Annotated in this window: 87 protein-coding genes, 1 tRNA gene and 1 pseudogene (1 of these 89 running past the window's edge); 65 read left to right on the top strand and 24 right to left on the bottom strand. The window is 56.0% G+C overall.

Features of this window, described 5'->3' with window-relative positions; translation table 11 throughout:
• A protein-coding gene (locus G491_RS34145; protein WP_051327345.1) for a response regulator crosses the window boundary here: on the top strand, nucleotides 1-1,961 show its 3' portion. 1,348 nt of this gene lie to the left of the window's left edge; only the last 1,961 of its 3,309 coding nucleotides appear in the window; its start codon lies beyond the left edge, outside the window; its stop codon occupies nucleotides 1,959-1,961.
• 216 nt (nucleotides 1,962-2,177) lie between these two features.
• Nucleotides 2,178-2,348 (top strand): hypothetical protein, encoded by a 171-nt coding sequence (locus G491_RS36345; protein WP_248635430.1) that lies wholly within the window; start codon nucleotides 2,178-2,180, stop codon nucleotides 2,346-2,348.
• Nucleotides 2,349-3,023: 675 nt separating this feature from the next.
• Here the strand turns inward: G491_RS36345 and G491_RS36735 are convergent.
• From G491_RS36735 to G491_RS0117485, 7 genes and pseudogenes are all read right to left on the bottom strand, one after another.
• Nucleotides 3,024-3,167: pseudogene (locus G491_RS36735) on the bottom strand (hypothetical protein); the annotation flags it as partial.
• Between the two features lie 61 nt (nucleotides 3,168-3,228).
• The gene (locus G491_RS0117510; RefSeq protein WP_028315518.1) at nucleotides 3,229-3,495 is read right to left on the bottom strand and encodes an acyl carrier protein; all 267 of its coding nucleotides are present in this window, start codon (nucleotides 3,493-3,495) and stop codon (nucleotides 3,229-3,231) included.
• A gap of 16 nt (nucleotides 3,496-3,511) precedes the next feature.
• Nucleotides 3,512-4,789, bottom strand: coding sequence for a beta-ketoacyl-[acyl-carrier-protein] synthase family protein (locus tag G491_RS0117505; protein WP_028315517.1), 1,278 nt, complete (start codon nucleotides 4,787-4,789; stop codon nucleotides 3,512-3,514).
• The gene (locus G491_RS31315) at nucleotides 4,782-5,255 is read right to left on the bottom strand and encodes a 3-hydroxyacyl-ACP dehydratase FabZ family protein (RefSeq protein ID WP_035219283.1); all 474 of its coding nucleotides are present in this window, start codon (nucleotides 5,253-5,255) and stop codon (nucleotides 4,782-4,784) included. Before G491_RS31315 ends, G491_RS0117505 begins: the two co-directional genes overlap by 8 nt.
• A gap of 10 nt (nucleotides 5,256-5,265) precedes the next feature.
• The gene (locus G491_RS0117495; RefSeq protein WP_028315516.1) at nucleotides 5,266-6,261 is read right to left on the bottom strand and encodes a 3-oxoacyl-ACP synthase III family protein; all 996 of its coding nucleotides are present in this window, start codon (nucleotides 6,259-6,261) and stop codon (nucleotides 5,266-5,268) included.
• A gap of 1 nt (nucleotide 6,262) precedes the next feature.
• Nucleotides 6,263-7,198 carry an SDR family oxidoreductase gene (locus G491_RS0117490; protein ID WP_028315515.1) on the bottom strand — a complete coding sequence of 312 codons (936 nt, stop codon included), beginning with the start codon at nucleotides 7,196-7,198 and terminating at the stop codon, nucleotides 6,263-6,265.
• 3 nt (nucleotides 7,199-7,201) lie between these two features.
• Nucleotides 7,202-8,140, bottom strand: a complete 939-nt coding sequence (locus G491_RS0117485; protein WP_028315514.1) for an ACP S-malonyltransferase — start codon at nucleotides 8,138-8,140, stop codon at nucleotides 7,202-7,204.
• A gap of 251 nt (nucleotides 8,141-8,391) precedes the next feature.
• Here G491_RS0117485 and G491_RS0117480 point away from each other — a divergent pair, with 251 nt between their 5' ends.
• The 9 genes from G491_RS0117480 to aroA all read left to right on the top strand — a co-directional run bounded on the left by G491_RS0117480 (nucleotide 8,392) and on the right by aroA (nucleotide 18,390).
• Entirely contained in the window at nucleotides 8,392-9,882 is a 1,491-nt protein-coding gene (locus G491_RS0117480; protein WP_028315513.1) for a sigma-54-dependent transcriptional regulator, read from the top strand.
• Nucleotides 9,883-9,914: 32 nt separating this feature from the next.
• Entirely contained in the window at nucleotides 9,915-10,766 is an 852-nt protein-coding gene (locus G491_RS0117475) for a damage-control phosphatase ARMT1 family protein (protein WP_028315512.1), read from the top strand.
• A 201-nt stretch (nucleotides 10,767-10,967) separates the two neighbouring features.
• Nucleotides 10,968-12,305 (top strand): AAA family ATPase, encoded by a 1,338-nt coding sequence (locus G491_RS0117470; RefSeq protein ID WP_028315511.1) that lies wholly within the window; start codon nucleotides 10,968-10,970, stop codon nucleotides 12,303-12,305.
• Nucleotides 12,302-13,003, top strand: a complete 702-nt coding sequence (locus G491_RS0117465) for an HNH endonuclease (protein WP_345917599.1) — start codon at nucleotides 12,302-12,304, stop codon at nucleotides 13,001-13,003. Before G491_RS0117470 ends, G491_RS0117465 begins: the two co-directional genes overlap by 4 nt.
• A 409-nt stretch (nucleotides 13,004-13,412) precedes the next feature.
• Nucleotides 13,413-14,207 (top strand): 2-amino-3,7-dideoxy-D-threo-hept-6-ulosonate synthase, encoded by a 795-nt coding sequence (locus tag G491_RS0117460; RefSeq protein WP_028315509.1) that lies wholly within the window; start codon nucleotides 13,413-13,415, stop codon nucleotides 14,205-14,207.
• 14 nt (nucleotides 14,208-14,221) lie between these two features.
• A complete protein-coding gene (locus tag G491_RS0117455; RefSeq protein WP_028315508.1) occupies nucleotides 14,222-15,214 on the top strand; it encodes a 3-dehydroquinate synthase II in 993 nt (330 codons plus the stop codon).
• Entirely contained in the window at nucleotides 15,211-16,308 is a 1,098-nt protein-coding gene (gene pheA, locus G491_RS0117450; RefSeq protein WP_028315507.1) for a prephenate dehydratase, read from the top strand. The genes G491_RS0117455 and pheA overlap by 4 nt, the downstream gene beginning before the upstream one ends.
• Nucleotides 16,305-17,129, top strand: a complete 825-nt coding sequence (locus G491_RS0117445) for a shikimate dehydrogenase (protein WP_028315506.1) — start codon at nucleotides 16,305-16,307, stop codon at nucleotides 17,127-17,129. The genes pheA and G491_RS0117445 overlap by 4 nt, the downstream gene beginning before the upstream one ends.
• 1 nt (nucleotide 17,130) lies before the next feature.
• A complete protein-coding gene (gene aroA, locus G491_RS0117440; RefSeq protein ID WP_028315505.1) occupies nucleotides 17,131-18,390 on the top strand; it encodes a 3-phosphoshikimate 1-carboxyvinyltransferase in 1,260 nt (419 codons plus the stop codon).
• A 174-nt stretch (nucleotides 18,391-18,564) separates the two neighbouring features.
• Here the strand turns inward: aroA and G491_RS34140 are convergent, their stop codons facing one another.
• The 3 genes from G491_RS34140 to G491_RS0117420 form a co-directional block, all read right to left on the bottom strand.
• A complete protein-coding gene (locus tag G491_RS34140; RefSeq protein ID WP_051327344.1) occupies nucleotides 18,565-18,921 on the bottom strand; it encodes a hypothetical protein in 357 nt (118 codons plus the stop codon).
• A gap of 11 nt (nucleotides 18,922-18,932) precedes the next feature.
• A complete protein-coding gene (locus G491_RS0117430; protein WP_084511567.1) occupies nucleotides 18,933-19,421 on the bottom strand; it encodes a polymorphic toxin-type HINT domain-containing protein in 489 nt (162 codons plus the stop codon).
• Between the two features lie 331 nt (nucleotides 19,422-19,752).
• A complete protein-coding gene (locus G491_RS0117420) occupies nucleotides 19,753-21,459 on the bottom strand; it encodes an RHS repeat domain-containing protein (RefSeq protein ID WP_028315502.1) in 1,707 nt (568 codons plus the stop codon).
• 661 nt (nucleotides 21,460-22,120) lie between these two features.
• Between G491_RS0117420 and G491_RS0117415 the strand changes: the two genes are divergently transcribed.
• The 4 genes from G491_RS0117415 to G491_RS0117400 all read left to right on the top strand — a co-directional run bounded on the left by G491_RS0117415 (nucleotide 22,121) and on the right by G491_RS0117400 (nucleotide 26,829).
• Nucleotides 22,121-22,651 (top strand): shikimate kinase, encoded by a 531-nt coding sequence (locus tag G491_RS0117415; RefSeq protein WP_028315501.1) that lies wholly within the window; start codon nucleotides 22,121-22,123, stop codon nucleotides 22,649-22,651.
• Between the two features lie 10 nt (nucleotides 22,652-22,661).
• The gene (aroC, locus tag G491_RS0117410) at nucleotides 22,662-23,738 is read left to right on the top strand and encodes a chorismate synthase (protein WP_028315500.1); all 1,077 of its coding nucleotides are present in this window, start codon (nucleotides 22,662-22,664) and stop codon (nucleotides 23,736-23,738) included.
• Nucleotides 23,725-24,600, top strand: a complete 876-nt coding sequence (locus G491_RS31305; RefSeq protein WP_051327343.1) for a prephenate dehydrogenase/arogenate dehydrogenase family protein — start codon at nucleotides 23,725-23,727, stop codon at nucleotides 24,598-24,600. The genes aroC and G491_RS31305 overlap by 14 nt, the downstream gene beginning before the upstream one ends.
• 165 nt (nucleotides 24,601-24,765) lie before the next feature.
• Nucleotides 24,766-26,829, top strand: coding sequence for a tetratricopeptide repeat protein (locus G491_RS0117400; RefSeq protein WP_169829461.1), 2,064 nt, complete (start codon nucleotides 24,766-24,768; stop codon nucleotides 26,827-26,829).
• A 6-nt stretch (nucleotides 26,830-26,835) separates the two neighbouring features.
• Here the strand turns inward: G491_RS0117400 and holA are convergent, their stop codons facing one another.
• From holA to ileS, 4 genes are read right to left on the bottom strand one after another with little or no spacing between them, the layout of a single operon-like run.
• Nucleotides 26,836-28,296, bottom strand: coding sequence for a DNA polymerase III subunit delta (gene holA, locus G491_RS34135; protein ID WP_051327342.1), 1,461 nt, complete (start codon nucleotides 28,294-28,296; stop codon nucleotides 26,836-26,838).
• Nucleotides 28,296-29,063 (bottom strand): prolipoprotein diacylglyceryl transferase, encoded by a 768-nt coding sequence (lgt, locus tag G491_RS0117390; protein WP_028315498.1) that lies wholly within the window; start codon nucleotides 29,061-29,063, stop codon nucleotides 28,296-28,298. The genes holA and lgt overlap by 1 nt, the downstream gene beginning before the upstream one ends.
• A 25-nt stretch (nucleotides 29,064-29,088) precedes the next feature.
• Nucleotides 29,089-29,604, bottom strand: coding sequence for a signal peptidase II (gene lspA, locus G491_RS0117385; protein ID WP_028315497.1), 516 nt, complete (start codon nucleotides 29,602-29,604; stop codon nucleotides 29,089-29,091).
• Between the two features lie 20 nt (nucleotides 29,605-29,624).
• Nucleotides 29,625-32,423, bottom strand: a complete 2,799-nt coding sequence (gene ileS / locus G491_RS0117380) for an isoleucine--tRNA ligase (protein WP_028315496.1) — start codon at nucleotides 32,421-32,423, stop codon at nucleotides 29,625-29,627.
• 304 nt (nucleotides 32,424-32,727) lie between these two features.
• On the opposite strand from ileS, the gene G491_RS0117375 reads away from it, so the two are divergent.
• The 5 genes from G491_RS0117375 (at nucleotide 32,728) to G491_RS34130 (ending at nucleotide 35,633) form a co-directional block, all read left to right on the top strand.
• Nucleotides 32,728-32,919, top strand: coding sequence for a twin-arginine translocase TatA/TatE family subunit (locus tag G491_RS0117375; RefSeq protein ID WP_028315495.1), 192 nt, complete (start codon nucleotides 32,728-32,730; stop codon nucleotides 32,917-32,919).
• A gap of 415 nt (nucleotides 32,920-33,334) precedes the next feature.
• Nucleotides 33,335-34,111 carry a TetR/AcrR family transcriptional regulator gene (locus tag G491_RS0117370; RefSeq protein WP_028315494.1) on the top strand — a complete coding sequence of 259 codons (777 nt, stop codon included), beginning with the start codon at nucleotides 33,335-33,337 and terminating at the stop codon, nucleotides 34,109-34,111.
• 74 nt (nucleotides 34,112-34,185) lie between these two features.
• Nucleotides 34,186-34,344, top strand: a complete 159-nt coding sequence (locus G491_RS31295) for a hypothetical protein (RefSeq protein ID WP_211239157.1) — start codon at nucleotides 34,186-34,188, stop codon at nucleotides 34,342-34,344.
• Between the two features lie 333 nt (nucleotides 34,345-34,677).
• Nucleotides 34,678-35,256, top strand: coding sequence for a transglutaminase-like domain-containing protein (locus G491_RS0117355; protein WP_028315493.1), 579 nt, complete (start codon nucleotides 34,678-34,680; stop codon nucleotides 35,254-35,256).
• A 14-nt stretch (nucleotides 35,257-35,270) separates the two neighbouring features.
• Entirely contained in the window at nucleotides 35,271-35,633 is a 363-nt protein-coding gene (locus tag G491_RS34130; RefSeq protein WP_028315492.1) for a LysE family transporter, read from the top strand.
• A 458-nt stretch (nucleotides 35,634-36,091) separates the two neighbouring features.
• On the opposite strand, the gene G491_RS34125 is transcribed toward G491_RS34130, so the two are convergent.
• Nucleotides 36,092-37,003, bottom strand: coding sequence for a LuxR C-terminal-related transcriptional regulator (locus G491_RS34125; RefSeq protein ID WP_051327341.1), 912 nt, complete (start codon nucleotides 37,001-37,003; stop codon nucleotides 36,092-36,094).
• A 283-nt stretch (nucleotides 37,004-37,286) separates the two neighbouring features.
• Between G491_RS34125 and G491_RS0117335 the strand changes: the two genes are divergently transcribed.
• The 4 genes from G491_RS0117335 to G491_RS0117320 all read left to right on the top strand — a co-directional run bounded on the left by G491_RS0117335 (nucleotide 37,287) and on the right by G491_RS0117320 (nucleotide 40,413).
• Nucleotides 37,287-37,685 (top strand): molybdenum cofactor biosynthesis protein MoaE, encoded by a 399-nt coding sequence (locus tag G491_RS0117335; RefSeq protein ID WP_035219279.1) that lies wholly within the window; start codon nucleotides 37,287-37,289, stop codon nucleotides 37,683-37,685.
• Between the two features lie 66 nt (nucleotides 37,686-37,751).
• Entirely contained in the window at nucleotides 37,752-38,543 is a 792-nt protein-coding gene (panB, locus tag G491_RS0117330; RefSeq protein ID WP_028315489.1) for a 3-methyl-2-oxobutanoate hydroxymethyltransferase, read from the top strand.
• Nucleotides 38,544-38,566: 23 nt separating this feature from the next.
• Nucleotides 38,567-39,439, top strand: coding sequence for a Rossmann-like and DUF2520 domain-containing protein (locus G491_RS36560; protein ID WP_028315488.1), 873 nt, complete (start codon nucleotides 38,567-38,569; stop codon nucleotides 39,437-39,439).
• Nucleotides 39,440-39,537: 98 nt separating this feature from the next.
• On the top strand, nucleotides 39,538-40,413 hold the full coding sequence (locus G491_RS0117320; RefSeq protein WP_028315487.1) for a methylenetetrahydrofolate reductase: 876 nt from the start codon (nucleotides 39,538-39,540) through the stop codon (nucleotides 40,411-40,413).
• Between the two features lie 104 nt (nucleotides 40,414-40,517).
• Here the strand turns inward: G491_RS0117320 and G491_RS0117315 are convergent, their stop codons facing one another.
• Nucleotides 40,518-41,177: an OmpW/AlkL family protein gene (locus G491_RS0117315; protein WP_028315486.1), complete on the bottom strand. Its 660-nt coding sequence runs from the start codon at nucleotides 41,175-41,177 to the stop codon at nucleotides 40,518-40,520.
• A gap of 393 nt (nucleotides 41,178-41,570) precedes the next feature.
• On the opposite strand from G491_RS0117315, the gene G491_RS0117310 reads away from it, so the two are divergent.
• The 27 genes from G491_RS0117310 (at nucleotide 41,571) to G491_RS0117180 (ending at nucleotide 74,640) form a co-directional block, all read left to right on the top strand.
• Entirely contained in the window at nucleotides 41,571-42,503 is a 933-nt protein-coding gene (locus G491_RS0117310; protein ID WP_012610912.1) for a radical SAM protein, read from the top strand.
• 57 nt (nucleotides 42,504-42,560) lie between these two features.
• Complete coding sequence (locus G491_RS0117305; RefSeq protein WP_012610913.1) at nucleotides 42,561-43,772, top strand: type II secretion system F family protein; 1,212 nt, start codon at nucleotides 42,561-42,563, stop codon at nucleotides 43,770-43,772.
• 22 nt (nucleotides 43,773-43,794) lie between these two features.
• Nucleotides 43,795-45,135, top strand: coding sequence for a two-component system sensor histidine kinase NtrB (locus G491_RS0117300; protein ID WP_169829460.1), 1,341 nt, complete (start codon nucleotides 43,795-43,797; stop codon nucleotides 45,133-45,135).
• Between the two features lie 280 nt (nucleotides 45,136-45,415).
• Nucleotides 45,416-46,930: a lysine--tRNA ligase gene (lysS, locus tag G491_RS0117295; protein ID WP_028315484.1), complete on the top strand. Its 1,515-nt coding sequence runs from the start codon at nucleotides 45,416-45,418 to the stop codon at nucleotides 46,928-46,930.
• 12 nt (nucleotides 46,931-46,942) lie between these two features.
• On the top strand, nucleotides 46,943-48,190 hold the full coding sequence (locus G491_RS0117290; protein ID WP_028315483.1) for a lipoprotein-releasing ABC transporter permease subunit: 1,248 nt from the start codon (nucleotides 46,943-46,945) through the stop codon (nucleotides 48,188-48,190).
• Nucleotides 48,183-48,869, top strand: coding sequence for an ABC transporter ATP-binding protein (locus tag G491_RS0117285; RefSeq protein WP_028315482.1), 687 nt, complete (start codon nucleotides 48,183-48,185; stop codon nucleotides 48,867-48,869). The genes G491_RS0117290 and G491_RS0117285 overlap by 8 nt, the downstream gene beginning before the upstream one ends.
• Before the next feature lie 8 nt (nucleotides 48,870-48,877).
• Nucleotides 48,878-51,535, top strand: a complete 2,658-nt coding sequence (gene bamA, locus G491_RS0117280; RefSeq protein ID WP_028315481.1) for an outer membrane protein assembly factor BamA — start codon at nucleotides 48,878-48,880, stop codon at nucleotides 51,533-51,535.
• 46 nt (nucleotides 51,536-51,581) lie between these two features.
• On the top strand, nucleotides 51,582-52,100 hold the full coding sequence (locus G491_RS0117275; protein WP_012610919.1) for an OmpH/Skp family outer membrane protein: 519 nt from the start codon (nucleotides 51,582-51,584) through the stop codon (nucleotides 52,098-52,100).
• Between the two features lie 4 nt (nucleotides 52,101-52,104).
• The gene (gene lpxD, locus G491_RS0117270) at nucleotides 52,105-53,136 is read left to right on the top strand and encodes a UDP-3-O-(3-hydroxymyristoyl)glucosamine N-acyltransferase (RefSeq protein WP_028315480.1); all 1,032 of its coding nucleotides are present in this window, start codon (nucleotides 52,105-52,107) and stop codon (nucleotides 53,134-53,136) included.
• Entirely contained in the window at nucleotides 53,133-53,573 is a 441-nt protein-coding gene (gene fabZ / locus G491_RS0117265) for a 3-hydroxyacyl-ACP dehydratase FabZ (protein WP_012610921.1), read from the top strand. Before lpxD ends, fabZ begins: the two co-directional genes overlap by 4 nt.
• A gap of 3 nt (nucleotides 53,574-53,576) precedes the next feature.
• Nucleotides 53,577-54,365 carry an acyl-ACP--UDP-N-acetylglucosamine O-acyltransferase gene (gene lpxA / locus G491_RS0117260; protein WP_012610922.1) on the top strand — a complete coding sequence of 263 codons (789 nt, stop codon included), beginning with the start codon at nucleotides 53,577-53,579 and terminating at the stop codon, nucleotides 54,363-54,365.
• A 51-nt stretch (nucleotides 54,366-54,416) separates the two neighbouring features.
• Nucleotides 54,417-55,244, top strand: a complete 828-nt coding sequence (locus G491_RS0117255) for an LpxI family protein (protein ID WP_028315479.1) — start codon at nucleotides 54,417-54,419, stop codon at nucleotides 55,242-55,244.
• Between the two features lie 9 nt (nucleotides 55,245-55,253).
• The gene (locus tag G491_RS0117250; protein ID WP_012610924.1) at nucleotides 55,254-56,192 is read left to right on the top strand and encodes a Gfo/Idh/MocA family protein; all 939 of its coding nucleotides are present in this window, start codon (nucleotides 55,254-55,256) and stop codon (nucleotides 56,190-56,192) included.
• Between the two features lie 29 nt (nucleotides 56,193-56,221).
• Entirely contained in the window at nucleotides 56,222-57,370 is a 1,149-nt protein-coding gene (lpxB, locus tag G491_RS0117245; protein ID WP_157468362.1) for a lipid-A-disaccharide synthase, read from the top strand.
• Nucleotides 57,367-58,053, top strand: coding sequence for a lysophospholipid acyltransferase family protein (locus G491_RS31280; RefSeq protein WP_012610926.1), 687 nt, complete (start codon nucleotides 57,367-57,369; stop codon nucleotides 58,051-58,053). The genes lpxB and G491_RS31280 overlap by 4 nt, the downstream gene beginning before the upstream one ends.
• Nucleotides 58,050-59,810 carry a lipid A export permease/ATP-binding protein MsbA gene (msbA, locus tag G491_RS0117235; protein WP_028315477.1) on the top strand — a complete coding sequence of 587 codons (1,761 nt, stop codon included), beginning with the start codon at nucleotides 58,050-58,052 and terminating at the stop codon, nucleotides 59,808-59,810. Before G491_RS31280 ends, msbA begins: the two co-directional genes overlap by 4 nt.
• A gap of 15 nt (nucleotides 59,811-59,825) precedes the next feature.
• Nucleotides 59,826-60,554: a dolichyl-phosphate beta-glucosyltransferase gene (locus tag G491_RS0117230; RefSeq protein WP_051327340.1), complete on the top strand. Its 729-nt coding sequence runs from the start codon at nucleotides 59,826-59,828 to the stop codon at nucleotides 60,552-60,554.
• Nucleotides 60,555-60,788: 234 nt separating this feature from the next.
• A complete protein-coding gene (gene infC / locus G491_RS0117225) occupies nucleotides 60,789-61,313 on the top strand; it encodes a translation initiation factor IF-3 (RefSeq protein ID WP_012610929.1) in 525 nt (174 codons plus the stop codon).
• A gap of 123 nt (nucleotides 61,314-61,436) precedes the next feature.
• Nucleotides 61,437-61,634 carry a 50S ribosomal protein L35 gene (rpmI, locus tag G491_RS0117220; RefSeq protein WP_012610930.1) on the top strand — a complete coding sequence of 66 codons (198 nt, stop codon included), beginning with the start codon at nucleotides 61,437-61,439 and terminating at the stop codon, nucleotides 61,632-61,634.
• A gap of 65 nt (nucleotides 61,635-61,699) precedes the next feature.
• Nucleotides 61,700-62,050 (top strand): 50S ribosomal protein L20, encoded by a 351-nt coding sequence (rplT, locus tag G491_RS0117215; RefSeq protein ID WP_028315475.1) that lies wholly within the window; start codon nucleotides 61,700-61,702, stop codon nucleotides 62,048-62,050.
• Nucleotides 62,051-62,218: 168 nt separating this feature from the next.
• Nucleotides 62,219-63,223: a phenylalanine--tRNA ligase subunit alpha gene (pheS, locus tag G491_RS0117210; protein ID WP_012610932.1), complete on the top strand. Its 1,005-nt coding sequence runs from the start codon at nucleotides 62,219-62,221 to the stop codon at nucleotides 63,221-63,223.
• Between the two features lie 66 nt (nucleotides 63,224-63,289).
• On the top strand, nucleotides 63,290-65,695 hold the full coding sequence (gene pheT / locus G491_RS0117205; protein WP_028315474.1) for a phenylalanine--tRNA ligase subunit beta: 2,406 nt from the start codon (nucleotides 63,290-63,292) through the stop codon (nucleotides 65,693-65,695).
• 53 nt (nucleotides 65,696-65,748) lie between these two features.
• Nucleotides 65,749-66,108, top strand: a complete 360-nt coding sequence (locus G491_RS0117200; protein ID WP_028315473.1) for a MerR family transcriptional regulator — start codon at nucleotides 65,749-65,751, stop codon at nucleotides 66,106-66,108.
• Nucleotides 66,109-66,169: 61 nt separating this feature from the next.
• Nucleotides 66,170-68,776 carry a spermine/spermidine synthase domain-containing protein gene (locus tag G491_RS0117195; RefSeq protein ID WP_028315472.1) on the top strand — a complete coding sequence of 869 codons (2,607 nt, stop codon included), beginning with the start codon at nucleotides 66,170-66,172 and terminating at the stop codon, nucleotides 68,774-68,776.
• Entirely contained in the window at nucleotides 68,769-70,913 is a 2,145-nt protein-coding gene (locus G491_RS0117190; RefSeq protein ID WP_028315471.1) for a hypothetical protein, read from the top strand. Before G491_RS0117195 ends, G491_RS0117190 begins: the two co-directional genes overlap by 8 nt.
• The gene (locus G491_RS0117185) at nucleotides 70,906-73,038 is read left to right on the top strand and encodes a hypothetical protein (RefSeq protein ID WP_028315470.1); all 2,133 of its coding nucleotides are present in this window, start codon (nucleotides 70,906-70,908) and stop codon (nucleotides 73,036-73,038) included. The genes G491_RS0117190 and G491_RS0117185 overlap by 8 nt, the downstream gene beginning before the upstream one ends.
• A gap of 144 nt (nucleotides 73,039-73,182) precedes the next feature.
• Nucleotides 73,183-74,640: a glycosyltransferase family 2 protein gene (locus G491_RS0117180; protein WP_028315469.1), complete on the top strand. Its 1,458-nt coding sequence runs from the start codon at nucleotides 73,183-73,185 to the stop codon at nucleotides 74,638-74,640.
• 128 nt (nucleotides 74,641-74,768) lie between these two features.
• Here the strand turns inward: G491_RS0117180 and G491_RS0117175 are convergent, their stop codons facing one another.
• The 4 genes from G491_RS0117175 to G491_RS0117160 form a co-directional block, all read right to left on the bottom strand.
• Entirely contained in the window at nucleotides 74,769-86,378 is an 11,610-nt protein-coding gene (locus G491_RS0117175) for a right-handed parallel beta-helix repeat-containing protein (RefSeq protein WP_028315468.1), read from the bottom strand.
• Nucleotides 86,344-87,003, bottom strand: coding sequence for a hypothetical protein (locus tag G491_RS0117170; RefSeq protein ID WP_028315467.1), 660 nt, complete (start codon nucleotides 87,001-87,003; stop codon nucleotides 86,344-86,346). Before G491_RS0117170 ends, G491_RS0117175 begins: the two co-directional genes overlap by 35 nt.
• 139 nt (nucleotides 87,004-87,142) lie before the next feature.
• Nucleotides 87,143-88,018, bottom strand: a complete 876-nt coding sequence (locus tag G491_RS0117165; protein WP_028315466.1) for a FecR family protein — start codon at nucleotides 88,016-88,018, stop codon at nucleotides 87,143-87,145.
• An 88-nt stretch (nucleotides 88,019-88,106) separates the two neighbouring features.
• Complete coding sequence (locus G491_RS0117160; RefSeq protein WP_028315465.1) at nucleotides 88,107-89,642, bottom strand: tetratricopeptide repeat protein; 1,536 nt, start codon at nucleotides 89,640-89,642, stop codon at nucleotides 88,107-88,109.
• 471 nt (nucleotides 89,643-90,113) lie between these two features.
• On the opposite strand from G491_RS0117160, the gene G491_RS0117155 reads away from it, so the two are divergent.
• Nucleotides 90,114-92,963 (top strand): 6-pyruvoyl-tetrahydropterin synthase-related protein, encoded by a 2,850-nt coding sequence (locus tag G491_RS0117155; protein ID WP_028315464.1) that lies wholly within the window; start codon nucleotides 90,114-90,116, stop codon nucleotides 92,961-92,963.
• A complete protein-coding gene (locus G491_RS0117150) occupies nucleotides 92,960-93,667 on the top strand; it encodes a glycosyltransferase family 2 protein (protein ID WP_028315463.1) in 708 nt (235 codons plus the stop codon). The genes G491_RS0117155 and G491_RS0117150 overlap by 4 nt, the downstream gene beginning before the upstream one ends.
• Nucleotides 93,668-94,773: 1,106 nt before the next feature.
• Here G491_RS0117150 and G491_RS0117140 read toward each other — a convergent pair.
• Nucleotides 94,774-95,778, bottom strand: coding sequence for a lysophospholipid acyltransferase family protein (locus G491_RS0117140; protein ID WP_028315461.1), 1,005 nt, complete (start codon nucleotides 95,776-95,778; stop codon nucleotides 94,774-94,776).
• On the bottom strand, nucleotides 95,768-96,871 hold the full coding sequence (locus G491_RS0117135) for an NAD-dependent epimerase/dehydratase family protein (RefSeq protein WP_028315460.1): 1,104 nt from the start codon (nucleotides 96,869-96,871) through the stop codon (nucleotides 95,768-95,770). The genes G491_RS0117140 and G491_RS0117135 overlap by 11 nt, the downstream gene beginning before the upstream one ends.
• Before the next feature lie 442 nt (nucleotides 96,872-97,313).
• Between G491_RS0117135 and G491_RS0117130 the strand changes: the two genes are divergently transcribed.
• Nucleotides 97,314-97,406: transfer RNA gene (locus tag G491_RS0117130), tRNA-Ser, on the top strand.
• Nucleotides 97,407-97,767: 361 nt separating this feature from the next.
• Here G491_RS0117130 and G491_RS0117120 read toward each other — a convergent pair.
• Nucleotides 97,768-99,156 (bottom strand): sigma-54 interaction domain-containing protein, encoded by a 1,389-nt coding sequence (locus G491_RS0117120; protein WP_028315459.1) that lies wholly within the window; start codon nucleotides 99,154-99,156, stop codon nucleotides 97,768-97,770.
• Between the two features lie 270 nt (nucleotides 99,157-99,426).
• On the opposite strand from G491_RS0117120, the gene G491_RS0117110 reads away from it, so the two are divergent.
• From G491_RS0117110 to G491_RS0117085, 6 genes are all read left to right on the top strand, one after another.
• Entirely contained in the window at nucleotides 99,427-101,061 is a 1,635-nt protein-coding gene (locus G491_RS0117110) for an alginate export family protein (RefSeq protein WP_028315458.1), read from the top strand.
• Nucleotides 101,062-101,296: 235 nt separating this feature from the next.
• Entirely contained in the window at nucleotides 101,297-102,235 is a 939-nt protein-coding gene (locus G491_RS0117105; RefSeq protein ID WP_028315457.1) for a 4Fe-4S dicluster domain-containing protein, read from the top strand.
• Nucleotides 102,228-103,391, top strand: a complete 1,164-nt coding sequence (nrfD, locus tag G491_RS0117100; protein WP_028315456.1) for an NrfD/PsrC family molybdoenzyme membrane anchor subunit — start codon at nucleotides 102,228-102,230, stop codon at nucleotides 103,389-103,391. The genes G491_RS0117105 and nrfD overlap by 8 nt, the downstream gene beginning before the upstream one ends.
• A gap of 4 nt (nucleotides 103,392-103,395) precedes the next feature.
• Entirely contained in the window at nucleotides 103,396-105,534 is a 2,139-nt protein-coding gene (locus tag G491_RS0117095) for a tetrathionate reductase family octaheme c-type cytochrome (protein ID WP_248635426.1), read from the top strand.
• Nucleotides 105,531-106,007 carry a flavodoxin family protein gene (locus G491_RS31270; RefSeq protein ID WP_035219267.1) on the top strand — a complete coding sequence of 159 codons (477 nt, stop codon included), beginning with the start codon at nucleotides 105,531-105,533 and terminating at the stop codon, nucleotides 106,005-106,007. Before G491_RS0117095 ends, G491_RS31270 begins: the two co-directional genes overlap by 4 nt.
• A gap of 159 nt (nucleotides 106,008-106,166) precedes the next feature.
• Nucleotides 106,167-106,820, top strand: a complete 654-nt coding sequence (locus tag G491_RS0117085) for a DUF1638 domain-containing protein (protein WP_028315454.1) — start codon at nucleotides 106,167-106,169, stop codon at nucleotides 106,818-106,820.
• Between the two features lie 200 nt (nucleotides 106,821-107,020).
• Here G491_RS0117085 and G491_RS31265 read toward each other — a convergent pair whose 3' ends face one another.
• Entirely contained in the window at nucleotides 107,021-107,752 is a 732-nt protein-coding gene (locus tag G491_RS31265) for a TM2 domain-containing protein (protein ID WP_035219266.1), read from the bottom strand.
• Between the two features lie 387 nt (nucleotides 107,753-108,139).
• Between G491_RS31265 and G491_RS31260 the strand changes: the two genes are divergently transcribed.
• The 5 genes from G491_RS31260 to G491_RS0117050 all read left to right on the top strand — a co-directional run.
• Nucleotides 108,140-110,638, top strand: a complete 2,499-nt coding sequence (locus G491_RS31260) for an efflux RND transporter permease subunit (protein WP_051327339.1) — start codon at nucleotides 108,140-108,142, stop codon at nucleotides 110,636-110,638.
• Complete coding sequence (locus G491_RS31255; protein WP_051327338.1) at nucleotides 110,631-111,500, top strand: MBL fold metallo-hydrolase; 870 nt, start codon at nucleotides 110,631-110,633, stop codon at nucleotides 111,498-111,500. Before G491_RS31260 ends, G491_RS31255 begins: the two co-directional genes overlap by 8 nt.
• Before the next feature lie 589 nt (nucleotides 111,501-112,089).
• Nucleotides 112,090-113,733: a dihydroxy-acid dehydratase gene (gene ilvD / locus G491_RS0117060; RefSeq protein WP_051327337.1), complete on the top strand. Its 1,644-nt coding sequence runs from the start codon at nucleotides 112,090-112,092 to the stop codon at nucleotides 113,731-113,733.
• Between the two features lie 26 nt (nucleotides 113,734-113,759).
• Nucleotides 113,760-114,041 (top strand): hypothetical protein, encoded by a 282-nt coding sequence (locus G491_RS0117055; protein WP_157468360.1) that lies wholly within the window; start codon nucleotides 113,760-113,762, stop codon nucleotides 114,039-114,041.
• 480 nt (nucleotides 114,042-114,521) lie between these two features.
• On the top strand, nucleotides 114,522-115,343 hold an 822-nt coding region (locus tag G491_RS0117050), incomplete at its 3' end, for an IS110 family RNA-guided transposase (RefSeq protein WP_028315451.1).

The following is a 115,343-nucleotide window of genomic DNA, read 5'->3' as shown; positions in this document are numbered from 1 at the left end:
TGGGCGAATTACTCATGGAAACCCGGCTGAATTCCGAACAAACGGAATATGTTGAAAGGATCAATTCCAGCGCCCAGGCCCTGCTCCGGGTGATCAACGACATCCTGGACTACTCAAAGATCGATGCCGACAAGCTGGATTTGGAAGTCATCGAGTTCAATCTCCGCAACACGGTGGAAGGGGTTGCGGACGTTATTTCCGTGCCCGCGGAGGAAAAGGGCGTGGAAGCCGCTTGTCTGATTCACCATGACGTCCCTCTGTGGCTTAAGGGAGACCCGGGCAGGCTTCGCCAGATCCTGATGAATCTTTCCGGCAACGCGGTCAAATTCACGGAAAAGGGAGAGGTGGTCATCCGGGTGTCTTTGGATTCCGAGGATGAAGAAACCGCGGTCATCCGTTTTGAAGTCCGGGACTCGGGGATAGGCATTCCGCCGGACGTCCAAAAAACATTGTTCACCCCCTTCACCCAGGCGGACTCCTCCACAACCCGCAAGCACGGCGGCACGGGGCTCGGCCTGGCCATCTCAAAAAAGCTGTCCGAATTGATGGGCGGGGAGATAGGACTGACAAGCGAGGAAGGAAAAGGCTCCACGTTCTGGTTTACCGCTGTTCTGCCAAAATCCAGGAAGGCCCCGAGAGAAGAACTGTCTGTGAAAGATCTTCAGGGCAAACGGGTTTTGGTGGTGGACGATGTGGAAACCAACCGGATAATCCTGCGGGAAATGCTTCGGGGATGGAAAAGCCGTACGGAAGAAGCCCCCGACGGAGAGCAAGCCCTTGCATGGCTTGACAAAGCCTATACAGAAAACGACCCCTTTGATTTGGCCATCCTGGACATGCAAATGCCGGACATGGACGGAGCCGCATTGGGGAGCCGCATTTTAGATGATCCCAGATTCAAGAACATCACCCTGGTCATGCTTACCTCCATGGGTATGCGGGGCGACGCCCAGGCCATGGAAAAGCTGGGGTTTCACGCTTATCTGACCAAACCCATCAAGCAGGCGCAGTTATTTGACGCTTTGTCTTGCACCATGGGCGCCTGCTCCGGCGAAGAGGCGGGTGGCGCCAGAAGCATCGTCACGCCCTACACCTCCGAAGAAACCCAAAAAATCCATATTCTTTTGGCGGACGACAACGACATCAACCAAAAGGTCGCCTCAACCAATCTTATAAAAATGGGGCATAGCGTGGTTATGGCCAATAACGGCAAGGAAGCCCTGGACGCCATCGTCAAAGGGGAGCAATACGACCTGATTCTCATGGACGGCCAGATGCCGATCATGGACGGCATGGAAGCCACCCGAAAAATCAGACAATTTGAAGCCGCTCACAAGGTGAAAAGGACGCCCATTGTCGCCCTGACCGCCCACGCCATGACCGGGGACCGGGAAAAATTCATCGAAGCCGGGATGGACGACTACCTGACAAAGCCATTACAAAGAGACGCCCTGACCAAAGTCATCCAAAATGTGGCGACAAGCAAAAAAGGCAGCTATTCAACGCAAACAGCGAGCACGGAGCCGCAAAAAAACGCCGTCCAAAAAGTGGAAGCGCCTTTAATAAAGCAGGAAGCCTCCGCCCAGGAAGAGCCCGCCCCGTTCCTCCAGCCTGAAGAAGAAGCGCCTCCGCCCCTGGACATGGAGGCCGCTTTGGAAATCATGGGAGGGGACCAGGAACTCCTGGACGACTGCCTGAAAACCTTTATGGATGATATGGGCGACTCGATGGGCAATATTGCCGCCAGCCTAAAATCTCAGGACGCCGAAGCCTTGCAGGCCGCAGCCCATAAATACAAAGGAACCTTGAAATACATCTGCGCCGACATTGCTTCCGACCTGGCCTTTCAGTTGGAAACCATGGGGAAGAATGACGAACTCGCCGGCGCCGACGGCATCCTGGCGGCCCTGGAAACCGAAACCCAACGCATCAAGCAATTCATTGTCGGGCATTTTGGATAAATGCCCGGCCTTTTAATCCGGCTGCGCGGTATCGCAAGGCGGTTGATCATGATTGATAAGCAACGCCCAGGCCAGATAAGGGCCGTCGTGACTGAGGCTGAGGGATACGGGCAGTCTTTGATCTCCATATTGCACCAAAGGGGGGCCTAATTTGCCGTCCTGTTTTTTCCTCACGATCTGCAAAGCGGAATAATCCAGATTATACAAGCAAGAGAGATGCCGTACGGCCAGCCGCCTGACCAAGGCGGAGGCGTTTTTGCAGTCGCCCGATTCAAAAAAGCCGCCGGGCCTCTTGTTCCCATGCTTTGCGTGGGAATGCATACCGGTCCTGACGGCTTGGGCGGCGCATCCATTGCCCTCGGCATTTTCGGCGGCGTCATCATGTGAGGCGGGAGCAATTTCGCGCCTAAGCGGAACATCCGAACCAAAGCCGTCGGGCCTTCGTCCCTTCCCCCCTGGCGGGGGAAGGACAGGATGGGGGGGAGCGTCTTCGTTGAACGAGTTCCCATGACCCGAAGCAAAAAGGACGCTGGATCCCCGCGTGCGCGGGGATGACGGGGCGACGGGCGGCTTGAGGCCGTAACGGTTGATTTCTTCGTCACCCCCACCCCGGCCCTCCCCCGTCAAGGGGGAGGGGGCGTTAGCGCCGTCCAGCGCCCGAGGCTGATGGAAGCATTGATGCCGTATCCTGGGCAGGGGAACCCTGCCCTTACACTGAATCTCACTCCCTTGGCGCTTCCGAAAAAACCTGAAAGCCCCATCCTGCTCGTTCCCATGCTGTGCGTGGGAATGCATACAGGTCTTGCAATATTCCGGCTTGCATTCAGCAACGCCGAAGTTCACCCTATCCAAATCATCCTTCTCCGTCGCGGCGAGGGCGTGGACGAATCGTTCAAAAAAATCAACCCGGACGAAAACCTCTCCAACCGGCGTTTTCACCCCGCCCTCCCCTTTGTCTCCATCAATTTGCAACTCCACATCATATTTATTCGGCCAGGAGCTTATCCCGGGATGATCCTGTCCAAGAGCCTTATATGCAGCCTCCTTGCACGCCCAGATAGCCCAAAACAAGGGGCCGGGCTTGGGGGAATTTTGTATCGCGTCCAATTCCCGCACAGTAAAAGCCCGGCCCGCGTATCGCTGATCCAGATGTTTATTCCCGGCTTCCGGCGCCAGGAGGTCCACTATGTCGTTGCCTATACCCATGACGGCAAGGTTGAACGGGAAGAACGGCGAGGGAGGGGGTCGTTCTTCCCGTTTCGCCTTTTTAGCTGGGGTTGGCTACGGGATCCATCTTGCCCATGATGACGCGGACGGCGTCGCCGATGGTTTCAATGGAGTCTGCTTCGTCGTCGTCGATTTCCACCTCAAAAGCGTCTTCCGACTCGATGATGATATCCACCATGCGGGCGGAATTGACCTTGAGATCGTCGATCAGGTGGGTGTCCTTGTCGGCGTTTGCCAGGGCGGCCGGATCCTTCACGAAAGGTTTGAGAATTTCGACCATTTTATCAAATACTTGTTGCAGTTCCATGTGGCGTCTCCTTTTCTTAGGCATTCCATTTTGTGAACACAAGACAACTGTTCACATCCCCGAATCCGAAGCTGGCTTTCGCCAGGCATTGCAGTTCGGGATAGTCCGTGTATTTTCTAACTACCTTTTCCTCAAAGGGGGCTATTTCCGGGTGTATGTCCTCGCAGTTGATGGAGGGATGCAAAAACCCGTGGTGCAACTCCAGGGCAGCCGCAATGGATTCCACGGCGCCCGCCGCGCCCAGGCAATGCCCGGTCATGGACTTGACGGAGTTGATTAAGGGAAAGTCGCCCGGTGCGACTCCCAGGGCTTTCGCCCAGTTTTGCACTTCGATGGGGTCTGCGAATGTGGCGGTCAAATGCCCGGATATGGAATCGATATCCTTGGGCTGCACGCCCGCGTCCTGCAAAGCCCCGTGTATGCATCGACGCACGCCTTGATTGTTGGGGGCGGTCATGGCGCCGCCGTTTCTTTGTCCGCCGCAATTCACGTGAACGCCCGCCACTTTGGCGTAAATCCGGGCGCCGCGCTCCAGGGCGGTCTGTTCGTCTTCCAGGATAAGTATTCCCGCGCCCGCGCCGGGCACAAATCCGGCGGCCGTGGCGCTCATGGGGCGGGACGCCGTTTCGGGGCGGTCATTGAACTTCCTGGGCAGCACCTTCATGGCGTCAAACCCGCTCCAGGTATAGGGGGAAGGGCCTTCGGTCCCGCCTACGACCATGCGTTTGGCAAGGCCGGCCCGGATTTTCCAGACCGCCTCGGCCACGGCTTCGGTCCCGGTGCTGCACGCGGAAGAATTGGCCGTGGCCTGGGCGCCCAGGCCCAAAATCCCCGAAACCTTGGCGCTGGCGCCGGAGTTCATGACCTGCTCCACGATCCGGCTGCCCATGCGGCGCACTTTTTTATCGTTGACCATGGGCACGATCCGCTGGGCGATGGTTTCCATGTCTCCTATTCCGGTGCCGATGATGGCGCCGGTGTCCCAATCCACGGGGCTGTCCGGCTCAGGGATTTCCAGTCCGGCGTCCCGCCATGCGTCCAGTGCGGCGACGGCGGCGTAGGCGGTGGCCTCGGTCATGAGGGACGCCTGCCGTTCATTAAAATGCCTTTCCCGCGCCTTTTCAAAATTCTTGGGCGTTCCGGCGATGCAGCATGAAAACTTGAGCTCCGCCAGTTCCTGCAGGAAGCAAACTCCCGACCTACCCTGTTTCAAGGATTCCATAAACTCCCCGACATCGTTTCCGATAGGGCTGACAACGCCCAGGCCCGTTATGACGACTCCGCGACTATCCATTTAAACGCACTCCCGTTCCCGTAAGAATTCCCCGGCAAATGGGCTTTCCGTCCTCGGCAGCCATGGCCACGCTGGACCGCAGAGCGCCCCGGCGGTAGAACATTTTTTCGCCGGTGACGATCACCCGGGTTCCCGGAGGAACCATGATGAAAAACTCCACCTGATCGGCCAGGGAAAACACGGTCACCTGGCTTTTGATCTCGTCCAGGGACATGCCCTTTTGCATCATGAGATAAATGCCGTGGCCCACGGCGCCGGTCTGGGCCATGGTTTCGATCAGAATCACCCCGGGGGTGATGGAGGCGCCGGGAAAATGCCCGGGGTAGAAAAACTCGTCTTCCTTGAATCGGTACGTCCCCACAATCCGATCCCCGTCCACTTCCAGGATTTCGTCCACAAACCGGAACGGCGCCTGCTGGGGGATAAGCTCCAGTATTTGCTCTCTCAGCTCTTTATCAGGCTGCATAATATTCTCCTTAATCCTCCAAACCGTTCATCCGCAGCATGGCGCGGCCGTAAGTCAGGCCTCCGCCCACCACGACCATGGCCGTGTGGTCTCCGGGCTCCAGCTTGTCCCAGCTCATGCTCAACACGGAAGGGGCGCCGCTGCATCCGACGTTTCCGAACTCCTGAACGTTATGCCAATGATCCGCCTCCGCAATATTGCAGCGTTGGCGAACATGGGTGAGCATCATGTAATTGGCCTGATGCCCTATGAAGCGAAAGACCGGCGCTTCGGCCCCGTATTGCTCCTGCAGATGGCGCAGGCAATCCGTGGTTTTGCGGATGGCGTATCCCTGGACGGCCCGGCCTTCCTGAAAAAAATGCTTGCCCTGGGGAATGACGGCTTTGTCCCAGGATCCTGGTATGGAGAAAAACCCGGCGCCGAAAAACTCCACCGGGGCCTCCTCTTCCATGGAAACCACGGCCGCCGCCGCGCCGTCTCCGAACAAGGGGGCGGAGTTGCGGTCCGAATAATCCACGGAATGAGTTACGTGCTCCAGGTTGATGACCAGGACGAACCGGGGCAGGCTTTCCCTGCGCATGGCGGCCAGGTTGCATAATTGAACGATGAACGTGCTGCACGCGGAATTGACGTCAAAGCAAGGGGCTTCCACACCCAGTTCGGCGGCCACGGAGCACGCCTCCGCCGGGCACACGATGTATGGGCTGGACGATCCGGAAATCACCATGCCCACGTCTTCGGGCTTCAACCCCGCCCTTTCCAAAGCCATGCGGGCGGCCTGGGCGCCGCACCAAGCGCGGGTGCAAATGCTTGCTTCGGATGCGGCCCTGACGTCCCGGTTCAGGGTGAGGCGGATGTAGTCCAGATCCAGGCTGGTGCGCCGTTCCTTGATGCCCACCCGCTCCATGATCCATTTTTCGTCGCTGCCAATATCCAGGCTGCTTAAAAAACGGTTGGTGATCACGTTTTCGGGATGATAATGGCCCATGCCGTGAATAAAAAGCATATCAGGCAATCCTTTCTCCGCCGTCCACGGGAATAAGGCTGCCGTTGATCCAGGCTGCTTCGTCCAGGCAGAGCAGAAAAATCAGGTTGGCCACGTCCTGGGGTGTGGTCAGGCGCCCCATGGGATTGCGCAATAAGGCTTTGGCCTCGATTTGGGGATTCCCCGGTATGGCCCGGAACGCCGGGGTGTCGGTGACGCCCGGCTGAACCACGTTGCACCGGATTCCGTAGGGGGCGAACTCCACGGCGATGGCCCGGGACACGGACTCCAGAGCGGCCTTGGCCGCGGAAACCGCGGCGTATCCCCGCCATGCCACGGCGTTGCCTTCGGAGGTTAGGCTCAGCACCCGTGCGTCAGCAGCGAACATCTTTCGGTTGAACACGTCCTGCACCCATTCCACCAAGCTGGTTCCCATGGCGTGGATAGTGCGGGAGAAATCGTCCTCCTCCAGTAAAAACCGGTTGTTGAACTCGGCCTCGTCCGCCAGGGAATGGATGGGGGGGCATCCTTGAGCGAACAGGCCGGCCGCAGCTTCATCCACGGCCTGGGGCATGACGCCCAGCAGGTCAGCCATCTTGGCGCGGGCCCTGGCGGGCTCTCCCGATGCTTCGTAGGGCGCCAGGAGCTTGAGGTTGCCGAAGGCCAGGGAATGCATAAGCAGGCGCACGGAACCGGACTCGCCCAGGTTTTCCGCCAGCCCGTCCAAAGCCTTGGCGCGGCCTTCGGGGGACAAGGCGTCCAGGTTGAAGGTCAGCATTTGCACGCCGGTTGCGGCGATTTCGTCAAAAGAAGGCTGGATGTTCTTCACGGCGCCCCGCCGGTCCCGATGGACCAGGCACAGGTTCATGCCGTGTGAAGCCAGTTTCTTTGCCGTGGCCAGTCCGAACCCGCTGGATGCGCCGATTATGATCGCCCAATATCCTGAGTCGAATTTCATGAATTATCCTCCAAAAACTTTTTTCGCGGCGGTCATGCCGGTAATGGACTGGCAGGCGGCCCCCATGGCCTTGAAAAAGGCCCGCAACGGCCGGTTGGGGCCAAGCTCCACGATCTCGTCCGCAGCCTGGGCCAAAAGGTCCATGTTGTTAGTCCACCGGACCGGATTGCTCAACTGGCTCACCAGGGCGTCAACAATTGCCGGACTGTTCGGCGTATGGAACACGCCCGTATAGTTGCATGCCACGCCAACGGCGCCTTCTGGCTTGAAATTGCCCGTTTCCTGCTCCAGAACCTGCCTGAAAGATGGTTCGATGCTTTTCATAAAGCGGCTGTGAAAGGGAGCGCTTACGTTCAAGGGAACGAACCGTGGGGCGGCGCCGTTAAAGGCGGCCTCGATGCCTTGCCGGGCCTGTTCCATGGAGTCGGCCCGGCCGCTGATAACCACCTGGTCCGGAGAATTGATGTTGGCCAGATCCACGGGCAGGCTGTTGAGGGTTTCGGATAGAAGTTGGACGTCCAGTCCTTTTCCTATTACGGCGGCCATGGCGCCCATGCCCACGGGGCAGGCGTCCTGCATCAGCCTTCCCCTGGCTTGCACGATTTTAACGGCGGAGGCTAAAGGCAATACTCCGGCCGCAGTCAATGCGGTGTATTCGCCCAGGCTGTGGCCGCCCCAGAACTCAGCGGTCAAGCCGAACTCCGATTCCAAGGCCCGGAGCATGGCGATTTCCGTAGTCACAATGCAGGGTTGGGCGAACTCGGTCAGGTTAAGCCTGTCTTCTTCGCCAAAGCACATATCCGCCGTGCTCCAGCCAAGAGCGTCCGAGGCTTCCTCATAAACCCGGGCGCTTTCCTGGCATTGATCAAAGAAATCCTTGCCCATGCCCGGCCTTTGGGAGCCCTGCCCCGGAAAAACAATGGCTTTTGTCTGCATTTTCATATTTCCTCCGTAAAATTCCGGGCATTCCTGTTCCCGGCTTTGTGTCTGTTATTAAACAAGATGCGTGCCGGAATTTTTATTTTTCGTTAACCACCTAATTTAACTAAATAAAAAAATATTTTGCTTTTCACATCGCCCTGTGGCTATGCTTTGTGATACGCATGTTGTGCACAGGCCATGTACACGGAGTGTATGCGCTCCCTAACCTTAAAACCCGGTTGCATCGCCCCTGGCGTTTTAAAGGATTTTCCATGCCCCAAGAAAAAAGCCTGACCTCCCAGGAACGGGAATTTTTTACCCTGGTGCAAAAGGCGGCTATTGCCAATCCTTTTGGAGAACAGAGGCTTAGCCTCGACCTGCAAATAGCATCCGGGGAAGGCGAACACCATGGAAGCCATCAGATAGACAAAACCCTGCGTGTGCTGGAAGACCAGTTGCAGGCTTTGGGAGATTCGGGAAGGGACGACCTGAACGCTTTTTCCGGCGAAGATAAGAAGTTGCTGGAAGACGTGTATCTGTTCGACTTCTTCTACCGGTTCCGCAAAAAGTTCGATGATCACATTCGCGCCCAAATAAAGACGGAAGACAAGATTCTCAAATTGAATTTCGCGGGAGAGGCCATTGCGGTGCTTCAGTCCAGGGGGTTCAGCCCCTCTGAAATCAAGCACGCCATTGAAATGGGCTACCAACTACGCAGGGCGTTTTACTTCATCAATCAAAGCCTGATCGGCCGCAGCCAGGTTATGAAAAAGCTGCGGTTCGACCTGTGGAACAATATTTTTACCCATAACCTGAGCATGTATGACGCCTATCTTCGGGGCAGGATGGAGGATTTCTCCACCCTTCTTTTAGGGGAGACGGGCACGGGCAAGGGAACCGTGGCGGCCGCCATCGGGCGCTCCGGGCACATCCCCTTTAATATGAAACGGCGCGTGTTCACCGAGAGCTTCACCAGCAATTTCAAGTCTATCAATCTTTCGCAATATCCTGAAAACCTTATAGAATCTGAGCTTTTCGGCCATAAAAAGGGGTCATTCACCGGCGCGGTGGAAAATCATGTGGGCGTGTTGGAAAACTGCAGCCCCCACGGGTCCATTCTGCTGGACGAAATCGGAGAAATCAGCCAGCCCGTGCAGATCAAGCTGCTGCAAGTGTTGCAGGAGCGCTTTTTCTATCCCGTGGGCAGCCACGTCAAGGCGCCCTTCCACGGCAGGGTCATTGGCGCCACCAATCAAAAGTTGAACGAGTTGCGTTCCAGCGGCAAGTTCCGGGACGACTTCTTCTACCGCCTGTGTTCGGACGTCATCACCGTGCCGCCCTTGCGCCAGCGCATCCAGGAAGACCCCCTGGAACTGGACGATCTCCTGTCCCACATTGTGAGCAAAACCGTGGGCAAGCCCTCGCCGGAGCTTGTGGACATGGTGAAAAAAGTCATCGAAAAAAACCTGGGGCCGGAGTATCCCTGGTACGGCAACGTCCGCGAGTTGGAGCAATGCGTGCGCCGGGTGCTTTTGAAAAAGGATTACGGCGGAGACAAAAAATATGCGCCCACGGACCTCCAGTCCAAGCTAGCCGCGGCCCTGGAAACAGGAGACATGCCCGCCCAGATGCTCATGGCCGGTTATTGCAAGCTGTTGCACGCGCGCCACGGAACCTTTGAGGAAGTGGCCCGGAGGATCAGCCTGGACCGCCGTACCGTAACCAAATATATCAGCGAGTGGGATCAGCAGGATGAGGAATGATTTCTTAGCTTAAATGTTTATGGGAGTTTAAAGTGAAGTTTTACCTGGATTGCTACGCATGTTTCGTCCGCCAGACCATCAACGCCGCCCGTCACGCCGGGTGCGACGATCCGGTTCAGCATAAAATCATGATCAAGGTTTTGGAACTCCTGCAAAACCTCAGCCCCGAAACCACGCCGCCCCACGTGGCCAAGGCCGTTCACGGCATTATCCGCGAATACAGCAACAACCCGGATCCGTACAAAGAAGCCAAAGCCCGGTGCACCCTGGCGGCCATGGAGTTGTACGACGATTTAAAAGCCATGGTCGCGGCCAGCGACGATCCTCTGGGGACGGCCCTGCGCCTCGCCATTGCGGGAAACATCATCGACCTGGGCGTGTCCGACGAACACGAAGACCTCTGGCACACGGTGGACCGGGTGCTGGCTCAGGATTACGCCGTGGACGACGAAGCGCTTCTACGCCGGGAGATGGAAAAAACGGATCACATTTTGTACCTGGGCGATAACGCCGGAGAAACCGTGTTCGACCGGGTGCTTATCGAAACCCTGGAAAAGCCCGTGGTCTATGCGGTGCGGGGCAGGCCCATCCTCAACGACGCCATCATGGAGGACGCAATCGCCGCCGGTCTGGACAAGGTTGCAACCCTGATTGACAATGGCGCGGACGCCCCCGGCACCATCTTGTCTTTGTGCAAGCCGGAATTCGTGGAGGCGTTCAACGAGGCGCCGGTCATCATCGCCAAGGGCCAAGGCAATTACGAAACCCTGAACAACGCCGGCCCCAAGGTGTTTTGCCTGCTGCAAATCAAGTGTCCAGTCATCGAACGCGACATGGGCGCGCCCATGGGCGGGATTATCCTAAGGCAAAGCACAGCCTTGTAAACGCGAGGCTGTGCTTTGCCTTTTGCTCGGCGCATCTGATCACCTACCTGTCGGCCGGATTGCACAGGACTGTTTACCTGCTACACCCCAGGACAGCTTGTTTGCTCCCGCCCCATCGATGGATATCTATTGTATTTTAAAGCCATTGCGTTTATAATGGGTCAAAACCTATGGATAATCCTGTCGAAAGGGAGCGGCGGTATGAAAATTTTCGACCTCACCTGCAATAATTTCAGAAAGTACGAAAATGCGAAATTCCGTTTTCACCCGAGTTTCAACGTACTCATTGGCGATAACGGAGCAGGAAAAACCACTGTCCTGGACGCCGTTTCCATCATGTTAGGGACTTACCTTCAAGGATCCCGCATTAAAACAGGGAGAGGCGGCATTGTAAAAGACGACATCCGTTACAAAATCAATAGAACGGGCGGGCAGGTTTTTCGTGAGCCGCAGGGCGATGCGTCAATCGTTTGTTCGGGCAAGTTGAATGGAGACAAAATCCTTTGGCAAAGGGATTACGGAGACAGAGGGGGCAAGGCCAAGGATTTGGTGGAAATCGGCGCCCGGCATAGAAAGATGGTCGCCAATGGAGACTCGCCTGATCTTCCCTTGCTTCTTTATTATGGGCCAGGACGATTATGGGATATCCATAGAAACATCAAAATAGAGGGGCCGGACTCCCAACTGGATGCCTACCGTTTTTGCCTGGACCCAAAATCCGACCAAAAAGCCTTTGAAAAGTGGTTCAAAAAACTTTCAATCAGCGCTCTAAGAAAAAATGGCGACAGCCAAGCCCTTGCAAATGTGGAAATGGCGGTTAAAGCCTGCATCCCGGATTCCACGGACTTCTTTTTTGATATTGATGAAGATCAGATCATGCTGGAGTCGGAAAAAACGGGATTGATCCCGGTCAACTATTTAGGAGATGGGTTTCGAAACATCATCGCCATGACGGCTGACATAGCCCACAGGGCGTCTCGCCTCAATCCTCAATACGAAATAAAGGCGGCTCAAAAGACATCCGGCATCGTCCTGATTGATGAAATCGACATGCACCTGCATCCCAAGTGGCAACGGCGAGTGGTTGGGGATCTTAAACAGGCCTTTCCCAATATCCAATTCATCGCCACAACCCATTCTCCCTTTATCATTCAATCCTTAAACCCCGGCGAAGTAATTGACCTTAATCAGGAGGCCTCTCCTGAGAAAATTGAAAGCTATCCTCCGGATATTGCCGCCCCCGGCCCGGGCTGCTCCTTTGCCAACCGATCCATTGAAGACATTGTGGAAGAAATTATGGGAATAGAGAAGCCCCAAAGAAGCAAACGTTACCAGGACATGTATAACGCTGCATTGGAGTATTACAAAGTGCTGGAACAGGGAAAAGATGTTGATAAAAAAACAAAGGCGCGGCTGAAAGAAAAATTGGATATCCTGTCTGCTCCATTCAGTGAAAATGTCGCCTATCATGCCTTCCTGGAAATGAAAAGGACCGCCGCCGGCATGGCCGATGCATCGATTGAAGATGGAGGCCAATGATGAGGCCGGTGAAAAAAGGAGGGCGCCCAAAGGATAAAAACGGAAAAGAAGTCAGGTTCACCAAATATGCAAAAGCGAGAGGTCTGCTTATAGAATGTCTGGGCGAGTATTGCTCCTATTGCGAGATGCATCTGGACGCCTCTCTGGCGGTGGAACATGTACAGCCGAAATCAGTGAATCCCAGCAAAGAACTGGACTGGGATAACTTTCTCCTCGCCTGTACTAACTGCAATTCCACCAAAGGAAACAAGGAAATTATTGAAGGCCGCTATTTATGGCCTGACAAGGATAATACATTCGCAGCTTTCAAGTATACGGATGAAGGGCTTGTTTTCCCCGCAGATAGTTTACCTGAAGCCTTGGAACGGAAAGCACGTGACACCATTTCATTAACGGGTTTAAACAAGACGCCCTTGAATAGCAAGGCCTCGGACCGCAGATGGTTGAACCGAAGAGAAACATGGGGCATGGCCGAGGAATCGAAAAAGGATTTGTGCACAAACAATACAGAACAAATGAGGAAGCAAATAACCCGCACGGCAATGGCCAGCGGTTACTGGAGCATCTGGATGACGGTTTTTCAGGACGACCCGGACATGGTGCGCCGTTTTATTGATTCCCACCCCGGAACATGCCGAGAGTGCTTTGATGAGTCCGACAATTTCAAACCCGCGCCCAGACCGGGAGGAATATGCTAAAACCAATATAAATTCAGCAACTAATAAGCCGGCCTCCCCGCCCTCTTTTTGCAAGACGAATATTTTAAAATTACATTCCAAGAAAAAAAACCCTTGACACACTCTATTGGCATCCCGTATCACAGAGCCAACTTGAGGTTAATTTTCAGCTAATGGAGCCCTTTTACGTGATTACCAATTTCGGCAGACTTTTTAACAAGTGCTATTATTATTTTTATTACTTTTTTAGCACCGGTCTGCCCGGAGGTGCGCGAGGGTGAGCTGAAACCCATCAAACACAACAAAGCCGTGGCGGACCGAAAAGTCTCCACGGCTTTTTTGGTTTTCGGAAAGGGCTGTGGAGCGAAAAAAGGCTTCACGGCCCTTCCCTTTTTCCGGGGAAGGCAACAAAATCAAAGGAGCAGGAAAAATGACCTTCGTTGGAAAACAAATCAGGATGGAACGCATTCTCAACCGAAAAACCCGCCGCACCGTGTTGGTTCCCATGGATCACGGCATTTCGGTCGGCCCCATTGACGGGCTGCAAGACATGAAAACCGCCATTAATTCCGTGGCCGCGGGCGGCGCAAACGCGGTGGTGGTTCATAAAGGACTGGTCATGGAAGGCCACCGGGGCGACGGACCGGACATCGGGCTCATCATCCACCTTTCAGCATCCACCTCCCTTTCCCCTTTCCCCAACGCAAAAACCCTTATCTGCACCATGGAAGAAGCCATCAAACTGGGCGCGGACGCCGTTTCCATCCATGTGAATCTGGGCGATGGCCTGGAAAAGGACATGCTCAGGGATTTCGGCGAAATCAGCTACCAAGCGCGCACATGGGGCATGCCTCTGCTTGCCATGATCTACCCTCGCGGCGAAAAAATCGTGGATGAATACGATGTCAAATACGTCAAGCACGCCGCCCGCCTGGGCCACGAGATGGGCGCTGACATCGTCAAGGTGCCTTACACCGGTACGCCTGACTCCTTCTACGAGGTCACCTCCGGCTGCGCCGTTCCCGTGGTTATTGCAGGCGGCGCCAAAATGGATTCGGATCGCGACATCCTGGAAATGGTCAAAGGCTCCGTGGAAGCCGGCGGCGCAGGCGTTTCCATCGGCCGGAACGTGTTCCAGCATGCCGCTCCGGTAAAAATCGTTCGCGCCATTTCATCCATTGTGCATGATGATGCAACCGTCGAGCAAGCCCTGGAACTCCTCTAATCGAAAGGCGTCTCATGAAAACCATTTGGGTAAAAGTGGATCCCTGGAACAAAGACCTTGTCACCACCGCCCTGGAGGGCGGCGCGGACGCGCTCATGGTTCCCGAGGGGTACGCTGAAAAAGTCAAGGAACTGGGCCGGATAACCACCATCGCTCCGGATGGAGACATGATTCCCGGCAAGGACTTGAGCACCATCACCATTACCAGCATGGACGACGAAGACCAGATTATCCAGGCTCAGGCCATGGGGCCGGTCATTGTGGACACGCCGGACTGGAGCATCATCCCCCTGGAAAACCTCATCGCCAAAGGCGCCAGGGTGGTGCACCCGGCCAAAAGCCTGGACGAAGCCAAGACCGCCGCCGGCATCCTGGAGCACGGAGTCTGGGGCGTGTTGATCGACACGCCGGACACGGCCGAGCTTAAACGCACCCTGGCCTTTTTAAAAGGCGAAGGGACCACCGCCCCGGTGGTTCCGGTGGAAATCACGGAAGTCAAGGCCGTTGGCATGGGCGACCGGGTGTGCGTGGACACCTGCACGGACATGAAGCCCGGAGAAGGCATGCTGGTGGGCAATTCCTCGGCGGCTATGTTCCTGATTCACTCCGAAAGCATTGAGAATCCCTATGTGGCGGCTCGTCCTTTCAGAGTGAACGCAGGCGCGGTCCATGCCTACACCAAGGTTCCGGGCAATAAAACCCGGTATCTTTCCGAACTCAGCGCAGGGGATGAAGTGCTTATTACGGATTACAAGGGCAAGTGCTCCATCGGCGTTGTGGGCAGGCTGAAAATCGAAAAACGGCCTTTGCTGTTGATTACCGCCAAGGCAGGCGATAAAAAGATTACCACCATTTGCCAAAACGCCGAAACCATCCGCCTTGTGGCGACCGACGGCAAGCCCCTTTCCGTGGTGGCTCTCAAGCCGGGCGATAAAGTGCTGGCCAGCCTCGAAGAAGGCGGGCGTCACTTCGGCCATAAAATCAAGGAGACCATAACGGAAAAATGAAACCATCCAATAAAAACGGCCTCCCCGAATTGGAACCCTTAAGGCAGGCTATCAACGAAACGGATCAAAAGATCCTGGCTTTGGTCAACGAACGCCTGGACATCGCCCAGAAAATCGGCGCGATCAAACAGGGCAAGGGCCTGCCGGTGGTGGATTTCTCCCGGGAACGGGCGGTGCTGAACAAGCTGCAGGAGTTGAACGAAGGCCCCATGCCGGACGAAACCCTGCTGCTTTTGTATACGGAAATCATCGCCGCGTCCCGCAGGATCCAGCAGCCCCTGGAAGTGGGCTACCTGGGCCCCAAGGCGACCTTCACCCACATGGCGGCCATGAAGCATTTCGGCCGGTCCACCAATTTTACGCCCCTGGCAACCATCTCGGACGTGTTCGAGGAAGTGGACAAAAGGCGGAGGCCTTTCGGCGTGGTCCCGGTGGAAAACTCCATGGAAGGCGCCGTAAACCTGACCTTGGACCTGTTTCAGGAAAGCGACGTGAGGATTTGCGGAGAAATTTATCTGCCCATCCGCCACGACCTGCTGTCCGCGGAGGACTCCCTGGACCAGATCATGGTGGTTTTCTCCCATCCCCAGGCCATCGCCCAATGCCGCAAGTGGCTGGGCAAAAACCTGCCGGGAATCCTGCAGAATCAGTGCTCCAGCACGTCCGAGGCGGCGCGCATGGCGGTCAACACCCCGGGCGGCGCGGCCATCGCCAGCTCGGAGGCGGCCATCACGTACGAGCTGAACACCCTGGCGGACAACATCCAGGATTCCACGACCAACATCACCCGGTTTTTGGTCATCGGCAGGGACAAGGTCCAGCCCACAGGGCGGGATAAAACCTCCCTGCTCTTCGCCATTCCCCATATCCCGGGCGCTTTGCACAGCGTGTTGCAGCCCATTTCGGAAGAAGGGCTGAACATGGTCAAGCTGGAATCGCGGCCGTCCAAGAGCGCAAGCTGGCATTACCTCTTTTTCGTGGATCTGGAAGGGCATATGAAAGACGAGCCTGTCAAAAAAGTGGTGGATAAAATGCGTTCCCTGTGCTCCTTTGTAAAATGGATGGGCTCCTACCCGGTGGGAGACAGGCCATGACCGTGGAAATCAATTCCCTGACCCGGTTGTACGCCGTGTTCGGCGATCCCGTGGCCCACAGCCTGAGCCCGGCCATGCACAACCGGGCCTTTACGCACATCGGCGAAAATGCGGCGTACATGGCTTTTCGCGTCACAGACGTCCAAGGGGCGGTCCGGGCTATCCGCGCCTTTGACATAGGCGGCGCCAGCGTGACCATTCCTCACAAGGTTTCGGTCATGGAGCACCTGGACGAGGTGGACGAAACGGCCCGGGCCATGGGCGCGGTCAACACCATCATCAATGACCAGGGACGTTTGATCGGAAAGAACTCCGACTGCCTGGGCGCGGTCAAGGCGATCCAGGAAAAAACGCCGGTTAAGGATAAAGACGTGGTGGTCATCGGCGCAGGAGGCGCGGCGCGCGCCGTCATCTACGGCTTAAAGCAGGAAGGCGCCAGGGTGACCATTGTCAATCGCACCATGGAAAAAGGGGCCAGGCTGGCTGAAGAGCTTGGCGTTGATTTCCAGCCTATGGAGGATTTGGGCAAGCTGAATTGCCGCATTGCGGTCAACGCCACTTCGGTGGGAATGGTCCCCAATGTGCAAGACAGCCCGGCGCCCGCATCCTTTTTTAATAAAGACATGGTAGCCATGGATATTGTGTACCGGCCTTTGCTGACCCGTTTTTTGTCCGACGCAAGGAACGCCGGATGCACAATAGTGGACGGAATCGCCATGTTCGTGTATCAGGGGGCCTCGCAATTCGAATGGTGGACCGGCAAGGAAGCGCCCGTCGCTCAAATGCGTGAAACCGTGGAAACAATCTTAGGCCAGAGGTAATATGGAGTCTCAAATAACAATCCGGCCCATGGGCAAAACCGAACTGACAGCCATGGTTCCGGGGTCCAAAAGCTACACCCATCGCATGCTGATATGCGCGGCCCTTGCGGACGGCCTTTCCCAGGTGAAAAACGGCCTGGTAAGCGAAGACACACTCCTGACCATGAACGCCCTGAACAAAATGGGCGTGAGCGTACGCCGCGAGGGAGGCGGTTTTTGGGTGAACGGTTCCGGCGGCAGCCTGGACAGGTATGAAGATCCCATCCATCTTGGCAATTCCGGCACTACCCTGCGCCTCATGTGCGCCGTGGCGGCCATGGGCGTGGGAACCTACACCCTGACCGGGACGGAACGCATGCAGCAGCGGCCCATCCTGGACCTGGCCCAGGCTCTGGAGCAGCTTGGCGTTCCGGTGGAGACCACGAACGGCTGCCCTCCCATCAAAATCCAGGGCACAGCCGTCAAGGGGGGAAAGGTTTCCATCAATTGCGGCGTGTCCAGCCAATATCTTTCGGCCCTGCTGCTTATTGCGCCCTACACCCAAGACGGCATGGAAATCACCGTCACGGAAGGCCCGGTTTCCAAACCCTATATTGACATGACCGTATCGGTCATGAAAGCCATGGGCGTGGAAATTAAGCGAGACGGCCATACCTGGTTTTCCGTTCCCGGCCAATCCCAATATCAGGCGGGGGAATATATGGTGGAAGCCGACGCCTCGGGCGCCAGCTATTTCTGGGGAGCGGCGGCTATTACCGGCGCCACGATCAGAGTGGCCGGAACCCATTCGGCCTCGTGCCAGGGGGACAGCCGTTTCGCCTACATCCTGAAATCCATGGGATGCCGCCTGGACGAAACCAATGAGGGGCTGGCAGTCGCCGGCCGCGACCTCAAGGGAATCACCGTGGACATGGGCAATATGCCGGACGTGGCCCCTACCCTGGCCGTGGTCGCCGCCTTCGCCAAAGGGGAAACCCGGATTGAAAACGTGGGGCATCTAAAAGCCAAGGAAAGCGATAGGATCACCGCCGTAATCACGGAGCTTAAAAAAATGGGCGTCCAGGCCTCGTGCACGGACGACAGCATGACCATCATCGGCGGCAAGCCGCAGGGCGCGGTTATTGACACTTACGACGACCACCGCATTGCCATGAGCTTTGCCGTCGCCGGGCTATTAACTCCGGGCGTGATCATCAAAAATCCGTCCTGCGTGGATAAGTCATTCCCCAATTTTTGGGAGGAATGGGAAAAATTGTACTAAAGGGAAATGGGGTCAAACGTTGATTTGACCCCATACTGTCCCTTCTCCAGATCATGACGTGATGCAATAAGCCCGGGGCGTCCAGTCGGGATCGTCTTGGCATGCCTAAAACATGGCCTTGTTCAAGACTCAAGGTCAAGTTTCTAAGTTTCTTTAAAGCGTCCCCTAAAGCATTTATTTCTTTGAAGCGTCCCCTAAAATTTCTAATTGGGATAAAATACGTTTGGTTGCACGCCTAAACGCCTCTTGGGCATACTCCTTATCGTCAAAATAGTCCTCATAAAATCCGATAGCAGAACACTCCGGTGGATCAATGTGGTATTCACCATCCGGGTGGTCCATCCTAATCCAATCAGTCGGAATTGATGAATCAACAGTCTCAAAGTAGCCTTTAGGGTATAAAATAGGCTCACTATCGTCATCAATAACTCTGAAAAATGCATCATCAATCCCAATAACCACATACCGTTTTTCAGTGGTCAATTTTGGATTTTCCTCGCCAATCGGAGGATTCTTAAAAACGACTATCACTATAGGCCTCCTTAGAATGGATCCATTTGACCTTTAAATTTCATCCCAACTCTGCCGATTCCATGGTGTTCATAATAGTGTATCTCCCGCCCTAAATGATCCCATGTTTTCATCTTACGCCAACCATTGGCTTTCCCACCAAACTTTTCAACGAGCACTTGAATTTTTCTTATATTTCTTCCGGAAGCAATCCTTTTTGCTCCTGACTTCATGGCGCTGGTAAACTTAATGGCCTCACTCATATTATGCACCCAGGCACCGGACTGGCCCACAAAGTAGTTGTGGATTTGATCCACTTCAAAGTTATAGACCGTTTCCAGTTCAGGCGTTAGGGTAGCTGATATCAGTGTAAGCCATTGGTTATGGGAAGTAAAGATTTGATCCTCGGGAACGAGATCTGAGGCCCCAACCCATCCCTGTCCTTGCACCCAGAAGGGATGTTCCACCGTGGCGGTGATGATCTCTTCCCGTCCCTGCTCATCTTCGAATTTCAAGTCAATAACCGGTTGCTTCCACTTTTTTAGCCGCCGGGATCTATGGAGTTTTTTTCTTTACAAAGCAGGTGGCACGCAAGAGAAAATACGATTATTGGCAGACTCCCCCAATCCAACAGGAATGGTAGCCAACAGTATTTCCAACTCCCTTCAATTGGCAAGCACAATATACCGAGAGCTCCGGCTATTCCTCCAACAAGCGGGATTGCGGACGCCCACTCCCTTTTGAGCACATAGTTATTAACAAATAAAGCCCAGTGCATAATTGTTATGTATGATGAAAAAAGAATTAAAATACATGCCACTATCCAAAAAATAATGTTCATATTTAAGTTTCCTATGGTCTATAGCTGCGTTGCCCCATTGCACTTTTAATGTGCCCAAATAACCCCTTATCCCAAAATGTCGCAGTTGCCGCTTGGCTAGGAGGCTTGAGGCTGTTGGTAGGAACCATATACTCACTTCCTGAGCTATATGAGGCACGCGTATTTCCCATGCCCTTTTGCCATTTTCCAGATTTTATATAATTTAATGCATTTTTACCACCCTTCATTACAAAATCGCCATCTTCAAGCCCTTCTCTACCCCAACGAGAAACCTTGGTAAATTTTGCAGCTTTAGACCCCATCTTCCCTAAAGCACCCAAAACTTTCCCGCCAACCGCGCCTCCAAACAGAGTCATGGCGGTGTCTGCATAGGTTTCCGGAGTCCAGAGGGCTGCTACGGTTCCCCCGACAAGGTATATTGGATTGCCGGTTTCATTATATTTTTCAGCATACCATTGAGTAGCTGCTTCACCCTGCGAGGCGCCGACAAACCTGCCTGCGTCGTGCAACATATGATTGCATAAAAAACCAATGGCCGCGGTTTTGGCGCCCTGCATAAAGCCGTCAAAGAAATCCTGGCCGCAAATGGTGGACGCAACACCGCCGGTCACGGCGCCGACAACGCTTCTTCCGATTAGCTGGCTGCAGAAGTCATCGTGGATTAATCCAGAGCTCCCTACAAACTCCCCCACCCCGGCGGCAATGGCGCCGGTCAGCATGCCCAGGCCTATATCCCCGCCTGATATGGCGCTGCTTATCCCCCCGGATAGCGCCCCTCCCAAGGCGTGGGCCGTTATCTGCTCAAGCCCGGTTAGGCCCAACTCTCCGACCCCGAAGAATATAGCCCCTGATATGGCCCCGGTTACCATGCCCTGGAGGATGTCCCCTCCAAGTATTGCCTCCGTCGCGCCGCCAATCAAGGCGCCTATAACGGCGCCGACAATCATTTCCACAATAAAATGACCGCTTGGGTCGGTATAGGATAAAGGATTGTTCCGGCAATACGCGAACCGGTTATAGCTTTGAGGGTCCAATGGGTCGGGGACGAATATATCCGCGGAAGTAAACCTTCCTAATATGGGATCGTACAGCCTGGCATTATAGTTATACAGGCCCGTGGAAAAATCCTTTTCCTGGCCGGTATAGCGGTGCTTGTCATTGGTGACGCCCCAATGGTTCCGTTCTTCCCCAAAAGGCCGATAGTCGGATTTCTCGATTTCCTGGCCGGATTCATTGGTGACGACGGTGGAGCTTCCCAGGTGATCCGAGTGCTGATAGGAAGTTACCCCATCTTCGATTTTGGCAATGCTTAGCCCGCCGCCCGAAATATATTTAACGGAAACGCCGTTGGTGACCTCATACCCTCCGGATACGTAATAGGTAATGTCGCCGCCTGCGATTTCCTTGATTGCCCGGTCTCCGTTGGCGTCATAGGTGAAAAGGGTCGTATCCAATCCCCTGGTGATGGAAATGGGTTTGTCGTCGGCATTATACTGAATGCTGCGTTGAACAGGGTTGGCGGGATCGGAAAAATCCCAACCTTGCGTCATGTTGCCGTTGGCGTCATGGACGAAAGATTTGGCGGGATTGCTTCCGTAGGCAACTGAACTGAGCCGTTGGGTGCTGATGGACCCATTCATTTCATAGCTGTAAGTTAAAAGATCCGTGCCTACGGACTTGGTGAGAATATTGCCCATGGCGTCGTAAGTGAGAGCCATGTTGTCCGCACCGCCCGAGCCTGTTTCGGAAGTGAGGCGATGCAGATTGTCATAGGTATAAAGGCATGCTTGCTTTCACTCTTGCGCTTTCGGGACAAAGTATTTGACTCATTCTGCCGTGTGCATTAGATTCAGCGGGTCGTCCCGCAAGGGAAATGGGGTCAAGTCTACGTTTGACGTTTGAGAACGTTTGCAAGTCCCGTATGCATTCCCACGCGACAGCCGCGACGCAAAAAAGCTACTGCGCGACGCGGGCTGACAGCATGGGAACGAGACGGCGGTAATTGAAGGCATTCTTGTTTTTTTGGGCAGCCCAGGCGGAGCGGCGCCCTGCCTGGGTCGCGAAGCGACATGAGGCGCGGCCTGGAAGGAATGTGGAAACCGTGCAAGGCCAGCGAACGAATGGCATTGCTTAAACCCAGGTTAATGTCGGGTTTGAAGTCCATGTAAGCTATTGCCCGTGTGAAGCGCCAAGGCGGACTTCGCAACCAGGCCTACAACCTCATTTTACGCGGCGCAGGTTGGGTTGAGCTTGCGAAACCCGGCATCATGGTCAAAATACGTTTTTGACTCTAATCCCATGTATGCAATATATAATGAAAGGCATCGGCAAGGGGATTTGGAGCAACCGCTTTTTAACTTCCCACCTGCATCTTCGATTATGAAAAACATCTATCTTATAGGATACCGGGCCACGGGCAAAACAACCGTGGGCAAGGCGTTGGCCGCAGCCATGGGCCGCCCCTTTGTGGACGCGGACGAAATGCTGGAGCGGGAGCAGGGCCGAACCATTGCGGAAATCGTGGAGGCCGGAGGCTGGGAGGAGTTCCGCAGGCTGGAAAAGGAACTGCTGAAACGCCTGTCCGGCCTGGACCGGCATATCATTGCGCCCGGCGGCGGCGCCATCCTGGACCCCGGCAATGTGCAGGCCATGCAAGGCAGCGGTTTGGTGGTCTGGCTGACCGCAGATCCGAAAGTTATTTGCAATCGCCTTGCCGGTGATGATAAGACGGAGACTCAACGTCCCGCCCTAACGGATCAAGGCGTCCTGGACGAAATCAACACCGTGCTTGAACAACGCATACCATTGTATAAAAAGGCGGCCATGCTGACAGTCTCCACGGAAGGGATCGGCGTGGACGAAATTTGCCGCAGGATTGTGGATTTGGCCGCCGGTCGGGACTCAGACTAAGGATGTAATAATGTCAGGTAACACCTTTGGAAAAGCCTTTCGCGTCACCACTTGGGGAGAATCTCACGGACCCGCTATCGGAGCAGTTGTGGACGGCTGCCCTCCGGGAATTCCCCTGACCGAGGAAGCCGTCCAGATTATGATGGACCGGCGCAAGCCAGGCTCTTCCGCGGCCAGCACCACCCGGAAGGAAGAGGATCTTGTGCACATTCTTTCCGGCGTATTTGAAGGACTCACCACGGGCACGCCCATCAGCCTGATGATCAAAAACAAGGACGCCAAGTCGTCCTCGTACGATCAGTTCAAAAACCTGTTCCGGCCGGGGCACGGAGATCTTTCGTACCAAAGAAAATACGGAATCCGGGATTACAAAGGCGGAGGAAGGGCGTCGGCCCGGGAGACCGCAGGCAGGGTGGCGGCAGGCGCCGTGGCCGGTTTGCTTTTGGAACGGGTCGGAATCAAGACCTTTGCTTACACCCTGGAGCTTGGCAGCGTAAGGGCGAAAAACATTGACCCGGAAGCCGTCTCCCAAAACCATTTCGCCTGCCCGGACATGGAAGCGGCGGAAAAAATGGAGGCCCGGGTGAACGAAGTCCGCAAGGACGGAGACTCTTTGGGCGGAATTGTGCAGGTGCAGGCCGCAGGCGTTCCGGCCGGGCTTGGGGAGCCCGTGTTTGACAAGCTGGACGCGCAGATCGCCAAGGCCATGATGAGCATCGGCGCGGTCAAGGGCGTGGAGATCGGCGCGGGCTTTGAGGCGGCGCGGCTGACCGGGTCGGTCAATAACGATCCCATTTTGGAAGACGGATTTGAAACCAATAACGCGGGCGGAACCCTATCCGGCGTTTCCAGCGGTCAGGATATTGTGGTTCGGGTGGCAGTCAAGCCCATTCCGTCCATCAGCGTTCCCCAGCAGACCATTGATCTGGACGGCAAGGCGGAAACCATCCAGGTTGGAGGCCGGCACGACATCTCGGCCATCCCCAGGGTGAACGTGGTGTGCGAGGCCATGCTGAATCTGGTATTGGCCGACTTTGTATTGAGGCAGGCCCAGGTTAGGGCCTTGGAGTTGTTTGCAAAACAGTAAACTGATTCAAGAGGTGGATGTGGAAATACCGGGGTTTACGACCATAGGCATTATTGGAGGCGCCGGCCAGATGGGCCAGTGGTTCAAGGAATATTTTGAAAGTCTGGGCCATACGGTCCTGATTTCGGGAAGAAAAACCGAATTGACCTGGCAGGACCTGGCCGAACAATGCCAAGTCGTAATCATCAGCCTTCCCCTGGACGTCTCCATTGACATGGCCCATCAAGTCGGCCCCCTCATGAACAAAGACCAACTCCTCATGGACATGTGCTCCATGAAGCACGATATTTGCCAGGCCATGAAGGAATCCACCCAGGCCCAGGTCATCGGAACCCATCCTCTGTTCGGCCCAAGCACGGCGGGCATGGCCGGCCAGAACGTCATTGTATGCCCCATGGGTGAAGGCCCCTGGCTCCCTTGGCTGGAAAGCCAGTTGGAAGCCAAAGGCGCCGTGGTGACCATCACGGACGGCTACACCCATGACCGCAACATGGCGGTCGTCCAGGCCCTGACCCATTTCATGACCATCTCCTTTGGCGAAACCCTGTTGCAGCTTGGGGTGGATCCCAAGGAAATCCGGCCGTACGCTACGCCTATCTTCCGTTTGAAACTGGGGCTTTTAGGCCGCATGTTCGCTCAGGACACGGAGCTTTACCGGAACCTCATCTGCAAAAACCCCATGGCGTCCGAGGTCCTGGACCAGTTTCTTTCCTCCGCCAATGAGGTGAAGAATAATATCTGCCATGACCCGGAAATCATGACCGCCATCGACGCGTTTTTGGGAACCTTCCCGGAGCAAGGCATGATCGAAAGCGACGCCTGCCTGGAGACCTTGGCCAAATTCAAGGAACGGGCGATGTAAAGACGGATCAGACAATAAATATTAACTGAAGGCATCCGGACGGACGCGCGCCTGAAAAATCTCCCCCCGGCCTTGGGGGCGCAAGCGGCCGTCATCAACCTGATGAACAAATCATCCGCCAAATCTTTAGCAAATTTACTGGAGCGGCCGGGGCGCCGATCCTGGTTGGCGTTCCTGTTTTTCGCCGCCGTCGGCTTGCTGTGCTATTCCAGCGCCCTGCCCGGCCCCTTTGTGCAGGCCGACCTTCCCATGGTTGCGTCCAACCCAAATCTGAAAGCATTCACCCCTTCCCTGCATTCGGTCATTCAACTCATCGAAGCCAATTCCACCCATCCATTTTCCGAGCTTTCCCTGGCCCTAAGCTACTATGTCCACGGCCCCAATCCTTTTTGGTTCCGGCTTACCAATGTAGGCATCCATATTTTTACGGCGTATTTTCTTTTTTTACTGCTCAGGACGACGCTTCAATTGCCGGGCGCAGGGCTGGACGCGCGCAAAGCCGCGCTGATCGCTTTTTTTGCGGCCCTGATTTTTCTGGTCCAGCCCGTGCAAACCCAGGCGGTATCCTACATCGTCAAACGCAAATGCATCCTGCCCGCCCTGACTTGCGTATTGTGCATGCTTTTTTACGTAAAAGCGCGCCTGGCGGCCTCGGGGGGAAAAAAAGTTGCGTTATACGCAATCGCCGGGGTCTTGTTCGTGTTCACCGTCGGCTCCAGGGAAAACATGGCCGCCCTGCCCTTTTTAGCGGTGCTGTACGACTGCTTTTTCATACAAAACATGAGCCGTAAAAGCCTGATTGGGAGCCTGGCGCTTATAGCGGGCATGGCCCTGTTGGGAGTTTTTGCAGCGCTTGCGGTCATGGATTTTGCCCCCATGGATTGGCTGACGGAACGATTCGTGGTCCTGGATTTTACCCCGGCCCAAAGGCTGTTCACCCAGCCCAGGGCTGTGCTGACTTTGTTGTCCTTATTTATCTTTCCCCACCCTTCACGGTTGAATGCGGATCACGATATTCCCCTTTCCAACTCCCTGCTGGATCCTCCCTCGGCATTATTTTTCGAGGCCGTAATCGCTCTTTGCATTGCCTGGGCGGTTTTAAACGCAAAAAAGCATCGAGTCGCGGCCTTTTGCGTATTGTGGCTTTTCGGAAGCCTGGCTGTAGAGTCCTCCGTCCTGCCCCTGCACCTTATGACGGAGCACAGGCTGTACTTGCCGTCCCTGTTCGCCTGCCTGCTCGTCAGCTATCTGTTTTTCAGCCGGCTAAGGCCAAAACATGCCGCCGTCCTGCTTTGCTGCATTGCCGCGGTTTTCAGTTTCTGGACGTGGCAAAGAAACCACGTATGGGGAAACGCCATGGCCTTGAGGGAGGATTGCGCCGTCAAGTCGCCCAATCTTCTAAGGCCCGTGCGCCATTGGGCGGAGACCTTATTTTACTCGCAGCGATACGCCGAGGCCGTCCCCGCCCTGGATAAAATCCTGACGCTGTATGAGGATTTTCACGGCAAAAGGATTGCCAGGGCTGAGTCCAGCCGAACAAAAGGCAATCTTTACCACGCCATGCGGCATTACGAGATGGCCCGGTTCGCCGAAAAAATGTATGCGGAGGACGGCGCCAACCTGATCGCCGCCATGAAAAAAATGGGCATGGAGGAACAGGCCCGCCAAAAAACTGAAGAGATTGCTCGCGCCAGAGGGGAAATGGCCGCCAAATACAAAAATCTGGGCGGCTTGCTCATAGCCCGTGGCATGGCCTCCCAAGCCGGGGCGGTCTGTGAGGAAGTCCTGCAATACGATCCCAACGACATGGAATCCATGGCGACATTAGGCGAGGTCTGCGTTTTCCAAGGCGCTTTGGGCAGGGCGGAGAAATATTTCCTGCAGGTCCTACAATCCAAAGCCCATGCAGCCAGGGCCAACCTGGGTTTGGGGATGGTTTATTTGGAGCGGGGAGACAAAATGAAAAGCGCCAGGCGTCTAAGCGCGGCTTTAAAAGCGTTTCAGCAAGAAAATGCAAATGAGGCAGCGCCCGTTTGGCGGCTGTATTTTATAAAAAGCCGGGATTCGAAAAAATTGGGCTTATTGTTTTCGCAATCCAAAGATTCTCCTGATCCGCCGAGTGGTTACGAGACGGATGAGTATCTGGGATCGTATAAAGGAGACCGCAAGCAATTGGCTGCGTTTCTTAAACCTTATGAATATACATTTGGATTGGATGGGAACCGATAGATAAAATCAGCGGGCGCAGATGCCCAGGATGACCTTTTCCATGATCATTTTATCGTAATGCGGGGGGTGGCGTTTGATGTCCCGGTCCGCCTGGATCAGGAGATCCATGGCGTTGGTCAGTTCGTCCATGGTAAAGTTTTCCGACTCTTTGAAAGCCAGATAGATGGGATAGGCATTGCGGCCTTTAGGGGCCACAAACAGGTCCGTGGTGAGCTTTTTGGCGGCTTTTTTGGTTTTCTTGGGTTTCTTGCCCGGCTCTTCCTTTTCCTCCACCTTTAACTGATCCTCCCACGCGTCCAAAACCGCCTGGGTGCGGGCGTCGTGATCCTCGATGGCCGGCATAACCGTGCTTTTAAAGGCGTTGAAATTCATGCCCTTATTCCACCGGTTTCCAAAGGGTCCCGCCAAAAAATTCTTGATGGCCAAAAACCGGCGCAGGTGGTTGGCGCTGGCGGCCGCCACGGCCAGAGGATGAAAGTCCCCGGCAAGGAGGCGATCCAGTAGAGCCAGGGATTCCTGGGCGTTTTTGGAAGCCAGGGCGTTGGTGAACGCGAAGATGGGGTCTTCCTTGGTGCGGGAGACAACGGCCTCCACGTCACGCGCCGTAATGACGGGACGATCGCCTACGTAGGAAGCCAGTTTCTCCAGGGTATTGGTGAAGGTGCGCAGGTCCGCGCCAATGCGATCCTGGATCATGGAAAAAGCCCGGGGCTCCATGGATTTGCCGCGGGCGTCCAGCACCTTGTTCATCTGCACGGTCAGCGCCTGGGCCTGGGCCTGCTTATCCGCCTGGACGTTGCCCTTGGGCACGGAGCAATCCACCACCACGCCGTGCTCATTGATGTACTTGAAGAGCTTTTTGCGCTTGTCGGCCAGGTCGGCCGTGATGATCAGATGATTGTCCGCGCACCCCTTCTCAAGCACCTGGATGATCAACTCGCCTTCATCCAGGTATTCGGGGACCTTTTTGCCTTCGTCAATGCAATGGGCCAGAATTTCCTCCAGCCAGTCTCCGGTCAGGCCCTTGTGATCCTCGGGCAGGTTCAGGCTGGCTATGGGGTCGGCCTGGTTGAGGTCCGCCAAGCCGATCTTGCGGATGCTTAAATAGTCCAGGATGAATCGGGCGGCCCGCTCCACGCCTTTACTCTTAAAAACGTCCTCGGCTTTTTCCAGCAAGGCTGCGGTTTGCTTTTGGGAGTAAAACACCTTGGAGTCCAGCCAGGCCGTAACCTTGGTTCCCGGAAACATGGGATAGGTTTGCAGGCTGGCCGTGACGGACGAAGCCGGGGCGTCCCTGCCGTCCAAAGGATCGTAGTTAAGCCCCTGCTGCTCCTTGGGGACCATGGCGTCCAGGAGTTTTGCAAAGGCCTCCTTATACAGCATTTCGTCCCCGTAAATCAGGTAAACCGGGGCGAAGCCGTCCTTTGGCTGTAAAATGGAATCCAGGTTGGCGTGGTTAATCTCCATCAGGCGATCTTCCGTTTTCGGAGTTTCAGCAAAAAGACGACGGCCAGGGCGACCAGGACCACAGCCGCAGTCTGAGACGGCGAAAGCAGCCCCAGAAAATACGCCCCCCGGTCGTCTCCGCGCAGAAACTCAATGCAGAACCTGAAAATGGCATAAACCAGGATGTAAATCCAAAAGACCTGCCCGTGGAAGGTCTTGCGCGGCCTGACAATGAAAAACAAAAACCCGAAGATGCAGAACAAACCCAGGGACGAATACAGTTGTGTGGGATGCAAGGGCGTGTTCAAGGGCGCCAGGCATTGCTGGTTGGTGAAGGTCACGGCCCAGGGCAGGTCGGTGGGCCTGCCGTAGCAGCATCCGGCGCAAAAGCAGCCAATGCGGCCGAAGGCGTGTCCCAAGGCTACGGAAGGCGCCAGGATGTCGATGGTCTTCCAGGCCTCCATGGAGTACTTTTTGACAAAATAGGCGAACACGCCCAAGGCGCCGATGAACCCGCCGTAAAAGACCAGGCCGCCCTTCCAGATTTTCAGGATGTCCAGGGGATTGCCGGCGAACTCATGCCAATTGAATATAACGTAAGGAACCCGGGAAGCCAGGGCGCCGATGAGGACCAAATAAAAGCACAGGTCCATAATGCGCTCAGGGTCCTCATTTTGCAGCCGGGCTTCCCTGGAGGCCAGAAACATGCCCAGCAAAAACCCCACGGCTATCATGAATCCATAGGAATGAAGCGTAAGCGGTCCGATTTGAATCAGAACAGGATGCATGAACGGCTCCCAGGGCGGGCGGGAATCACAAGGGATCCTTGCCCGTGAGAAAATACAGCATAAGGACGGCCACTCCAATGGAAATGGCCATATCGGCTATGTTGAACGGCGGCCAGGGATTAAACAGGTTCATGGGGACCACGGGAATGTAAAACTCCAGAAAGTCCACCACCTTGCCGTCCCTGAAAAGCCGGTCTATGAGATTGCCCGTGGCCCCGGCGAAAATGCAGCACAAAGCCAGGGAAAACCATCGGCTTTCATAAGGCGTCTTTTTGTAGAGCACAAGCACGATGATTGCGGCGATGCTGGACACGCCCAGAAAAAGCAGGATGCGAACCCACGAGGCCGCGTCCGCTCCCAGGCCAAAGGCCCCGCCCGTGTTGTACAAGTGGGTCAGGTAGAAAAAGCCCGGGATCATCTCCACGCTGTCGGCGTATTGAATGCGGGCCAGGACCGCCAGCTTGACGGCCTGGTCCGCAATCACAATAGGCAAGACCACGGCGATGAACCGCAGCCATTTTTTCAAGGCCATGTTTTCCATTCGCGCTCGTTGGTCCCGGCTTATAATTCCATTTGAGCCAGGGCGTCACGGCATCTCAGACACACTGTGGGCTGTTCGGCGTCGTCTCCCACGGTGGTGTCGTAAACCCAGCAGCGCTGGCATTTTTCGCCGGGCGCGGCCTTGGCGCTTACGCCAAGGGCCAGGGTTTCGCTCTTGAACACTTCTTCGGGCGCGGCATCCTTGGTCAGAACAACCTCAGACACGATAAACAGGCGCCTGAGTTCGTGCTCGTAGGCGGACAGGGACTTGAACAGGTCCTCGTCCACGTACAGGGTTACGGAAGCGTCCAAAGGATGGCCCACGACCTTGGCGGCCCGGGCTTCTTCCAGGGCCTTGGTCACTTCGCCGCGAACCTTGCGAATAAGCTCCCACTGGGCGGCCAGCTTCTCGTTCTGCCAATCGGGATCCACATCCGGGAACAATTCCAGGTGCACGCTTTGCTTTTTGCCCTCCACCTGAGGCATGTACTCGTAAACCTCTTCCGCGGTGAAGGAAAGGACCGGCGCCATGAGCTTTACAATGGCGTCGATGAGCTTATACAGCACGGTCTGGGCGCTTCTCCGGGCGTGAGAGCCGGGAGGGGACACATACAGCCTGTCCTTGAGGATGTCCAGGTAAAAGGCCGAAAGGTCCACGGAGCAGAAATTGTGCAGCGCGTGATAGATTACGTGGAACTCGAACTCGTCGTACGCGGCCTTGCACCGGCGGATGAGCCCTTGCAGCTTGTGCATGGCGTAGCGGTCGATTTCCAGCATCATGTCCTGTTCCACGGCGTCCTTTTGGGGATCGAAATCGCCCAGGTTGCCCAGGATGAACCGGCATGTATTGCGGATGCGCCGGTACGCGTCGGATAATTGCTTGAGGATTTCGTCGGAAATCCGGATGTCGTCCCGATAGTCGGCGGCGGAAACCCACAGGCGCAGGATTTCGGCGCCATGGGATTTGATCACCTTGCCGGGGGCGATGACGTTGCCCACGGACTTGGACATTTTACGGCCCTTGGCGTCCACCACAAAACCGTGGGTGAGAACCGCCTTGTAAGGCGCCTTGCCCCGGGTGCCCACGGCGGACAACAGGGAACTGTGGAACCAGCCGCGATGCTGATCGCTGCCTTCCAGGTACATGTCCGCAGGCCAGCGCAGATAGTCGCGGGCTTCCAGGACCGCTGCGTGGCTGACGCCGGAGTCGAACCACACGTCCAGGATGTCGGTTTCCTTTTCAAAGGAGGAGCTTCCGCACTTGGCGCACTTGGTTCCTTCGGGCAGCAGATCCGCGGCGGATTCCGCAAACCATACGTCCGCGCCCTGCTCTTCCGTTTTCTTGGCCACGCCTTCCACGACATCCATATTGACCAGCAACTCGCCGCAGTCCGCGCAGTAAAAAGCCACGATGGGCACGCCCCAGGAGCGCTGGCGCGACACGCACCAGTCCGGGCGGTTTTCGATCATGCCGTAAATCCGGTCGCGGCCCCAGTGGGGAACCCACTTGACCTGGTCGATCTCCGTAAGCGCCGCTTTTCTCAGGCCGGTCTTATCCATGGAGATAAACCATTGGGGCGTGGCCCGGAAGATGACCGACTGCTTGCACCGCCAGCAATGGGGATAGGAATGCTCCAATCCTTTGGAAAGGATGAGCGCGTTGTTCTCCTCCAGCTTGGCGATAACGTTCTCGTTGGCCTTGAACACGAACTGGCCGGCGAAAAACTCCACGTCGTCTTCAAAACAGCCCTTGTCGTTGACCGGGGAGTACGGTTCCAGGCCGTAGGCCAGGCCGACTTCATAGTCCTCGCGGCCGTGGCCGGGGGCGGTGTGCACGCACCCGGTGCCCGCTTCCAGGGTCACATGATTTCCCAGGACCATGAGGGATTCGCGGTCGTAAAAGGGATGGCGGCATGTTTTCCTTTCCAGGACCGAAGAGGCGAAGGTCGCCAAAACCTTGTAATCCTCAATGCCGAAATCCTTCATATTGGATTCCACCAGGTCGCTTGCCAGGATCAGGACTTCGTCTCCGTTCACTTCCACGGCGGAGTATTCAAAATCCGGGTGCAGGCAGATGGCCAGGTTGCCGGGCAGGGTCCAGGGCGTGGTGGTCCAGATGACCACAAAAACCTTTTTGCCGGCCAGTTCGGGAATCGCCTGGGCGAAATCGTCGTCCGCCGCAAACTTCACGAAGATGGACGGGCTTTTTTCGTCCTCGTACTCCACCTCGGCCTCGGCCAGGGCGGTCTGGCAACGATTGCACCAGTACACGGGCTTTTTGCCGCGGAACAAGGCGCCGTTATCGGCGAACTTGCCGCATTCGCGCATGATGTCCGCTTCGTACTTGTAGTTCATGGTCAGGTAGGGGTTGTTCCACTCGCCCCAAACGCCCAGACGTTTGAACTCGCCGCGTTGGATGTCAATAAACCGCTCCGCGTATTTGCGGCATTCCTGGCGGATCTGGACCTGAGTCATGTCCGCTTTTTTCTTGCCAAGCTCCTTGTCCACGTTATGCTCGATGGGCAGGCCGTGGCAGTCCCAGCCGGGCACGTAAATGGCGTCGAATCCGGCCATATTCCGGGAACGGATGATAATGTCCTTCAAAATCTTGTTCAGGGCGGTCCCGATGTGAATATTGCCGTTGGCGTATGGAGGGCCGTCGTGCAATATAAAGCGCGTACGTCCCTCAGCTTCTTTGCGTAGGGAGTTGTACATGTCGGCCTTATCCCAGTTTTCCAGCATGACGGGCTCTTTCTGGGAAAGGTTGGCCTTCATGGGAAAAGAGGTCTTAGGCAAATTCAGGGTTTTTTTGTAGTCCATCACATCCTCCGGGACCTTTTAATGTATGCTTAAGATATCGCTCAAGATATCTTGGATGAAGGGTTTTGAACCGCCGCGCCTTCGCGGTTTAGCCAATACTCGTTCAAAGAACCATATTTTTTATGCCAGGGAGGCCCCGGTGTCAAGTCCCGTTAAGCAAAGAAACGCCCTAAATAATTGACACCCTATCAACCCGGTGGTATTAAGATGACTCTCAGGGGCGCCGCCAAGGGCGCCGCCCGGATTAATTTCGCCGCTTTTCAGGAACAGACAAAAACCGAATCGCTGTTCCAAGGAGGTCGTCATGATGGGTGGAATCGGCTCCACAGAACTTTTAATCGTACTGGGCATTGTGATTATTCTGTTCGGAGGAAAGAAAATCCCCGAAATCGGCGCCGGTCTGGGCAAAGGCATCCGCAATTTCAAGAACGCCACGTCCAAAAAAGAGATCGACGAAAAAAACGATAAGGAAGAAAAAGATAAAATCGAAGAATAATCCCTTGTCATCCCATTCAGCCCATGCCAAGGCGCCCTTTCAACGAGCGCCTGGCATTGCCTGCCGCGACTGCACGCCAAACCTTTCCTTTCTTAAGGAGCGACGCCGCCATAGCCTGGACGTCGTTTTTTCAAAACCGGCCATTGACAGGTTTATCAGGCGTTTTTTCGCAAAAATAATAGTTTTTTCATCAAACAGACCGTGGTTGGATTAAAAAAGTTTTGACGCACCCGCCGGGGACAAACTTGTGCGTCCTTTTGTGCCTCATCGGGCTTGGGCATTGCATTAGGCTCTGTAAGGCGGAAAAATGGATGGGCGATCCAAGGGGGTTAATTAACGCGGCGCGTCACTATCCCCTGAACAATCGGTAAAGGTTTCAATTGACATAACCGTCTAAACTTACTAGAAAACCCCTATGGATGAAAAAACTGAACATAACGCCGCAGCCCCCGGCATGAAAGGCTCCTTTAAAAAGAAAGGCGGCGGAGCGAAAGGGAAACCGCCTTCCGCAGCCAAAGGACTTTCGCCCAAAAAGCGCAAGGCCGCGGCAAAAGGCGAAGTTGCGAGGGAAAAAATTCTTAAGGCCGCCCGCACGGTTTTTTCCAAGCACCCCTATCATGCGGCAAGCATTCGCATGATCGCCAGGGAGGGCGGATTCGACCATCCCCTGATCCACTATTACTTTCCCACCAAGGCCGATTTATTCGGGGAGGTGGCCCGGGAAATGTTTGAGGAATTCAAGGAAACCCGGGACTGGCTTGCCGAAGGCCTGGAAAAAGTCGATCCCCTGGAAATCACCGGAGTGTTCATCGGACGGGCTCTCAGCCGGGCTTTCGCCAACCTGGAGCCTCTGGGAGTGCTCACCCAAAACCTTGCCCAAACCTCCAATATTGAAGAAATCCCAGGATACCACTACATCCCGGAAGTCTTCGGCATGGTTCGCAAATCCTTTGTGGAGAAATTTCCCGCCTGGATTTCGGAAAAGGAAGCGGACCAGCTAATATACAGCTTTACCAGCCTTTTGTTCATGTACGTGGGAACCTCCTGCCAGGCCCAGGTCATGCGCATGGACTTCCATTCCTTTGAATACCGCGAATGGGTGGAGGAAACCCTGGTTGGGATGTTCCGGCCCCACGTGGAAAAGGCCCTGGCCATGGGCAAGGGGAAAGGCGCCGGCGCGCCTATGGTTTAATTGCCGACAATCGTTTATACGTACACCCAGGGCGCCCGGTTGACCGGCGCCCTTTTTTATTGCATAGGTGAAATATGAGCAATGATGACGAAAAAACAGAGTCCATTTCCAAGGATGAACAGCGGGCTATAACGGAAACCGAATATCTCCTGAGCATCCCGGGCATGAGGGAGTCCCTTCTTGAGGGAATGGAAACGCCGATCGAGGATTGCGCGGAGGATCTTGAGTGGTGATGCCATGCCGCCTAATGGCGTTGCAAAAAAACGACGCTGGGTCCCCGCTTGCGGGCGATCCTGAAAAAGCGGATCGCCCTTGCGGGGATGACAGACTGACAAGGCGGAAAGAAATCCCGGAGGCGGTAAAAGTCTCTCCGTTTCCTAATAAGGAGCGTCCAAGACCGATTGCCTGCAATATCCTACCCCCTCCGTCATCCCCGTGCAGGGAGGCGGCGGGATGATTGCCTTTTTTGGCAATCATCATGACGCACTCCCGGAAACGGGAATCCAGTGTCTTTTTGAAATGCCATTTGGGCGGAATTTAATAATAAAAACAGGAACGCACTCAAAATGAGAAAATACCTGAGAGCGACAGACATCATAGACTGGGATCACCCGGCCGTGCTGGAACAGGCGCGGGTTCTTAAAGGCGATTTCGCCGATCCCGTGGAAATCGCCAAGGCCTGCTTTGAATGGGTGCGGGACAATATCAAGCACAGCGGGGACTGCAAGGCTGAGGTCACCACCGTCAAGGCTTCGGAGGTTTTGGAGCACGGGACAGGATGGTGCTTCGCCAAAAGCCATTTGCTGGCCGCCCTGCTTAGGGCTAACGACATTCCGGCCGGATTGTGCTATCAACGTTTGCGCCGGGACGACGGCAAAGGATTCACCCTGCACGGTCTGAACGCGGTGTTTTTGCCGGAAATCGGCTGGTACAGAATCGACTCCCGGGGGCAAAGGCCGGGATGCGACGCCCAATTTTGCCCGCCACGGGAAAAGCTGGCCTTTCCCATCGCGGAAGAGGGGGAAATGGACTTTATGGAGATCTGGCCGGACCCGTCGCCCGTGGTGGTGGAATGCCTGGAATCATATAAAGGATGGGAGGCCGTGGCCCTCAATTTGCCGGACATCGCCTTTATAGTGGAATAACGAAGAAACGAAAAATGGCCTTGAAAATGATCAAAGTATTCTGCCCGGCCAACGAATTAGAACTGGCCATGATTAAAAGCCTGTTCGAGGCTGAAGGCATTGAGTATTTTGTGCAAAATGATCACTACGGGGTACTGACGGGGACTCCCTCTGTCGGCTCCTATGCGGCGGCGGTTCCGGCCCAGGCTTCCCTGGAATTGGGAGGACTCTGCGCGCTGACCATCTGCACGGTGTCGGCCTTGTGGTATTCTTTGGTCGCCCTGGTCTTTTCCCTGGACCGGGCTCGGAAAGCCTTCCAGCGATTCAGGGCTCGCATAGAACGGGCGGCTGGAGCCGTGTTCGTTTTTTTGGGGGTGAGACTTGCTGTGACGGATTAGCTTCAACCTACATTTTTTCGCCATTTTCTCAGCCTGCAAATGACAGTTCTATAACAGACCATGTTTCAGACACGTTTTCGGGACGCTATGAGTTACAGGTCTTGAGCATCACTTTAGGCCGCGCCTATTGTGCTTCGCACCCAGGCAGGATACTGCTCTGCCTGGGCCACCCGATAGGCCTTGGGCCTCAACCGCCCCTTTGACTTGCGCATTTATCCCAGGTTTAAACAAATATACTGCGGCAATATAACCTACATCACAGCCTTGCATCTTGGGCCTGCCAGGGTGGCCCAGGAAACTTGCTTTCCTGGGCTCGCCAGCGCAAAAGGAGCGGCCCGGAGAAATAATTGCGCTCTGGAATGTCCGGCGGGCGGACAGCGACCTGTCGAGGCAAAAAAAAAAAGGCCGGCGCCTCTGGTGGAGGCGGCCGGCCGTTGTTTCTGGAGTGCAGTTTTTTGTTAGTTCAGTGAGGCAAGGTAAGCCCGGAGGTTTTTCTTGCTCTTTTTCAGTCCCAGTTTGGTCCGCAGGCTGTCGCGGTGGAATTCCACGGCCCGTTTGGAAATGTTGAGCAGCTTGGCGATTTCCTTGCTGGTGGTGCCCATGCGCACCAGGTTAGCCACTTCAATTTCCCTGGGAGTCAGTTCGTTATGCTTTTCGCCGATCATGCGCATGAAGGGCGAAATCAGGTCCGTCAAATTGGTTTCCACAACATTTAAATAAACCCTTTGGTTGATGTCCAAGGGGGTGTTCTTGAGGCGGGATACATAAGGCAGGATGAGGTCTTCCACATTGGCCAGAATGCGTTGCTCGAAGTTCCTGGCGTCATTTTTGGTTTGATCCAAAAGGGTCCGGAGCGCTTTGTTGACTTCTTCCAGTTCCCTGGTTTTCACTTCCAACTCAGGGTTGGTCATGGGAGCGGGGCCGGCCGGAGCGGACTGGGCCAGGGCTTCCTGGGCTTCCCTCAACTCGCTGACGTCCACAACCGTGGTGGCCATGCAGGATTCTCCGTTGACGATGATCTTTTCCGCAGAGTACAGGCCGTGTTTCAACTTGCCGCCAAAGCGGTCTTTTATCTCAAAGTTGCGGATACTGCCATCTCTCTCCACAATCTTCCTGATAACTTCCCGCTCCTTGGGGTCGTCCCACATCCCCAATTCCAGGGTTGTGCGTCCCAGTAATTCCTCACGCATCAATCCCGTCATCTGGCAAAATCGAGCGTTCGCTTCGATGATAAGCCCGTCGATGAGCCGGACGATGGCCATGGAATAAGGCGCGACCTTAAAAGCCATGGTGAATTTATCGCCGGCGACGCGCGCCTTTAGGTCATTCAGTTCTTGTTCTAATTCCTCATACTTAGGTTTGTCTGACATGTGTGAACCTCCTTATGAATCCACGCAGTAAATTTGAAAGGTACTCAAGTTGTGCCCGCCATTGTCGGTTTAATGTCCGGGCGGATGGCATTTTCTGCAAGCATGGTATCATCTGGTGATAATAGGTGTCAACATTAGGAAAGCAAAATTTTATCAAAAAAATCAATGGGCAAGTTTCGGGCTTGCCGGGATTGCACAAAAAGCCATTCCGATGTAAAATGTCCATAGACTCAAATCACCAAACCAACCACAAGGGCCGCAGCCCGGGAGGGGGTTACCAATAATGGGCGTTACAGCATTCACCACCGAAGAGCCGTTCGACCTTCAAGGATTCATGGACCGGTTCCGGGAAGCCGAAGACGATTCCACGGGAACCATTGTAATGCATCACGGCAAGGTCAAGCGGCCTGGGAAGGTGGTGCGGGATTTTTCCCGGGTGCTGTTGGAGCCTGTCCTCCCAAGCCCTGAGAAAGGCATGCAACAAATAGGCCAAAATATCCTAAAAAAATATGACCTCAACCAGGTTTTTATCGTGCATCGCATAGGCGAGGTCCATGCCAGGGATGACGTGTTATTCGTTGCTGTGTCGGCGGTCACACGGGATATCGCCTTTTCAGGGTGCTCTGATATTGTGAATGCAATTAAGGAAGAAAAAATACTCCGGTTAGTGGAAGTACCGTAAAACAGGAATTTGTCCTGTACGCCAACAAAAACATAGCAATCACACTTGAACAAGGGGGTTCGAGATATGGCCGAAAAAGTCACCGTTACCGTTCTGGCGAAAATGAAAGCGGAAGGAAATAAAATCACCATGCTGACGGCGTACGACTATCCTTTCGCACGCATGGTGGACGAATGCGGCGTGGACATGATCCTTGTGGGGGACTCCCTGGGCATGGTGGTCCAAGGGGAGACCAGCACTCTGCCTGTCACCATGGATCAGATGGTCTACCACACCACCCTGGTGGCCCGGGCCGCCAAAAGAGCCATGGTGGTGGGGGACATGCCCTTCATGAGCTACCAGACCTCGGTGAAGGACGCGGTGAAAAACGCCGGCCGCTTTCTTAAGGAAGCGGGCGCCGCAGCCGTTAAGCTGGAAGGCGGCGCCGCCGTGGCCGACCGCATCAAAGCCATCTCCCAGGCCGGCATTCCGGTCCAGGCCCACATCGGCCTTACCCCCCAGTCCGTCCACCAGATGGGCGGCTTCAAGGTCCAACGCCAGGAAGACAGGCTGTTGGAAGACGCCCGCATTGTGCAGGAGGCGGGCGCCTTTTCCGTGGTTCTGGAAGGCATTCCCTTTGAAATTGCAGAAAAAATAACCAAAACCCTGTCCATCTCCACCATCGGCATCGGCGCGGGCGTCCACTGTGACGGCCAGGTTCTGGTGATCCACGACGCCCTGGGCATCAACGAAGGCCATGTGCCCAAATTCGTCAAAAAATATAAGCAAATAGCGCAAATAGCCAGGGAAGGCATTACCGAATACGTGGACGAAGTCAAAAGCCAGGCTTTTCCCACCAAGGATCACAGTTTTAAATAATCTATCCAGGGAGGAGCAAAACCATGACAAAGCCCGCATTTTCCATCATCGGCTGCGGAACCGTGGGAACCTGCCTGGCGGACCTGCTGCATCGCCTGGGCTACCCGGCGGCCGGACTGGCCAGCAGAACCAGGGCCTCGGCGGAGAAAACCGCCGCCGTTGTGGGCGCAGGCCAGGTCTTTGACAAGGTGGAGGACGCCGCCCTTGCCGGAGACATGGTATTTATCACCACCACGGACGACGCCATCGGTCCTGTTTGCCAGGACATTTCCTCCAAAAAAGGCTTTAAAAAAGGCGCCGTAGTCCTCCATTGCAGCGGCGCCTTGTCCTCCGACCTCCTTGCTTCCGCCCGGGATTGCGGCGCCTACGCCGGCTCCATGCATCCCCTCCAGAGCTTTGCGGCCGCCAAACCGGGGGTGAATCTTTTTGAGGGAATCCTGGTATCGGTGGAAGGAGACGAGCCGGCCCGGGATATGGCCAGACAAGCGGCCGAGGACCTGGGGGCCATGTGCGCCCAGGTGGACACCAACTCGAAAATGCTGTATCACGCGGCTGCCGTGGCGGCTTCCAACTATCTGGTGGCCCTGCTGCATCTGGCCTTTGAGCTGAACCAGGGCGCGGGCATCGAGCCCAAGGAGTCTTTGGTCGGGCTTATGCCGCTCATCCAGGGAACCTTGAAAAATATTGAGGTCCAGGGCATTCCCAACGCCCTCACCGGCCCCATCGCCCGGGGGGACGTGGGCATCGTCCGCCAGCACGTGGAGGAAATCAGGGCGAAAACGCCCCAAATGCTGGCCCTGTACCAGACCCTGGGCGCCCAGACCGTGGATATCGCCCTGGCCAAAGGCTCCATTGACGAAAAACGGGCCGATGAATTAAAGGCCGTTTTAAAATAATGCCTTTTTTATAACCAAGGACCTGTTCCTTAATTATACAGCTATTTCATCCGCCGGGAGACGGAGTCCATATATATTAAGGAAGGAGAATAAAAACCGTGCGTGTTTCCAAGTTGTATCAAGATTCTCAAAAACCAGTCATATCCTTTGAATTTTTTCCGCCCCGGGACGAAAAGGCGGGCCAGGCCTTTGACAAGACCATCGACGCGTTGAAGCCCCTGAGCCCGGATTTCATGACCATGACCTTCGGCGCCGGAGGCTCCACCAAGGACGGCTCCTATCAGGCGGTGAAAAACCTCATGGGCCGGAAAATCCCCACGGTGGCTTATCTGGCGGGCTTCGGCCTAAGCCCGGACTACATCACTCAGGTTCTGGACCGCTACAGGGAATTGGGCGTGGAAACCATTTTCACCATCCGGGGGGACGAACCCAGGGAAAAGGACTTTCAGCCCCACCCGGACAGCTTCCCCTACGCCTGCGACCTCATCAAATTCATCGCCTCCAAGTATGATTTCGACCTGGGATGCGCGGGCTATCCCGAAGGCCACATAGACGCAGAATCCCTGGACAAGGACATCGAGCACCTGAAGCGCAAGGTGGACAACGGGGCCAAATACGTGGTCTGCCAATACTGCTATGACGAAGACTTCTTCTTCGCCTATGTGGACAAATGCCGGGCCGCCGGAATCCAGGTTCCCATTATTCCGGGAATCATGCCGGTGTACACGGTCAAGCTCACCCGCATGCTCGCCAAAATCTGCGGGACCACCATTGTGGACGACATGGCCGCCAACCTGGACAAACTGGAAGGCGCCGACGCCCAGGCCGTGCTGGACTACGGCGTGGAATTCGCCCTGGATCAATGCAGGGGCCTGTTGAAAAAAGGCGTTCCCGGCCTGCATATTTACACCATGAACCGGGCGCCGTCCACCACCCGGATTATCACCGCCCTGCGCGAAGAAAATCTTCTGTAACAAACCAAAAAAGCCCCCGGCGGCCGCATATCAGGCGCCGGGGGCTTTTGATTTTTTAGACTGCCGGCGGACCGCCTTTTCAGGCCGTCCCTGCAACCATGGAATTAGAAGTAGTACTTCACGCCCACGGTGGCGGTGAAGGCGTCCATGTCAATGTCGCCGGAGGTAATGGTGACGCCGTTCACGTTTTCATCCCAATCAGCATTGTTCCAGGTGTATTTGAGATCCAGATCAAAGGCCACGTTTTCATCCACAAAAACTTCAGCGCCGCCGTTGACGTGGAAGCCGAAGCTATTTTCCAGGTCAATTCCATAAGTCTGGGGAGCAGCATTGTTTACCATGGTGCTGGAAACGTCAAAGTCGTTGAAGTAGTAGCCCACGCCCGCGCCGATATAGGGGCTGACAATGGAGTCATTGGGGTAATGCAGGCGAGCGGTGAGGGTCCAGGGCACCTGGGTCACTTCACCCACGTCAATGGAAACTCCGAAACCCGAGGCGTCCATATCGGTCGCGGTGTAGCCCAGGAACATTTCCAGGCTGAAAAAATCCGTGAAAAAATAATCCGCATTGGCGCCAAAAATAAAAGCGCCGTCAAACTCCCCGTCAATTCCGGGAGCATCCGGAATGCTGGTGTCGGAAATCTGGTTGTAACCCAGTTCCAGGCCGATTCCGATTTTGCCTGCCGTGTCCGCGGCCATTGCAGAGCCAGCCATAAGCATCAGGCCGATCATGCCAACAACCATTACCACAGAGATCTTTTTCATAGTGTTCCTCCTTTTACCTGATGTGAAAATTGTTGCACTCTCCCGCAGCCTCTATCCGCAGGATGAAGAGCGCAAGCTGCATACCTGATTTTTCCCGTCAAACTCTGTTACAGTCCTTAGTACAAAACGCCATGGGAAATCCACCCTTTTTTTATGGCGCGTCTGGGAAAGCAGGCCTTTGAAGCGCAGATTTTATTCAAACTGTCTCGAAGTATGGGACTGAGGATACCGGTTTTTGGGTTGGAAGAAAAGAAAAAAACAACTGATTTAATCCTCCCCCAGGGTCATTTCCTTGTCATTATGAATCCCTTATGTTATGTTCATGAAACGGATCGGGACAACATTCTTTCTGCTGATTTATTTCAGCATGCCGGTTTTCTGGAGATCAGGCTGTTGCAATACAAACATATTTTCGGTCCCGTCCCTTCCAGGCGCCTGGGCATTTCCCTGGGGGTGGACCTGGTACCGCCAAAAACTTGTTCGCTCGACTGCGTCTATTGCGAATGCGGCTCCACCACCCACTTGACAGTCAAGCGAAAAGAATACGTTCCAACTCAGGAAGTGCTTGATGAAATCCACCATTGCCTGGAGCAAGCCCCCGCGTTGGACTACGTCACCTTTTCCGGCTCCGGAGAGCCCACGCTGCATAGCGGGCTGGGGCGGATAGCGGCTTACATCAAGCAAAACCACCCGGATTATAATTTGGCGCTGTTGACCAACGGCGCCCTGTTTTATTTGGAGGACGTGCGGAAAGACGCGGCCATGACCGACCTTGTCATCGCCTCCATCGATGCAGGAAGCCAGGAAAAATTTCAACAGGTCAACCGGCCCCATCCCAACCTGACCGTTCCGGCCATGGTGGATGGATTGACGGCCTTCCGCAACGAGTACTCGGGCCAGCTATGGGTGGAGGTTTTTCTGGCCCAAGGCATTAATGACGGCGACAGGGAACTGGAGTTAATCCGGGGCGCCATTGACAGGATAAAGCCCGACAAGGTGCAGATCAATACCTTGGATCGCCCCGGAACCGAGGATTGGGTGCATCCGTCCTCGCCCGAAACCTTGGAGCGCGCCCGCGCAATACTGGGCGGAGAAATCATAGCCAAAGCGGCGGCCGCCTCCAAAGAGACCAAAGCATTATATAATAAGGAAGAGCAAATTTTGGCGACCATCCGCCGCAGGCCTTGCACAGTCCAGGATCTGGCTCAGGCGTTGGGCATGCACGAGGCCCAGGTGAGAAAACACCTGGCCGGCCTCGAACAGGCGGGAAAGGTCGTCCTTCAACCCCAGACTCGCGGGATGTTCTACAGGGCTGTCCAGGGATAGAAGCAGTAACGGGCCGCCCCGATTGCTTCGTGTTCCATCAATGATGGGAGGAAAACCATGCCGATTTTTCTTTGGGAAGGTAAAAACAGGAAAAACATCGCTCAAAAGGGCGAAATCGAGGCGCCGGACGAAAATGCCGTACGGTTGCATCTTAGACGTCTTCAAATCACGCCTTCAAAAATCAAGAAAAAACCGAAGGACCTGTTTGAAGGGGTGGAGATATTCCAGCCCAAGGTGTCGCAGGACGACGTCATTATTTTCGCCCGGCAGTTCTCCACCATGATTGACGCCGGCCTTCCGCTGATTCAGTGCCTGGACATCCTCCACAGCCAGGAGGAAAACAAGACCTTCAAGAAAACCCTGAGGGACGTCAAAAGCTCGGTGGAGGGAGGGTCCACCCTGGCCGACGCCTTGCGTAAATATCCCAATCAGTTCGACGATCTATTCGTCAATATGGTTGCGGCCGGCGAGATCGGCGGTATTCTGGACACCATTTTGCAACGCCTTGCAGCCTACATGGAAAAGGCGGCCGCCCTAAAAGCCAGGGTCAAGGGCGCCCTGACCTATCCCATCATCGTTATCATCGTGGCCGCCATCGTGGTCGGCGTCATCCTGGTTTTCGTCATCCCGACATTTGAAAAAATGTTCGCGGACTTTGGCAAGGCCTTGCCGGCGCCAACCCAGTTGTGCATTAACTTGAGCCGCTTTACAACATCGAATATTGTATACATTATCGTCACCCTTGTTCTAAGCATCTTTTCTTTCAAACGTTTTCTGGGCACGGATAAGGGACGGGCCCTGTTTGACGACGTCATCCTCAAAGCCCCGGTTTTCGGACCATTGCTCAGAAAAGTGGCGGTGGCCAAGTTCACCCGCACCATGGGCACCATGATGTCCTCGGGCGTCTCCATTCTGGACTCCCTGGATATTGTGGCCAAGACCTCGGGCAACAAAACCGTTGAAAAAGCTATCTTTTCGGTCCGGGCGGGAATCACCGAAGGCCGCACCATGGCGGACCCCTTGGCGGAAACGGGAGTTTTTCCGTCCATGGTCGTCCAGATGATTTCGGTCGGCGAGCAAACGGGCGCCCTGGACACCATGTTGGAGAAAATCGCCGACTTTTACGACAACGAAGTGGATCAGGCGGTGGACAACCTGACCTCCATGATCGAACCTTTTATGATGGCCTTTTTGGGCGTGGTCGTCGGCGGCCTGGTTATCTCCATGTATCTCCCCGTGTTCCAGATGGCCGGCGCCGTGGCTAGTTAGACGCCTCCGGAGAGACGGACAATTGTCAACCGCACGGGTAACATTTCAGGAAAGAAGAGGGCCGGGGCCTGCCTCCGAACACGAGTTAAGGCCTCGGCTCCAATGGCTCATGCTCCTAAGGGTGGTTTTCACCACCCTTCTTTTGGGAGCGACCATCGTGGCCCAGTGGCAGGACCCGCCCCTGGACGCCACCCCGCCCCTGCTGGTTTTGTATGGCATCATAGCAGGCACCTATCTTCTGACCTTTTTTTACGCCCTGCTGTTTTCCACCATCCCCCTCCAGGTCTTCTCCTACGTGCAATTGGCGCTGGACACCGTGCTGGTAACCCTCGTTATTTACGTAACCGGCGGCTATTCCAGCGTTTTCTCCTTTTTGTATCTGGTAATTATCATATACTCCAGCCTCTTTCTCCAGCGAAACGGAACCGTTATCATTGCGGCCCTGTGCAGCATCCAATACGGCCTGTTGATCGATTTGGAGTATTTCGGGCTTTTGGAAGCCTTTGACAAAGGCGCAGGCATCTCCACGGGCGAGGTCCCCTGGAATCAGATCGTCTTCAAAATCATGATGACCACCGTAGCCTGCTTTTTGGTGGCCGGCCTCAGCAGCCTGCTCTCCGAACAGGAATACAAAACCCGGCAGGAACTGCGCTCCGTCCGCCAGCATATGCAGCGGGTGGAAAAAATGGCCGCTGTCGGCGAAATGGCGGCCCGCCTGACCCACGAAATCAAAAACCCCCTTGCCGCCCTTGTGGGGTCGGTGCGATTGCTCCACGACGACCTGGTCCTGGAGCCGGCCAACGACAAGCTCATGCGCATCATCTTGAGAGAGGCCGACCGCCTGGGGGACTTGGTCAACGAGTTCCTGCAATTCGCCAGGCCCGTGGCTAAAAACCCAACCCCCATCTGCCTGGCCAATCATTTGAACGAAATTGTGGAGCTTTTTCGCCGGGACCGCATGGCCGCGGACAGGCTGACCATCCACGTCCAACTGGACCCATCCCACTGGATCGCCATGGACGCCTCCCATTTAAGGCAGGTGATCTGGAACTTCCTTTTAAATTCGGCCCAGGCCATTGAAAGCGAAGGCCATGTGACCATTATCACCGAGGCCGTCGATAATGAGACCATAGCAATTCGGGTTAAAGACGACGGCTCGGGCATTGATGAAAATACCATAAAATCGCTTTTCGAGCCCTTTTTCACCACCAAATCCCAGGGCAGCGGTTTGGGCTTGTGCGTTGTATACCGGATTCTGGAGGCCTATGGTTTTCTATTGGACGTGGATAGCGTGCCAGAAAAAGGCAGCACCTTTTCCGTCATGGCCCGCCGGGCCGCCCCCCCTGTCTCGGCCCCGGATTGATCCCCAAACCCTTCAAAACCCATGGGCATGGCGAAATCTTTTTTCAAGATAGGATTCTTTGTTGCAAATCTTTGTTTTTTAAGCAATTATGCAATTCATGCAGCGCACGCCTCAATAATCCGGGTTGACACTGGCAAAGCCTATGTTTTAACAGTATCGGTTTAAAGAAGCCAGCGTGCTTATGGACGATAGACTATGCTGCAATCCAAGATGATTAATAAGGATGCAGCCCGGATGAAAAGGCGGGACGCGCCGCCGGAATGACAAGGAACAAAAACAAGTGAAAAAAACGGAACTGGACATACGCCGGGAGAAAATGGAAGCCCTTCGCGAAGAAGGCATAGAGCCGTATCCCAGCGGATATGTCGTGGAAAACACCATATCGGAAATATTGGCCGTAACCGAAGAAGCCCCCGACAGCCTGACGGACGAAGGCCCTGTGTTCGGCGTTGCAGGCAGGCTCATGGCCATCAATAAGTTTGGAAAGTCGGCCTTTGTGCGGTTCAAGGACAGGACCGGCCAGATGCAGGCTTACATCCGCAAGGACCAGGTTGACGAGCAGGCTTTTAAAGTTTTCAAAGCCCTGCATGTGGGCGACTTTGTGGGCCTAAAGGGAACCATCTTCAAGACCAAGACCGGCGAATGGACCCTGGCGGCTCGGGAGCTGACGCTCCTTTGCAAGTCCCTCAGGCCTTTGCCGGAAAAATACAACAAGCTGAAAGATCCGGAAAAGCGCTATCGTCAGCGCTACCTGGACCTGATCATGAACGAGGAAACCCGGGAGACGTTCATACGCCGCAGCAAAATCGTCCGGGCCATGCGCAGATTCTTTGATCAACGGGATTTCCTGGAAGTGGAAACCCCCATGATGCAGCCCATTCCCGGCGGCGCCGAGGCGTGCCCCTTTGTGACCCACCACAACGCCCTGGACATGGCCCTGTATCTGCGAATCGCCCCGGAGCTTTACCTGAAGCGCCTGGTGGTCGGCGGCCTGGAACGGGTGTATGAAATCAACCGCAACTTTCGTAACGAAGGGGTGTCCACGCGGCACAACCCCGAGTTCACCATGCTGGAGTTTTACTGGGCTTACGCCACATACCACGACCTTATGGAGCTGACCGAAGAGATGTTCCAGCACGTGGCCAAAGAGGTTCTCGGCTCCACGACCTTTATGTACCAGGGCCAGGAAATCAGCTTTGAAGGCCCCTGGAAGCGCATCTCCATGTTCAACGCCCTGCAAACCATCGGCGGAGCGGACAAGGAAGTCCTGGAAGACCGGGACAAGCTCATCGCCTTTGCGGAATCCAAAAACGTGCCCATTGATAAAAAAGCGCGCACGGGAAAAATCATGACCAAGCTCTTTGACGCCTTGGTGGAGCCGGAGTTGGTCCAGCCCACCTTCATCCACAGCTATCCTGTGGAAGTGTCGCCGCTTTCACGCAGAAGCCAGAAAGAGCCGGATCTTACCGAGCGCTTTGAACTGTTCATAGCAGGCAAGGAAATCGCCAACGGCTTTTCCGAATTGAACGATCCCAACGACCAGAGGGGCCGCTTTTTGCAGCAGGTGGCGGATAAGGAAGCCGGGGATGAAGAAGCCCATTGGATGGACGAAGACTATGTGGAGGCTCTGGAATACGGCATGCCTCCCACCGCGGGCCAGGGCGTGGGCATTGACCGCCTTGCCATGCTGCTGACTGACGCCGCGTCCATCAGGGAGGTGATTCTCTTCCCGCACATGCGCCATGCCGCTTCCCTGAAGACCGGGGACGAGGCGCCGAATAAAAAGGAAGGATGATTCCTTTAGATTATGGCCTTTGAGCTATTTATCGGCGGCCGCTACCTGAGGGCCAAACGCAGGGAAGCCTTTGCGTCCTTAATCACGGTCCTGTCTTTGTGCGGGGTGGGCCTGGGGGTGACGGCCCTTATCGTCGTCATCGCCGTCATGACCGGCGCCGAAGCCCATATCAAGGAGCGCATTCTGGGCTCCACGCCCCATGTCATCGTCATGCCGGGCGGCATGGCCCAGGGCATGGGCGAATATATGGAAGCCAGGAAGGAAATTTTGCAGGTTCCCGGTGTCTTGGGAGCGGCGCCGTTCATCCAGAGCCAGGCCATGATCCGCAGCCGGCGCGGCGCGTCCGGCGCTTTGCTGCGGGGCGTCAACCCCGCATTGAGCAACGAGATATTTGACCTTAAAGATAAAGTGGAGCCGCCGGGGGCCTGGGACCGTCTGGTCCCGGATGAGGCCTCCAACCCGGAGGGACGCCCGGGGATTATTCTGGGCAAGGAAATGGCCAACAACCTGAACGTCATCCCCGGGGACGTAATTAGCATCATTTCCCCGTCCGGGACCTTGTCTCCCGTGGGCATGATGCCCACCATGCAGAGGCTGGAAGTGGTGGGCGTGTTTTCAGGCGGCATGTACGAGTACGACTCGACCCTGGCCTGGATGGACATGAAGCAGGCCCAGAAGTTTTTACGCATGGGCGATACCGTCTCCGGCATGGAAGTCCGGGTGAAGGACATATACAAGGCCGACAGGATTGCTTCGGAAATCACCGGCGCCCTGGGGCCCATGTTCTGGGCCACGGACTGGATGCGCATGAATAAAAACCTGTTCGAAGCCCTTAAGATGGAAAAAAGGGCCATGTTCGTGATTCTGATTTTGATCGTGCTGGTGGCGGCCTTCAATATTTCCACCACCCTGATCATGATGGTGACGGAAAAGCGCAAGGACATAGCCATCCTGAAAGCCATGGGCGCTACGAAACGCAGCATTTTAAAGATTTTTGTGCTAAACGGAATGTTCATTGGAATCGTTGGCACGGCCCTTGGCATAAGCATTGGGACGCTGCTATGCACAATCCTGGAAAAGTACCAGTTCATTAAATTGGACGGGTCTGTGTATTTGTTCGACCGCTTGCCGGTCAAAATGGAAATGTTCGACGTGCTGGTGATCTCCGGGGCGGCCTTGCTGATTTGCCTCTTGGCCACCCTTTATCCTGCATGGCGGGCTTCCCGCCTTGATCCTGTGGAGATCATCCGGTATGGTTGAGGTTCCGTGCATAGAAGCCAAGGGTCTGGTCCGGCGTTTCGCCGCGGACGATCATACGCTGACCATCCTGTCCGGCCTGGATTTTACGGCGCCGGCGGGCCAAAGCGTGGCTGTGGTGGGGGCTTCCGGCATTGGCAAGTCCACCCTGCTCCACATCCTGGGCGCCCTGGACAAGCCGGATTCGGGCGAACTCCATATTAACGGCCAGGACGTCTTTGCCATGCAGGACGCGCAGCTTTCCCGGTTTCGCAACAGGAATGTGGGCTTTGTCTTTCAGTTCCATCATTTGCTGCCCGGATTCACCGCTTTGGAAAACGCAGCCATGCCGGCGAGAATCAGCGGATTGAACGCCAAACAGGCGAAAGAGAAAGCCGAAGCCATGCTGGAGCGGGTCGGAATGAGCCATCGTCTGAACCACCGCATCGGAGAGCTTTCCGGCGGCGAGCAGCAAAGGGTGGCCGTGGCCAGAGCCCTGATCATGGATCCGCCTCTGTTGCTGGCGGACGAACCCACGGGAAACCTGGACGTCAAGACCGGCGCCCTGATCCACGAATTGCTGTGCGAATTGAACCAAGAGAAAAAGATGACCATGGTAGTGGTCACCCATAATATGCAACTGGCTGAAATGATGCAACGCCAAGTGACCGTTAGCGAAGGCAAGCTGATACTAGAGCAGTAGAGGTGATTATGAAAAAACCCCTGTTAGCCGCCCTGTTTCTCTGCATTCTGGCAACCCCTATGGTGTGGGCGGACTCCGCACCAAAAGTGGAAATCCTCCCCTTTTCCATCCATACCATGGAGAACCTGGGGTATCTGAGCACTCAGATTCCCAAGGAACTGGAAAAGAATCTGGACCGGGAAGGCGCTATAGCCTCGGTGGGCTCCGTAGCAGTCCCGGAAAAAACCGACCCCGCCCGCATGGATATTCAAGCCTTGAGGGAACTGGGTAGGAAGGCCTCGGCCGATTACCTGGTTTGGGGCAGCTTTTCCAAGGTGGGCAATCGTTACAGCCTGGACGCCAAAGTGCTGTCCACCTATGTGGAGTCGCCCATCAAAGCAGCCTATGTGGAAGGCTACGGCATGGAGACCCTCATGGGTAAGGTGGGCGAGCTGAGTAAAGACGTCGCCTCCAAGGTCCTGGGCCGCAAAACCGTTATGGACATCAAGGTTGTGGGCAACAGCCGTATTGAAAGCGACGCCATCATTGAGAAAATCAAGACCAAAAAGGGAGACATGTACTCCCCCGGCGCCATGGCCGACGACATCCGGGCTATTTTCGCCATGGGCTATTTTGAGGACATCCGCGTGGAATCCCAGGAAACCGCCGGCGGGGTGATCATCACCTTTACGGTCCTTGAAAAACCCACCCTCCACATGATCAAGCTGGCCGGCAACAAAAAAATCGAGGATGACGACATCCTGGCCGCCATGGACATCTCCCGCGGTTCGATCCTCAATATCCGCAGGATTGAGGATAACATCAATAAAATCAGGGAGCTGTACAAGGAGGAAAACTATCATAACGCGAAGGTCACTTACGAGATAACCCCTTATAAAGAGCATCTTTCCGACCTGGAAATCAAAATCGAGGAAGGAAAGAAAGTCATGATCAAGGAAATCGCTTTTGAAGGCAACGAGGCTTTTTCCGACAGAAAGCTCAAAAAGGTCATGAAAACCTCGGAAAAGGGATTCTTCTCCTGGATCACGGACTCCGGCGTACTGAACGCCGAAGACCTGAGGCAGGACAGCGCAAGGCTGAACCAGTTTTATCATAACCACGGCTATGTGGAAGCCAGCATCTCGGAGCCGGAAGTTCAGGTGGACGGGGAATCGATCCATATCCTGGTGAAAATCAAGGAAGGCGCCCAATACAAGGTGGGCCGCATCTCCTTGTCCACTCCGGAGGGCGAATCCCTGATTCTGCCCCAGGACGATATTTTGGAGCCCCTGCTCACCGGCAAGGAAACCGGCGAGGTTTTCAGCCGCGAAACCGTGCAGAAGGACATCCTGACCCTTTCGGACCTGTACATGGACCAGGGCTACGCCTACGCTGAAATCTACCCCGCCATTCGCCCGGACAGGGAAAGGCTTGAGGTGGACATCACCTTTAATATTACCAAAGGTCCGGAAGTATACTACGAAAAGATCATCATTACGGGCAACACGAAAACCCGTGAAAAAGTCATCCGCAGGGAACTGCCCATCCAGGAGCAGGCCTTATACAACGGCAGCCTGATGAAGCGCGGCGTGCGCAACCTGGTTCGCCTGGACTTTTTTGAAGACGTCAAGGTGGACACGGTCAAGGGCAGCGACGAAAACAAGATGATCCTTAAAATCAACGTGAAGGAAAAGCCCACAGGCGCCTTCATGTTCGGCGGCGGCTACAGCAACACGGACGACGCCTTCGGCATGGTCTCCATCGGCCAGAAAAACCTTTTCGGCCGCGGCCAGTCCCTGGACCTCAAGGCCCAGATGGGCGGCAGCTCCAGCAAGTTCTCCATGAGCTTCACCGAGCCCTGGCTTTTCGATTCCCGCTTGACAGCAGGCGCGGACCTCTATAATTGGACCAGGGACTATGACACCTACACCCGCGACCGGGTGGGCGGCACCCTCAGCCTGGGCTACCCCATCTGGGATTACACCCGGGCGTACGTGTCGTATGCTTACGACATATCCGACATTAACGACATCAGCATTTACGCCTCGGATCTTGTATGGGAGGTGGAAGGCGAAAACGTGGAGTCCAGCGTCAAGGGAACCATTGCCTACGACTCGAGAAACAAATCCTTTAACGCCACCAAGGGCTCTTATCATAAGGCCAGCGTCCAGTACGCAGGCGGCCCCATGGGAGGCGACCTTGCTTTCACCAAGTATGTAGCTGAATCCGGCTGGTTATTTCCCTTGTTTTGGGATACGGTATTTTTCGCCCACGGCAAAGCGGGCTTTGTGGAGGAAAATAAAAGCCACGGCTACCTGCCCACCTACGAACGCTTTTACCTGGGCGGAATCAACTCCATGCGCGGGTACACCTGGGAGGACCTGAGCCCCGAGGACGACGACGGCGCTTTAATCGGCGGCAACAAGTTCGTCCAGTTCAACCTGGAATATCACTTCCCCCTGGTCAAGGAAGCCGGCCTTATCGGCCTTGTGTTCTATGATACAGGCGATGTGTACAATAACGGAGAACTCGTGAACCTGCAAAAGCTGCGCGAAAGCTGGGGCTTTGGAATTCGCTGGTACTCTCCGGTCGGCCCCATTCGCCTGGAAAGGGGTTACATCATCGATCCTCAGGGAGACGAAGACTCTGACGGCCGCTGGGAGTTCACCATGGGCGGCGCTTTTTAGTTAGAAAAAAACGATGCAACGCAATTATAATTAAGGAGGCTGTTTGATGCGTACAAAATTAGCAATCTTGTCTTTACTTCTTGTCTTTGCAATGGGAATTCCCTGCGCTTTGGCCAACAAAATTGGAATCGTGGACGTCCAAAAAATTATGGAAACCTCCCAAATGGGTATGGACTATTCCAGTCAACTAAAGACTGAAACCGAGAAGAAAACGGCCGATCTGGAAGCGCGCCAAACCTCTCTCAACAACCTGAAGCAGCAATTGGAAAGCCAGGCCAAGTTCCTTAAAGACGAAGTCAAAGAAGAGAAAATGCGCCAGTTGCGCATTGAGTCGGGCGACTTCCAGGTTCTGCAGAAGAAATACCTGGATGAACTCAAGCAATTGGAATACACCCTGACCACCGGCCTCCACAAAGCCATCCTGGACGTGGTGGACGAAATCGCAAAAAAAGAGCAATATACGCTGATCATAGAACGTCAGGAAGGCGGGGTCATGTTCAACCTGGACGGCATGAACATCACGGACCAGGTTATCAAGGAAATCAACGCCAGGCACAAAAAATAAAGCCATGACTACTTACACCCTGGATTACCTGGCCGAGTATTTGGGAGGCGCCGTTCAGGGAGACCCGGCCCTGGAAATTTCGGGCGTCATGCCCTTTGAAGAGGCGGGGCCGGAGCATATCACCTGCGCGGTCAACGCCAAATATTTCAAGCGGCTGGCCGAAACCCGGGCGGGCGCCGTGATTGTTGCGGCCAACGCTCCGGATGCGGATCGAAACCTCCTTAGAGTGCAAAATCCCTACGCGTGTTTCGCCAGGGCCATCGCCCTGTACAATCCGCCGCCCAAGCCGGCCCCGGGCGTTCATCCCGGCGCTCATGTAGGCGAAAATTTTTCCAGCGGCGACAACTTTTCCGCCGCCCCCGGGGTTGTCATCGGCTCCGGCGTCGCCGTGGGCTCCAATGTGATCCTCATGCCCAATGTCGTGTTAGGCGATGGGGTGAAAATCGGCGACGACGTGACCCTATACCCCAACGTGACCATCCTGAATAACTGCCAAGTGGGCGACAGGACGATCATCCACGCGGGGACGGTAATCGGCGCGGACGGGTACGGGTTTGCGCCTGACGGGGGAAGATATGAAAAAATCCCCCAGATCGGAAACGTGCGTATAGGTGATGACGTGGAAATCGGCGCCAACAACACCATAGACAGGGCGACCTTTGGAACCACCTATATAGGCAATGGCGTCAAAACCGACAACCTGGTGCACGTGGGCCACAACGTCCAGGTGGGAGACAACGCCCTGCTGGTGGCCCAGGCCGGCATTTCAGGCAGCTCCAAGTTGGGCCGTCACGTGGTCATTGCCGGGCAGGCGGGAATCAGCGACCACATCACCATAGGCGACGATACCGTTATAGGCCCTCAGGCCGGCATCGCCAAGGACCTGGAAGGCGGACAGTTTATTTCAGGAAGTCCCGGCATCCCCCACAGGCTATGGCTGCGGGTGCAGCGGATCATCCCCCAATTGCCGGAATTGGCCAAGGAAATCAGAAATCTTGCCAAACGCATCAAAAACTTAGAGGATAAAATCTCATGACCTCGCTCTTTGACGTCCGGCAAATCATGGAAATCATCCCGCACAGGTATCCCTTTCTGCTTGTGGATAAAATCCTGGAGCTGGTTCCGGGGGAATATGTAAAAGGGTTGAAAAACGTTACCATTAACGAGCCGTTTTTCCAGGGGCATTTCCCCGGCGAACCCATCATGCCCGGCGTCTTGGTGTTGGAGGCCATGGCCCAAACAGCCGCAGTGCTGGCTTTTGAAACCCATCCGGAACGGGAGCGCGGGGAGCCGATTTACTTCCTGGGCATTGACAAAGTGCGTTTTCGCAAGCCGGTCCTCCCTGGGGACCAGATTATTTTTGAGCTTACGGACTACAAACAAAAAAGAAACATCATGAAGATGAAGGGAACAGCCACCATAGACGGCGAATTGGCCGTAGAGGCCGAACTCATGGCGGGCTGGGGAAAATAACTGATGATCCACGAGCAGGCTGTTGTTCATAAAAACGCTGAAATAGGCGCAAACGTCTCCATCGGACCGTTTACCGTAATCGGCAATAACGTAAAAATTGGAGACAACACCGTTATTGGCTCCATGGTGACCATTGACGAATTCACCACCATCGGGGCTGACTGCCGGATTTTTCATCACGCAGCCATTGGGGCCACGCCCCAATCCGTCAAATTCGCCGGAGAGGAGTCCCATGTAGTGATCGGCGACCGCTGCCTGGTGCGCGAGTTCGTGACCATCCATCGCGGGACCGGCTTCGGCGGCGGGCTCACCAAACTGGGGGACGACAACTTTTTGATGGCGTACACCCACATTGCCCACGACTGCATAACCGGCAAAGGCGTGCTTTTCTCCAACGCCGCCACCCTGGCCGGGCACGTTGAAATCGGCGATTACGCCTCCATCGGCGGTCTGGTGGCCATCCACCAGTTCACCCGCGTGGGCGACTACGCCTTTGTAGGCGGAAAATCCGCGGTGCCCAAGGATATTCCTCCGTACGTCCTGGCGGCGGGCGACCGGGCCAGGCTTCACGGCCTGAACAAGGTCGGTCTCAAGCGCCACGGCTTTACTCCCGAGGTGTTGGACGCCCTGAAAAAGGCTTACCGCATCATCTTTCGCATCGGCCTGACCATGAACGAGGCCATTGAACGCGTTAAGGCGGAAGTTCCTGATCTGCCGGAAGTTCAAACTTTCCTCCAATTCCTGGAATCCTCCAAGCGCGGGGTCACCCGGGGCAAGCCGGGCCGGGATTAACCGCCCCGGTCTTCCGGCGCGTGTGCCCCCCAAGCTGGGAGTCGCTTGATCATGTCAGAAAAATCATCCAATATAGGCATTGTAGCGGGGAACGGACAGTTCCCCTTGCTTTTCGCCCGGGCGGCCCGCAAGGCGGGCATGCAGGTGTACGCCGCAGCCCACACGAATGAAACCGAAGAGGATCTGGCCCAGGAAACGGACGGGATCCTGTGGGTGAAAATCGGCGAGCTGCAAAAAATCATGGATTTTTTCCTCCAAAACAACGTGACCAAAGCCGTTATGTTGGGAGGAATCACCAAAGCCAGGCTCATGACCGACTTCGCCCCCGACGCCCTGGCCCTGGAGGCCTTGGCCTCCATTGACGCCACCGGAGACGACATGGTGCTTCGGGCCGTGGCCCAGGCCGTGGAAAAGCACGGCATCCAGGTGATTGCAGCCACCAGCATTTTGCCTCATCTGCTGGCGCCCGAAGGCGTGTGGACTCAAAGGCAGCCCACGGAGCAGGAAGCGGCAGACATCAAACTGGGCCATGAACTGCTGCAGAAAATCGGCCCCCTGGATATCGGCCAGTGCCTGATACTCACGCGGGGAAGCGTTATTTGCGTGGAAGCCATTGAAGGCACGGACGCGGCCATTAAAAGAGCCGGAGAGCTTGAAGCCAGTAACGCCGTGGTGGTCAAAATGCCCAAGCCCAACCAGGACCACCGGTTCGACCTGCCGGCGGCAGGCGCCAAAACCATTGAAAACATGATACCCAACGGGTGCACGGCCCTGGCCCTGGCGGCCGGAGCCGCCGTTGTGTTCGACCGCGAGGCCATGGTTGACTTGGCGGATAGTCACAACATAGCCATCGTGGCGATAAATAATAATCAGGAGTAGACCTTTTTCATGGCCAAACTTAAAACAGCCGTCATCGGCGTGGGATATCTCGGCAAGTTTCACGCGCAAAAATACGCCGCGCACCCGGATGCTGAACTGGTGGGCGTGGTGGACTCGGACCGGGAAGCCGCCGACAGGGTCGCCAAAGACTGCGGGACGCAGGCTTTCTACGATTACCGGGACTTGCTGGGCAAGGTGAACGCCGTGAGCGTGGCCGTGCCCACGGGGCGTCATTTCCAAATCAGCAAGGATTTTCTGGAGCATGAAGCCGACGTTCTTATTGAAAAGCCCATGACCAACACCCTGGAAGAAGCGGACGCTTTGATCGACCTGTCCGAACACAAGGGCCTGATCATCCAGGTGGGGCATCTGGAGCGGTTCAACCCGGCCGTACTGGCTTTGGACGGCGTTGTCAAAAACCCCTTGTTCATTGAAGCGCAACGCATGTCGTCCTTCAAGCCCAGGGCTTTGAACGTCAGCGTGGTCCTGGACCTCATGATCCACGACATCGACATCATCCAAAGCCTGGCCGGCGCCCGTTTGCAAAACATCCGGTCCACCGGCGTTTCCGTGGTTTCCGAACATCTGGACGTGGCTAACGCCCGGTTGGAGTTTGAAAACGGATGCGTCGCCAGCGTGACGGCCAGCCGCATGTCCCAGAACGACATGCGCAAGCTCAGGATCTTTCAAAAGGACGCCTGCATTTCCGTGGATTTCGCCAATCGCCGGGTGGCTATAACCAAACCTGAGGACAAAGGCGAGGAAGGGCTGGGCCTTGGCGCGGAGGAGTCCACCTTTGAAACGGCCGACGCCCTGGCCGCGGAAATCGGAGCGTTTATTAACAGCTCCATCAAAAGAGAGGCGCCCCAGGTAACCGGCCAGGTCGGCCGGGACGCTCTGGCAACCGCCCTTACCATCATGGCCCAGGTCAAGCAGGATCAAAAATAACTGATTTTGTTCAAAGCGGGAAAATCGCCGTGCAGGAAACTGATACACAATGCGTAATGATTATCGCCGGAGAGGCGTCCGGAGACGTGCACGGCGCGCGTCTGGTTAAGGCCATGAAAGCCCGCAATCCCAATCTGTACTTTTGCGGCATCGGCGGCCAGGCCATGGAAAAAGAAGGCCTGCGCATTGTCGTGGACGCCAAAGAGCTTTCGGTGGTCGGAATTACGGAAATCCTGGAAAGGGCCGGAACCCTGCTCCACGGGGTCATGTTCGCCCGGGAAGTTGTGCGTCAGATAAAGCCCGACCTCCTGATCCTCATCGATTTTCCCGACTTCAACATGATGGTCGCCAAGACCGCCCGCAGCCTGGGAGTCAAAGTTCTCTATTACATCAGCCCGCAAATCTGGGCATGGCGGCAAAACCGGGTTAAAAAAATCAAAAAGCTGGTGGACCACATTGCCGTAATCCTGCCTTTTGAAAAGGAGTTTTACGACGCTCATAATGTGCCCGTCACTTATGTGGGCCATCCCCTGTTGGACCACGAAGGGGCGGACCGGGAGCCCACGGTAAAGCGCAATCCCAACCTCATAGGGCTGCTGCCGGGCTCTCGAAACCGGGAGGTCTCCAGCCTTTTGCCTGTCATGCTCCAGGCCGCCGCCATCATGCGGGAGCAGCGCCCCGGCCTGCAGTTTGTCCTGCCCATGGCGCCAACGGTGGACCCAAGCCTGGTGGAAAGCATCCTGGCCAGAATCATGGGAGAAGACGCTTCGTGGGTGGAAATCCGCCAAGGCCGGGCCAGGGAGGTTATGGAGCAAAGCCAACTGGTGATCGCCGCATCCGGCACCGTCACCCTGGAAGCGGCTCTTGCTCTGGCCCCTACGGTTATTGTTTACAGAATCTCCTCCATAAGCTATTTGGTCGCCAAGGCCGTGATCAAGGTGAAATACGTGGGCCTGGCCAATCTTATCGGCAAAAAGGAAATCATGCCGGAACTGATTCAGGATAAGGCTAATCCCGAGAACATCGCGGCACGGTCCCTGGAAATTATACTGGATCCCCGCAGGTTATCGGAGATCTACCGGGACCTGAAGGAAGTCCGCAAGCTCCTGGGCGGGCCCGGGGCTTCGGATAAAACCGCCTCCATCGCCCTGGAGCTTTTGGGAGAAAAATCCTCATGACCAAGGAATTCACGCCGGCAAGATCCAAAAAGCTCAAATGGAAAGCAGTGGGCGTCCTGGGCAAGACCATTATCGACGCTTTGTTCCTTTCCTGCCGCATCCGCGTCAAAGGGTACGAGCCCGTGCGCGCCATTGTGGAGAGCAAAAGGGATTTCATCCTGATTTTCTGGCATTCCAGAATTTTGATGGTCAGCTATTTGTTTAAAGGCTGGAACGCCGCTATCATGGTCAGCGCCTCCGAGGACGGCGAGTACATCGCCCAGGTCCTGGGGCGCCAGGGCCATGACTGCGTGCGGGGCTCCAGCACGCGGCACGGGGTGAAGGCTCTGCAGGGCATTGTCAAAAAAATGCAAAACGGCCAGCCCGCCGGCATTGTGCCGGACGGCCCCCAGGGGCCCAGGCAGGTTTTGCAGCCGGGCGCCATTTCCCTTGCCAGGAAAACCGGCGCGCCCATTATCCCCGTCACCTACTCGGCGACAAGCAGAAAGGTCTTCGCCAGTTGGGACCGTTTTATTTTGCCCAAGCCTTTCTCGGAAAACGTCGTCGTGTACGGCAAACCCATCATGGTTCCCCCTAAAATGTCGGACCAGGAGTTCGAGGCCAAACGGAGGGAAGCGCAAGACGAACTGAACCGCATCACCGCCCTGGCGGAAAAATTGTGCGGACACGAGGTGGATGAGTGAAGTCCCATGTAAAACGATTCCAGGTGCGCAACCGGCACAGGAGACTATACACCTTAATCAAGGAAAACTGGGGCCGTCTGGCCCTGGCCATGTTCGGCATGCTGCTCATGGCGGGCGCCAAAGGCGCCATCCCCTTGATGGTAAGGCCTGTGCTGGATGACATCTTTGTCAACAAAGACGAAAAAATGCTCTTGGTGATACCGGTCGCCGTGGTTGTGCTGTTTCTGATCCAGGGAATCGGCCGGTTCATGCAGGAGTACTTCATGACCTACGTGGGCCAGAAAATCATCAAGGATCTGCGCGACAGCCTGTATCATCACATCATGGAATTGCCCATTTCTTTTTTTCATGCGGAAAAAACAGGCGCGCTCATGAGCCGCATCACCTTTGACGTGAACATCATCAAGACCATGGTGTCCTCGGCGGTGACGGCGGCCCTGCGGGATTTTTTCACGGTCATCGCGCTTATAGGGGTCATATTCTATTTAGACTGGCAACTGGCCACAGGCGCCATTCTGATTCTGCCCATCGCCTACTATCCGGTGGTCTGGTTCGGCAAAAAGGTGCGCAAAGCCAGCACAGGCATTCAGGAAACCATGGGCGATCTTTCCGCGTTTTTACACGAAACCTTTGCCGGCAACAAAATCGTCAAGGCATTCGGCATGGAAAAGGCGGAAAAACAGAGGTTCTACCAAAAGACCGAAAGGGTGTTGCAATTGGAGATTCGCCAGGCCCTGGCCCGGAGCATGTCCTCGCCGGTCATGGAGTTTTTGGCGGGAGTGGGCATCGCCTTTATTATTTGGTACGGAGGCCACAAGGTCATACATAATCCGGCCTATACCCCGGGTATGTTCTTCGGCTTCATGACCGCCGTGCTGCTGCTTTACGACCCCGTGAAAAAGGTGGCCAACCTGAACAACGCCCTCCAGGAGGGCATGGCGGCCGTGGACCGGATATTTGACATCATCGAGAGAGAGCCGGACATCGTGGAGGCGAAAAACCCCGCGCCCCTGGCAAGGACCCCGCACACCCTGCGCTTTGAAAACGTGGGCTTTAAATACGAGTCCTCCATGGTGCTCCGGGGAATCAACCTGGAGATCAAGCCGGGCGAGGTCATCGCCCTGGTGGGCATGAGCGGCGGCGGCAAGACGACCCTGGTCAACCTGATTCCCCGGTTTTACGACGTGGTGGAAGGCGCCATCAAGATCGACGGCGTGGACATCCGAAAGGTAGCGCTATCCCGCCTGCGCCGGGAGATCGCCGTCGTCACCCAAGAGCCCATCCTGTTTAACAATACGGTGCGGAGCAACATCGCCTACGGCCAGCCCGAAGCCACCGACGACCAGATCCGCAAGGCCGCGGAAGCCGCCTATGCCTGGGATTTTATCCAGGGCTTTGACAAGGGCCTGGATACGACCATCGGCGAACTGGGAGCGAGATTGTCCGGCGGCGAAAAGCAGCGTATGTGCATCGCCCGGGCCATATTAAAGGACGCGCCTATCCTGATCCTGGACGAGGCTACCTCCGCCCTGGACACCGAGGCGGAAAGGGTGGTCCAGAAGGCCCTGGAAAACCTCATGGAAGGCAGGACCTGTTTTGTGATCGCCCATCGGCTTTCCACCATCATGCACGCGGACCGCATTTTGGTCATCGTGGACGGCCAGGTGGTGGAGGAAGGCGCCCACGCCGAACTTTTGGAGAAAAAAGGCGCCTATCACAAGCTCTACTCCATGCAGTTTCGCGAAGACAAAGTTTGATAGGAGGGAAGGCGGATGGTGAAATTATCGATCGTCATTCCTGCATATAATGAAGAAGACCGCATTGTGCGGACCCTGGAAAAAACCGTGGACTACCTTTCCGCCCAGGATTATTCCAGCGAAGTGGTGGTGGTGAGCGACGGCAGCAAGGACAACACCGTGGCCGTGGCCAGGGGCTATTCCAAGGAAGGCGGGCCGGAAATCCGGGTTTTGGAGTATTTTCCCAACCGGGGCAAGGGCTGCGCCGTGCAGTACGGCATGCTGCGCGCCCAGGGAGAGCGGGTTTTGTTCATGGACGCGGACTACGCCGTGCCCATTGAGGAAATCGTCAAGCCCATGGAGGTTCTGGACAAGGGCTTCGACGTCGCCATCGCCTCCCGGGCCATGACCGGCGCCGTGGTCAAGGAGACCCAAAACCTGCCCAGGGCCGTTTCCGCCAAGGTGTATAAAATCATCCAAAGGCTGGTTTTGGGGATCCGCCATCCGGACACCCAGTGCGGGTTCAAGATGTTCACCCAAAAGGCGGCCCGGGATCTTTTTTCGCGCCAGAAGCTTCACAGCGTGATATTCGACCCCGAGATTTTGTGGCTGGCCCGTCAAAGGGGCTATAAAGTGGGCGAATTCCCGGTGGTTTGGTCTCATGTGGAGGATTCCCGGATCGTTTACGACAGTCTGGCCAAGTCGCTGTTTGTGTTCCAGGAGCTGTTCCGGATTCGCAAGGTGCACGGTTCGGAAAAAAATTAGCGGAAGAATAATCATTTGCTTGCCAAAAGGGCATTTTTCTGACATCCTTAGGGTTTAATGCGGGAAGTCACGAGAAAAGGCCCCCGCATCTTGGGAAAACGCACTCCATAGCCCGCCCGGACAGGCGGCTCAGGGCTATATTTTCCTCTTGCATTATGGCATGGTGTATTGTATCTACCACACCATCTTGCACTATGGAGTACGTTTTTTGAGCAAACTTTAATCAGGTGGGAGGTGACAGGTATAAACAAGCGGGTAAACATCAATAAAAAGATTAGAGCCAAGGAAGTTCGCCTGATCGACCAAAACGGCAATCAGGTGGGGGTGATCCCGATCCATCAAGCCCTTTCCGTAGCGGAAGCCTCGGGATTGGATCTGGTGGAAGTTTCGCCGAACGCCTCCCCGCCGGTCTGTAAGATTATGGACTATGGCAAGTTCAAGTATCAGCAGACCAAGAAACTCCAGGAAGCCAAGAAAAAGGCCTCTTCCTTTTCCGTGAAGGAAATCAAGGTCAGGCCTAAAACGGGGGATCACGACCTGGACACGAAAATCGGCCACATCAAGCGCTTTTTAGCCAACAATGATAAAGTGAAAGTGACCGTGATGTTCCGGGGCCGTGAGATCGCCTTTGCAGACAGGGGACGCGCAATGCTCAAGCGCGTACAGGACGCCACCGCCGAGTTTGCGGTGGTGGAGCAATTCCCCAAGTTTGAAGGCAGGACCATGATAATGGTCCTGGCGCCCAAGGCAGAGAAGTAAACATACAGAGCAGCCTTATTCCTGACGCCCCGTACTCATACGGCGGGGCGTTTATTAGTGTTTAGGCGCTGCAGAGAAATATCCCGGCTCCCCCATGACAGGAGCCCCAAAGGAGAAGGAAAGATGCCAAAAATCAAGACCAACCGGGCGGCAGCCAAACGGTTTAAGAAGACGGGCTCGGGAAAAGTAAAATATTCCAAGTCCTTCGGAAGCCATATTTTGGCCAAAAAATCCCGGAAGCGTAAAAGGGACTTGCGCCAGAGCCACATTCTGGACGAAGCCAACATGAAGAACATCAAAAGGCTCCTTCCTTACTGGTAGAGAGTTCTTTTTAACAGACTGACCCGCCGGAAAGCCGCTTGCTTTCCGCGCAAGGGAGAAGAATCATGCGTGTAAAAAGAGGTTTTAAGGCGCGCAGACGCCGTAAAAAAGTACTCAAGCTGGCCAAAGGCTTCCGCGGAGGACACAGCAAGCTCTACCGCACCGCAGCGGACACCGTGGACCGGGCTCTTATGTACGCTTACAGGGACCGCCGTCAAAAGAAACGCGACTTCCGCGCACTCTGGATCGCCAGAATCAACGCGGGCGCCCGTATGAACGGCCTGTCCTACAGCAAATTCATCTACGGACTGAAACAAGCCGACGTGGACCTGGACCGCAAAGTTCTGGCCGAACTGGCGATTTCCGATCCGGCATGTTTTGCTGAAATCACCAGCCTGGCAGCAAAACAGGCATAAGCAAAGCCCAAGGTCTCACCCGCCGCAGTTCTCATGACGGGTCCTCCCCTTGGGCTTTGGTTTTGTTTGTAGACGCCTTTCGGGGCGTTTGGCTCCATTTTGCCGCCATTCCTGTAATCATGCGCCCCGCGGCGCCCCGCGGGGAGGTTTATTTGCAAAAAGGCTACAGTGAAAACACAAATCCAAGAATTACGGACCCAGGCTCTGGCCGACATTGAGTCGGCCGGCGACGCCAAAGCCATTGATGAACTGAACATCCGGTATTTGGGCCGCAAGGGCCTGGTCAATGATCTCATGAAGGGGATGGCCAAGGTTCCGGCCGACGAAAAACCCCTGATCGGGCGCCTTGCTAACGAATTGAAAAATGATCTCCAGGACGCCTTTGCCAAGGCCGTGGAGAAATTCGGTTCCGGCAAAGAGGCCGGGGACGTCGTGGACGTCACCCTGCCCGGCAGGCCCAGGAAGGTGGGCGGACTCCATCCCCTCACCACTATCAACCTGGAAATCTGCGACATCTTCACCCGCCTGGGCTTTGACATCGCCCAGGGGCCGGAAGTGGAATTGGATTATTACAATTTCGAGGCCCTGAACTTTCCCAAAGACCACCCCGCCAGGGACATGCAGGACACCTTTTTCGTGTCGGACAACGTGGTGCTGAGAACCCATACCTCGCCCATGCAGGTCCGCACCATGGAAAAGCAGAAGCCGCCCGTGCGCGTTATCGCCCCGGGCAAGGTTTACCGGTGCGACTCCGACATCACCCACACCCCCATGTTCGCCCAGGTGGAAGGCCTGGTGGTGGACAAAGGCATTTCGTTCGCCGACCTCAAGGGGGTGCTGACCACCCTGGTGCACCAGATTTTCGACGATAAAACACCGCTTCGATTCCGGCCCAGCTTTTTTCCGTTTACCGAGCCCAGCGCCGAAGTGGATATCGGATGCGTCATGTGCAAAGGCTCCGGCTGCCGCGTGTGCTCTCACACCGGCTGGCTGGAAATCCTGGGTTCGGGCATGGTCCATCCCCGCGTTTTCGAGTTCGTGGGATATGACACCTCCGAAATCTCCGGCTTTGCATTCGGCATGGGAGTGGAGCGCATCGCCATGCTCAAATACGGCATCGACGACATCCGCAAATATTACGAAAACGACCTACGCTTTTTGAACCAGTTTTAATTCCAAGCCGAAATCGTCTTCGTCAGATTAATTTTTTGAAATTTCCCAAACGGATTAGGAAAGATTATGTTAGTCAGTCTGAAATGGCTCCAACAATACGTCAACGTGGATGCGGATCCCCAGGAAATCGCCCATGCCCTGACCATGGCCGGGCTGGAGGTGGAAGGGGTGCATGACAGGTTCGCCCACCTGCAAAAAGTGGTGGTAGGCGAAATTCTGTCCGCGGAACCCGTGAAAAAGTCCGACCACTTGCAGGTTTGCCAAGTGAACGCCGGCGGCCAGACCTTGCAGGTCGTGTGCGGCGCGCCCAACGCCCGGGCCGGGCTGAAAGCCCCCCTGGCCCTCCAGGGCGCCGAGTTTCCCGACGGCATGGTCATTTCCAAGGGCAAGCTCATGGGACAGGTTTCCGAAGGCATGCTCTGCTCTGAAAAAGAGCTGGAAGTCGGAGCAAACGCCGGCGGCATTATGGAACTGGACGACTCCCTGACTCCCGGCCAAAACCTGGCCGAGGCCCTGAATCTTTCCGATACGGTTTTTGAACTGGGGATCACCCCCAACCGGTCCGACTGCCTTTCCATGATCGGCGTGGCCCGGGAGCTGGCCGCCATCTACGGCGTGGAAATGACGCTGCCCGACGCCAGCCTGCCTGAAGAAGGCGACGCCGTCGAGGACGTCACCTCCGTGGACATCCTGGACCCGGATCATTGCCCCCGATACGCAGCCCGTGTGATCAAAGGCATCAAGATCGGCCCCAGCCCCAACTGGCTGGCCCAGGCCCTGCTGGCCGTTGGCATTCGCCCCATCAGCAACATCGTGGACGTAACCAACTACGTGATGATGGAAACCGGGCAGCCTTTGCACGCCTTTGACTACGACCTGCTGGAGGAAAACAGGATTGTGGTTCGTCTGGCCGCTAAAGGCGAGAAGTTCACCACCCTGGACAGCAAGGAAAATGAGCTGGAAGACGACATGCTCATGATCTGCGACGGCAAAAAGGCCGTGGCTTTGGCAGGGGTCATGGGCGGACTCAACTCCGAAATCAACGACAACACAACCAACGTGTTGATCGAAAGCGCCCATTTCAGCCCCATGAGCGTCAGAAAGACCGCCAAACGACTTGGGTATCACACCGAGGCTTCCCATCGATTCGAACGCGGCACGGATCACGAAGGCGTTTTGTTCGCCGCCCAAAGGGCCGCCCAGCTTATGCTGCAGACAGCCGGAGGCGTTTGCGCCAAAGGGGCGGTGGACGCTCACCCGGTCACTGTGGAAAAGACGGAGATCACCCTTTCCGCTTCCCGGACCAACGAAATTCTGGGCACGGACATTCCTTTCGACCAGATCGTGAAATACCTGGAATCCGTGAACATGGAAGTCACGCCCATTGACCAGGACTCCATGAAGGTGCTGGCTCCGGTCTACCGCGTGGACGTGTCCCGTCCCGAGGATTTGATGGAGGAAGTGGCCAGGCTGTTCGGATACGACAACATTCCCACGACCTGGCCGGCCGCGACCATGGAAATCCATCCGTCCGACCCCATCCGGGATTTCGGGCTGAAGTTGAGGACTTCCCTGAGCGGCCGGGGCTTCCGCGAGGCCATCAATTACAGCTTTGTGGGCGCTGATACGCCCCAACGCCTGATGCTGGCGGAATCGGACAAAAGAACCCAGACCCTGCCCATCCTCAATCCTTTGACCGAGGATCAGGCGGTCATGCGTACGTCTTTGCTGCCCGGGCTTTTCGCCTCCGTGGCGGTAAACATCAATTACCAGAACAAAGACCTGGCCCTGTTTGAAATCGGCAAGACCTTCATCGCGGAAAAAGGCCAGGAACTGCCCACGGAAATCGAGTCCCTGTGCCTGGTTCTTTCCGGCGCGGCTGCGGCCCCGTCCTGGCAAAGCAAGGCGGTTCGCACGGACTTTTTCGAGATGAAAGGCTGCTGCGAGGCTTTAATGGCGGACTTTCATATCGAAAACGCCGAATATTCCCGAATTGAAGACGACTCCGCGCCTTATCTGGTCAAAGGCCAATGCGCGCAAATCGTCTGCCAGGGCCAGCGCGTGGGCGTGCTCGGCAAGGTCAAGCCCGAGGTTCTGAAAGGATTTGAAGTCAAGCAGGACGTGTTTGTCGCCGAGTTTAACGCGGCCGCCCTTTTGGCCGCCGTCCCGGATGCACTGACCTATCAGGCGCCGCCCAGGTTTCCCGCCACAGACAGGGACATCACCATTGTCCTGGACAAGAAGGTGGAAGCCGAAGCCGTCCTGGCTCACGTCCGCAAAATGGATCAGGAATGGATCAGGGCGCTGGAGGTTGTGGCCGTCTATGAAGGCGAGCCCGTGCCGGAAGGCAAAAAGAGCCTGTCGTTCCGCATTACGTACAGGTCCGACTCCACGACCCTGCAAGACAAGGAAGTGAACGAGGTGCATGAAGGGATTGGCAAGGAATTGACGGAAGCCTTTGGGGCTGCCTGAGTTCCGGCCAAGGCCTGAGAGCCAGTCCTGCTTTTTCCCATGGAGGGGTGTCCATGAGTGAAGAATTCGTGCTGGACCCTGATAAGCGGTATTTCAGGATTGGAGAAGTCAGCTCCATAGCAGGACTTAAACCCTCTGTATTGCGTTTTTGGGAAAGTGAATTCAAGCAAATCCGCCCCGGCAGATCCTTGTCAGGGCACCGGGTGTACAAACGGACCGACCTGGACCTGATCCTGCGCATCAAGGATTTATTGTACACCCAAAAATTCACTATCCCGGGGGCCAAAGCCGCCCTGGCCCAAGAGGGCAAACAAGCCAAGGAAGTCAAAGAATCTTCGGCAGGCAAAAAGTCCGCCCCGGGTCTGGAGGAAATCAGGGACGAACTGCTCGCCATCCGTCGAATGCTGGACTGACGGGCGTTGCGCGCTTCGCTCTCGCCCGCCGCTCCTTTTTTTCCCGCATGGTTACTAGGCCTTGAAACCATTATCGGACTCCCATTCTGAACAGACTCCCGGGATAGCCCGTCCCGTCCTGGCCGGCGTATTTTTTATTTCGGCCTCGGCCCTGGCCTATCAGATCGCCCTCACCCGCCTTTTTTCCATTATCATGTGGCACCATCATGCTTATCTGGTCGTGTCCGTGGCCTTGCTGGGCTTTGGGGCCTCGGGCGCCGTCGCCGCCGTAAGATTCAACCAGAGCCAAAGCGCCTCCGTGTTGACCAGGGGCCTGTTTCAAAGCGCCCTGGCATTCGCCGTCGCCCTGCCCGCTTCGTATTTCTTAAGCTCCCGCCTGCACATCGAAGCCATGCAGCTATTGGGCGATTGGAAAAACTTCTGCACATTTTTGGCCCTGCTAGGATTGCTGGCCGTCCCTTTTTTCTTTGCAGGATACGTCATCGCCGTTTGCTTTCAGGCGTATTCCAGGCAGGCGGGCAAGCTCTACGGGTTTGATATGCTGGGCGCCGCCCTGGGCGCCGCGGCGGCCCCGCTTTTATTGAACGCGGCGGGCGTGAACGGCGCGGCCATGGCTTCGGCCGTGCTCGCCGGGCTGGCGGCCGTGTGCCTGTCCGCAGAAAAAAGAATGGGAAAATGGGCGGCCGCCGGCCTCACCATGCTCTGTTTGCTGGCCTTTCTGGGCTTTCACTCAGGGCGTTTGTTCTGGGAGATTCCCATGGATCTTTCCAAGCAAAGGCTCACCATCGCGTATCAGGAAGACCCCCGACTCAACAAAGTATACTCCCTGGAAATTCCTTTTTCCGGAGGCAGGCATCTGGTTTACAAACGCTCGGTCCCGGACATGGGGCGGCGCGACATTTTGCACAGCGCCATCGCCCAGTTGGACATATGGCCCGAGCATTACATGCATATGCTTGGCGGGGGGGAGTTCGGCGTGGTGGACTATCAGGAGGTCCCCATGCGCATGGTCACCCAGGACGGCATCGGGCCGACCTTTTTATACAAGGACGCCGGCGACCTGAAAAAATTCCCCTCCCTGGACGATTCGCAAATTTCCTCGGCGTACCTGGCTTTGAAAACCCAGGGAAAAACCAGGCCGAAGGTGCTGGTCATCGGCGTGGGCGGCGGCATCGATGTTATGACCGCCCTCTTCCATGACGCCGCCTCGGTCACCGCCGTGGAGATCAACCCGGCCATGATCCGCATGGTTACGAAAAAATATGCAAGCTACATAGGGCATTTGTTCTCCGACCCTCGCGTAAAATTGATTAACGAGGACGGCCGATCTTTTTTGGATCGATCCCAAGGCGAGTACGACGTCATCCAACTGACCGGGGTGGATACGCTTACCGCCCTTTCCACCGGAGCTTACACCCTGAGCGAAAACTACCTGTATACGGTGGAGGCGGTGGAAAACATGCTGGATCGCCTGTCCGAAAACGGAATGATCTGCTACTCGCGGCCCATATTCTCCCTGTTCGGGCCCCCTCGTGAAACCCTGCGCCTGGCCGTTACGGCCCGGACCGCCCTGGAGCGCTCCGGCGTACAAGCGCCCTGGCGGCATGTCGCCGTTCTCCAGGCCAATAACTGGGCCTCCACCATGATTAAAAAGAGCCCTTTCACCCCGGAGGAATGCGCGGCTCTGGCCGAGTTCGGCCGCAGGGAGGGTTTTGCAGGGGTGGTGTTTGCGCCTTACCTGAAAAAAGGAGATGAACAGCTTCCCCTGGATGCTTTTTCGCGCTCCAGGCGGCTTTTCCATCAGGCCTTAATGTCGGACGGCGCGGAGTTGAATAGGCTTTTAAAAGAGTCGGCTTTCAATTTGCATCCGCCCACGGACGACAAGCCGTTTTTCTTCAATTACTACAAAATTTCCAACGTGGCTTCGTGGTGGGGCCATGGCGCCAGGGGGGAGATGAAAACCAAATTCCTGCCGGACTTTCCCGCCGGGCACATGATCCTGACGGCTGCGGTCATCCAGGTGAGCCTGTTGGCGGCCTTGTTCATCCTGCTGCCCGTATGGATTTGGAATAGAAGGGGAGCGCCCCTCAAGGCCAAAGCAAGGACATTTGTCTACTTCGCCGCGCTCGGCCTGGGATTTATGTTCATTGAAATCTGCCTTATGCAAAAGCTCATTCTATTTTTGGGGCGCCCGACATACGCCGTGACCGTTGTCCTGGCCGGAATGCTTTTTTTCGCCGGGTTGGGCGCCTGGCTGTCGGAACGATTTCCCCCCTGGACCAGGAAAAGCCTGTTGACTGCAGGAGCGGGCGTGTTAATCCTATGTTGCTTCAACGCATTTTTCCTGGACGCCTTAACCGGCCTTTTGACGGGACTGCCTTTGCCCCTGCGCATGGCCGCGGCCTGGGCCTTGATCGGCCCCACGGGCGCAGTTCTGGGCCTGTTCTTTCCCTTGGGGATTCGCGCTGCAGCGGAAAAGTCTCCGGCCGTGATCGCCTGGGCCTGGGCCGTCAACGGATTTTTTACGGTCCTGGGATCAGTGCTGGCCATCATGGCGGCCATGAGCTTTGGATTCTCCCGTGTGCTATTGCTGGCGGGCCTGATCTACCTGATGGGCGCGGCCTTTGGCCTGGCCTTGAATAGGGAAGCAAAATCAGCCGATGGATGATCTGAAACGGATTTTCCCCAAAGCCTTTTGCCTCATAAATTTCTGGTGCCTGGCTATGGCCCTGGCCCAGGGCCTTACCCTTGCCTACGCCGCAATCGGAACGCCCACCAGCCAGAAATCCATCCTTATTCTCATGGGCGCCTTTTTGGCCTGCTCCTGGGGCGGGCTCTTGTTTTACAAGGCCTTGGAAACGCTGAGCAGACAGCGCCGCCATTGGGTTCTGGTGGTGACTGCCATGTTTCCGGCGGCCGCATTAAGCGTGATTCTGGCGCAAAGCTCCGTGCTCAGCCCGCTTTTGCTTACGCCGTTTATCCTGTTCGGATTGTTTCGGTGGGCGCCCAAACTGGGGGGTGAGCCTGAACCCAACCTGGAATTGCCGGTCACAATTTTCTGCCAGATTGCAGCGTTAAGCCTGCTCATTAGAACAGGGCCTTATTACGCCTTATCCTTTATTGCGGCGACCGCCCTGGTTCTTGGCTGGCACGCGTCTCAGGCCGGGCGTAACGAAATGTACTCCATTGAGCAGGCGGCGTTAGTCAGTCCGGTCATGGCTTTGTGGCTGTTTGTAAGCGCATCGGACCAGATCGCCGCGATATTTCCGGGGCCGTCGCAAATCTTATATTGGATGGGCCTGGCCGCCTCCCTGTTGATGGCGGGAATCCTGGTTTCGCGGAAGTTCCAAGGCGGCCTGTGGATCAACCGCCTGTGCATGGCCATGTTGGTTGCCAGCCTGCTTTTTGACCTGAACCTGGGCTCGGTGCTAGCCGTTCCTTTAGCGGACTGGGATTTCCACTGGTGGGTGCATGTTGCGCCGGGTTTGGACGCCATGTACAAAAGCATGCAGCCGTTCGTCCATTACGCGCCCATCGAAGGAGTGGCCTGGGCTGCGTGGGCGCCCAGGCTGTGGTTTGAAATCCTGAACGGAAGCACGGCCGGGTATGGGCTTGTCTTCGCCCTATTCAGCCTTCTGGCCCAAGCATTGTGCGCGGCCTTGATGGGCTATGGGTTTTATGCGATCGGCCGTTTAAAGCCGTTTCAGGCCGCTTGCGCAGCCTGCCTGATCGCGGTTTCCAACCTGACGCTGCTGCAGACGTCCTATCCCTTTCCCGGCGGATGGAGCATTGCGGAACGCGCCCCGGCTTTTTTTCTCTGCGTTCTGGCCTTTTTGTTCTTTTGGCGGGCCTCTGAAGCCGGGGAAAACGTCAAGGCCTGGGCCGCGGTTTGCCTGGGAGCCGTGCACATGCTCTCGTTCCTGTGCGAAACCCTGCTGGGCCTGGGCGCCATAGCCGGACTGTTGGGCGTGATGATTCTGGCGCCGCAACGAATACCGCAAAAAAAATACATCCTGACGGGCGGATTCGGTGCCTTGATCGTAATATTGCTGATCGTCCGGCCTTCCTTATGGAGTTTTTTCGTCCTTCAACCGCTCACCCTGATCCAATCGGGCATGAAGCACATGGACCCGAACGGCCAGGTAAACATATTTTCCGTTTTTTACCGCAGCCGCCTTCTATCCACCTTGCATTACACATGGTCCCTGGCCGCGCTCACAGCCTTTTTATGTTTACTGCCTTTTAAGCCGTGGAAAAGCCGGGCCTTTACGCCGGGCTTGTACATATTTTTGATTACGTTTTTTATGTTTATTTCCGGCGGGCAGCGTTATTTCGGAGACCCGGAGGGAACCTATTCCACCGTGCATTTCGCGGCCCTGTCCTCGGTGCTTGTCATCCCCTTGATCATCTGCACTGTGAGGATCGGCCTGGATTTATGGGGCCAAGCCCCCCTGCCCTCCTGGGCGCCCAAGGCCCTGGCCAGCCTTCTTATTGCAGCGGCCTGCACGACAGGCCTGTTTTACGGCAAGTCCCCGGGAACCCTGAAAATCCAAATGACGGGACGGGAGTTCAACCCCACTGCCTGGCAGACCCAGGAGCATTACAATGCGCCCTACGACTACGGCCTGGGGGATGTGTTGTCTTATTACTATACCTACAAAAACCGAAAGGCCGTTTTGACCGGCCCGGCGCCCCTGGCGATCCATTTGCAGCCCTATTCCCTCTGGAAAAACAATCCGGAGATTCAAGTTCCCATAGCGCGGACCATGGGATTTTTCCATAAGCAGGAGTTCGGCCGTGACTGACGCCAGGCAACATATGCGCTTCGCCCTATGGCTGGGGAATTTCGCCTGCCTGGGATTGTGTACGGCTTATTGGGCTGGTTTGGCGGCCGCCGGGGTTGAACCGTCCGCCGGGCAAAAATCCATTGTAATGGCGCTGATTTGCGTTCCGGCGAGTGTATGGGTCGCAAAGCGGATTTGGGACGGCTCGGATCATTGGAACGCCGAGAGGCGGGACTTTTTGCTGCTTTGCAGCTTCATCTTTCCGGCGAGCGCGGCGAACTTCGTCTTCTCTCCGGCCGAAGCGCCCGGCTTTGTGCTGGCGATCCCGTTTATGGGCATGCTTTGGGCGAAAATATTTACAAGGGAGTCGGACAGCCTGGAAGAAATGGCCGAAGGCTTTGTAACCCTGCTGTGCCAGATTGCGGCGGCGGGCCTGGTTTTGCGAGTTTCGTCGTTCTGGCCTTTAAGCCTTGCCGCGGGGCTATTGGCGTGCGGCGCGGGATACTGGGCCATGGGCCGCAGCAGGCCGGGCTTTCTGATCGCATTTTTAAGCCCTTTGACGGCATTGTGGTTTTTCCTGAACCTGTCCAATCAGCTGGTGAACAGCTACCCGGTTCGCTCCAGGGCGGTCCTTATAGCCGGCGTCATCGTGTACCTTGGATTGATCGTACTGGGCCTTATTTTAGCGAAAAACAAAAGCCCGAAGCTAAAAGTCTTCAACCGCGCATGCCTGATAGTCTTCGCTCTCAGCCTGATTACGGAAGTCGATGTTGAAGCCGGGATGGCGACGCCTTTGTTTTTGCTGGATTTCCACTGGTGGATTCACGTGGCGCCCGGCCTGGACGCCGTGTACGACACCATGAAGCCCTACGTGCATTACATACCTTTTGAAGGATTCATCTTTGAAACCATGCTGCCAAGGCTTTGGTTTGCGGGCCTTAACCAGACCATGGGCGGTTTTTTCATGCTCATGGCCGGGTTCTGCTTCGCCTCCCAGGCCTTGTTTTTGTATCTGGTGTACGCCTTTTTGATCAAAATCCTGGGGGCCGCGCGGTTTTCCTCCGCCTTGCTGGCCTGCGCGATGGTCATCACCAACCTGAGCCTCATAGGAATCTGCTATCCCTTCCCCGGAGCGTGGACCATCGCGGAACGCAGCCTTGTCTGCTTTGTGTGCGCGCTCTTGTTTTTCAGGCTTTATGAAAAAGGAGGCGGCCCCAGGTTCGCCCTGTTGGTTGGCGGGGTTCACGCCTTTTCGTTTTTCTACGAGCCTTTTTTCGGATTGGCCGGCCTGTGCGCCCTGGCCGGGGTTATGATTTTTTCACCCGGGCGAGTACAAAACAAAATCTCCGTCGCGGCCGGCATTGCGGGCGTGATCATCGCATTTATCATTGTCTTCCGCATTCCCTTGTATATGTTTTTCATCCACCAGCCCTTCGCCATGCTGGATTCCGGAGGCGCCCTCGTAAAACTCGGAGAAGGCAGGCACCTGTTCATGGCCTTGTTCCGGGAGCACACCCTTTCCGTATTTCATTACCTGAACGCCCTGGGCGCCATGCTGGTTTTTATGGGAATCCTCCCCACCAAAGCACGGCGGCACAGGTTCTTCGGCCTGGCCCTGTATTTGTTCATCGCAACCTTTTTTATGATGATCTCCGGCGGACAGCGCTTTTTCGGAGAGCCTGACGGGACCTTCAGCACCGTCCATTTTGCGGCCATGGCCTCGGTGCTGGCCGTTCCCCTTTGGATCTGCCTGATCCGCATTATTCTTGATTCTTCCGGCCTGAAAGACTTGGACAAAAACGCCCTGGCAAAAATCTGCCTGGCTGTCGCCGTGCTTATCGCCTTTACAGACGGCGTGCATAAAGGCCTGGCGCCCGGCTCCTTGCGGGCCGGAATCAGCGAACGCCGGTTTGAAGCCACGGCATGGGACGACCAGATTCATTATCAGGCGCCCTTTTCAAACAGCGTTCCTGTCATCCTGAAGTATTATTTTGATTGCAAGTCCCGGCGATACATAGCCAACGGCCCCGCCCCCCTGCCCATCCACTTTGAGCCTTACGACAGGTGGAAAGACGAGATCCTGCCCATGCAGCCCATCCAGGACATCCGGGCTTTCATATCCCACTCGCGCATGAAAAAGGAATAGCGGCGCCTTGTCGAATGCAAACTGTTGCCGGGCCGGCGCCCCGTTCATATAAAGTGCGATTGCAAAACCCCTTGTTTGAATGGTATATTCCCGGGTGAGGATGGAACACACCAACAATCACAACATTTTTTCGGAATGGATTAAATGACTGAACCCATGGTGCGCAAGGCTTTTGTCATGGCCTCGGGCAAGGGCAGCCGGTTTGGGAAAAAACCGTCGGCGCCGCCCAAGACCCTCAGTACGGTGGGAGGCGTCAGCCTGTTGGAACGCAACGTCCGGTTGATCGACCAGGCGTTTTCTCCTGAAATTGTGTATCTGGTTGCAGGTGGGGCGCCGGAAATTGTGAGGCGAGCCGCCCGGTCATTTTCATCCATCCGGGCAAAGACAATTGTTATTGAAGCGACTCCCCAAGAGAGGCAGGCAGGCCTGCTTGGAGGCTTCGCCGCCATTGCAAAATATGTCCAGCCGGACGAAACCTTTATTGCGGCCCTGGGGGACGAGTATTACGAAGGCGCGGACCATAAAACCTTCGCCCAAGCTCTTGCCGAACATAACGGTTTTTCCGCCCTGTGCGCTTTCAAGCCCTGCCGAACCCAAAAGGAATGCAAGCGCAATTACTCGCTGGTTTACGACGAATCCACCCGCCGGGTCAGCTCCATCCGGGAAAAGGACGGCAGCGGCCAGGGCCGTTTTTTCGGCCTGGGATTGGCCGCCGCCAAAGGCGAACTCGCCCATCTGTGCCGGGACTATTGCGAACGGGGAGCCAAGGCCTCCCCCTATGAGTTGATCAACGCCCTGCCCGGCCCGACCCCGGGTTGCCAATTTGCCGGGGATTACGTCAACGTCAACACGACGGAGGACCTATGGACAGCCAGGGATTTGCTTTGGCGAAAAAATAAGGGGCTGCCTGATGTAGACGTTGTCATTCCGGCATTGAACGAAGAGCAATGCATCGAACAGGTGGTCCTGGATTTTAAAAGGGTCTGCAAGCAGGTCATCGTCATGGATAATATGTCGGAAGACTTGACCGCCGAAAAGGCCCGGAAGGCCGGGGCTTTGGTCGTCACCCGATCCATGGGAGGCTACGGAGACGCCATCAAGCAGGGTTTGGAATTGTGTACGGCCCAAGCGGTCGCCGTTACCGAGGCGGACGGCTCCTTTAAATCATCGGACCTGGAAAAACTGCTGCCCTGCCTGGTTTTTCACGACGCGGTGTTCGGCTCCCGCACCAGCGAACGTTTGATCCAGCCGGGCGCTTTCATGCCTTATCTGGTGCGCATGGCCAATCGCACCGTGGGGCTGTTCCTGTCCCTGCTTTGGCCTTGGCATCCGGCGAAATTCACGGACGTGGGATGCTCCCTGCGGGTAATGCGGCAAGACGCGTTTCTGGACATTCAAAGCAGCCTCGTAGGCCAGGGGCCGGAGTTTGCGCCGGAAGTCGCCTTGGAGTTGATGGCGCACGGCCTGCGCATCGCTGAAGTTCCCATATCCTACCGCCCCCGGCTGGGCGGAGGGTCCAAGCTCTCCGGCAATTATAAAAACTCCGCCCGGACGGCATTAAGGATGTTGAGGCTGATCATAACGAAAAGAATCCATAAATGATTTGTTGGGTTTCGCAAGCTCTACCCAGCCTACGCCTCCCAAAGCATCAGAACTCCATGAATTCAGATAATAAAAAAAGGGAAGCCCCTTTGGAGGAGCTTCCCTTTTGGTGTTAAAGGTGATGGTTTTTAGGCGTTGCGCCTGCGCAGCATGGCTGCTGCGAGCAGGCCCGCTGCAAGGAGCAGCCACACGGGCGAGGCCGCACTGCTGTTGGACGCCGCGTCCACAAAGCAGCCGCCTCCGCCGCCGTCGCCTTCGGCAACGCCGATGGAATCGCTGCTGGAGCCTGCGTTGGCGCCGCTGGTTCCGGGCGCCTTGGGCGGCCGTTCATCGTCATCGTCGGCCCAGGCCTGGCCTTGGACGGCGCGGCTGATTTTACGTTTTACGCTGGCCAGGAAACTGGGTTCGGACTTGGCCGCAGCGGCGCTCTTCACGTTGTCGCCGATGGCGTAACTCGGAATCCAGAACGTAATAGGCATGCCCGCCGGGTTATTGATCCAGTAGCCGCCATTAGGTTTCAACTGGGTGACAATCACGTAGCCGTCATCGCCGGCCGCTGCGTTAGCAGGATCGTAGGTGAACAGATCCTTGCCATAGAGCGGAGAGTTTACGCTGTTGGGATGATAGTAGGTCTCTCCATCGGTGGAGGCCAGTGTGAGAACCCAATTGACGTAATTGTCGAAGGGGTTGCCGATCATGTTCCAGCCTGCCTGGAGCGTCATGTAGTACCCCTCCGATTCGTCCACCTGGAGGCCGGGCACGGTCACGGTTCCGCTGTTGCGGGAAATCAGCCAGTAAGCCTGGCCGGGCTCCATGGGGAACTGGAGGGCAAAGTCAGCCTCATTGCCCTCGACGTAGTACTCATTGGCGTCTCCGCTGGCCTGATCCAGGGGATCAAAGGCGAAGATGCGCCACATGGTGTCGTCGTAGGCGCCGAGGTTGGCGTCGTCCCCAAGTATTTCCACTATGGAGGATTCAGCAGCGGGATACAGCGGGAAGCTGACCATGCGGTAATATTCCACAGTCTTGCCGCCCGTCACGTTCAGTTCGTTTTCGCTGGGCTCAGCCAGGGTGTACAAGGACAAATGCTGCAGGTTCACCGTGATGAAGCTGCCGTCGTTTCCGTCGTCGGGCACGTACTCCCAACGGCCGGTTTCCGGATTAAAGGTGAACACCAGTTGGCTGTTAATGTCTCCGCCGCCGGTGTAGGGGAACTGCAAGGTAGCCGGGATGGCGAAGGATGTTCCATCAGGCCCGATCTGAACCACGGAGGAAGAACCTTCGGCCAGGTACGGGGCGCCGGAGTTGATCGTTCCGATGGTAAAGGTTACGGGAGCGCTGGTGGAAGAGTCAGGCACTGAGAAGCCCAGGCCGTAAATGTCGCTTTGCTGGTCGTTGACGCCCATATCCACGCCTTGTCCGGCCGGAGCGTACTGAGGATCGGCGGCCAGTTCCACCTGCATCTTCTGCACATCATACGGTCCGACGGTGAGGGAGAATCCGGCGGAGTCGTACACCCATAAGGACGTTTTTCCCTTGTCCAAAGGCATGAAGGTAAAGGTTCCCGCCTGGGCGTCCAGATCGATTATGGTTCCGTAATCGGGATTCCCAACGTCCACGCTATAGGGCGCCAAGCCGCCTTCGATCTGGCAGTTGACGGCCACCGTAGTGGTTACGGGGCCGGTCACCAGGATCAAGGGCGAAGCCTTGGCAGGCGCCGCTTCCAGCGGATCCAGGACCGTTATGGTCAGGTTATCGCCCTGCACCGTGGTTGTTCCGTCGCTGACCTGAACCTGGAAGGGATACACCCCGGTCTGGCCCTGCGTCGGAGTCCATTCCAGTTCGGGAGTATACACGTCCGGGAAGTCCATGCCGGTGGGTCCGGTAACCATGGAGTATTCCAAAGTGGCCGATTCGGGATTGCTGGCGGTGAATTCCAGGTCAAAGGTCCGGTTGATCATGGCGTAATACGGCGGATCCAGGACGGCGACAGGAGCCCCCGGCCCGTTGGTCGCAGCCGTGACCGTCAGGGTGAAGGTTTGGTAGGTGGTCCTGCCGTGAACGTCCGTGGCGGCGATCTGCACGGTGTAGGTTCCGGCGTCGTCGGCGCCAGCCGTGTAGGAGACCTCGCCATCCAGCGAGTCGATGGTCATGCCGGTCGGGCGTTGATCGTCAGGTCCAAAGGCCCAACTCACCACGTCCCCGTAGACGGCGGGTTGATAGGTGTACTGACCGCCTTCCAAAACCGAATCCGGCGGAGTGGATGTAATGGTCAGGCCGTATTCCTCGTAGCAGCCCATGTCGTACTCGTTATTGGGGCCGAGAGGACGGGGCCTTTCCAAAAGATCCATGTCCGGTGCGGTTACCGTCCCGCCTTCCGCAACATTTTGCGGAATAGCGTCGATGGCCGGAGAGTCGGGCAGAAGGGTGAAGTCGCCGTTCGCGGAATCCGTGAACATGGGATCCGCTTCGATTTCACCGGTTCCAAGGATTGTGGGGAAGTTAGTTCCATTATCCCAGGCGCAGTTGTATGCCCGGGTGACCACGGAATTTCCGTAATAGAATCCGTAACTTCCGTTCTCAGCGGAAATATTGTAGAAGAACGTCGGCGCCGCATCATCCGCGGAAATGCCGTGCAGGGTGTTTGAAACCACCGTGTTGTTGACAATTTTCGGAGCGGGACTAAGCCCGTCGCTTGTATTGTAATCCTCTATGGTGATGCCGGAACCCCGCGCAGCGAATTGAATCAGGTTGTTTTCAATCCGTATGTTGGAGCTCCCGGCGTAAATCAGCACGTTATCGTTGTAGTTGGCGCTGATGATGTTCTTGCTGACGACAATATTGTCCGCATCCACGTCAATAAACACGCCGTACGTGCCGTCGGTCAGGGTAAAACTTTCCACACTGAAGCCGTCCGCACCCAAAATGTCAATGGTGGGTCCGGCTGGTCTCAAGAGGCCGTCAAAGTCCACCCATTCGCCCTGGATGATGGTCTGGTCCGCGCCTGCGCCCACCAAGGCGACGCCGCTGTGTGCGGAGGTTATCTCCAGGTTTTCGGTGTATGCACCTGCCAGGACCTGCACCGTGTCGCCGCTGGCTGCCGCATCCAGGCCTTCCTGGATGGTGGGGTAGTCCGTGGGAACGGTGATGGTGATGGGGCCTCGCGTCCGGAAGTACAGGGTGGTATGAAACTGGTTGCCTGTGTAATCGTAGGCCCAGATCTTGAAATTTACGTTGTGATTTGCATCCAGCGGGCTGTCAGGCGTCCACGAGCAAAGGACCGTGCCGCTGACGGTTTCCGAAGCGCTCAACACGCCTGGAATGTCTCCGTAGTCCACCTGGACGGTCACGGACAGGGGATTCACCCCGGATTCATTGTCGTCCAGTTCAAAGCGCCACGGGCCGGAGGGGCTGGCGTCCATGTCGCCGTCGTCCGGGACCGCCCAAATCAAGTACGGTGCGTTAGCGTCCGTTTTTTCGTAGCATCCAAGATCGTAACCCTGTCCCTGAGGCCTGGAAACGCCCAGGATGTCATACTCAGACGCAACGGGAGACGCCGCCGCCTCGGACTCATCAAAGGCGTCCACGCAGGGGGAGAAGCCCTCCACCTGGAAGTCATTGTGCGCCGGGTCCACAAACAGAGGATCGTCCTGGATGGTATTCGCGCCCAGGGTCACTCCGATGGAGTTACCCGCCGTGTTGGCGTACAGGCAGTTGTAATCATTGGCTGCACTGTCATCAACCTCAAGGCCGTAATCTCTGTTGTAGGCAATGATGTTGTAATAAATATCGGGGGCGCCGTCCAATACGTAAACGCCCGAAACCATGTTGGTGACCACCGTGTTGTTTACGATGACCGGCGCCGGGGCCACGGCGTTGCCCGTGGCGTCATCCCACACCTTGACGCCCCACCCGTTGTGCATGATGAGGTTATTTTCCAGGCGCACGTTGTATTCCGACGAAATGTCAACGCCGCTGCCGGAGAGCCACATGATGGCGCCGCCGCCGCCCACATGGCCGACGCAGCCGGAAATGACATTGCCTGAGATCAGAACATTGTCCGCATCGGAATGCACTTGCACAATGTCCGATCCCAACTCCAGGGTGAAGCCGCTGATTGTAAACGAATCAACATCCTCAATGGACACGACCGGCCCCACCGGCGCATTCACAAAAGTCGTTCCCTCGCCAGTCGCCACCTGGGTAAGCGCCCAGGCGCTGGTGATCGTGGTGACCTCCGGGCCGCCCGTACTGGTCAGAACGACGCCGCTTTGGATGTTAGGCACCACGAGGTTGTCCACGTAGTCTCCGGGATTGACGTAAACCACGTCCCCGCTGACTGCGGTTTGCAGGATTTCGCTGATGGAGTCTCCCGGATTGACGTACAGGCCCGTGTTGCCCCTGGTGGTGAAGCAATAGGATTCCTGATTCATGGAGTTGCCCGCCTTATCCGAAACCGTGACGTCAATGCAGACGGATTCTTCCAACCCGGCAGGCGACTGCGGATAGATGTCAACCAACAAGGATCCGGTCACCGTGAACGAGGTGACGACGTCCGCAACCAGGTAGCCGGAGTTGACTCCCACGTATAAAGTCGTCTCATCAATGCCGGAGCCGTAATCCTTCAGTTCCATATACCAGGGGCCGGCGGGCGAAACGCCCGTATCCCCATTTTCGGGAACAGCCCATTCGATAAACGGAGCCGAATCATCGGTCATCTCGTAGCAGCCTGCGTCGTAATCCCCGCCCGGATTGAATTGAGGCCGGATGTTTTCGTCCAGGTCGTCACCCGGCGCCGCGGGCGGCGGCTCAGCTCCCGGAACTGCATTGGGAATCATGTCAATGGCCGGAGATCCGTTCTGCAGATGGTAATCGTTGTCCAGGGCGGCGAGATTGCCGGTATCCACAAACAAAGGATCTTCGTTAACGTCGTTGGCCCCGGGGGTCACGTCCGTGTAATTTACGCCGTTGCCGTAAACCAGGTTGTAATCCCAATAGAACGCGGCCACATCATCATACACGCCGTTTCCGGTATTCTCGGCCACAATGTTGTAATAAGCGTAGACGCTGCTGCTGTATGCGTATACGCCGCCCTGGTAGTTATCCGCGATGGTGTTATTCAGAAGCTCCGCTTCCAAGGGGCTGCCGGCTTTCATGCCGACGGTGCTGAACAGATAAACGCCCCAGTTCAAATTGCCGTAAATCAGGTTATTGGTGAGATCGTAATAAGAATTGCCGGTAATGTTGACGCCGTCAGCGGTGTTTCCGGCGATCCGGCAGTTGATAATATCCACAATATCGGCATTGTTCACCTTGATGCCGTAAGTGCCGTTTGTGATGGTCATGTCGCGGATGATGATCTCGCTGGAATTCTCCACGTTGATGACCGGAGCGGTTCCCGGACCGAGCAGGGTGGTTTTTTGGTAGCCCGAACCGGTAAGGGTGATGCCTGTGTGGCGGCCGGTCAGAGACAGGCTTTCGCTGTAGCTGCCGTTTTCTATAAGGATATGGTCTCCATAGGTCGCCGAATCCAGGGCGCCCTGCACTGTGGCGAAATCCGTGGGCACCATGATGGGATCAGCCTCGCCCCGGTTGGCGCGCACCGTAAAGGTGATGACCGTCGGGTAAGGATCAATGTTCTGGCCCTGGTAGTCCTGACAATACACGCTCAGGGTGTGAGTGTCCCCGGCGTACCAGGGGGTTTCGGGCGTATAAGAAACGTACACCTCGTTGGGATTGGAGTCGTCGATAGTCAAGCCCGTGAGGGAAATGCTGTTCAACTGCACGTCAAGCGAGCTTACGTCCACGCCGGAAACATCGTCCGTTATGGTCAGATAGATGCCGGCCGTGGGCTCCACGTCGGTTTCGCCGCCGTAGGGCGAGCTGTCGGACAGCCACGGGGGATCCGAATCCTCGCCAAGTGTAAATTCCTGTATGGACGCTATGGATCCGCCCAATGGGCTGAAGGGCTGATTCAAACTGGCGACGGCGATCACTCGCCATTGCACGGTGGCCCCTACGCCGCCAAGATCCGCATCTTCAGGAATGGTGAACGTGTAGTTTCCGCTCCTGCCGTCCTCCGGGATGAAATAACTGGCCAGCCAGGAGTCAAAGCCGTTCTGAGACAACTGGACATAGTAGCCTGCGGCTTCGCCGTTTATGGGAGACCATGCCAAGGTCACCGGAGCAACAACCAAGCTTCCGTCCGACGGGCTCTCCATGGAGGGCTTGAACTGATAAACCCGGACAGGCTGCGTGAGCGTCGCGGAATGGCATGCCGTGTCGTACGCCGTGATTTCCAGGTCGTAATCGCCGGGAATCAGGTCGGCGCCCGGAGGCATGTCATAGTCCCAGGTCTGATAATTCCATAAGGATTCGGTGTAGCCTTCCATGGCGGCGGAAAAATCGCCGATGGTCATGGTGATAACCCGCCCGTACATGGGATCCACGGAGCTCTCTTGCTTGCGGTAAAGCCCCCTATCAATGGCGTCGTAGCCGTCGTCCGCAATATAGGCGGAGGCGTTGACGTAGTAGCCGTTGGCGGTGTTATAAACCTGGGGATACTGCGGCCCCACGCGCGTTATCATATTGTAGAAAGACGGCATGGAATTGCCGAATGTAGGTACGGTCCTGAATGAGAAGGACTGAGAAGCCGTTCCTCCCACAGGTGCGTTGCCCGCCATGTCGGTGACGGCGTCCGGCAGTTCCGTATCCACGATCAGAGTGATCACGGTATCGTTGGGGAAGACCGTGAACTGGTTTTCTGCGTTCAGGAAGAACTGCACGCCCTGACGGGCTTTTAAGTACTGCACATCAAACAGGGAGGAAATGTCTTCGTCCCCGGCGTACAGGTGCAGGGTGGTTCCCAGGATCAGGGTGGCCGGGTCCAATTCCTCGTCCGCGTACAGCACAATGGAGGGATTCTTGACCGCCACGTCCGCAGCGCCGTCCAGAGGCATGCTAAGGGTGGGGCCTTGGGTGTCGGCGTCTCCTGTGGAGAATTCAAAAACGTAATTGGCGTAAATCAGGTTGGATGAAAGATCCTGAATGCCAGTTGTGGCATTACCCTTAAAAAGTTCAATGCGGTACCACGTGTTGTCCGCCAACTCGTCATTCGGGAAGATGGCGAACCGATGCCCCATCCACTTGCTGGTGATGGGAATCGTCCCCAGGGATGATCCGCCGGGGCCGTCCAAGATGTACATGGTGGTCAGTTCCGTACTCATGTACTTCACCGCTTCGGAAAAGTTGACCACAATCTGATAGGAGTCCATCTTGTCCGTGATCATGGTGGGCACGCCGGTTTCTCCGTCATACGGCCTGGTGGAAACCACTTGCGGAGGGGTGACGTCTCCGGGCTCGGGTGTGGTGGCGAACCAGAAGTTGATCAGGTCCTTATCCGTTGCGGTCGCCGTGCGATAGTAAGTGGAGTCCCGCAACATCGCCGTAACGCCATAGGCCGTTCCCGGAGCAAAGCCGCCGTCCGGTGTGAAGGTCATGGTGTCGTTTTGGCTGACAGAGTCCACGAAACTGACATTATAAGGATAGGGTCCCAGGTCCGTGTCCGCAATGAGGTTGCCCCACTGGTCCTCGACGTTCAGGAAATACCCGCCCCACATGCCGGGCTTGTCTATGGTCATGGAAATTACTGCGGCTGGTGCAATGCCCATATCTCCGTTTTGGGGATAGGAGGCCGTCAACGCGGGCCTGGTTGCGCCAATCTCGCCGATTTCCATCTCATGCTGCACTTCCCGGCGGTAGAGTTTCCTGAGGTAGCCGGGTAAAAACTCCATGGGAGTGGCGTTAGACATGAGATGCATGTCCCCCAGCGTCCCGGACTCGCTCAGGTAAATTCCGTACTGATCCACGGAGTAATTGGGCGCGCCCAGATACTCGGTCAAACGCACCCGGGTTCTGGGCATGTAAAACACGTCGTTGGCCACGTTTCCGTTGACCGAAACGTCCACATATTTGGAGTAGGAGTACTCATGGCCGATGATGGGGTTTTCAATGTTGTAATAGGCGAATCCCCAGGCGCTGTTGAATCCGTCGTTCACATCATACCCGTTTTCGTCAACGCCGGGCGTCCAGTCCCGCACATCAGCATTTCCCAATATGTGATCCGTATTGTAAACCCTGAGTTGCAGCGTTCCGGTGTATACGTCCCCGGGCGTTCCGTCCGTGACCTTGGCGGAAACGGTGACTACTTGCACAAAATTTCCTGCACCGGAAGTCACGTCCGCGGTCCTGGTGACCACCAAGCCGCCGGCCCAGGTTGATTGGGCGCTGTCCACCATGGAGAATTCAAGGCCGTCCGACATGTCGCTGTTATAATAGATGGAGGAATGCTCCCCGCCCCAATTGTAAACGGGATTGGAGCAGATTTCCGTGCATTGAGGGCCGCACACGTTAGAGTTATTTTCCGGGATGTAGTCGTGGGTTGCCCACATTCCGTCGTTCATTACATCCTGGGAAGCCATGACGTTTTCCGTGCTTCTGCCAGGCTCCAGGGAGGCGTTGATGTCGTCCACATTCAGCAAAACGCCGTAAGGCGGTTCAAACCAGACGGAGTTTCTGACCTGGTAATGATAATCGCCGCCCGAGGTGCGGGACCCGTCAAAAACGTCGTCGTGTGCGTTGACCCGATGGGTTTCGATCAGCGCCAAAGCGGGAGTGGCGGTTTTCGTGAGTTCCAGGTAGCCGAAAGAGTCGGCGCCGCCCTCGGTGGCTTCGTATCCCGTATTCGAGTCTGTGGCGCCGTCTTCCGGTGCATAGGCGGTAACCGTGTAATCCGCGCCCACAGGGACGTTATAAAACATGAAGCCGGACATGCCGCTGGTTCCCCAGCCCGCAATATCTCCGTTCACATCCGTCAGGTACACCAAAGCGCCGCTGTATGTGGTGTAGCCCGCCGTGACTTCGCCGTAAGCCACGCTATTGCACGCCGCGGGCAAGGTGAAGGTGATGGCCGAAGTGGGTGTGATGGGCACGTTAAAGGCCCTGTCCAGGATGGTGGTGGTTGTCCCGCCGTATCCGTCGCTCTGGACCCAGGCCAGGTACAAATCGTAACTCTGTCCCAGGGGAAAGGGCGCCATATACGTGGGGGCGCCCATGGTTGGGGTCAACACCATGGTGGAGACGGGATTCTGCACCGTCACATTGGGGTCAAAGGTTCCGGACAGGGTTCCCGGCACGTAAGCCGCACAGACAAATTCTCCGCCCGAGCCCATCCAGGAGGAATTCTCGTCCACCACGGTCACCTCCAGGGCTCCGCCATCGTCAATGAGCGTCACGTACATGTCCGGCGCTGTGACAACCATGGTGCGGGACATGACGTCGGCGGCTGAAACCGTTACGGAGACAGGGTTGCCGGCTATCAGGCTTTCCGGATGCTCCGTATAAGGCCACCAGACAAGCTCCGCATTGTCGTAGAAAAATCCGCCGCTGTATATGGCGTGCGTCCCTTCCGGAATGACCAGGGAGTAGGCGCCGCCGCATGTACGGCCTTGCGAATGCATGGAAAGGCCGCCCGCCTCCACATTCACGCCGGAAGTCAAATCCCCGTTTGCGGCGTCATATACATTGCCGGTGACCAGAACGCCTTTTTGCAAGCGAATCAAACCTGCCGCCATGCCGCCGTGCAGGTTGTCGTAAGACGCGTAATGCCTGCCGGAGCCGCAATAACGCGTATCCGGGTCCGGGCTTGCGATAACGTATCCCGGCCCGGAATCCGGGGCGCCGAGAATATTGAACTCGCCGTTTTCATCCGTGTATTCGGTGAGCGTGAGGGGTTGATAGGGCGCATAATAGGTGACAGCCACCCCTTCCAGGGGGTATCCGTCCTCGTCTGAAACCGTGCCGAACACAGGGACGCCGCCGGTCAGCGTAAAGGTGACTACGGAGTCCGCCGAAATATCCACGGTCATGGCTGTGGAGCCGAAATCCGCGTCCCACGCCCGCGCGCCTATGACGCCTTCCCCTGCAGGCAGATTGGTCAGGGTGTAAACGCCGTCCTGCGTTTGCACTTCATAATAAATGTTCAGGTCGTCATTGCGGTAAAAAACAACGCCGCCCGCCGGGTTTGAATAATAATCCTGGATGCCGCCGGTGATGGTGAATGCCCCGCCGGCGAACAGTTCGTAATCGTAAATGCTGCCGCCTTCATGAACGCCGGCGGGCTCGGCATAGTCCGTTGCCTGAAAAGGAATGTACGGGGATGCGCCCACAGGGTTCATGGTGAGTTCGTAGCATCCGTCCGGGACAAACAGGGAATAGTATCCGTTGGCGTCGCTCACGGCGGAATAGAAAGCGCCGTCCTTGTTGCTGACCGCTTCAATGACCACGCCTGACAGCGGATCTTCGCTCTGGGTTTGAGGGTTGTTCTGAAAAACGAAGCCCCGAATCAGGGCATCCAGGCCGGCGGTCTCTGCGATATCGATAAAATTAAGAGCCTTGCCATAAACGCGTACGTCGTCCAGGGCGCCCTCAAGAAACATTCCGTCGGCCGCGCCGAGGGTCACGGAGGCGGAGCTTGCGTAAACGGTCCCGGAAAGGGAGCAGCTTCCCACCAGGGAGCCGTTAAGGTACAGGTACATGGTCTCGCCGTCATAGGTCCCGGCCAGGTGGTACCACTTTTGAGGAGTCAGATAGATGCTGTCAGCGTAAATTTCGCCGTCCCATGAAGAACCGGATGTGGAAATCCTGAACTTGGGGCTTCCATAATAGGTTCCCAGCCAAAACGCCTGATTGCCGGAAGCCATTTGGGCGACAATAGGCTGATAGGCGAGTTCATCGCCGTCCAGTTTGATCCAGCCGGCCAGGGTGACGGCGGAGCTTATGGCGTTATTAAAGCTGGAGGAATTGGGAACGGAGACGTAGCTGGCGCCGTCAAAATACAGGGCGCTGCCTTTGGCGCCGTCTTTATCCTCAGTCCATTGGGCCTTGGTGATATTCCCGTCATAGCCGTTGGAGGTGGAATCATTCGCGATTGCCCCCGCGCCTTCATTCATGGCCCAATGGGCGATCAGGAAGTCGTCCGGGGTTTCAGTGAGTTGGGACGTCCCCATATGAACCCACTCGATGCTGGATGGGGAGCTGCCGGCCGGGTAAGCAATCAGGGAGCCATCAAGCCCTGCGCTGCTAATAACGGGATAGCCAGCATCGCTGTCCGGCGCGGCGACGGCATAGTCTCTCTCCGGGCTCAGGGAATTGTCAGCCAGGGAAAGTGCGCGGCCGAAAACCGCTCCTTTGGGCGATTTCACCCCCTCAAGCGGATCAAAGCGGTGGTCCTCCCACACGATGCCCCCGCCGCCTTGGGAAGCGTCCACGGACGGGGCATACTGGTTCCCGGGGTTTTGGCAAACGGCCATGTCGTCGGCAAGGGTGCGCGAGGCGGCGCTCAGAACTTGGCAGTAAATGTCGCTCCAGGTGTCATCAAAGTTTCTTCCATCCTCCCAGACCACTACGTGTTTTCCGGAAGAGACGTCATAAGCCGTCTGGGGGTGAATGCAATGGGAACTCGTCCCAAGTGCGCTGACCGGAAAATTCTGATCCACGGTCGACCCGAATGCGGTCAGTCCGCCTCCTCCGGGGTCATCCTGCATATATTGGCCGTAGATTTGAGGATCCCCGCCGTTGCGGTAGTCAGAGAACACCGTCAGAAAGGCGGAAGCGCCATAGTCGTAATCCACGTCCGGCCAGTCTTTATCGGATCCGGAGCCGCCGGCGACGTCCTTCACGCCGCTGTCGATGCCCCCCCCCCGCGGTAATGAGGGTTCCGACAATTTCATTCAGCGAACCGTTGTTTTGCGTCCATGCGATCATGAAACGGGAATTTTCGGACTGCGCGTTATAAGCGCCCACGGACACGGAAGATTTGGCAAAAGGATTGTCCGTGGAGGAAACAAGCAGGTTGCCTCCGACGAGAGCCCCCGTATCCGCGTCGATCAATTGGACGTACACCTGGGGATCGGTGACGCCTTTCACGCCCGTGCGGCCGTCCTGGCCCCATGTCACGCAGTACACGCCGCCGGTCTCGGTCTGGGCGAAAGCCGTGTCCGGCTCCGCTCCGGCGGAGTCCAGATAGGCGCTCGTATCAGAAACGGGGAAAGGGTCTCCTATGGCGGCGCCTGTAAGGGAGTCCACGAATTGGCCCGCAATATGGGCGCCCAAGCGGGTGTACGGCGAACTGACCTCGCCGTCCACCAGATACACCACAAGGTGCTGGTTGACCCCGGCCCTGGAGTCGTAGGCTGCCGCCGGGTAAATTTCGCTGGCGATTGTCGTGGCCATTGCCGGCAGGGCCAGCATGGCGACACAGGCCAAAGTCAAAAACGCCGATAGGATGGAGGATCTCGCCTTCATAATCATTTCCCCTTGAAAAAATGCCCAGGTCAAACAATGAGGGCCGGGATCCTTCCCGGCCCCGTATGCGCCTGTGAATTACCATGTATTTAAACTTCCGGCGCCACTTAGCCGCCCTTAAAATAGGGCGGGCCGCAACTTAACCGGGCAGCCCCGGAGGTCCAGGCAACTTTTGCAATATGGTTGTGGACGTGGGGTTTGAAGTCGCCGCGGTCGTAGTGGTCGTTGTCGTCGTTGTTGTGGTCGTCGTTGTCGTTGTCGTCGTTGTTGTCCCCAGAGTCGTTGAGGGCGCTGTGGTGCTGGCGCCGGCGGAGCTTCCATCTCCGCCTTCCTGCGCACCGGGTCCGTCGCCGTACTCGCCGCTGTCGATGATATCCACGCCGGCATCCCGCAAGGCGTCGATTTCCTCCGGGGTCATGGCGATGGGCGTGGTGGGCAGGGAGCCGCCCACAATATCCGTCCTCATCTGATTGGTAAGAGTGACGTACTGATCGGGATTTTGCAGCTCAGCCACGCTCACGGCGCCGGAGTAGCACTGGACGATGGTCAATTGGTTATTCACCACTTCCACAATAAAAATGGTGCCGCGCACCCCGCAGATAGCCGTGGGGGTCTTGACGTTAAAGTCTTTGGATCTATACCCGGTCAGGCGGTTGGCGAAGACCCGGATCTTACCCCGCACCATGTTAAATAAGGCTTTACGGGTTTTTTTCTCGGGCTCGAACTGGTATTCGGACAGATCCAGGGTGGAATTTTCGTCCACGCTCACGATGGAGTTGTCGTTAAGCGTCAGGCGCAAAGAAGCCTTGCCCTCCGTCCGGATGACGTCTTTCTGGTAAAGGCTGCGTCCTATGCGGGCGGGGATGCTTTTGCCCTGGTGGTCCACAAAGGCCTTTCCGGAGAGTTTAGTAATCCTCCCTATGGGCTTTTCCGCAGCGCCGGCGAACCCGGCGCCAAAGGCCATAAAAAGGCCGCACATTACCAAAGTGACGATAAACAATCTTCCCATTCTCATAGCCGAAAGTCCTCTGTATAATATTTCGGTTTATTTCCCGAATTCCATGCTTCAAGTCCGCCCAAAATCGCGCGGGCGGCCCGGTGTTTTAAAAATTGCAAGCCACGGACAGGCTGAATATGTTCTTTCTGAACTCATAGGGATCCCAGTACTTATTGTACTGCTTGCCCCCCTTGATGTACCAGGGGTCCTTGCGGATTACGTTGGAGTCGCTGTCTCCGTGATAGTAGTTGGCCTGAATCCGCCAGCAGTCCGTCAGTTTTTTGGTCAGGTTGACGCTGAATCCGTGGAGGGTGTCAGCCCTGTCCCCTTTCCAGAACACTTGCGCTCCGGGCAGTTGGGGGCTTTCGTCAAAATGGGTCCGGACTTGCGTATATTGGAGGTCCGCCGTAAGATCCCAGGGCAGCATCGCGGAGAGACCGCCCAGACCGGTGTGGCTGTAATAGGAATAGGTGGAGTTTTCCGAATCCTCCCAATACAATTGATACCCCACCCTCAGGACCACGGGAATATTGGGCAGAGCCCAATTCTGCGTGATTCCCGGCTGATACACGTGAGCGTCGGGTGTGGAATCGCAGTAATCCTTTTGCATCCAGGCGAAATTGACCACGCTGGTAAGGCCGTAAGGCTCAACCAGCGTGAAGTTGGTCATGAGACGGTGGGTCTGGAGCTTGTCGTCATCCGCGTCGAAAAGCAGGTACCATTGCGCGTCCTGCAGATCCCGGACCTGGCCTCCCCCGTAGTAGTAGGCGTAGTCATAGGAAAAGCGGAAGGTGTATTTCTTTCTTTTGTAGTATTCCAGAAAAGCCGTAGGATTGTACGACATGGTGTTGTTTTCGGCGAGGTCCTGATATCCCTGATGGTTGAAAGCAAAGCTAAGCCCCGCACGCCATTCATAGCGATTGATTATCCGGTATCCGGCTTCCACAAACAGGGATTGAAAGGCGTCTTCTTCGTCCGACTGAAATTGCAGCAGCTCGGAATCCAAAGGACGTAGGGTGACATTGTCGTCGTATCCCCACGTGAACTGCCCGTTTACGTACCAGGGCTTGCGGGCCCGGCGGGTTTGCTCCACCGCTTCCAGGGATTTGACGGCCGCGACGCCGATATCCGTGCCCGAATCCTGGTCAGCCACCTGCTTGAACAAATTCTCGGCCTTGTCAAACTCCTCCCGCTCCAGATAAATGGCGGCGGTGGTCAGATCGACGGCCGGGCCGAACTGGGGATTCAGGGATTTGGCCATTTGCAGGTTGCTTAAAGCAAGATCGTATTGCTCCAGTTCCCGTTGCACCACGGCCACTTCCATATAAGCCCGAGCGTCTTTCGGGTTCAGATGAATGGCTTTTTCCAGGACCGGCAACGAATTTTCGTATTGACGTTTTTTGGTATAGACTGCGGCAATATCAAAAAGCGCCTTGCGATATTCCTTTGGATATTGTTTAACCAAGGCATTCCAGATAGCCAACGCCTGGTCGGATTCTCCGGTCTTGGAAAGAACCACGGCTTTGTAGTATTTAAATTCGGTATTCTGAGGGTCCAATGCAATGGCTTTATCCAAATAGGACAGGGCCTGGTCGTAATCTCCCGCCTCAAAGGCGTCAACCCCGTCCACATACAGGCTCATGGGGTTTTCCTGGGCAAAGGAGACCTGGACAAATGCAAAAGACAGTACAAGGACAACAAAAACAGAATACGATAAGCAACGGAAAGCGTGTAAGCCCGTTTGTCGCATAAGTCCCTCACAGGATTTTAAGTATGGAAAATAATGGTTATGACAGCTAAAGCCGACAAAGTACGTATTCTTCAGTATTTAGAGGGAGAACCCTTTGGTGTCAAGCATTTTCATGATTATAATGCTGTTAAACCCGTCACACTTGGACGCTCAACATATTTAATTTTTTGGGATTTACTTTTCCTCGCCCTCCTATGGGGCTTTTTGGGCCTCTATTACGCCCCGCACCTGATTTTCTTTGACTCCATAACGGCCGGCGGCGACACTTCGTCACATTACTTTACTGCGTATTTTTTGCAAGAACAACTAGTTCCTTCGGGAAAAATATCTGGTTGGTGTCATGGCAACCTCGCCGGATTTCCCATGCTGCAATATTATTTTCCGGCCCCTTTTCTGTTGGCGGCCGCCCTTGCGCCCCTCTTGGGACTGCCCGTTGCGTTCAAGCTGGTTACGGTTTTGGGCGTCTTTTTGCTGCCGGCCTCCGTGTACATTTTTTTACGCTGTTTAAGGCAGCCTTTTCCCGTTCCCATCATCGGCGCGGCGTTCAGCCTTGTTTTTCTCTTTAACGAAGGCAACAAGATGTGGGGCGGAAACATCCCAAGCACCTTGGCGGGGGAGTTTTGCTACAGCATAGGATTTTCCCTGGCGGTTTTATGGCTGGGCTGCGTGTACCGGGCCATGGAAAAAACAACGGCCCGGCGCGTTATCCTGTGTGCGGGCCTGTTGGCCCTGGTGGGTTTGAGCCACGCCTACGCCCTGTTGTTCGCGGGCTTCGGCTCCGGCTTTTTTCTGCTCACCAGAATCCGGTTTAAAGAGCATTTGAACGCATTGCTTAAAATCCACGGTCTGGCTTTTTGCCTCCTGGGCTTCTGGATCGCGCCCCTTCTGGCGAATTTGCCCTGGACCACCAAATTCAATATTTTGTGGATCTTTTTTTCCTGGAAGCAGGCGATGGAGGAAATCCTCCCCGCAACCATCCAGCCGTTCATAGGCCTGACCCTTGTTGCGACCGTCGCGGCCCTGGCCGCCTTCTTTCTCAGCAAAAGGCGCCGGGAGAAAGACGGCGGGGAGCAGCCCTTTTGCCTGCGGCCCATGGCCTATGTCTGGGGGTTGATATTGTGCGGCGCGGCCCTGTATTTCGTTGGATACCGGGCCCGAGTGGTGGATGTACGGTTTATCCCCTTTTTCCAACTGTATTTGATTATGGGCGGCGCCATGCTGTTCCGGTCCCGGCTGATCGTGCGGGACTCGAGAACCGCGGCCGTTCTTCTGGCGGCCGTCGCCCTGCTAAGCACGGCCTTGTGGGTGGACGGGCGCGTAACCTTTATCCGCTCGTGGGTCTCATCCAATTACCGGGGAATGGAAAGCAAGGTCCTGTGGCCCGAATACAAGGCGGTGAACGATTATCTAAAGGGAGACTGGAACGACCCAAGGGTGCAGTACGAGCACTCCACCATCAATCAGGGAGTCGGATCGGTGCGCGCCTATGAAAACCTGCCTCTGTTTTCGGGCAGGTCCACCTTGGAATGCGTGTACATCCAGGCGTCGGTCCCGGCGCCCTTTGTGTTTTACATCCAATCCGAAACCTGCCAGCATCCGTCCACGCCCATTCCGGAGGTTATATACTCCCGCTTCAACCTGGAACGCGCGGCGGAACATATGAGGTACTTCAACGTTTCCCAGTTCATCGCCATGGAAACCGAGACCAAACGCGCCCTGGCCGGCGCCCCGGACTATGAACGCGAATTCTCGGCCCGGCCTTTTGAGGTGTACGGGATCAAGGATGCGCCCGAAAGCTACGTAACCGCCCTGAACCGCCGTCCCGTGCTGCTCCCCCTCAAAGGGTGGATGCAAAAGGCTTACACCTGGTTCCGCCTGGGAGACCTGGACGTCACCCCGGTTTTCGCCGACGGCCTGAGCCTGGAGGAACGGATCCTGTTCGCTCGGGCCGGAGACGCGCCCATGCGCTCCCTGCCTGAGGTGGCATTGAAAAGCGCGGAGGCGCCCGACTTACAAGCAACCCTGCTTCACGAGAAAATCGTCGTCACCGGCGCCAGGCCGGGCATGCCCTTGCTGGTGAAGGCGTCCTATCATCCAGGCTGGAAAGCCTCGGGCGGAGAACGGATTTATCTGGCGGGCCCGGGCTTTATGCTGCTTTTTCCCAAATCGCCGGACGTGACCCTGGAATACGGCCCCACAAAATGGGACTGGATCGGCAAAATCCTGACCCTGGCCGCCCTGTTTTGGATCGCCCTGTGCGCCCTCCCCTTTTCCCGGGGAATTACGGGAGCGGCGGGCAGGATTTTCGACCGATACGCCATCTATCCGGCCGTTCCCCTGCTCCTTGCCATGGCCGCGGGCGCGAGCTTGTTTCTCTCCCGCGAGGCGCCGGAATTCCCGGCCGTTCCGTATAACAAAGCCCTCAAATATTTTGTAGCCGAAGATTATGAAAAAGCCGTTCCGGCTTTCCGGGAAGTTCTGGAGCGCCACGGCCAAAGCCTGATCGCCGGCGAAACGGCCTATCACCTGGCCATGTGCTATTATCGCCAAAAAAACTGGCCTGCAACCCTGAAAGAGCTGGAATCCGCCCTGGAAAAATATCCGGACAGCCCGCGCGCGCCGGAAATCCGGTATCATATCGGCCTGTGCAAAATGGAGCAGAAGCGATACGGCCAGGCGCGGCAGGCTTTCAACCGGACCGTGGAGGAGTTCCCCGGAACCGTTTGGGGCAGGCTGGCGGCTTATCATCACGCCATGTCCCTGTATCGGGAAGGGCGGTATAAAGACGCCCAGGAATCCCTGGACCGCCTGCTATCCATGGCGCCGGAAAGAGGCCTGGCGGCCGAGGCCTTTTATCACCGGGGCCTGTGCCTCATGCTCCAGGGGAACAACCAGGAAGCGCGCCTGGATTTCCGGATTGTCAGGGAGCGTTATGAGGATGCCCTGTGGGCGGAACACGCCCTTTACCAGACCGGCCTGAGCTTTTTCAATGAACAGGACTTTGACAATACGGCCGCGTCCATGACAGAATTACTGCGTCAATACCCCCAAACCGCTCTGGCCCCGGAGGCCTGGTATCACCTGGGATTGGCGCACATGAAGTTGAATCTGCCCGGCAAAGCCCGGCTGGATTTCACCAACGTAGTGGAAAGAAGCCCCGACTCGCCCTGGGCGAACCAGGCCAGAGACCGATTGAAGGAGTTGAATTCTTGACAAGCACACTGCCCGGCCTGACCGTCTTCTGCCCGGTGTTCAACGAAGAGGAAATCATGGAAGCCAACATCAGGCGGCTGATGGCCTTTCTGGACGCCCTGACCCCGGCCTCGCCCTATGAGGTGATCATCGGCTCCAACGGCTCCGACGACCGGACCGTGGAAATCGCCCAAAGCCTGGCCCGGGAATTCGCGCCCCGCCTGACGGTCTTCCATCTGCCGGAAAAAGGCGTGGGAAAAGCCTTCGCCCAAGGGGTGGAAACGGCCCGGTACAACAAAATCGTCACCGTGGACATGGACCTCTCCATCGACATGGGGTTCATCCCCCAGGCCCTGGAACTGCTGGACCAGTTTGACATCGTCATAGGCTCCAAGGTCACGGGCGACCAGAAGCGGCCCTGGATTCGCAAATCCGTCAGCAACCTGTTCATCCAGCTCGCCCGGGTTTTGCTGAACATAGGATTTCACGACTACTCCATTGCAGCCAAGGCCTACCGCACCCCGGTAGTCAAAAAATACCTGCCCTACGCCGATGACCTGACCTTTTACGTGGTGAAAATCGTGTACTTCGCCGCCCGGGACGGACATCGGATCACCGAGGTTCCGGTCTCCTGCCACGACATGCGGGAGTCCCGCTTCAACCTCATCCACGAAGGCTTTTACAAATTCGGCAACCTGTTTTTGTTGTGGGTCAGGAAGAAATAGTAAAAATAGTTGGTTTCTATTTTATTCAGAGTTTAACAACATGTGTTGCGCACCCGGGCAGGGCAAGCCCTGAAACTACAGATCAAATTCATCCCCAGAGGTTATTTGAACCGGCTGGCCGCGGCATGCAATGCCGGGGGGGGAAGGCGCCTTTTTTGGGGTGGCCCAGGCAATGTAGTGTATTGCCTGGGTTGCTTTAGCAACAAAAGGCGCGGCCGGGAAAGATGGTGGAAATGGAGGATGGTCGGCGGGCGACGAGTCCTGGCCGAAGCCCATATTTTTGGGTAGCCCAGGCAGCGCAGTTTGCTGCCTGGGGCCGATAGGCCATGATGTGCGGCCCGAAAAGCGGGTTGGAATCAAGAATTGAGGACGGACGCAAGGTGATGCTTGAGAGGCGTTTCATTGAGGGCTTCAAGAACGCAAATATAGTTATAACTTAATTAATTTCAGATATTTATATATACATTTCTACGCGAAGCATGGGAACGAGCTTTAGGAAGGGGCATCGGTTTTTTCAACTTTGCGGGCGTCCTGCAGCGCTAAGGCCAAACAACAAACGCTTACGCGCCCAGGCAAGATACTGCTTTGCCTGGGTTACCCTTTTCGAGAGGCGCTTTACCTTCTTGAAGTTAATTGATTTCAGATGCTTATATATACATTCCCACACAAAGCATGGGAATGAGCCATTGGAAAGGGCTTCGGTTCTTTCAACTTTGCGGGCGTCCTGCGGCTCCGTCGCCAAACCAAGTGCGCTGCGCGCCCCGCCACGATACTGCTGTGCCGCGGCCACCCTCGGCGTGCGGAACACGCCTTTGGCAGGGCAAGCCCTGCAACTACAGATCAATTCTATCTTCTGAGGTAATTTAAAACGGCCAGCAGCGGCATGCAATGCCGGAGGGAAGGCGCCGTTTTAAAATGCAATGCAGCGTTTTCCGAGCGCCCCAGGCAAAAATGAAGGCGCTGGATTTCCAACATCTGCACTCGGGAAAGGCTGACAAACGTCTCCCATTCTTTTGCGCGCAGCGCCCTTTTAAAGTTTTGATCCAACTTTTTTAAAAGTTGGCCGCCGGAGGCAGTTCTTTTGTAGTTTGCAGTTCTTGCTTTTATTATCCAAAAAACACGCTGCGGCGTTTTTTCAGGATGTCGTAGATGCTCCGCTGGATGGTGTCCCGCACCTGATTGGAGACCTTGGAGACCAGCAGGGGCTCTTCGGACGGGCGGTGATCCAGGTCCTGCAGGCGGATGGGCGCGTCAAAATGAATATGCCACTTGGTGGGCAGGGGGATGGCGCCCAGGGGGCCCAGCCACGGAAAGGTCGGGGTTATTGGCACATACGGGATTCCCAACAGAGATGCCAGGGGCTTGATATTCCCGATTTTAGGGTGAATCTCCTCGGCGCCCACAATGGACACAGGCACGATGGGAGATTTGGTCTTCAGGGCCGTGCGGGTGAATCCGCCGCGGCCGAACCGGGCGAGCTGGTATCGTTTGGAAAAGGGCTTGCCGATTCCCTTGATGCCTTCGGGAAAGACCAGCACCAGTTCGTCCTGCTCCAGGAGCCGTTCCGCGTTTTCCGGCGAGGCCTGAACCCCTCCCAGCCGAAGCAGCAAAGGCCCGGTCACGGGCAGTTTGAACACCAGGGACAAAACCAAGGCCCGCACCAGCCGGGGCTGGGGATGCTCCTCCTGGACCGCCATGACGGTCATGGCGCCGTCGTAGGGCAGCACGCCGGAATGATTGGCCACCATGAGGCATCGGCCTTCGGCGGGGATGTTTTCCACGCCGGTGACGGTCACGCGCCAGTAGTATTTATAAATGAACCGGCCAATGAACATAAGCCGCTGGGTAAGCTCGTCGTCCCGGCCCCAGGCGTCGATTTCGTAATCCCCGGCCCGTCTGCGGCGGATGAACTCCATGGCCTCCTTGAAGGCCTCTATGCACTGTTCGGAAGGCGTCTCGGCGTTCCCGGCGAATAAATCCGGTCCGGCCGCCGCTTCCTCCTGGTCTATATGAAGGGCGCAGTAATCATGGCCTTCCAAGGCCTTGTTTTTACACTGCGCGCCCTTGGCGGTCACCCCCTGGCATTTCCTCTCGGAACCCTTACTGGTCATAACCCTCTTCCTTGTTGAAGTCTTCGATCAAATTGGAAAGATAGTTGGACGCCCTTTGCCGGGCCTGGATCCAGGCCTGCATGCGCTCCGAAGACTGGGGGTCTGACTGGATTTTGTTCCGGGACGGCAGATATTTGCGGATGCGCAAATGCTCGAAGAATTCCTTGACGGTTTCCTTGGACGAAAAATGGGGCTTGAACTTCAAGACCTTTTTCATACGCGCGGTATCGCCCAGGCAGTTGTACATGATGTAGTCCGTCTCGATGGGGATGGAGTCGGTGAGGCCCTGCCTGCCGCCGGGCCGTAAAATCATGCTGGACGCCCGCATGAGGGGGCTTGGCAGGGGCAGGGGGACTTTCCCGCCTATGCGCAAAATCTGGGAGAGGGGCAGCACCCCGTCCCCGGAGATGTTGAACGTCCCCGTCACGTCGCTTTTGATGGTGTGATACAACGCCGCCAGCACGTCCTGCTCGTGGGTGAACTGGAACAAGGGATCGTGGCCCAAACAGGTGGGCACGATGTTGGAGTCCAGATACCGCATGACCGGCGTATCCACGGTGCGGCCCAGGATGTTGGCGAACCTGAGCACCGTAATTTCCGGAATGGGATTGCTCCGGGAAAACCGCCGGACCATCTTTTCCAACTCCACCCGGTCCTGGATGTACCGGTGCTGATGCTGGCCTTTCAAGTCCGCGTCTTCCGAGATGTAATTGGGGTTGCTGGCCTGGGCGCCGTACACCTTGGTGCTGCTTTTGATGATCAGGCGCTTGGTCTCGGCCGCCGAACAGGCCGCCAGAAGATCCATGGTTCCCATAACGTTCTGGTCGAAATGCTCTTCATTGGACGTGTAGGAGTCCAGAAAAAGCAGGTGGCAGACCGTATCCACCCGGGCCACCTGGAGCAATTCCGCCAAAAGCGGGGTATGCAAATCCACCTGAAAAAATTCAAGGCGCTTGAACGGTTTTTTGGGCTTTTCAAAATCAATGCCGATAATCGGGTCGAACTCCGGGTCCTGCTCCAACAAGGGAACCAGGTTTTTCCCCCAGGAGTGGGAGACCCCGGTGATCAGGACAGATCGTTTTTTTCCGGCCATTCCCCTTCCTTTCCCCTCCGAAATAGTCTAACCGTAAAACATGGAATTTGCATCATAAACAAATCCGCGTTCTTTTGCAATCCCGGAAAGGACAAAAACAGCACGACTGTTGAAATATCACCCTTTCTGAACAGTGCGAATTTAAAAGGCAGCCCCTGCATGATAGCCGTATATTGTCCGCAAGGCCGAAATACATACGCTTGCGCGACCGGGAACGATTTGGAGATTGGGAGTTTCTGGCGGGCGTTCGGAGTTGGTTGAGTCTCATTTTTCAATGATCAAATGGGATAGAGCGTCCGTTGGTCAAAAACGATAGGAATCCTATATCAGAAATTGAACAACATGGGTTCCGCGCCCGTACTCAATCAGCAAACGCGCTTTTCCATTGACAGACAAAGCCAATGAAGATAAGAAATTTCTTTCAAATTTTGTTCCCCAATGCGGAGAGGTGGCCGAGCGGCTGAAGGCCCTGCTCTCGAAAAGCAGTATCCTGCCACAAGCGGGATCGTGGGTTCGAATCCCACCCTCTCCGCCATTTTCAAGACGATAAAATCCCTAAAAAACTAAATGACGTTGCGTTGAAACGCTTTTCCACGTTACAGGCCCAATCTTGTATCCGCGCCGGTTCCGTTCATTTTCAGGCCGCAATTGAAGCATTTTCCGGTGAAGGGAATTATTGTGAAGGCAAACTTGCGGGAGAGGGCGTGCATCTTTCCGCACCGGGGGCATATCCTGAATTGCGACACAGTCTGGCAGCATGAGAACGAGTTCGCAGCCAACATGCCATCCTTGCGCGACATAGGTTAGGTAGAGCTTGTGAAACCTTCACAATATCTTGCTATTGCATCATTTTCCCCAAGTTCCAACCGCGTCAACAGTATGAACGCAACTTGCGGTCATCTGTTCACCACGCTTTTCAGATCCACTCCGTATCGCTTCATCCTGTTCCAGACCGTCACCCGGGAGACTCCAAGCAGTTTGGCCGCTTCGGTCTGGTTGCCGTTGGATTTTTCCAAGGCCTCGACGAGTTCCGTCCTGGCCCTGTCGTCCGGGCTCTGGTATTTCTCCGCGGGCGCCGGCTCCCGGCAGTCCGCAAGGGGCGCTCCGGCCACGACCGGGGGCAGGTGGCGGGGTTCAATCAAGTCGTCATGACAGGTTACAAAGGCGTATTCAAAGGCGCTTTTCAGCTCCCGAACATTTCCCGGCCACACGTGCTTGACGATCATACGCAGGGCTTCGTTGGATATGCCCGTAATGTTTTTGCCGCTTTTCAGGCGCGCCCTGGTTAAAAAATGGGTGGACAAGAGGGGGATGTCCTCCCGCCGCTCCCGCAAGGGAGGCAAGTGGACGGGAATGACGTTTAACCGATAATACAAATCCTGTCGAAACCGGCCCTCTCTGACCATTTGGCCGAGGTCCCGGTTGGTGGCTGAAATCACGCGAACGTTAATGGGGATAGACTTGCTGGACCCCACCCGTTCAATGACTTTTTGCTCCAGCACCCTAAGCAGCTTGACCTGTGTGCTCAGCGGCAAGTCTCCGACCTCGTCCAAAAAAATCGCGCCTCCGTGCGCCGCTTCAAACCGGCCTGTACGCTTTTTGTCCGCTCCGGTGAAAGCGCCTTTTTCGTGCCCGAACAACTCGCTTTCCAGCAATTGCTCGTTCAAAGCTGCGCAGTTGACCGCCACAAAGGGCTTTTGGGGATCCCGGCTGTTGTGGATGGCTCGGGCCGCCAACTCCTTGCCCGTCCCCGATTCTCCGTAAATAATCACGGGCGCGTCAGATCCGGCCGCATCCCGGATCAGGGAGAATATCCTGCGCATGGGCTCGGATTGGCCGATCAGCCCGAAGAAACCGTCCTCCCTGCGCAACTCGCGCTGGTATTCCTGGATGCGATTATCCTTCTCGATCAGTTCCGAGATGTCGGTGATGGTCTCCACCGCACCGATGGTTTCTCCCTCGGAGTCTTTTAACAGCGAGGCGTTTTTTAATACGGGAAAGGTCTTTCCGTCCCTTCGTACAATGTTGCAGCGGCGTTCGTTGATCCGCCCTGTGGCGAACAAAGCGCACCAGTGCCCGCCCCCGTCTTTTTGGGCGATTTCGCAGATATCGCAGTTAAGCATGGTGCACGACTTCCCCACCATCTCCCCGGCTTTGAAGCCGCTGATCCTTTCCATGCCCTTATTGATGCTCACCACCACGCCCTGGTTGTCCACAATCATCACGCCGTCGTGGATGGTGTCCACCACGGTTTTCCAATAGCTGTTCCAGTCCTGTTTAAGCATGTTAACCCTATCGTTAAAGGTTTAAACAAGTGTTAATGCCAAATTAACGTTGATATTGGCGGTAGTCAAGGGCGTATGGCGCAAAAACATGCGATTTATGTTTTTATCATAATATATATCAACAGGTTATTCTTATTTATTTTTTGCCGGGAATTGCTGGCCTGCTTTTTGTAATTCCAAAGGACAACGGCTGAGGCGGGAGTTCGCCTGCAGCCGAAGGAAGCCGGGCCCGGCTCAGATAGGGATCAATTACACAAGGAGGTGTGGAATATGAAAATGCGAAAAATGCGGACTCCTCTCGCTGCTGCCTTGTTGCTGATCGCCTTTATGAGCCCCGTTACGGCCCAGGAAGACGAAGTGCAGGACATCACCAAAGAAACCATTGTAGGGCCGGGAAGCATTGAAGTGAAAACCGGCAAAGACGTGCTCATGAGTTTCGGCGCCACGGCGCGCTTGATTCCCACGGCGGAGTCCAACTGGGATTTCGGCCTGAGCGATAACACGGACAGTTTTTTGTTGGGGGGGTTGGACAAGGATTTTTTCCGCATCCACGGCAATGAGTCCGGTTGGGTGAAGGACAACTATATTCGGACGGAAGCCAAACTTCATTTCAACGCGCTGCCCAAGGACCGCAAATGGAGCTTCTACGCAGCCCTGGAATACGATCGTCCCCTGGACACCGCCACGGTGGATTCCCGGGGCGGCATGACCAATGACGACAGCAACTTCGGCCTGGAGCGTTTGCACGTGTCTTACGCCCTGCCGAGCAAGACCCGGTTTCATGCAGGCTGGGACGTTTGGCATCTGGACGCCATGGAAGGGGCCGGGCTGGTTTACGGGGACGACAATCCCGGATTCTGGCTGACCAGGGATTCCGACAAACTGGATGTGAACGTGGGCTTTTTCAAGCTGTCCGACAACGATATCGGCAGCGCCCCCAATTTATTGTCCGACGACGGCGACAACGACCGCACGGTGTACGCGGGATATCTGGCCTGGAAGCCGAATAAGGCCAACAAGGTTAAATTTTTGTATGCCTTTGACCGCATCCGGGACGTGCCCGCCCGCGACCTGTTGAATTATCTGGCCGGGGCGCCCTTTGGCATCGCCGGCGGAATTCCCGACACAGACTCCCATCACGCCGGGATCTTATACACGGGAACTTCCGGGGGATTCTCCTGGATGGGCGAGGCGGTCTATCAGTTCGGCCAGGCCGAGGACGTGGGTTTGAAATACGATGACTACGACATCAACGCCTACGCCCTGGCGGCGGATTTCTCTTACGATTTTAAGGAGCAGGCCGGTTTTCAGGTCAAGCCTCACCTGGGGATTATGTACACCTCGGGAGACGACGATCCCTCTGACGACGAATTGGGCGGCTATGAAGGCGTCACAAACGCCCAGCGGTTCGCCAACGCCTGGGGCGGCGAGAACACCATCATCGGCGACACCAACATGGTTTTGGGCTCCCTGATTTACGGGTACTTACCCGAGCTTTACGGAAACGGAACCCCGGTTTTTACGGGCGGCGTGCAGAACTACACAGGCCTCGGCGGAGGCCGCGGCGACAACCCTGGCATGACCTTATACAGCGCCGGCGTCACCATCGCCCCGAAAAAGTTCCTGATCTTCAGAACAAACGTCAACGTGTTCAACTGGAACGAAGACTTTGAAATCTACAACCTGGTCAATCCGTTAAAAGGCCCGTCCCCGGTTAGCAGCGGCTACGTGGGAACGGAATGGGACAACGAAGTCACTTTTGCGACTTCCAAGAACAGCTTCATCAAAGGGCAGGCCTCAGCCTTCTTTCCCGGCGACGGCATTGAGGAGGCCACTGAGGCGTTGGGCGCGAAAAGCGACGACACCGCGACCAGGCTGGCTATGGAGTTCATTATCAACTTTTAAACAAGAGAGCATGGCGAGAACAGAAAAAAAAGCCATCCATTTCTGTTCGAGCCTCCCCGGGCAAGGGGCGGACAGCCGGCACTGTTCGCCCCGCCCAATAAATAAAATGGATCTAAATGTTTGTTATATGAGATTATGAAACAAATATTTGAAACGTATGTTCGGGGCAATGGCGCTTCGGACGCAATGAGCTGAACCTGTAAACACGCCGAGTTGAAGAGAGAAGGAGGTTGGAGTGAACATTTCGCGCCGGTTTTTTATGAAAACGTCTGCGGTCGCTGTGGGAGGAGCAGTGTCGGCAAAGGCGGGAACGGCAAAGGCGGAATCCCGCAGCAGGGCGCCGGCTGACCCATTCGGGTGCCTGGTGGACTTGACCCAGTGCGTGGGCTGCAGAAAATGCGAACAGGCCTGCAATGAGGTGAACCATCTGCCCGAGCCGAAAGTCGCCTTTGACGATTCCCGGGTTCTGGACTGCAAGCGCAGGCCGGACCAAAACGCCTTTACGGTGGTCAACCGCTACTATCCGGGGAAGAAAGACGAGCAAAATCGTCTGATCCCCGCCTACGCAAAAATCCAATGCATGCATTGCCAGGATCCCGCCTGCGTGTCCGCGTGCATTGTGGGCGCCCTGACCAAGCAGGAAAACGGGGCGGTCATTTACGACAAGAGTAAATGCATCGGCTGCCGCTACTGCATGGTGGCGTGCCCCTTCGGCATTCCCGCATACGAATACGACCAGCCCTTCACCCCCGAGGTCCGCAAATGCACCTACTGCTTTGAGCGCATCAGTAAAGAGGGCGGCAAGCCCGGCTGCGCCAGCGTATGCCCGGTGGAGGCAATCACCTTCGGCAAGCGCGACACGGTGCTGGCCCTGGCCAAGGATAAAATCAAGAAGGATCCCGGCCGCTACATCAACAAGGTTTACGGCGAAGAGGAGGTGGGCGGCGCCAGCTGGATGTACATCAGCGAGCATCCTTTTGAAAAGCTGGGCTTTCTTACATTGCCCAAAAAGCCATTGCCCACCCTGCCCGAGACCATTCAGCACACCATGTTCAAGTTCCTGTGGGCGCCCATCACCTTGTTCGCCGCCCTGGCCGGAGGCATGTGGGTTTTCAACCGAAGGCAGATGACCGGTGAGGATATTTCGGAGGAAAGGGGGGCGGACAATGAGTAATCACGCACAACCAAGACCCATAAACTCCCCGTTCTGGACGCCCGGGGTATTTGTGATGCTGGCCTTTATGGCGGCCGCGGCGCCTTTTATCCTGGCCCGGTACATCAAGGGGCTGGGTTTCGTAACCAATTTGACCGACATCTATCCCTGGGGCCTGTGGATCGGCGTTGACGTGGCCAGCGGCGTGGCTCTGGCCGCCGGCGGATTCACCACCGCAGCCCTGGCGCATATTTTCGGCAGGCATCATTACGAGGCGGTCACGAGGCCGGCCTTGCTGACCGCCATGCTGGGCTATACCTTTGTGGCCGTGGGCTTGTTCGTGGATATCGGGCGCTCCTGGGCCATCTGGAAGCCGGCGATTTTCTGGCAGCCCAATTCCGTGCTGTTCGAGGTGGCCATGTGCGTCATGATCTACCTCACGGTGCTGTACATCGAGTTTTTCCCCATTGTTGCGGAGCGTTTTCGCGGCAGGTTTCCCATGGTGGATTCCCTGGACAAGATTATCAACAAGCTCATGTGGGTTTTCATCATCCTGGGAGTCGTTCTTTCCTGCATGCATCAATCGGGCCTGGGGTCCCTCATGCTCATCGCGCCCACCAAGCTGCATCCTTTATGGTACACGCCCATCCTTCCCCTGCTTTTTCTCACCTCGGCCATATCCCTTGGCTATCCCATGGTGGTTGTGGAAACCATCATCGCCACGTCGTCCCTCAAGCTGGATCGCGAAATGGACGTATTAGGACCCCTCACCCGAATCACCCTGCTGCTGTTGGGAATTTACGGCGGCCTCAAGATCGGCGACATGCTGGTCCGCGGGACCTACGTCTACCTGTGGGACGGATCGGCCCAGTCTTTCGCCTTTATGACGGAAATGCTCCTGGGCGTCATCATCCCCTGGTGCATGCTCTGGATTCCCAAGGTCAGAAAGACTCCGGGGCTGCTGTTTACAGCGGCGGCCATGGTGGTCGGCGGCGTGGTTTTAAACCGCATCAACGTGTTTATCGTGGGGTATCAGCCGCCCTTTGCACAACACTCCTACTATCCGGCAATCGGAGAAATTCTGGTGACCGTCGGCCTGGTTGCGACCATCATGTTCTTGTACAGGCTGGCGGTGACCTTCCTGCCTGTTCTTAGCGCCCGGAGAAAGGAGGCTTGATGCCATGCGGACTCTATTTAAACCCCTGTTGATTATTTCCGCCTCCCTGATCCTGATTGCAGGAGGCTTGTTTTTCATAAACTACGACGCCGGGAGCACGCTTTCCCAGGCTTTTGCTGCGGCCCCGGAAAAGGCGCCTAAAAAGGTTCCTTCTCCGCCCAAACCGCCGGAGAAGGTCAATCCTGACGGAACCCCCTGGTCTCCGGCCGCACAGGTCGCGGCCATGGAGCGGGCCAAGGAAGTCCCTCCTTTTGTAAAAAAGGTCAAGGACGAAACCGCCTGGGAGCGCAAGCAGCGCCTGGGCGAGAACGCTCCCACGCTGAATGACCAGGACTACGCCTACGTGGTGCTGAACAGTCCCATCGTGAACAAAGACCAGGACATGTACGAGCCCGTGCGGTTTATGCACAAGAAGCACGCCAACGTAACCGGCGACTGCCTCAAGTGCCATCACGCCAGCGCGGACGAACCCGGCGCGTCCGAGACAGCCAAGTGCTCGGCCTGCCATCAGGAGGCTTTCAACCCGGAATTCCCCGAACGTCCGGGCCTGAAGGCCGCGTATCACAGGCAGTGCATGACTTGCCACGAAGAGCAGGAAAAAGGCCCCATGGGCTGCACCGACTGCCATGGCAAGAACGTCCCGGACCACTCCAAGCTGGTCAAGCTGCCCAAGAACCCCAGCCCCACCCAGGTGACCACCGAATGCCTGCGCTGCCACGAAGACCAGGGCGAAGACATGCTCAAAAGCGCCCATTGGCTGTGGAAAGGCCCGTCCCCTTACACCGTGGACGGCGAGAAGCGCGTGGACTCGGGCAAGGCCACCAATACCATCAACAACTTCTGCATCGCCCTGCCTTCCAACTGGCCCCGGTGCACAAGCTGCCATGCAGGATACGGCTGGAAAGACGAGACCTTTGACTTTACGGACAAAAGCCATATTGACTGCCTGATCTGCCACGATACCACGGACACCTACGCCAAGGTTCCCACGGATGCAGGCATGCCTTATCCGCAACTGGATCTTGTCGAGATCGCGGAACATGTGGGCAAGCCTTCACGCAAGACATGCGGAGACTGCCACTTCCAGGGCGGGGGCGGCGACGCGGTCAAACACGGAGACATGAACGCCATCCTGTATTATCCGACCCGGAAATGCGACGTGCACATGGGCGACTTGGACTTCCAGTGCCACGACTGCCACAAAACCCGGAATCATAAGATTTCCGGACGCTCCCTGTCCCTGCCCGTGGCCGAAGGCGCCCGAAGCTGCGAGGATTGCCATACCAGCCAGCCTCACCACGGCAACAATCTTTTGGATCATCACCTGAACCGCCACGGCGAGCACATCGCCTGCATGACCTGTCACAGCCCGGTTTACGCCAAGTGCAAGCCCACCAAAACATGGTGGGACTGGTCCAAGGCCGGGGACAAAAAACGCGAGGTGCACAAAGACAAATACGGCATGCCCGACTACTTCTGGAAAAAAGGCGAGTTCCTTTGGGACGAAAGCGTCCAGCCAACCTACGCCTGGTACAACGGCACCGTGGAGCGCTACTTGATCGGCGATAAAATCGACGACGACGGCGTGACGGAAATCACCCAGCCCGTGGGCGGAATCAAGGACGCCAAGTCGCGCATTGCGCCTTTCAAGATCATGGCAGGCAAACAGCCAGCGGACAAGAACAACAGGACGCTTTTAACGCCCAACCTGTTCGGCCCCAAGGGATATTGGAAGAACGTGGACTGGGACCAGGCCTTTAAAATCGGTGCGGAAGCGACGGGCATCGAGTACTCCGGCGAGTACGAGTGGGAGGAAACCAAGATGTATTGGTCCCTCAATCACGAAGTCACGCCCAAGGAAATGGCGCTCTCCTGCGTGCAGTGCCACGAAAGCCTGACTCAGGAGCGCTCGTGCGATCGGTGCCACCAGGACAAACGGGATGTGGACTTCAAGGCCCTTTCGTACAAGGGAGTCGACTTCAAGACCATGGCCGCCAGAGGCCGCGACACCCTGGATCTGGTGGAAAAGACCGATTACATCAACTTCAAGGCCCTGGGCTATAAGGGCGACCCTATCATCTACGGCGGCCGCTTTAAGCAACTCCCCCTGGGCTGGCATAAGGACGGAAAGGAAGAACAATGAAATCATTAGTGGTTTACTCAAGCCAATCCGGCAATACGGAAAAACTGGCCAAAACTGTGTTTGAGAATCTTGACGGAGAAAAAGACATATTCCCCCTGGCCCAGGCGCCCGAGGCCGGCGACTACGATTTGATCGGCGTGGGTTTCTGGCTCCAGGCGGGCAAGCCCGACCCCAAGTCCCAGGAGTATCTGGCAAGCCTGCCTGAAGGCGCCAGGGTGTTCCTTTTCGCCACCCACGGCGCGGCCAAAGGGTCGGCTCACGCCAACGGGGCCATGGAATACGCTAAATCCCTGCTTAAAGGGGCTGCGGTTGCAGGGACCTATTCCTGCCAGGGCGAGGTCAACCCCAAGGTCCTGGAAAAGGTCAAGGCGAAACCCGAGCCGCCTCCGTGGATCGGCGACGCCCCCGCAGCCGCAGGGCATCCGGACGCCAAGGACCTGGAGGACCTGGCGGAAGCCGTACGCGCCTTATAGCCGAACTGGCACAGGCGAAACATAAGGGCTGTACATGGGGAACTCGGCGTTACCTCCAATCTCCTCCCCATTAAAAGGGCCGGCGCTCTTTTCCGGCGATCGAGCGCCGGCCCGAACATAAAGGCAGCCTGAGAGCAACTCCCGAAAGGAGATTTGATAATGAGCGATTCATTTAAAGGCATAGCCATCGTGGCCTGCGGCACCCTGAGCCCGGAGCTCAAGCGCTTGCAGGAGGAAGGCTTTCTGGATACGGAATATTTGTACTTCACCAAGCCCGGGCTTCATCAAAACGTGCAGGAACTGGAGAAGCAGTTGCGCAACCAGGTCGCCAAGGCCAAGGAGAAGACGGACAAGGTCATTGTGGTCTACGGCGGCAAGTTTTGCTACGTGAACGCGGACGAGCCAACCAAGACCATGCAGAACATCATCGAAAGCCTGGGCGACGGCGTGAAAAGAATTCAGGCCACCCACTGCATGGACATGATAGCCGGCGAGGAGGAACGCGCCCAAATCACGGACGAACTGGCCGGCGGAGAGCTGGTCTGGTGGATGACGCCCGGCTGGGTCAAGTTTCGGCATCAGGTTTTTGACGGCTGGGATCAGGCTCTGGCCAATGAGAATTTTCCCCGGCATTCAGGCGGGGCCATCGTCCTGGACGGCATTGGATTCATGGACGAATACATGACGGAAAAGCCGGAGGAGTTCCTGGAATACTGCGATTGGATGGGCATTCCCATGCAAAGCAATCCGGGCAACCTGGATCGATTAAAGAGTCTCTTGTTGGAGCAGAAGCAACTGTTGGACCACGAATAAGGGCGGCTTGGGGGGCCGTAAGCACGTCTCCCCGGCCCCTGGGATCGTCCTTATTCACAATGGAAAAATCCGGGCCTGAAAATGCTGTGCATCAGGACCTGCCGCCGGGCCGATATACTTTCGCCGCTCCTGAAAGGCGCGCCCGGCGATCCTGGATCGCGCGGCCATGGTTTATGGGGTTCAGGTCCGGATTTTTTCCGCTATTCCGGCAATGCATACCCTCTGGGCTTCTCCATCATCGATTGCTGGCCGTAGGCGTCTATGGTGTACATTGTCTTGCCATTGGAATGGTAAGCCCTGATCATCAATTCTTCATAAGTATTCGGGTCGATTACGAGTTTAACTCCCGCTGTTGGTGAATATCCATATTGAATAAGATTGTCCACGGAGGCCGCTCCCTCGGGCTTTTCCGCAAAGTAGGCCTGGGACGCATAATATGCGGAATGCGCCGCAGTTTGCGCCGCCTTGTCGTAAGCCTTCATCCGATACGAAATAAAGTTTGGAACGGCGATGGCCGCCAAAATGCCTATCATGAAAACAGCATAGCCGACCACAGGTATGACAATGACCGGGGCCAGGTTATTGACTTCCGGATGCTTTTCCCGGAGCTTTTCCGCGTCGGTTGCTGCATAGATAATTAACTCAATTATCATGCCGATAAAGGTCAGGCCGGTCCATGAGAACAGAAAGTAAAAAATTCCCATGCCATATCTTTTCAGATAAAACTTGTGCCCTCCAAGCACCCCAAAGAACAAGGTGATAAGAATCAGGGACGGCTTGTCCAAGCCGGATTTTTGCTTAGCATGGCAGTGGGGGCAGTTTGGTAATTTGGATGGAATAAGGTTTCCGCAATTTTCGCAATAGTGTTCCTTGGCGCCTCTAATAGACGTCCTGGCGTCCAAAGCAGGGGGCAGATCAGCGACGGTTTCCATTTAATTCTCCTTCTTGAATGCAACATCTTTAAGTTCGGCGGGCTGAAATAGTCATTGCAAATACAGGTGCATTACCCACCATAGCTCTTTTTGACGGCATATTAAAGTTAATTTATCAAAAAATACAAATAATGCGCCCCCGAAACTGATGATCGCTATCAAGAAACGTCTGCAGGTTCATTGGTGAGGGGCAACCGGTTCTGATGCCATAGGCCGCATTTTTGACGCAAAGCGTCTTGGAACTCCTTGTTAGAGCGCCGGGTTTATGTTAACATTCCTCCACCTTTCGTTGCATTTTTTCATTAACCTAAATGTCTCCGTACGCCGCCGCAACAACAACGGCCTTGGATTTTACCAGCGGTGGAGAAAATACAGAAAAGAGAATTCATGGCGAACGCAAAGGCGCGCATTGAACGGGCTTTTGAGCAAAGCGGGCATTTTTTTTATAAACACGCAAAAATGACCCTGGCGGTCATTTTTGCTTTTATCGCCTTGTTGGCCTTGCAGATCCCGCGCATCACCGTAGACACATCGGCCGAAGCCCTGCTGCATAAAAACGATCCGGACCGGATGGACTTTAACGAGTTTCGGGATCAGTTCGGGCGCTCCGAAGTGGTGATCATCGGCGCCCGGGGCGGGGAGGTGTTTTCCCCGGAATTTTTTGAAAAGCTCCGCAGCCTCACCGAGGATTTGGAGGAAAACGTTCCCTACGTCAAGGAGGTTACGAGCCTCATCAACGTTCGCAACACCCGGGGAGAGGCCGATGAGTTAATCGTGGAGGATCTGACCGAGGAATGGCCGGAAAGCCCCGGGGATTTCGCGGCCTTGAAAAAGCGGGTCCAGCAAAATCCTCTGTACATCAATCATGTGATATCCAGGGATTTGAAAACCGCCGCCATCGTCATCGAGACGGAAGCGGTGGTGGCGGAAGGCGCCGCCAAGGGCGACGACGCCTTCGATGTTTTTGACGAGGGCTTTTCCGCGGATTCGGAAGACGCCTTTGATGCGTTTGACTCCGGGGCGGCGCAGGAGTCCGGGGAAAAGCCTGAACTGCGTTATTTTTCCAACGAAGAAAACCTGCAAGTGGATAAGGCGGTCAAGGAGATCGTCGCCCGGCATGAAACCAGGGATTTCGACCTGGTCTATTCGGGCGGGCCTGCCATTGCGGTTGTTTTCAACAAGGCGGTCATGGACGACACCCGGTTGTGCATGATGCTGGCCATGATGTCCAGCATGCTCTTTCTGGTGCTGATTTTTAGACGGGTTTCCGGGGTGTTTTATCCCTCCTTCATCGTGTGGGCCGCTTTGGTCTGCACCATGGGCTTGTTTCCTGTTTTCGGGGTTCCGTTCAAACTGACGGCGTCCATCATCCCGGCGTTTCTGGTGGCCGTGGGCGTGGCCGATTCGGTGCACATCCTGGCGATTTTCTACCGCAGGCTGAACGAGGGGGCCAGCCAGGAGGACGCCATCGCTTACTCCCTGGGCCATTCGGGCCTTGCCATTGTCATGACCAGCATGACCACCGCAGCCGGACTGCTGTCCTTTTCCATGGCCGAACTCACGGCCCTGGCGGAACTGGGCGTCTTTGCAGCCATCGGCGTGATGCTGGCCCTGACCTTCACCCTGACCATGCTGCCGGCCATGCTGGCCGTTTTTCCTATTCGTGCGGCCAAAGCCCAGAGCCGCCAGACCATGCTCATGGACCGTTTTTTGCTCTTTTTCGCTAAAATCTCCACGGCTCGACCCTGGCTCGTCGTCATCGTAAGCATGGCTTTGATGGCGGTTTCAGCCAGTTTTCTCCATGACCTGGTATTTTCGGACAACATTGTGGAGTACCTGCCTGACAGCACGGAGGCGAAGCATCACATTCTGGACCTGGACCAGCGCCTGGACGGCGTGTTGACCCTGGAAGCCGTGGTGGACTTTGGTCAAGCCGAAGCCTTGTACGAACCCGTAAACATGGACAAGCTCCAGGCCTTTTGCCGGCGTATGGAGCCTTTTGAGCTAAAGGGCCTGCACGTGGGCAAGATCATCTCCATCCTGGACGTGGTGCGGGAGATCAATCAGGCTTTGCACGAAAACGATCCGGCCTATTATTCCATTCCCGATTCCCGGCAGGCCATCGCCCAGGAGTTGTTGTTGTTTGAAAACAGCGGAGCGGACGACCTGGAAAAAGTCACGGATACACGCTTTTCCAAGGCCAGGGTCACTTTTAAGGCGCCGTGGGAGGACTCGGTGGTTTATGAGGCCTTTATTCAGGAAATCTGGCGCGTATACCACGAGGTCTTTGACGAGGATTCCGTCCAATTAACGGTTACGGGCGAGACAGCGCTCATGGCAAAGACCATCCCGGCCGCCTTGCGAAGCATGACCAAAAGCTACGCCATCGCCTTTGTGGTTATCACCTTCATGATGATTTGGCTGGTGGGGCACGTCAAAACCGGGGTGGTTTCCATGTTCCCCAACCTGCTGCCCATTGTGCTGGTGATGGGCGTGATCGCCCACTCCGGGGTGATGCTCAACCTCAACACGCTCATGATCGGAAGCATCGCCATAGGCCTTGTGGTGGACGACACCATGCACTTCATGTATAACTTCAGGCGATATTTCGACAGCGGGATGGACCCGGAAAAGGCGGTGCGGTGCACCTTGCTGGGAACCGGCCGGGCCTTGCTCATCACGTCTCTTGTCTTGTGCTCCGGCTTTTTGGTGCTTTTGGCGGCCAGTTTGAGCACATCCATCCAGTTCGGCATTTTCACGGCAATGATCATCCTGCTGGCCTTGCTGGCGGATTTTGTCCTGGCGCCCGCCCTGATGGTTCTCTTAACCCGCAAAGAGCATCAGGCGAGGCTCGCCCTTCAAGAAAGCGAGGAAACCCATGTCTGACATTGAAAAGCCCCAGGTTAAGGCCAGTTTTCGCGGAACCAATTGCCTTGTTCTCAAGGATGGTAAATCCACCATCCTGGTGGACCCGTATTTCACCCGGGTGGACGCCAAAACCGTTTTTCTGAAGAAAATCCAGCCCAATCCAAAGCGTATAGAAAAGGCCCTGAACGACGCCCAGGTGGATCAAGCCGACGCTATCCTGATCACACACGCCCATTTTGATCACGCCCTGGACCTGGCCCACGTGGCCAAAGCCACCGGCGCCGTGGTTTACGGGTGCGAGTCCGTGGCCAACGTCTGCCGGGGCGGGGGGCTGCCCGAAAGCCAGATCTGCGTGGTGGACCCCAAAAAGCCCGTGGAGATCGGCGATTTTTCAGTCCGGTTCATCCCGGGAATTCATCTGGCCTTTCCCTTTATCCTGCGTTTGCTCTTAAGGCCGGGACGAAAAATCACGGCGCCCCTGCGGCCGCCGGCCAGAAGCAGCGCCTGGGCCGAAGGCCAGGTGCACGCCCTGCATTTCACCCATCCGGCCGGAACCTTTTTCAACCAGGGCAGCGCCAACTGGGTGGAAGGCTCCTTAAAAGGATGCGAGGCGGACGTGGCCTTTTTGGGCGTAGGCGGGCTGGATCTCCACAAGGCCGATTACTGGGACAAATGGTACGCGGAAACCGCCGGATACGTGAATCCCAAGCAGATCTACTGGACCCATTGGGACGATTTTTGCCTGTCCCTGGACGAAAAATGGCGATACCTCAGGCAGGTGGACACGGTCCTGGCCCATCTGACCCATAAGCTGAAAAAAGAGGGCGGCCCGCCCGAGGAAAAAATGCCCTGGCTGGAATGGATTGACGTGTTTGCCTGATTGCGGCCTGTAGGGTGATTCCATAACCATGCAGCGGCGGCCCCGGTGGGCGCCCATGGCAGACACGGGGGCCTGCACTACATTGCCGGAAAGACGTTGGCGCCATCCACGGCGCGGGATAACGGGGACGGCCAACAATGGTGTAGGGCGCGGGGCTTGCCCCGCCCGTTTTTTCGGGTGGCCCAGGCAATGTAATGTATTGCCTGGGTTGCCTTAGCAACAAAAGGCGCGGCCTGGGGAAGATTGTCGAGACCAGGGTTGGTCGGCGGGCGGATGGCGTTGTTCGACAAAGGCGCCTCGTGGATTTCGGAAGGGTTTTCTTCCTTTGAAGTCTAATTGATTTCAGATGCTTATGTATGCATTCCCACGCAAAGCATGGGAACGAGGCGTTGGCGTTGGAAAGGGCGTCAGTTCATCCAACTTTGTGAATATTTGATTACATCCAGGTCGAACCAAGCGCCCTCCGCGCCCGGCGCGGTACTGCTCTGCTGCGGCCGCCTGTCATTATAAATTATTAGCAGCGGCGGCTTTATCAGCATAGGACTCAACGATATATTTGACGCCAATAACATAAATCAGGAGGTCCGCCATGAAAAAGCCCCAAAGCCATTCCATTTTCGATGACAGCGACTTTCCCATCAGCATTGTTCGTAAAACCATCTTCCAGGGCACCGGAACCGACATGGAGGAGGCCGGGCAAAAGCCCCTCATCGCCGTGGCGAGCTCCCAGACCGACATCAATCCCGGTCACATGCATTTGCAGAACCTGGCCCTGCGGGTCAAGGAAGGGGTGCACGCGGCCGGCGGCCTGCCCTTTGAGTTTAACGTGCCCGCGCCCTGCGACGGCATCACCGAGGGCCATGAAGGCATGCGCTATGTCCTGGCCCAGAGGGATTTGATCGCGGACATGATCGAAACCCATGTGCGCAGCATGCGTTACGACGGCATTGTTTTCATCGCCGGGTGCGACAAAATCATCCCCGGCATGCTCATGGCCGCGGCTAGGCTGGACTTGCCTTCAATTTTTCTGACCGGCGGCCCCAACTCCTGGAGCATCCGCCACACGCCTCAAATGAACGGCAGCGTCAACCATCAGTCCTACGACGGCCTGGAAGCCAAGATGTCCTGCGCCACGGCCGCCACCTGCGGCTCGTGCGAAGTCATGGGCACGGCCAACACCTTCCAGTGCATCGCCGAGGCTCTGGGCATGACCCTGCCCGGCTCTTCCAACGTCCCGGCCTTTTTGTCCGAAAAACTGACCTTCGCCCGAAAAACCGGCATGCGCATCGTCTCCCTGGTGGAGGAAGGCGTCAACGCCCGGCAGGTGCTGAACCAAAAATCCCTGTTGAACGCCGTGATGGTGGATTTGGCCATCGGCGGCTCCACCAACTCCACCCTGCATCTGCCCGCCCTGGCCCGGGCTATGGAGTTGGAGCTTCCCCTGGAAACCTTTAACGAATACAGCGCGAAAATCCCCACCCTCACCAGCATCGCCCCCAACGGCCCCCATGGAATCATCGATCTGCACATGGCAGGAGGGGTTCAGGGCGTCATGAAAATGCTGGAAGAGGATCTGAATACGGAGGCCATGACCGTTGCCGGCGGCCCCTTGAAAGACGTCCTGGCCTTTGCTACGGTCAAGGACGCCGCGGTCATCCGGCCCAAGGACAACCCCTATCTGGCGGAAGGCGGCACGGCGGCCCTTTTCGGCTCCCTGGCGCCCGAAGGATCGGTGATCAAACAATCCGCCGTCATCGAATCCATGCGGGTGTTCACCGGCAAGGCCCGGGTCTTCGAGTCCGAGCACGACGCCCTGAAAGCCGTGCGCGAAGAAACGATCCGGGAAGGGGACGTGGTGGTCATCCGCAACGAGGGCCCCAAGGGAGGGCCGGGCATGCCCGAAACCCTGGCCGTCACCATGGGCTTGGACATGGCCGGATACAAGCAGGTGGCGCTCATCACGGACGGGCGCTTTTCCGGCGCCACGTCAGGCCCGTGCATCGGACATGTATCGCCGGAAGCAGCGGCGGGAGGCCCTATAGCCATGGTGGAAAATGGGGATGAAATATCCATAGATATTCCGGCCCGCAAGCTGGATCTTCTTGTCTCCAAGGAAGAGCTTGAAAAAAGGCGCGCCAACTGGAAGCCCGTGCAAAGGGAAATCCCGCCGGGATACATGCGCCGGTACGTCAAGCTGGTGTCCTCCGCCGCCAAAGGCGCGGTGTTGGATTAATATCTGAGATATGGGAATTGCGCCAAGTGGAAAAGGAACTGGAAAAAACCGTCTTGGATTTCCTTCTCCCTTTAAGAATGGGCAAGGGGTTAGACGCCGACAAGTATTCGGCCATGTGCGACGTCCTTGGAAGCCTCAAGGCTCGATTGTCTGATGAGGATAGCATTCCTAAATCCTGGGCCGTATGGCTTGTTGATACTGTTCCTCACATGGAAGGCTGCGCTTATCTTTATCCTGAACACGAGGCTGAGAAAATTTTTGACAAAGCGCAGGAAACGCTTGAACTCATCTATGATGTTCTGACTTGAACCGGTCCTTAATGCATGGATGTTTTATAGGTGGGGAAGCTTGTTCACGACGCCGTTTTTTGGGCGCCCCAGGCAGCGCAGGTTGCCGCACCTATCCAAAAAACGACGCGAAGCGGCAACCTTATTCTTTGGGTGGCCCAGGCAGCGCAGTTTGCTGCCTGGGTGCAAAGCACAAAAGGCGCGACCAAATCTCTTTCCCAACGCCAAAAATGTCTTTCGTCCCCATGACGCCTCAAACGGCATCCTTTATTCTCGATCCCATGTTGCACGTGGGAGTGCATACCTCCGCCTCATCCTCCATTCGAATAAAAATACGGCCGTCAAACATTCCTCATCCCTGGGCGCTCCGACATCGTAGATATTATGGGTAATACGGGCGGCGATTCAGGCCAATGGGGTTGACCCGCTCCTTGAAACCGTGGGTTAAGTAATTGGAAGCGTGTAGTTTTCAATCACTCAGAGCCACATCAAGGAGGGGTCATGAACAAGGTACTGTATGTCGGAATGGATGTCCACAAAGAAAGCATCGTCGCAGCAACGGCGGAAGGGGCAAGCGGAGAGGTTGACATGTTTGGAACATGGTCTAACAACACGGCGGTGGTGGATAAAATGCTGCGTAAGCTGTCTTCCCAAGGGAGAGATCTTCGGTTCGTGTATGAGGCGGGGCCATGCGGATACTGGCTGGCCCGTTACATCCGGTCCAAAGGATTTCCCTGCATGGTAGCGGCGCCGTCCCTGATTCCCAAAAAGTCCGGAGATCGTATTAAGACGGACTCTCGGGACGCCCGGAATCTGGCCAGGCTGCATCGTTCCGGAGATTTGACGGAGGTGCACGTCCCTTCCGAAATAAACGAGTCCATGCGGGACATGGTGCGTTGCCGGGAAGACGCGGTGGATGATGCCAAGCGCGTCAAGCAACGGCTCAAGGCTTTCCTGCTCCGCCATGGATATGTTTATCCCATGAAGACGCGGTGGTCCGGGGCCTACGCGCAATGGGTCCGGGATCTGAACATGGGGGACGGCTATCTTGAGACGACCAAGATAGAGTATTTGGAGACAGCTATTGAGCGCCAGAGGAGAGTGGAGCAAATCGAAGAGGCGATTCAAACCCATGCCGCCCAATGGGAGTCGGCCCATCTTGTGGAGATATACCGGGGTTTTAAAGGCGTATCGGATCGGATAGCGGTGATGCTGGCGGCGGAGTTGGGGGATATGAAGCGTTTTCGAAAGCCCCGGGATCTGTGGGCTTATATGGGACTGACGCCGTCGGAGCATTCCAGCGGCAAAAAGGTGCAACGGGGA

The organism is Desulfatibacillum aliphaticivorans DSM 15576 (assembly GCF_000429905.1).
GTDB classification, from domain to species: domain Bacteria; phylum Desulfobacterota; class Desulfobacteria; order Desulfobacterales; family Desulfatibacillaceae; genus Desulfatibacillum; species Desulfatibacillum aliphaticivorans.
The sequence above is the reverse complement of the archived record's forward strand: the minus strand, read 5'-3'. Positions and strand labels throughout refer to the sequence as shown.

Coding starts and splice junctions, on each gene's coding strand:
- G491_RS36345 (WP_248635430.1), top strand. CDS start 2,178: ATGCCGTACGGCCAGCCGCCTGACCAAGGCGGAGGCGTTTTTGCAGTC.
- G491_RS0117510 (WP_028315518.1), bottom strand. CDS start 3,495: ATGGAACTGCAACAAGTATTTGATAAAATGGTCGAAATTCTCAAACCT.
- G491_RS0117505 (WP_028315517.1), bottom strand. CDS start 4,789: ATGGATAGTCGCGGAGTCGTCATAACGGGCCTGGGCGTTGTCAGCCCT.
- G491_RS31315 (WP_035219283.1), bottom strand. CDS start 5,255: ATGCAGCCTGATAAAGAGCTGAGAGAGCAAATACTGGAGCTTATCCCC.
- G491_RS0117495 (WP_028315516.1), bottom strand. CDS start 6,261: ATGCTTTTTATTCACGGCATGGGCCATTATCATCCCGAAAACGTGATC.
- G491_RS0117490 (WP_028315515.1), bottom strand. CDS start 7,198: ATGAAATTCGACTCAGGATATTGGGCGATCATAATCGGCGCATCCAGC.
- G491_RS0117485 (WP_028315514.1), bottom strand. CDS start 8,140: ATGAAAATGCAGACAAAAGCCATTGTTTTTCCGGGGCAGGGCTCCCAA.
- G491_RS0117480 (WP_028315513.1), top strand. CDS start 8,392: ATGCCCCAAGAAAAAAGCCTGACCTCCCAGGAACGGGAATTTTTTACC.
- G491_RS0117470 (WP_028315511.1), top strand. CDS start 10,968: ATGAAAATTTTCGACCTCACCTGCAATAATTTCAGAAAGTACGAAAAT.
- G491_RS0117465 (WP_345917599.1), top strand. CDS start 12,302: ATGATGAGGCCGGTGAAAAAAGGAGGGCGCCCAAAGGATAAAAACGGA.
- G491_RS0117460 (WP_028315509.1), top strand. CDS start 13,413: ATGACCTTCGTTGGAAAACAAATCAGGATGGAACGCATTCTCAACCGA.
- G491_RS0117455 (WP_028315508.1), top strand. CDS start 14,222: ATGAAAACCATTTGGGTAAAAGTGGATCCCTGGAACAAAGACCTTGTC.
- pheA (WP_028315507.1), top strand. CDS start 15,211: ATGAAACCATCCAATAAAAACGGCCTCCCCGAATTGGAACCCTTAAGG.
- G491_RS0117445 (WP_028315506.1), top strand. CDS start 16,305: ATGACCGTGGAAATCAATTCCCTGACCCGGTTGTACGCCGTGTTCGGC.
- aroA (WP_028315505.1), top strand. CDS start 17,131: ATGGAGTCTCAAATAACAATCCGGCCCATGGGCAAAACCGAACTGACA.
- G491_RS0117420 (WP_028315502.1), bottom strand. CDS start 21,459: ATGGCTCTCACTTACGACGCCATGGGCAATATTCTCACCAAGTCCGTA.
- G491_RS0117415 (WP_028315501.1), top strand. CDS start 22,121: ATGAAAAACATCTATCTTATAGGATACCGGGCCACGGGCAAAACAACC.
- aroC (WP_028315500.1), top strand. CDS start 22,662: ATGTCAGGTAACACCTTTGGAAAAGCCTTTCGCGTCACCACTTGGGGA.
- holA (WP_051327342.1), bottom strand. CDS start 28,296: ATGGAGATTAACCACGCCAACCTGGATTCCATTTTACAGCCAAAGGAC.
- lgt (WP_028315498.1), bottom strand. CDS start 29,063: ATGCATCCTGTTCTGATTCAAATCGGACCGCTTACGCTTCATTCCTAT.
- lspA (WP_028315497.1), bottom strand. CDS start 29,604: ATGGAAAACATGGCCTTGAAAAAATGGCTGCGGTTCATCGCCGTGGTC.
- ileS (WP_028315496.1), bottom strand. CDS start 32,423: ATGGACTACAAAAAAACCCTGAATTTGCCTAAGACCTCTTTTCCCATG.
- G491_RS0117375 (WP_028315495.1), top strand. CDS start 32,728: ATGATGGGTGGAATCGGCTCCACAGAACTTTTAATCGTACTGGGCATT.
- G491_RS0117370 (WP_028315494.1), top strand. CDS start 33,335: ATGGATGAAAAAACTGAACATAACGCCGCAGCCCCCGGCATGAAAGGC.
- G491_RS31295 (WP_211239157.1), top strand. CDS start 34,186: ATGAGCAATGATGACGAAAAAACAGAGTCCATTTCCAAGGATGAACAG.
- G491_RS0117355 (WP_028315493.1), top strand. CDS start 34,678: ATGAGAAAATACCTGAGAGCGACAGACATCATAGACTGGGATCACCCG.
- G491_RS34130 (WP_028315492.1), top strand. CDS start 35,271: ATGGCCTTGAAAATGATCAAAGTATTCTGCCCGGCCAACGAATTAGAA.
- G491_RS34125 (WP_051327341.1), bottom strand. CDS start 37,003: ATGTCAGACAAACCTAAGTATGAGGAATTAGAACAAGAACTGAATGAC.
- G491_RS0117335 (WP_035219279.1), top strand. CDS start 37,287: ATGGGCGTTACAGCATTCACCACCGAAGAGCCGTTCGACCTTCAAGGA.
- panB (WP_028315489.1), top strand. CDS start 37,752: ATGGCCGAAAAAGTCACCGTTACCGTTCTGGCGAAAATGAAAGCGGAA.
- G491_RS36560 (WP_028315488.1), top strand. CDS start 38,567: ATGACAAAGCCCGCATTTTCCATCATCGGCTGCGGAACCGTGGGAACC.
- G491_RS0117315 (WP_028315486.1), bottom strand. CDS start 41,177: ATGAAAAAGATCTCTGTGGTAATGGTTGTTGGCATGATCGGCCTGATG.
- G491_RS0117305 (WP_012610913.1), top strand. CDS start 42,561: ATGCCGATTTTTCTTTGGGAAGGTAAAAACAGGAAAAACATCGCTCAA.
- G491_RS0117290 (WP_028315483.1), top strand. CDS start 46,943: ATGGCCTTTGAGCTATTTATCGGCGGCCGCTACCTGAGGGCCAAACGC.
- G491_RS0117285 (WP_028315482.1), top strand. CDS start 48,183: ATGGTTGAGGTTCCGTGCATAGAAGCCAAGGGTCTGGTCCGGCGTTTC.
- bamA (WP_028315481.1), top strand. CDS start 48,878: ATGAAAAAACCCCTGTTAGCCGCCCTGTTTCTCTGCATTCTGGCAACC.
- G491_RS0117275 (WP_012610919.1), top strand. CDS start 51,582: ATGCGTACAAAATTAGCAATCTTGTCTTTACTTCTTGTCTTTGCAATG.
- lpxD (WP_028315480.1), top strand. CDS start 52,105: ATGACTACTTACACCCTGGATTACCTGGCCGAGTATTTGGGAGGCGCC.
- fabZ (WP_012610921.1), top strand. CDS start 53,133: ATGACCTCGCTCTTTGACGTCCGGCAAATCATGGAAATCATCCCGCAC.
- lpxA (WP_012610922.1), top strand. CDS start 53,577: ATGATCCACGAGCAGGCTGTTGTTCATAAAAACGCTGAAATAGGCGCA.
- G491_RS0117255 (WP_028315479.1), top strand. CDS start 54,417: ATGTCAGAAAAATCATCCAATATAGGCATTGTAGCGGGGAACGGACAG.
- G491_RS0117250 (WP_012610924.1), top strand. CDS start 55,254: ATGGCCAAACTTAAAACAGCCGTCATCGGCGTGGGATATCTCGGCAAG.
- G491_RS31280 (WP_012610926.1), top strand. CDS start 57,367: ATGACCAAGGAATTCACGCCGGCAAGATCCAAAAAGCTCAAATGGAAA.
- G491_RS0117230 (WP_051327340.1), top strand. CDS start 59,826: ATGGTGAAATTATCGATCGTCATTCCTGCATATAATGAAGAAGACCGC.
- rpmI (WP_012610930.1), top strand. CDS start 61,437: ATGCCAAAAATCAAGACCAACCGGGCGGCAGCCAAACGGTTTAAGAAG.
- rplT (WP_028315475.1), top strand. CDS start 61,700: ATGCGTGTAAAAAGAGGTTTTAAGGCGCGCAGACGCCGTAAAAAAGTA.
- pheT (WP_028315474.1), top strand. CDS start 63,290: ATGTTAGTCAGTCTGAAATGGCTCCAACAATACGTCAACGTGGATGCG.
- G491_RS0117200 (WP_028315473.1), top strand. CDS start 65,749: ATGAGTGAAGAATTCGTGCTGGACCCTGATAAGCGGTATTTCAGGATT.
- G491_RS0117190 (WP_028315471.1), top strand. CDS start 68,769: ATGGATGATCTGAAACGGATTTTCCCCAAAGCCTTTTGCCTCATAAAT.
- G491_RS0117180 (WP_028315469.1), top strand. CDS start 73,183: ATGACTGAACCCATGGTGCGCAAGGCTTTTGTCATGGCCTCGGGCAAG.
- G491_RS0117170 (WP_028315467.1), bottom strand. CDS start 87,003: ATGAAGGCGAGATCCTCCATCCTATCGGCGTTTTTGACTTTGGCCTGT.
- G491_RS0117165 (WP_028315466.1), bottom strand. CDS start 88,018: ATGAGAATGGGAAGATTGTTTATCGTCACTTTGGTAATGTGCGGCCTT.
- G491_RS0117160 (WP_028315465.1), bottom strand. CDS start 89,642: ATGAGCCTGTATGTGGACGGGGTTGACGCCTTTGAGGCGGGAGATTAC.
- G491_RS0117155 (WP_028315464.1), top strand. CDS start 90,114: ATGCTGCAATATTATTTTCCGGCCCCTTTTCTGTTGGCGGCCGCCCTT.
- G491_RS0117140 (WP_028315461.1), bottom strand. CDS start 95,778: ATGACCAGTAAGGGTTCCGAGAGGAAATGCCAGGGGGTGACCGCCAAG.
- G491_RS0117135 (WP_028315460.1), bottom strand. CDS start 96,871: ATGGCCGGAAAAAAACGATCTGTCCTGATCACCGGGGTCTCCCACTCC.
- G491_RS0117120 (WP_028315459.1), bottom strand. CDS start 99,156: ATGCTTAAACAGGACTGGAACAGCTATTGGAAAACCGTGGTGGACACC.
- G491_RS0117110 (WP_028315458.1), top strand. CDS start 99,427: ATGAAAATGCGAAAAATGCGGACTCCTCTCGCTGCTGCCTTGTTGCTG.
- nrfD (WP_028315456.1), top strand. CDS start 102,228: ATGAGTAATCACGCACAACCAAGACCCATAAACTCCCCGTTCTGGACG.
- G491_RS0117095 (WP_248635426.1), top strand. CDS start 103,396: ATGCGGACTCTATTTAAACCCCTGTTGATTATTTCCGCCTCCCTGATC.
- G491_RS31270 (WP_035219267.1), top strand. CDS start 105,531: ATGAAATCATTAGTGGTTTACTCAAGCCAATCCGGCAATACGGAAAAA.
- G491_RS0117085 (WP_028315454.1), top strand. CDS start 106,167: ATGAGCGATTCATTTAAAGGCATAGCCATCGTGGCCTGCGGCACCCTG.
- G491_RS31265 (WP_035219266.1), bottom strand. CDS start 107,752: ATGGAAACCGTCGCTGATCTGCCCCCTGCTTTGGACGCCAGGACGTCT.
- G491_RS31260 (WP_051327339.1), top strand. CDS start 108,140: ATGGCGAACGCAAAGGCGCGCATTGAACGGGCTTTTGAGCAAAGCGGG.
- G491_RS31255 (WP_051327338.1), top strand. CDS start 110,631: ATGTCTGACATTGAAAAGCCCCAGGTTAAGGCCAGTTTTCGCGGAACC.
- ilvD (WP_051327337.1), top strand. CDS start 112,090: ATGAAAAAGCCCCAAAGCCATTCCATTTTCGATGACAGCGACTTTCCC.